The organism is Ruegeria sp. BF12 (assembly GCF_056538705.1).
Genome location: NZ_JBQFTP010000001.1, coordinates 1 through 112,968, shown reverse-complemented (window position 1 = coordinate 112,968; position 112,968 = coordinate 1). Strand labels below are relative to the sequence as shown.

Here is a 112,968-nt window from a genome sequence, read left to right as displayed (position 1 = left end):
GGAAGCGGATCGCGCGACCGGAATTGGTGACCAGCATCACGTCTTCGTCTTCCGAGCAGATGCGGGCGTTCACCAGTTCCACGCTTTCCGGCAGCTTCATAGCAATCTTGCCGTTGCGGCGCACATTGGTGAAATCCGACAGACGGTTGCGGCGGACGTCACCGGCGCTGGTGGCAAAGACGATCTGCAGGTTTTCCCATTCTTCGTCCGGCACGTCCACCGGCATGATCGCGGCGATGGAAACGCCCGTCGGGATCGGCAGGATGTTAACGATGGCTTTGCCCTTGCCGGTACGGCCCGATTGAGGCAGGCGCCAGGTCTTGAGCTTATAGACCATCCCGTCGGTGGTGAAGAACAGCAATTGGGTATGCGTATTTGCCACAAAGAGGGTGGTGACCACGTCCTCTTCCTTGGTCTGCATCCCCGACAATCCCTTGCCGCCACGCTTTTGAGCGCGGAAATCGGCCAGCGGCGTGCGCTTGATATAGCCGCCCGAAGTGACCGTCACGACCATGTCTTCACGTTCGATCAGGTCTTCGTCTTCCATGTCGCCGGACCAGTCGACGATCTCGGTGCGACGTGGAACGGCGAACTGCTCGCGAACCGCACGCAATTCATCACCGATGATCGACATGATGCGTTCCCGCGAGGACAGAATATCCAGGTATTCTTTAATCTTGGCGGCCAGTTCTTCAAGCTCGTCCGTGACTTCTTTGACGCCCAGTTGGGTCAGGCGCTGCAGGCGCAAGTCGAGGATGGCGCGGGCCTGAACCTCGGTCAGGTTATAAGTGCCGTCGTCGTTCATCTTGGACAGCGGATCGTCGATCAGGCGCAGATAGCCTTCAATTTCAGATGCAGGCCAGCGACGCGTCATCAGCTTTTCACGCGCTTGCGCCGCGTCAGCCGAGGACCGGATCGTGGCAACAACTTCGTCAACGTTCGAAACGGCCACGGCCAGACCACACAGAATGTGGCTGCGTTCGCGTGCCTTGCGCAAGTCATAGGCAGTGCGACGGGCGACAACATCTTCGCGGAAGTCGATGAACGAGGTCAGGAAGCGGCGCAGGGTCAGCTGCTCGGGCCGACCGCCGTTCAATGCCAGCATGTTGCAGCCGAATGAGGTCTGCATCGGCGAAAAGCGATAGAGTTGGTTCAGCACCACTTCGGGCGTCGCATCACGCTTCAGCTCGACCACGACGCGCACGCCGTTACGGTCGGATTCGTCCTGTACGTGGGCTACGCCTTCGATCCGCTTCTCGCGCACGGCCTCGGCGATCTTTTCGATCATCGAGGATTTGTTCACCTGATAGGGGATCTCGTCGACAACGATGGCGTAGCGGTCCCTGCGGATCTCTTCGACGCGGGTTTTGGCGCGGATGATGACGCTGCCACGGCCTTCCAGGTAGGCTTTGCGCGCGCCGGACCGGCCCAGCATGACGCCGCCGGTCGGGAAATCCGGGCCGGGGACGTATTCGATCAGCTGTTCCGAGGTCAGGTCGGGATCGTCGATCAGCGCCAGCGTAGCGTCGACGACTTCGCCCAGATTGTGCGGCGGGATATTGGTCGCCATACCCACGGCGATACCACCGGCACCGTTGACCAGCATGTTCGGGAAACGCGCGGGCAGAACCGTCGGCTCTTTGTCCTTGCCGTCATAGTTGTCCTGAAAATCGACCGTCTCTTTTTCGATATCGGCCAGTAGGGACGCGGCGGGTTTGTCCATGCGAACTTCGGTATACCGCATGGCCGCCGGGTTATCGCCGTCCATCGAACCAAAGTTGCCCTGACCATCCAGCAGTGGCAGCGACATCGAGAAATCCTGCGCCATCCGCACCAGCGCGTCATAGATCGCGCTGTCGCCATGCGGGTGGTACTTACCCATCACATCGCCGACCGGACGGGCCGATTTACGATAGGCCTTGTCATGCGTATTTCCTGTCTCGTGCATCGCGTAAAGGATACGGCGGTGCACCGGTTTCAGCCCGTCGCGCAGATCGGGGATCGCGCGGCTGACGATAACCGACATCGCGTAATCGAGATACGAGGTGCGCATCTCGGATTCGATGGACACCGTCGGGCCGTCATAGACGGGGCGCTCGGGCGGGGTTTCATCCATGTTTTCGGGGATTTCTGGCGTATCGCTCACGTAAACTGCCCGTTTATTGTGCTGGGTCTATATCTTGTGGATGTACCTTATCAGACCCAGCACATAAGGTGCAAGCAAGCAACGATTTCGCGCGCGAAAAACCCCTGTAACACCAGAGTAACACATTGTTAACTAAGGGTTAGCCAGTTTTCGTGCTATGCTGAAGAGACCTTGCAAAAAATTGGAGGTCTGCATGGAGCAAAGCGAAACGGAACTTATGCTCAAGGGGTACGGGCTGACGACAGCGGAATTTTTCTATCACATGCCCGACTATATTCACGTACTCAACACGTTCATCTGGCAGGATTACGACCTTGCGCCGGATCATCCCAAACTGTTCGATTTTATTGAATTCTGGCAGCGCGAGATCGATGGGCCGCTGCATTCCGTGCGGTTTACGCACCGCAAGATGATCGCGCCCGGAGAATGGCGCAATGTTGTGGGAGAGTTTCGGGTGAATTAATCACCTGAGCGGGTTTCTCAACCTGTCAAAGCAAAGACCCATATACTTTTTCGGCATATTAGGTAACGTGTCGGTCAATTCATTGGCCACATACGGAACCCCGGGATGCCTAGAGTAGTATTGTTTGCCGCAGCTGTTCTGCTAAGCGGACCTGCGTCTGCCGAAGGCGTTCTCGACAAAATCAAGAAAGGCGCGGAGAACACCGCAGGCGCCATTGGACGCGGGGCGGAGAGCGTCGGTCAGACGATCGAAAAAGGGGCGACTGCGGTCGACGAAACGCTCACGTCAACGTCCGATCTGCTTTCCAATGAGGCAACGCCAGAGGAAACCCGGGCCAAGCTGGATGTCATGGCCTCGGACGTCTTGGCGCAGTTGCTGGCGGAAAACCCCGAGGCACAGGCGCTTTATGACGTCAGCGCGGGGTATGCGGTCTTTGATTCCCGAAAGGTAACCGTATTTCCGGTCTCGGCCGGTTACGGTCGCGGTGTCGCGATAGACAAGGAAACGGGCCAGCACACTTACATGAACATGGGGACCGGAGGCGTTGGCGCGGCCATCGGGATAGGCGGGTTCGAGACGAAATTCGTGATCCTGTTCGAAACACAGGCGGATTTGGATCACTTCATCACTTATGGCTATGACGCCACTGCGGAATCAGGCGCGATGTACGGCGAAGAGCGCACGGATGAGACGCTCAGGTTCACGAATGGACGATCCTTCTTTGTGCTCAGCAAGAAAGGCTGGCGCGTTTCGGCCGGGGCGTCGGGAACCAAATACTGGAAGTCACCCGAACTGAACTGATCAGCCCGAACAGCTGGCTCCACCCAAAACGCAGAACTTGGCGCAATGCGGGTGGTTGAGATGCACGTCGGCCTCGGCTTCGGCCAGTGTCGCGCCCATTTCGAATTCCGGCTCGTACGGCAGTAGGGTACAGGCCAGAACGGCGGGTTGTTTAGCACCTTTGCGTTTTACCACCATACGCGCGTTAGAACACATCACCTCGGCTGGAGACTTGTTCAAAATACCCCAGCAAGCTGTTGTGATTTCAGGAACTTCGACAGACTCGTCCATCTCGGGGAACAGAACGGTCTGGCCCGGATTCTGTGCGTCGATGTCAAAGCGGTGCTGTGTGAAGAACGCCTCGTACCCGGCGCGGCTTTCCGCGTCGGAATCCCCCCAGACCGTGCGGCCAGCAATGGCAATGTTGAACCCGTTGTCGCGCAACCACTCCATGCCGGCGAGGGTCTTTTCAAAGCTGCCTTTGCCACGCTCTTCGTCGTGCAGTTCGGGGCGGTAGTGGTCGACCGAGATACGCAGGGTCAGCTTGTTCCCGTAGTCGCGTTTCAGTTCCAGCATCCCCTCGCGCATTTTGCGGCGCATCATCGGCTGCATGGCGTTGGTCAGAATCAGAACCTCGTAACCCCGCTCCAAAGCCACGCGGGTCATGTCGATCATTTCGGGGTTCATGAAGGGCTCGCCGCCCGTGAAGCCAATTTCGCGCACAGGCCAGTTGCGCTCTTCGATCTGGTCCAGATAATCGCGGACTTCTTCAGCGGTAATATAAACCAGTGCGTCGTTGGTCGGACTGCTGGCTATGTAGCAGTTCACGCATTCGATGTTGCACAAGGTACCGGTATTGAACCACAACGTCTCAGGGTTGTTCAGCGCAACGGAGGCGCGGGTTTGTCCATCTGCTGTCACCAATTTGTTCTGAAACTTGCCGATATTGGCGGTCTGAGGCGCGTTGTCTTTCATTCCGGTATCCGGTTCCTTGAAGTCATCCTCTGATTTAACTGTTCGACTTGGGATAGTTAAGTAAGGCAGGACCGACCTGACAGAGTTTTGATAATGGGAATTTCGGCGTGATTGGTTGCGCTAACGTTGGACATGCCCATTGGGGCAAGGTAAGGAAAAGTCATGGTTTCTCGCGTCATACCCGTTGATCCGTTCGATCTCGTCATCTTTGGCGGGACCGGGGATTTGGCGCAACGTAAGATTCTGCCAGCTTTGTTCAGGCGCTTTTGCGCGGGGCAATGGGCCGACGGCGTGCAAATCGTGGGCGCGGCGCGAACCGAGTATGACCGGGAAGGATTTCAGGGCGTTGTGGCCGAATCGTTGCGTGCCTACGCGGCAAAGCAGTGTCAGGACGAGGAAGCGTTGCGCGCGTTTTTGAACCGCGTCGATTACGTTAAGCTGGATGGCTGTTCGGATGAAGGGTGGGACCAACTGGCCAACAAGCTGAACCAAAACCGGGTGCGCGCATTCTATTTTTCTGTCGGGCCGCGCCTGTTTGGACCATTGGCCGAGCGGATAAAGGCAAATGATTTGGCGACGCCGGATACGCGCATCGTGGTCGAGAAGCCTTTTGGCCATGATTTGGATAGCGCGAAGGCCCTGAATGCAACGCTGGCCGCGCATTTCAACGAGGGCCAGATTTATCGGATCGATCACTATCTGGGTAAAGAAACCGTCCAGAATCTGATGGCGGTTCGGTTCGGCAACATGCTGTTCGAGCCTCTCTGGAACAGCCAGTACGTTGATCACATTCAGATTACTGTGGCCGAATCCGTAGGAATTGACGGGCGGGAAGAGTATTATGAGCGTGCAGGTGCAATGCGCGACATGATGCAGAACCACCTGATGCAGTTGCTCTGCCTGATCGCGATGGAGCCGCCGGCAAAGTTTGACCCGGATGCGGTGCGGGATGAAAAGCTCAAAGTCATCCGGGCGTTGGATCAGGTCGAACCGCATCACATTGTACGCGGACAGTTCGATGGCGGTGGCAACGCTTCGGGCTATCGTGAGGTCGTTGGCAACCCACGCTCGACCACGGAAAGCTATGTGGCGCTAAGGGCGCATATCAGCAATTGGCGATGGGCGGGTACACCGTTCTACCTGCGAACTGGTAAGCGGCTGGTGGCGCGGTCTTCGGTGATCAATGTGATGTTCAAGGATGCGCCGCATTCGATCTTTGGCGAAGTGGCCGGGCGCCACGCCAATGTCCTGTCGATCCGGTTGCAGCCGAACGAAGGCATAACTTTGAAAGTAACGATCAAGGAACCGGGGCCGGGTGGGATGCGCCTGGTCGACGTGCCCCTGGACATGAGTTTCGCCGAGGCGCTGGGACCGGAAAATCAAGACCCGCCAGACGCCTATGAACGGCTGGTCATGGACGTGATACGGGGCAATCAGACCTTGTTCATGCGCGGCGATGAGGTCGAAGCCGCATGGGCGTGGACCGATCCGATCATTGCGGGCTGGCAGGCCCGTGGTGACGTACCTAAACCCTATGAAAGTGGCAGCACAGGTCCGGGCGACGCCGAGCTGCTGATGAAACGAGACGGTCGCCGCTGGCAAGGAATAAACCCATGAAGATTCAGGAATATGCCGACCGCGACATGCTGGCCATCGACGTCGCAAACGCACTGGCCGGAGAGCTGGAATCCGCCTTGCTACATCATGATATGGTCTCTCTGGCCGTGCCGGGCGGCACGACTCCGGGTCCGGTGTTTGACGGGCTTTGCGCGGCGGATCTTGAATGGGACCGCGTGCGGGTTCTGCCTACGGATGAACGGTGTGTCCCGGGTGATAGCGAACGGTCGAACGAGCGTTTGATCCGTGAACGCTTGCTGACAAACCGTGCCTCAGTCGCCCAGTATGTTCCGCTGTATCTTGAGGGTAAGGAACCTGAAGATGTGCTGCCTGAGATCGAAAGCCTGATAAATCCGGTGCTGCCGTTGTCGGTCCTGGTGTTGGGAATGGGCGAGGACATGCATACCGCCTCGTTGTTTCCGGGGATGGAGGGGCTTGAGGCAGCCTTGGACAGTCACGCGCCAACCCTCGCGGTCGCCCGGATCGAGACACAGCCCGAAGCGCGTATTACTCTGACCGCGCCGGTGCTGGATGGTGCACTGTCCAAGCACCTGATCATCTATGGGGCCGCCAAACGCGATGCGTTGGAAAAAGCCATGTCCCTGCCGCCGGAAGAGGCCCCAATCGCCGCCGCGCTGAGCGGCATAACGGTTCATTGGGCGGAGTAATAAAGATGGAACTGACCCCACTAAAAACCTTGGCGTCCGACGGTCAAAACCAGGCCATTCTGGACCTTTTCGAAGCCGATCCGAACCGCGCGCAGGGCTATTCGGCCTCGACCGGTGATCTTCTGTTTGACTACTCGAAAACGCAGATCAACAGCGATGTACGCGACGCGTTGATCCGATTGTGCGATGAAGCCGGGCTAGCCGAGCGGCGCGAGGCGATGTTTACGGGGCAAAAGATCAACGAAACCGAAGGGCGTGCGGTGCTGCATACGGCATTGCGCAATCTGGATGGCGGCCCGGTCGAAGTGGACGGTCTGGACGTCATGCCCGATGTGATGGACACGCTGCAACGGATGCGGGTCTTTGCCGAAGAGGTGCGCGGCGGCGCGGTTTCCGGGGCAGGGGGCAGCTTTACCGATGTGGTGAATATCGGCATCGGTGGCTCGGATCTGGGGCCGGTCATGGCAACGCACGCGCTGGCGCCGTATCACGACGGGCCACGGCTGCACTATGTTTCCAACGTGGATGGCGCACATATCGCGGACACGCTGCGCCAGCTCGATCCGACGCGCACGCTGGTGATCGTCGCGTCCAAGACCTTCACGACCATTGAAACCATGACCAACGCCCGGACGGCCCGGGCCTGGATGGAGGATGGCGGCGGCGATCCAACCAAGCAATTTGCCGCCGTATCCAGCGCGTTGGACAAGACGCAGGCCTTTGGCATCCCCGAGGACCGGGTCTTCGGCTTTGCCGATTGGGTTGGTGGTCGTTATTCAGTCTGGGGTCCGGTTGGCCTGCCGGTGATGATCGCCGTCGGGTCGAACGCCTTTGACGCCTTTTTGCGGGGCGGGCAGGCGATGGACGTGCACTTCCGCGCTGCCGATTGGGCCGAGAATATGCCGGTCATGTTGGCGCTGGTCGGCGTCTGGCATCGTCAGGTGTTGGGCCATACCAGCAGGGCCGTACTGCCCTATGATCAGCGCTTGTTACGTTTACCTGCGTATTTCCAGCAATTGGAAATGGAATCGAACGGCAAATCCGTCGCCATGGACGGCAGCGATTTGACCATGCCGTCCGGGCCTGTTGTCTGGGGAGAACCGGGTACGAATGGCCAGCATGCGTTCTATCAACTGATCCATCAGGGTACCGACGTGGTTCCCTGCGAGTTCATGGTGGCCGCCGAAGGGCACGAACCCGAACTCACGCACCACCACCGCCTATTGCTCGCCAATTGCCTTGCCCAGTCCGAGGCGCTGATGCGCGGCCGTTCCCTGGATGAAGCGCGGCAGCGGATGGCCGAGAAGGGATTGGAGGGTGCTGAATTGGAACGGCAGGCGCGTCACCGCGTTTTCCCGGGCAACCGCCCATCGACAACGCTGATCTATCCCAAGCTCACACCCTTTGTACTGGGCCAGATCATTGCCCTTTATGAGCATCGCGTTTTTGTAGAAGGGGTTTTGCTGGGTATAAACTCCTTCGACCAGTGGGGTGTGGAATTGGGCAAGGAGCTGGCAACGTCACTCGGCCCGATTGTAGACGGCGAAGAAAACGCATCCGGCAAGGACGGTTCGACTGCGGCTCTTGTTGCTTACGCAATGCGCCATCGGGATTAATAAGGCGTTTTTCCGCAGCCTGTCGCAAGGGCAGGCTGCATTCTCTTATTGTCAGACAATTAAATGATTGGCAGGGTCTGTTCTTAGGGAACGCCCTGAACCCCCCGTAACGCGAACGCGGGCTAATGTGTTCAGGCTGGCAGACGGCGCTGCCGCACAGACGTGGCGCTGACATAGGGAGGATGCCCATGCTGGGACAGATGATGACGCAGCCTTTGCTGATCTCGTCGCTGATAGATCATGCCGAACACTATCATGGCCAGACCGAGATCTACTCGGTCGAAACCGATGGATCGGTCACGCAAACAAACTGGGCAGAAGTGGCAAGGAACGCACGACGACTCGGGTCCGCGCTGACCAAGTTGGGTCTGGAGCCGCAGGATCGTGTCGGCACGTTGGCCTGGAACAACCGGCGGCACCTGGAAATCTATTATGCAACCTCGGGCGCTGGTTTCGTGTGCCACACGGTCAATCCGCGTCTCTTCCCAGAGCAGCTGACCTACATCATCAACCACGCCAAAGACCGGGTTCTGTTCTTTGATGCGACCTTTATCCCTCTGGTTGCTGCCCTGTGCGAGCATTTGACTGAGGTTCGCCACTTCGTGCTGATGGGACCGCGGAACGAGGACACCATTGCCCAAATCCCGGGCGTCGAATTCTATGACGAACTTATCGAGACTGGGGATGCCGATTTTGAATGGCCCAGCTTGGACGAAAACACCGCGTCGAGCCTATGTTACACGTCGGGCACCACGGGCAATCCTAAGGGGGTATTGTATTCCCACCGCTCGACAGTTCTGCACAGCTTTGCGTCGAATACCCGTGATGTGATCGGGTTTTCCGCTATGGATGTCGTGATGCCAGTGGTCCCGATGTTCCATGTGAACGCGTGGGGATCACCGTATGCCTGCGCCATGTCGGGCTCGCGCATGGTGCTACCGGGGCCGGGGTTACATGGCGAAGCACTGGTGAATCTGGTCGATACCTATGGCGTGACGCTCGCCATGGGCGTTCCGACGATCTGGCAGGGATTGCTGGCCCATGCCGAGAAGTCCGGCAGCAAACTGGCCAGCCTGAACCGCACTGTGATTGGCGGGGCGGCTTGCCCCCCGTCGATGATCGAAACGTTCCGCGACACCTACGGAGTCGACACGGTTCACGCCTGGGGGATGAGCGAAATGAGCCCCTTGGGCACAGCAAACCATCCATTGGCAAGGCACTTCGAACTCCCAATTGAAAAGCAGCACAAGCTGCGCGAAAATCAGGGCCGCCCGCCGTTTGGGGTCGAGTTGAAGATCGTCGATGATGATGGCAATGATCTGCCCCATGACGGTATCACGCATGGTGATCTGTTGGTGCGCGGGCATTGGGTGCTGGACAGCTATTTCCAGATGCAGGATGAGGAACTGCTGCAGGACGGCTGGTTCGCCACCGGAGACGTCGCCACATTGGATTCTGACGGTTACATGACGATCCGTGATCGTTCCAAGGACATCATCAAATCCGGTGGTGAGTGGATCAGCTCGGTCGAATTGGAAAACATCGCCGTTGCGCACCCGAAACTCGCCACAGCTGCCGTTGTTGGCGTGCCGCACCCGAAATGGGATGAACGTCCGCTACTGGTGGCGGTCAAGGCCGAGGGCGAGGACCCGTCCGAGGACGAATTGCTGGCCTTCTTCGACGGCAAGATTGCTAAGTGGCAGGTGCCGGACAAGGTTGTCTTTGTGGATGCGTTGCCGCTGAATGCGACGGGCAAGGTTCTCAAGCGAAATCTACGCGCGGATTTCGAGGACGCCTTGAAGGACTAAGTGCCTGATATTGTTGAGAATGGCTCCGGCGGTAGGGATCGAACCTACGACCAATTGATTAACAGTCAACTGCTCTACCGCTGAGCTACGCCGGAACGGTTCGCGCCGTATAGCAACCTGTTTCTGCGGCGTCCAGAGGGTGCGGCACATTTTTTGGAGGAAAAAACGAGGCGGGTCCCGGCGTAGTGTCCGAGCTCAAAACGTGTATGCCGTTACCCCTAATTCAGCTTCGCTCAACGCGAGTGATACTACAACTTATTGGTCGACAGCTCGAGATCCTTTGACCGGCAGCAAGGTGTTAGTTTTTGGCTTTTGATCCGCCGCCCGGATATTCTAGGGGCATCTATACGCGTCGCCTGATACGAAAGTTCCGCCATCGCTGGTTGAACTCTGGGTCAAAACGAACCCATTACCACCCATTGACGCCACGGCGTTGCGCATTTTGTTCTGCGCGCTTTGCGCATCCATCGGTGTGTCTAAGCCAAAAAGCTCCATTCCGCTTACCGGTCCCAAAAACTGACAGTTTTGAACGGTCTGAGGAGAGAGTTGCCTGACTTGCTGACCCTGTGGCGTTAGGTCTGTGCTACATGCCGCCACCGACGCCAAACAAACGAATACCAAAATTCCACGCATCTCTGTCTCCCTCACTGTCTCTCCCGAGAGAACCATAATCATTGGCGGAACTATCTCCAATTGAAATATGAAGAATAATGAATATCAGCCAAGTTGTGCGGCGAAGTGGAGGGTTTCTGCCGGCTTTGGGCTGGGTATTTCAGGTTTCTAAAGGCTCGCCGGCTAAACGTCGTCGTTTGGTGAAAGTTCAGGGAATCAAGCCGTTACGTGACCAATTCATATCACGATGAAGCGCTGCGCATGAGAGATTTGCGATTTATAGGATTTTGGCTCCGGCGGTAGGGATCGAACCTACGACCAATTGATTAACAGTCAACTGCTCTACCGCTGAGCTACGCCGGAACTGAGGGGCGTATAACAATCCCATTTTTCGCCGTCCAGAGGGGAACTGCATCAAACGGCAAAAAATTTCATTTGCTCATGCCGACCTGGAAAATTTGGCGTCCACCGACAGCCCTTCAGGTGCGGTGACTTGTGATTTTCCATATAGATCAACCAGATGCGCAAACACGTTTCTTTCGGCCGCCGGCAGAAGCGCTGCAGGTGTATCGGTGTAGATACGCTTGGCAAGTTGGCGGGCTGTTCCGGGCTGAGTCTCCAGCGCCGCCAGTATCTGAGCCTCGCGTGTCAGCCGGTGATTGATCAACCAGTCCAACCGTCCCGCCGGATCGGTGATCGGGGCGCCGTGCCCAGCGTGAAACACAGACCAGTTCCGGTCGCGCAACTTGCGACAAGCCTGCATGAAATCCGTCAGATCCCCGTCGGGTGGAGAGACCAGAGAACTGGCCCAGCCCATGACGTGATCGGCGGTAAAGCAAACTTCGCCCCAGCCCAGGGCGATATGGTTGCCAAGGTGGCCAGGCGTGTGAATTACCTCAAGGTCCCAACCGTCGCCCTTGATGATCTCGCCATCGACGACTTCGATGTCCGGGCGGAACGCCGCATCAATCCCTTCGCCGCCGCCGGCCAGGCCCTGGTGTGCCAGTTGTGTCATCACTGCGCTACGCCCCGCCTGAGGCCCGCCAAAGGCCAGAATCGGCGCACCAGTACGGGCTGCCAGCGGCGCAGCAAGGGGAGAGTGATCCAGATGGCTGTGCGTTACCACGATATGGCTGATGCGCTGGCCGGGCCGCAGGGCGTCCAGAATCGCGTCGAGATGCGCGTCGCCTAAGGGGCCGGGATCAATGACTGCCAGATCGCGCTCGCCCAGCAGGTAGGTGTTGGTGCCACGATAGGTCATGGGTGAGGGGTTGGGGGCCAGAATCCGTCGCAGACCGGGCTGCAATTCAATTGCTTTGCCAAGGGGCGGGTTGAAATCGTCGGGCGCCTGCATTCTGCACTCTTTCTCTTGCCGGATCAGCCCGTTAGGTTTAGCGCATGTCCAGTCAATGGCTCAAACACTATATGCCGCGCAGCCTCTACGCCCGGGCAGCACTGATTCTGGTTCTTCCAGTGATCGTTTTGTTGCTGGTCGTGGGTATCGCATTCCTGCAAAAACACCTCGAAGACGTCACGATGCAGATGACCAGGACCGCCACGCGCGAGGTGACCCTTGTGCTTGAGACGATGGAGGGTACAGAAACTCAGCAGCAGGCTTTGGCCGCCATTCGTCTCGATCTGATGGCGCTGGACATGAAAGCACGCTTCGTGGACGTTGACGATGAGCCTATTGTGGACCGGCGGCGGTGGTATGACTTTATCGCGCCACAGGTCGAGACCAATCTGTACGCTTGGCTACCTGATCTGGTCGACGTCGCCTTGCCGACCGGGGATGAGGCACGGTTGTATCTTCAAACCCATCTGGGCGTGTTGCAGTTGACGCTGGACCGGCGACGTCTGTCGCCCACCGCACCGCACCAATTGATCGTTACAATGGTGTTTTTTGCCGTCGTTATGACCTCGATCTCTTTCTTGTATATGCGGAATCAGCTGCGGCCGATCACTCGACTTGCCGATGCGGCACAGGCCTTTGGTCGCGGCAGGGTCGTGCCCTATTCGCCCGGAGGGGCCATCGAGGTGCGCGCGGCTGGAAACGCCTTTCTGGATATGCGGGCCAGAATCGAACGACAAATGGAACAGCGCACGATGATGCTGTCCGGTGTAAGCCACGATCTGAGAACGCCGCTGACGCGCCTGAAGCTGGGACTTTCAATGCTGCCCGAGGATGAAGCGGCCCCAATGCAGCAAGATGTGGATGAAATGCAGCTGTTGTTGGATGCTTTTCTGGATTTCTCACGCGGGGCGTCCGAGGGCGCGCCGGAAGAAGTGGAGCCGGAAGAGCTCTTGGGTCAGATTGTCGAAGATGCTCGGCGGGCGGGTTACAAGGCCCGACTGGTCTCGGTCGAAGGGCAGGGTACTGTCATGCTACGACCGTCGTCCATTCGTCGTGCGGTCGAAAATCTGATCGGGAATGCCGTTCGTTACGGTAATCAGGCCGACATCAGCCTGTCCATGACCCCTAAGACGCTGCGCATCCGGGTCGAGGATGATGGGCCGGGCATTCCCGCGGAACAGCGGACCGAGGCGTTAAAGCCGTTTTCGCGCCTGGATCCGGCACGCAACCAGAATCAGGGCACCGGAGTTGGTCTTGGTCTGGCGATTGTATCGGATATCGCGCGCGCGCATGGCGGCGTTCTGCGCCTTGGCAAAAGCGAACGTCTGGGCGGGTTGTGCGCGGATATCATCATCGGACGGTGATTTGGTAGGCCCGGCAGGACTTGAACCCGCAACCAAAGCGTTATGAGCGCTCTGCTCTAACCAATTGAGCTACAGGCCCGCCTGAGCGCTTTGAGTATCACGGTGAACGCCCGCGTCAAGCCTGACCGTTGCAACATGTCCAACAATCGAATAACCCGCGCGGGAACCATTCATAAGGGGTTGGCCATGACGACGGGCAAGAACGGAATCACCTATGCCGATGCGGGCGTTGATATTGATGCGGGGAATGCTCTGGTCGACCGGATCAAACCGGCGGCAAAACGAACCAACCGCTCGGGGGTCATGAGCGGGCTGGGCGGATTTGGTGCGTTGTTCGATCTGAAGGATGCCGGATATCAAGACCCGATTCTGGTCGGGGCCACCGATGGCGTCGGCACCAAGCTGCGCATTGCTATCGACACAGGCGTAGTTGATGGCGTTGGAATTGATTTGGTCGCAATGTGCGTCAACGATCTGATCTGTCAGGGTGCCGAGCCTTTGTTTTTCCTCGACTATTTCGCCACCGGCAAACTGGATACCGATACCGCGGCGCGGATCATCGAAGGCATTGCCGAAGGCTGCGTGCAATCTGGATGCGCCTTGATCGGTGGTGAAACTGCCGAAATGCCGGGGATGTATCCGGATGGTGACTTTGATCTGGCCGGTTTCTCGGTCGGCGCGATGGAACGCGGTGCCCATCTGCCTGCCGGAGTGCAGCAAGGCGACGTGCTGCTGGGGCTGGCTTCGAACGGCGTGCATTCCAATGGTTATTCGCTGGTGCGCAAACTGGTCGAGATGTCCGGCCTTGGTTGGGATGCAGCCTCGCCCTTTGGCGAGGGTTCGCTGGGTGAAGCGCTGCTGACGCCCACGCGCCTATATGTGAAGCCTGCGCTGGAAGCGATCCGTGCAGGGGGCGTGCATGCTCTGGCCCACATCACTGGCGGTGGCCTGACAGAAAACTTGCCGCGCGTTCTGCCCGATGACCTGGGTGCCGAGATCGATCTGAACGCTTGGGACCTACCGCCCGTCTTCCGTTGGATGGCTGAAACCGGCGGGATTGTCGAATCCGAAATGCTGAAAACCTTTAACTGCGGCATCGGCATGATCGTCGTATGTGATGCGGAACGCGCAGATGATCTGGCGGCGTTGCTGTCTGATTCCGGTGAAACGGTCGCGCGTCTGGGTACGGTAACAAACGCGCCGGGAATGGCCTATTCGGGCAACCTGCTGTGAGCCACAAGCGCGTCGCAATCCTGATCTCGGGCGGCGGCTCCAACATGGTGTCGCTGGTCGACAGCTTGACCGGCGATCACCCGGCGAGGGCCTGTCTGGTCTTGTCCAACGATCCGAAAGCGGGCGGGCTGAGAAAGGCGGCGGACCGTGGCATCCCCACGGCGGCAGTGGATCACCGCCCGTTCAAAGGGGATCGCGCCGCGTTTGAATCGGAATTGTTGAAACCGCTTGAGGCTGCGCAACCCGACATCGTCTGCCTCGCCGGGTTTATGCGGGTCCTGACAGGCGAATTCGTTTCCCGCTTTCAAGGGCGGATGCTCAACATCCACCCCTCTCTGCTGCCGAAATACAAGGGTCTGGACACCCATGCGCGCGCTATTGAGGCCGGGGATACCGAGCATGGATGCTCGGTTCATGAGGTCACAGCTGCCCTGGATGACGGGCCGATTTTGGGGCAGGCACGGGTGAACATTGAACCCGGTGATACGCCCGAGGCATTGGCCGCACGAGTATTGGTTTGGGAACACAAGCTTTATCCCGCAGTGTTGCGCCGTTACGCCAGTGGGGATCGGACTCCGGTGTTGCTGCCCTGAACGTCTCAGGGTGATTTACACGCGTGTCATATTCAGCCTATGGTCCGCAATACGGCCAGGTACGGTATTGATCGGCCGCACAGAACAAGAGCAAGAACAGCATCGCGCATGAAAACCCTGACAACGACGCAAGAGCTGGCCGACTTCTGCAAGGCCGCGGCGGAATATGACTATGTCACCGTAGATACTGAGTTTCTGCGCGAACGAACCTACTATTCAAAGCTTTGTCTGGTGCAGCTTGCGGTGCCTTCCGATGACGAGGACAGCGCGGTTCTGGTCGACCCCCTGGTCGACGGCATGTCGCTGGACCCGCTTTATGATCTCTTCCGTGATGAAAGCGTGGTCAAAGTGTTCCACGCCGCGCGGCAGGACCTTGAGATCTTTTGGGTCGAAGCGTCCGTGTTCCCCAAACCTCTGTTCGACACGCAAGTCGCCGCGATGGTCTGTGGGTTTGGCGAGCAGGTGGGCTATGAGACGCTGGTGCGCAAAATCTGCAAGCAGGGAGTCGATAAGACCTCGCGCTTTACCGATTGGTCGCGTCGACCCCTGTCTGATGCGCAAAAAACATATGCACTGGCTGACGTGACGCACCTGCGCCAGATTTACGAACACCTCGCGGCCCAGCTGAAAAAGTCACAGCGCAGCCATTGGGTGTCCGAGGAGTTGCAGACGCTGACCCAGCCCGAGACCTATAACATTCGCCCCGAGGATGCGTGGAGACGGGTAAAGACCCGAACGAACTCGGCCAAGTTTCTGGCCGTGGTGCGCGAATTGGCGCAGTTTCGCGAAGCCTATGCACAGGACAACAATGTCCCGCGCAGCCGGGTATTCAAGGATGATGCGCTTATCGAGCTGGCCTCGACCAAGCCCAAGTCTCCGTCCGATCTGGGCGGATCCCGCTTGTTGCTACGCGAGGCGCGCAAAGGCGCGATCGCTGACGGTATTCTGGCTGCCGTAAAGAAGGGTGTGAATTGCCCCGCAGACCAGCTGCCACGTGTTGATAACAGCCGCGATAAGCTCAAGGTCAATCCCGCGCTGGCGGATTTGTTGCGAGTCTTGCTGAAGTCCAAGACTGAAAGCTCAGGCGTAGCGGCCAAACTAATCGCCACAAGCTCGGAACTGGATCAGCTTGCCGCCGGCGAGCGCGAATTGCCCTCGATGTCAGGGTGGCGCTTTGAAGTGTTCGGCGAAGATGCCCTCAAACTGTGTGATGGCAAGATCGCCTTGGCCGCAAAGGGGCAGTCCGTAAAGGTCGTATCGCTTTAGCGGCGATTAACGCCGCCGCGATTCCAGTGCGTTTTGTTCCCCCCGAACACGGACCAAACGTACGTTCTTCAGTTCTTTCAGGCCGATATTGGACGCGTCCGTGACCTGCCGCGATCTTTCGGTGCCAAGATTTGTTGCGTATTCCGGGTAACTGACCTCGAACGTGTATTCCAGAATACCGTTCTTTGCGTTTTCGTCGTTTTCCACACGAACGAGGCGGGCGTTATAAGCACCCTGCCTTGCGGCCGTGCCCGTAGCATAGACGATTGCACCGGATGGCGTCGGCTCAATCCGCAGCTCGTCGATCTTGGTGATCGGAAAGGTGATTTCTTCTTCTTCGGGTCTTCCAAACAGCCTGACACCATCGCGTTGCTCGGGTACCAAGGCATTGGCATCATTTGCAGATACCTGAACGGGCGCTGGTGTACTTGACTCGAACCAATTGGACGGGTTGACCCGCGACTCGCTCCAGCCGCTGCAGGCGGACAGTGCCAGTGCGCTGACCATTAGAACAGGTATTGATTTTTTCATGGTCCCAAAGCCCAGAGAAGTAATTTGAGCAATGGGTTATCGCAAAATCCGAAGTTTGAAAACCCACGCCGGGACTGGACAGGTGCGCAATGGAGGCATAGGTCACAATTGTGATCGTAACAAAAAGGACTGCCCCGAAATGGCAACGCCCGCCTTTGAGGAAATCGTCGAGGATTTCGAGTTTCTGGATGACTGGGAAGACCGGTACCGCCATGTCATTGATCAGGGCAAGGCGATGGAGCCGCTGGACGAGGCCTTGAAAGTTCCTGCAACCAAGGTGCACGGCTGCGCCAGTCAAGTTTGGCTGCATCCGATGATCGAAGGCGGCGTGTTCCGGTTCGACGGGGACAGCGACGCGCTGATCGTGCGAGGGCTGATTGCCGTGCTGCGGTCCCTATACAACGGCTTGCCCGTGAATGAGGTTCCAAAGGTCGATGCCGGGGGCGAATTGGCGCGTCTGGGATTGAACGACCACCTGTCGGCCCAGCGCTCTAACGGCTTGCGGTCTATGATTGAGCGCATTCGAGAGGTCGCGCAGGAAAACGCCTGATCGCTTATCCAGTTGGTCAGCCGTGGCGCGCGGCCCATTCGGTAAGTGTCGATTCCAAATCGCCATACCCGGTAAAGCGGCGTTCGAATGCCAAGCCCATCCGCTCGGCGCAGTCGCGGGCGCGCGCGGTCAGGTCCGGATCGTCGGTCTGGGCCTGATAGACAAGCTTAGTGTAGTTGCCGAAATACATGTCGCGCAGTTCAGGGTGGCGATCCAGCCCCAAGGGTTTCCAGACGAATGCGTCGAACTGCCGAGCCAGAAAATCCGTCAGGTAAAACGCAGTCGTTTCATCGTCTCCATGTTCCTCAAAGGCCTGATTTCCTTCGAAAAAGGAATAACAATGCGGACCTTTGATCATTTCGATGCCCATTTCCTCGCAGGCCTTCTGCAACAGACCTCCGGTGCCGCAATCGGCGTAGACGACATAGATCTGGTCAAAGTTTCCGCGGTGTTTGGCGACGGCTTCCTCGACCGCTTGGGTGATCCGTTCGGGGTGGATGTGCAAAATGGCGGGCAGGCAGGTCAGGGTCATGTGATCCCAGCCATTGCGCTTTTTCAGATGCAGGATTTCGCGTGCGAGCGCGCCGCAGGCCAGCAGCAAAATACCGCCCTGGCGACCGTTTTCTGTGTAGCCCTTTGACGTCAGGCTTTCGTCATCCGGTGTGCTGTTCTGCTGCATCGCTAATTCCCCAAAGGATTGCAGCATCAAAGAATGAATGCCGGATCAAGGCAAGCCCGCATCCGACATCCCGTGTCAGGCCACCGACGCGCGGGTTTCAAAGGATTGAAGCGACGGACGGGCAGGGGGGCCATAGGCGGTGATACCTTGGTCCGCAAGTTCGGGAAACAACGTCAGTATCTCTTGCCGGGTTGCATCCTCAAGACTGTTCCATGCCTGTATGCCCGGATGGAAGCTCTCACTCAGGCAGCCTTCGGCCCAGATCAGTTCGTGTTGGTCGAACATCAGGTGGTAATAGGTCACCAAGCCGCCAGCCCGCATCACGATATCGTGGCCGTTCACCAGTTGTTTGGCCGGCGCGAGAGCCTCGGCATGGCCAGTGTGCAGTTCGACCCGCCAATCGCTGACCAGCATTCTGTGTTGTTGCGACACGATAAGATCTCGGTCATTGCCAAGCGCGCCCTTTTTGATCAGGACCGGAGCAAACGCTCCCGATGCGCGAACCGTGCGCTGCCCGACCCAACGCAGGGTTTGCATCCCGTGATCCAGCGTTTGGACTTTATCGCCTGCGCGAAGATCTTGCACGGCAATTGGACCTTTGGCCGTTTCAATCAATGTCCCGGTTGTAAAACAGGTAACCAGATCCCACGTCTCACGATCCGCCGTGAGGCCGGAGAAAGAGTTACCTTGTACACTGTTAAAGGTGATGGATCGGATTGGTCCGGCTTCCAGTGCTGCCTGGTCAGTGTTGTCTGAAAACTCGGGCATCAAATACGTGTTACCGTTGATGTCCTGAGCCACGACTGCCGAAATGTTGGCCGTTGTTCCGTCGATATAGGTAATTGTCGCGTTGTAGATTGAGGTGCCGTCAAACGTCTGTGCGGGGCCGCCGTTAATCGAAAACTGCTCAGTCGGGGAGCCATCCATATCGTAGACACCGCCAGATACTTGGACGGGACTCCATGTGACGGCATCGTTCAGAAGGGCATCACCGGGCCCGCCGAAAGTCAGTCCGACAAGCGCAGAGGCATTTTCGGCAACATCGTTGCCTTCAGTTGTGTCAATATCCGGGAGAACGCCAAGTGAAATGGCAGTAAAGGTGGTAGGCACGGGAACCTCGTAACTCGTTTAACATCTTGTAGTAAGACCACTATTGAAAATTTGTAAAGGTTGTTATTCCAAACAATCTTTAGCTCTCCGGAAAGTGAAAGGGCCGCCCAACATGGACGGCCCACTCGAAATGCTTTGTGAGGGTGTCACCCAGCCAGCTGATTGTGCTTGCGAGAAACAAAATCCTTGGCAGTCTCCACGGCAACAGCAGCGTCACGGCAATAGGCGTCTGCACCGATGGCCTTGCCGAATTCCTCGTTCAGAGGGGCGCCGCCTACAAGAACGATGTAGTCTTCACGCAGGCCCTGTTCGACCAGCGTATCGATGACGACCTTCATGTAGGGCATCGTGGTGGTCAGCAGGGCGGACATGCCCAGAATGTCGGGCTGTTCGGTTTCCAGCGCTTCCAGATAATTCTCGACCGGGTTGTTGATGCCGATATCCACGACATCAAAACCGGCGCCTTCCATCATCATCGAAACAAGGTTCTTGCCGATGTCGTGGATGTCGCCCTTCACAGTACCGATGACCATCTTGCCAACGCGCGGCGCGCCGGTTTCGGCCAGCAACGGTTTCAGGATGGACATGCCACCCTTCATGGCGTTCGCGGCCAGCAGAACTTCTGGAACAAACAGGATGCCGTCGCGGAAGTCATGGCCCACGATTGTCATACCACCGACCAAGGCTTTGGTCAGGATGTCGTATGGTGTCCATCCGCGTTCCAGCAGGATGTTCACACCTTCTTCGATCTCTTCTTTCAGGCCGTCATAAAGATCGTCGAACATCTGTTCGACAAGTTCGTCGTCGTTCAGTTCGGACAGGACGATGTCTTCTTCATCGGACATGGGGCATTTCCCTGTGCTGGTCGGGCATTGCGCCCGTGGTGGCATTTTTTCCGTTTTGGCCATTTCGCCGCAGTTCGACTGTGACGATTGCGACCTTGGCGGTTCCGGGACCGACCTATACGGCAAAATCTTTGCTGTCTCGATGGAATTTTCTGCAACAACATCCTGCAATTTGTTCACAACCGGCGAAATTCGACGGACGGTGGCATGGCGCGCGGGCAAGGCAGAGCATGTGCTTTTGCTTGTCGTGCGAACAAACAGGGTATATCTGTTTAGGGGTAGGAACGTAACGGGAACAAACATGCCTGCACTCAACATACGGGCTCGTGGAGTGGCGACCAATGACACAGGCAGATTCGAACGGTTTGAAACTGTGCCCTGCGACGATGGGTGGGAGCTGGACGATGACCTTCCTCCGCTAAGGACCGAGGTCCGCGAAGAAGTCGCGCGCAGTGTGATTACCTATAACCGCTCGCCTGACCTGCCATTCGACCGTTCGATCAACCCGTATCGGGGTTGCGAACACGGCTGCGTGTATTGTTTTGCCCGTCCAACGCACGCCTACCTTGGGCTGTCTCCTGGGTTGGATTTCGAAACCCGGCTGATTGCCCGGCCAAATGCCGCGGATGTTCTTCGAAAAGAGTTGTCGTCGACGCGGTACAATGTGGCCACCATCGCGATGGGAACGAATACAGACCCGTACCAACCTGTTGAGAAAAGCCAATTGATTACAAGGTCATGCTTGTCGGTCCTGCAAGAGTTCCGGCATCCGGTGGCCATCGTGACCAAAGGGGCGATGATCGAGAGGGATCTGGATATCCTGGCCCCGATGGCACAACTTGGCCTTGTCCGGGTCGGTATCTCTTTGACCACTTTGGACCCCGACCTGTCGCGCCGGATGGAACCGCGTGCCCCGTCGCCCTTGCGTCGTTTGGCGACGATCCGGCGGTTGACTGAAGCGGGCGTGTCTGTGCGCGTCATGACATCGCCGTTGATTCCGGGGCTGACCGATCACGAACTGGAAAGCCTGCTTGAAGCGGGTCGGGACGCGGGCGCCGATTCAGCGAGCTGGATCATGCTGCGTCTTCCCCGAGAGGTCTCGTACCTCTGGCAAGCGTGGTTACAGGATCACGAGCCGGCTCGGGCCGAGAAAATCATGTCCAAGCTGAGGGAAATGCACGGCGGCCGCGATTACGATCCACGCTGGGGGCATCGCATGCGGGGCGAGGGGGAATATGCCGGGATCGTCGCCAAGCGATTCAAACTGGCCGTCAAACGCCTTGGGCTTGCAACGAAAACGCCGTCATTGAGATGTGATCTGTTTTCCAAACCTGCTCAGGCCGGCGACCAGTTGAGCCTGTTCTGAAAAAAACGCCCCGGACTGAAGACCGGGGCGCTTCCAATACGTAACCAGCAATCAGCGGTTTTCGATGTCCACGTAGTCGCGCTTGGTTTCGCCCAGATACAGCTGACGCGGACGGCCAATCTTGTTCTGAGGATCGGCGATCATTTCTTTCCACTGGCTGACCCAGCCGACTGTACGCGACAGAGCAAAGATCGGGGTGAACATGGATGTCGGGAAGCCCATCGCCTCGAGAATGATGCCCGAGTAGAAGTCCACGTTCGGGAACAGTTTCTTCTCGGCGAAATACGGATCTTCCAGCGCCTGTTTTTCCAGCGCCTTGGCGACCTGCAGTTTCGGGTTGTTTTCCACACCCAGCAGATCGAGAACTTCATCCGCCGACTGCTTCATCACTTTCGCGCGCGGGTCGAAGTTCTTGTAGACGCGGTGACCGAAGCCCATCAGTCGGAATGGGTCGTTCTTGTCCTTGGCGCGGGCGATGTACTCAGGTATACGATCGACGTCACCGATCTCTTCCAGCATTTCCAGACAGGCCTGGTTCGCACCACCATGGGCAGGACCCCAAAGGCAGGCAACACCGGCTGCGATACAGGCGAACGGGTTTGCGCCCGAGGACGAGGCGAGACGCACAGTCGAGGTCGAAGCGTTCTGTTCGTGGTCTGCGTGCAGCGTCAGAATACGGTCCATCGCGCGGCTGAGGATCGGGTTCACCTCATATTCTTCCGCCGGAACGGCAAAGCACATGCGCAGGAAGTTCGACGCGTAGTCCAGATCATTTCGCGGGTAAACGAAAGGCTGACCGATGTGGTACTTGTAAGCCCAGGCCGCAATGGTCGGCATCTTGGCGATCAGGCGGTGCGAGGCGACTTCGCGCTGATGCGGATCAGAAATGTCAGTCGAGTCGTGGTAAAAGGCCGACATCGCGCCAACTACGCCCACCATGATCGCCATCGGGTGCGCATCCCGGCGGAAACCGCGGTAGAAATACTGCATCTGCTCGTGCAGCATCGTGTGGCGAGTGATGGTGGTTTCGAACTGCTCAAGATCCTTGGCGACCGGCAGCTCTCCGTACAGCAGCAGATAGCAGACTTCCAGGAAGTGCGATTTGCTGGCCAGTTGATCAATCGGATAGCCGCGGTGCAGCAGCTCGCCTTTTTCGCCGTCGATATAGGTGATCGTGCTGTCACAGCTCGCAGTCGACGTGAAACCGGGGTCGTAGGTAAAGACGCCCGCGGTGCCATAAAGCTTGCGGATGTCGATGACGTCAGGCCCAGCGGTCGGAGAATGAACCGGCAACTCGTATGTTTCACCATGGACTGTCAGAGTGGCTGTTTTATTGCTGTCGGTCATAGTGTCCCTTCCTCATTCTTGCGCAAGTCGGATCGCTGTCCGACGCTGCGGGCAACGGCTGCGCGAAGGACGCGCAGTCCGGGTGTTAGCGGAGCAGCGTTACCCAAATATAAAGTTTGGGTTTAAGTCGCTGCGTCAGAAAGCCGTGCAAGGGTTTCTTCTTTTCCCAACACGAGCATCATATCAAAAACTGAAGGCGTCACTGCCCGACCTGCCAACACGGCCCGCAAGGGGCCTGCCAGTTTGCCGAACTTAACCCCTTTCGCTTCTGCAAACGAATTTAGGGCTTGCTCCAGTTCGTCTCGCGTCCAGCTAGCATTTTGCACGTGCGGCGTCAATTCTCTCAGTATACCATCGGATACTGAGGTCAGCGCTTTGGCGGCCTTTTCATCGGGTTCGATTGGCCGTGACGTCAAAACAAAGTGCGCTTTTTCAAGTAGTTCCGGGAACATGCGCGCCCTATCCTTGAGGCAATACATCGCACGTTCCAGATCACCGGATTGTGTTTCCGTGAGGTCAGGCAAATTGGCCGCTGCCAGATAGGCCTCAATCTCTTGCCGCAGTGCAGCATCATCCGCTACCGCGATGTGCTGTCCGCAAAGGTTTTCCAGCTTTTTCAGGTCAAACCGGGCAGGGCTTTTGCCGATTCCATCGAGGTCAAACCACTCTTTGGCCTGCGCGTCGGTAAAGTACTCATCGTCGCCGTGGCTCCAGCCCAGACGCGCAAGATAGTTGCGCATTCCGGCGGCGGGATAACCCATGGCTTGATATTCCTGAGCGCCCAAAGCGCCGTGGCGTTTGGACAGCTTCTTGCCATCAGGCCCGTGAATCAGCGGGATATGCGCCCATACGGGCACGTCCCAGCCCATGGCCTCATATATCATCATCTGGCGCGCGGCGTTGTTCAAATGGTCGTCGCCCCGGATCACGTGGGTTACACCCATGTCGTGGTCATCCACCACGACCGCCAGCATGTAGACCGGCGTTCCGTCCGAGCGCAGCAGGATCATGTCGTCCAGTTGGTCGTTGCGAATGGTCACGTCACCCTGAACCTGATCGCGAATTACCGTCGTGCCATCCTGCGGGGCCTTGATGCGGATCGCGAACGGCGCGTCCGGGTGCGTCGACGGGTCTGCATCCCGCCATGGGCTGCGGAACAGCGTCGATTTCCCTTCTGCGCGGGCCTGTTCACGGAACTCCGCGATTTCTTCCTGCGTGGAAAAGCACTTGTACGCTTTGCCCTCGGCCAGCAGTTGATGCGCAACCTCGGCATGGCGTTCCGCACCTTCGAATTGGCTGATCACGTCTCCGTCGTGATCCAGCCCCAGCCACTCCATGCCCTGCAGGATCGCAGCCGTCGCTTCGGGTGTGGAACGTTCGCGATCGGTGTCCTCAATCCGCAGCAGGAATTTTCCGCCGCGCCCGCGGGCGTACAGCCAGTTGAACAGCGCGGTGCGGGCCCCGCCGATATGCAGAAAACCGGTAGGCGATGGAGCGAAACGAGTGACGACCTGATCGGACATTGTATGGATTAACCTTTTGGTAACCGTGTCGGGCATAGATTGGCGCCTGTCTAACGAGCCCGAAGGACGGGGGCAACCATGCGTGTTCTGGCACGGGTCGAGACCTCATTGCTGAACCAGACAGGGTATTTGTTTCAGTGGTCTCCGGTGTGTCTGGCTGGCGGAATTGGACTGTATTTTAGCCTCCGGTTCGAACCGGATTGGGTGGTTTATGCAAGCCTCACGGCTGCGATTGCCATTTGCTTGGGGGTGGCACGCATATTGTCGTCTGGCTGGACTGCGTTGGCAACAGGGGGGGCGCTGATCGCTGCCGGGTTCATCCTGGCGGGTGTACGCGCCCATACGGTGGCAGAGCCGGTCCTGTCGTGGCGTTACTACGGCCCGGTCGAGGGGCGGGTCGTAGCCATGGATCGCTCTGCGTCGGACGCGTTGCGGGTAACGCTGGATCGGGTGCGTATAGGGGATGTGCCCGGTGATCAGCGGCCGCAGCGCGTCCGGCTTTCCTTGCACGGTGACGCGGTTCCACTTGCGCCGGGGCAAAGGATCATGACAACCGCGCATCTGTCTCCACCGCAAGGCCCGGTTGAGCCTGGCGGGTTCGATTTTCGACGACATGCCTGGTTTCAGCGCCTTGGCGCCGTTGGATACACGCGTGTTCCTGTGCTGACTGCGGCACCTTCACAGTCCGACGGCGTCCGTGTCACTGCATGGCGAATGGCGATTTCCGACCATGTCCGAACGATCCTGCCAGGTGAGATCGGCGGGTTTGCAGCCGCTGTTACGACCGGAGATCGCAGCGGAATAGGGCAAGACACCTTGAAGACGCTGCGCGCATCGAACCTGGCGCATTTGCTGGCGATTTCAGGCCTGCACATGGGATTGCTGACAGGCTTCGTCTATCTGATGTGCCGCGTGATGCTGTCTGCTGTCCCAATGCTGGCGCTCAGGTTGCCAGTGCGGAAACTGGCGGCTGTCTGCGCCTTTGTTGCGGCAGTCGTCTACTTATTGCTGTCGGGTGGAAACGTGGCCACCGAACGTGCTTTTGTCATGGCCAGCGTCATGCTGGGCGCCATATTGGTTGATCGGCGCGCCATCTCGTTGCGGGCTGTGGCGATTGCAGCGTTGATCGTTCTGATCCTGCGACCAGAATCCTTGCTGAGCCCGGGGTTTCAGATGTCTTTTGCCGCGACCACGGCACTTGTTGCGGTGTTCGGAGCGTTGCGGGATATCGGTCCGCTGCCTGGGCCGGGATGGTTGAAACCGGTTTTGGGGTTGTTGCTGTCCTCGGCCATTGCGGGCCTTGCAACAGCGCCGATCGGCGCGGCTCATTTCAATACGATGTCCCACTACGGGTTATTGGCCAACATGCTGTCGGTTCCGGTGATGGGCACGATCGTTGTGCCTTCGGCCGTTGTTGCGGCATTGTTGGCACCATTCGGGCTTGAAGCCTTGCCGCTGGTCATCATGGGATTTGGGCTGGAATGGATCCTCGCGGTATCCCAATGGGTTTCCGGGCTGGACGGGGCGCAGGGGTATGTCGTCAATCCGCCATTCTACGTCCTACCTCTTTTTGCGCTCGGCGGCCTGTGGATCGCGCTGTGGAGGGGGCACGCAAAATGGGTGGGTGGTTTCCCGGTGGTTGCAGCATTTTTGCTTTGGGGGCAGGGGCATCGTCCGGATGTTTTGATCGCCGACACCGGCGGGCTTGTCGGGGTCATGACCGAACAAGGGCGGGCACTGAGCAAGCAGAAGGGAAGCGGGTTTGTCGCAACCATATGGTTGGAAAACGACGGAGACGGTGTGGATCAGCAGCAGGCGGCCGCGCGGTGGCCGCAGGGTTCGGGCGGTGTTCAGCGTTATGATTGGCGCGGTAAAGAGGTGCTTCACATCACAGGTAAACGCGCGGCGAGTGGCTTCAATGAGTGTTCAGGGAACCAGATCATAGTCTCGGCCGTTGCGCTGCAGTTAGACGGCGGTTGCAAGGTATTCGATCCGGAAAGGTTGCTGGAAACCGGAAGCCTGTCCCTGTCGGACGGCAAGATCACAACCAGCAAAGAGGCGATTGGAAACAGGTTGTGGTCCCCGGACGCGTCCGGAGACCGCGATATCAAATGAGATCAATAGCTGCGGATCAATCCGACCAGTCGCCCCTGAACCTTGACCTTTTCCTCTGGCAGAACGCGGGTTTCGTACGCTGGGTTGGCGGCCTCAAGCGCGATGGCCTGACCCCGGCGGAAAAACCGCTTCAGAGTGGCTTCCTGATCCTCGACCAGCGCGACAACAATGTCGCCGTTATCGGCAACAGAGGTTTCGCGAATTACCACCACATCCCCATCGTTGATGCCCGCGTCGATCATCGAGTCTCCGCGCACTTCCAATGCATAGTGCTCGCCCTTTCCCGATACCATCGTACCGGGCACTGCAACACGGTGTGAGACGTGACTGATAGCTTCGATCGGTACACCGGCAGCGATGCGACCCATCACGGGCAGTTCCAGTGCATTCACAGTAACGGGTTCAAAATTCGCTGGGCGCTGTCCGTCCGGTTTGTCACCCTCAATCACGCGGGGCTTGAACGCTGCTGTCGGCTCTCCGCCCAGGCTTTCGGGGAGTTTGACGATTTCGATAGCGCGGGCACGATGTGCCAGGCGCCGGATAAACCCACGTTCTTCCAACGCGGTGATCAGCCGGTGGATACCGGATTTGGATCTGAGGTCCAATGCGGCCTTCATTTCATCGAAACTGGGCGGAACACCGTCCGCCTGAACGCGTTTGTGGATGAATTCCAACAAATCCAACTGTTTCTTGGTCAGCATTGCTCACACCTCGTCGGTCATGCGTTTTCTTTTGTTCTACGCATGTTCACGTTTTGTGTCAACGGAATTGAGCAACGCCTATATCGGCAGATACTGAACTTCTTCCCCGATGGAGCGGTCGGGATCATGCGGGGCGCGCACCAATAGCGCGTTCGCCTCAGCCAAAACGCTGAGCAGCGAACTGTCCTGATCGGGGCAGGCGCGGATGCCGGATTCGTCCCGCACCGCACGCATGTAATGCTCTCGCGGTCCGTTCTTGCCTAGCGGTTCAGTAAGACGCGCGCTTTGAAGCGGGGGTAGAACCTGTTCGATGCCCAGCATGCGCCGCACCATTGGCAACAGGAAGAGATAGCCGCAAACCATTGCACTGACAGGATTTCCCGGCAATCCAACCATCGCAGAACGACCCAACCGACCAGCCATCAGGGGCTTACCCGGTCGCATTCGGATCTTGTAGAACGACTGCTCCATCCCGAGGCCGGAGGAGACATCGGATACCAGATCATAATCGCCGACTGAGGCACCGCCGATGGTGACCACCAGATCAGCACCCTCCGCAAGTCCAAAGGCGGTCTCAAGCGACGAGACGGTATCGCGCGCGATGGGAAGAATGCGCACATGTGCACCGGCTTCTTCCAGCAACGCTTTCAGACCAAAGGTGTTGGAGGCGATGATCTGGTCGGGGCCAGGTGTTTCGCCGGGCATCACCAACTCGTCGCCCGTCGAAATCAACGCGACCACAGGCTTTCGCGCCACTGGTATTCTGGCCACGTTCATTGCCGCCATCAGCGCGATGTCTTCCGCGCGCAAGCGGCGGGGCGCGTGGATTTTTGTGCCAGTGCTGAAATCGACGCCGGCCGGGCGGATGTTGGTTTTCGGGCCGGGCAGGTCCGAGATTGTGATCAGATCGCCTCGCCGTTCAGTGTCTTCCTGTATGACAACGAAATCTGCCCCATCAGGAATGGGGGCGCCGGTAAAGATGCGAACAGCTTGCCCAGGGCCAACGCGGCCTTCGAAACGTTTGCCAGCGGCCGACTCGCCGATGACCTTGAACATCGCATGCAGTTCAACTTCGGTCGATTTCAGGGCGTACCCGTCCATCGAGGACGCGGCAAAAGGCGGCTGATCGCGTGTGGCGACTACGTCCTGTGCAAGTACACGCCCGGCGGCTTCTGACAGTTTTACGGTTTCGGCCGGCAGGGGCGAGACCAGATCAAACAGCAGCGCACGGGCCTCTTCGACAGTAATCATTTCGCCTCGTAACGTCCTGACTTTCCACCGTCTTTCAACAATACGCGAATACCGCCGATCTCCATTGCCTTATCGACGGCCTTGGTCATGTCATACACCGTCAAGGCGGCCGTCGACACGGCGGTCAGAGCCTCCATCTCGACCCCGGTCTGGCCGGACGTTTTGACGGTAGCCTGGACCTGAACGCCAGGAAGGTCCGGGTCCAGTGTCAGTTCGACGGATACCTTCGTGACCGGCAGCGGATGGCACAGCGGGATCAGGTCGGGTGTTTTCTTCGCCCCCATGATACCCGCGAGGCGCGCAACACCCAGAACGTCACCCTTTTTGGCGCGGCCTTCCGAGATCAGATCAAAGGTTTCCTGCGCCATTTTGATGTGGCCAGCCGCTACGGCGACGCGGTCGGTGACCTTTTTGTCGGAGACATCGACCATATGGGCCTGTCCCTGCGCATCAAAATGGGTCAGTGGCATCACATAACTCCGGGGATCAGAGGGCTTGCCAGCAGGTGGCGGGTTGCCGCTTCAACATCGTCCTGACGCATCAGGCTTTCGCCGATCAAAAAGCAGCGTGCGCCATAACGCGCGATATCCGCCAGGTCTTCGGGTGTGCTCAGTCCACTTTCGCAGACGATCGTCCGGCCCGCTGGGACCAGTTTCGACAAACTCCGTGTTGTATCAAGAGAGGTCTCGAACGTCTTGAGATTGCGGTTGTTTATCCCAATCAGAGAGCTTTTCAGTTTCGAGGCGCGTTCCAGCTCTTCCGCATCGTGGACCTCGATCAAAACGTCCATGCCCCATTCGAAAGCCGTCTGTTCCAGTTCAGCCGCCTGAGCGTCATCAACCGATGCCATGATAATCAAGATGCAGTCCGCGCCCAACGCCCGTGCCTCAACGACCTGATAGGGGTCGTACATGAAGTCTTTGCGCAATGCGGGCAGTGAAGTGGCCGCGCGGGCTGCGGTCAGGTACTCTTTTGCGCCCTGAAAGCTGGGCGTGTCGGTCAGCACCGACAAACATGCTGCTCCGCCTTCTTCATAGGCTTTGGCCAAAGCAGGTGGATCGAAGTCCGGGCGGATCAAACCTTTGGACGGGCTTGCTTTCTTGACCTCGGCAATCAAGCCATAACCCCGACGCGCCGCTGTCCGAAGCGCATCGGCGAACCCACGGACCTCTGGGGCATTGCGAGCTTCGTTTTCCAGTGTTTCCAGCGATTTCTGCGCTTTATCTGCCGCAACTTCTTCGAGTTTATAGGCTTTGATCTTGTCCAGAACCGTCTCGGTCATGCGGCCTCCTGCGTAATTCGGGCCAGTGCCGCGATTTTGTCTTTAGCTTTCCCGCTGTCGATACTTTCAGACGCCTTGGCGACGCCGTCTTTCAAGTCATCGGCAGCGTCCGCAACCACCAGGGCTGCGGCAGAGTTCAACAATACTGCGTCCCGGTATGCCGATGGTGCACCGTCCAGCAAGGCGCGGAAGGCAACAGCGTTTTCCTCTGGCGTACCGCCGATGATGTCCTCGAACGGATGCACGGGCAGCCCGGCGTCTTCGGGGTGCAGTTCAACTTCTTTGACAACGCCGTCTTCCAGCGAAGCAACCCAGCTGATCCCGGTGATTGTAAGCTCGTCAGTTCCGTCTGACCCGTGGACCAACCAGGCGTGTTCCGCACCCAGCAAGCCCAAAGTTTCGGCCATCGGGCGGATCAGGTCGCGGCTGAACGCGCCGGTCAACTGCCGCCGAACACCTGCAGGGTTGGTCAGCGGGCCCAGGATATTGAAAATCGTGCGCGTCCCAAGCTCTTGCCGGCTAGGCATGACATGCGCAATTGCGGGATGGTGCATGGGCGCCATCATGAAACCGATTCCGACCTCTTGTAAAGCCTTTTCAACGGTTTGCGGGCCGACCATTACGTTGATTCCCAGCTGACCCAAGGCATCCGCCGCACCAGATTTCGAGCTGAGGTTACGGTTGCCATGTTTCGCAACGGTGACACCAGCACCGGCTACGACAAACGCTGTTGCCGTCGAGATGTTCAAAGTACCTTTGCCATCGCCGCCTGTGCCGACGATATCCATAGCGCCCGCGGGGGCTTGGACTGCATTGCACTTTGCGCGCATCACGGCTGCAGCGGCGGCGTATTCGTCAACCGTTTCTCCGCGCGTGCGCATCGCCATCAACAGCCCGCCGATCTGGCTGGGCGTGGCTTCACCGTCGAACAGGATACCAAAGGCCTGTTCGGCCTCGGCACGGGTCAGGGGCCGGTCGGCTGCGGCTCCGATCAGTGGTTTCAGAGCGTCGCTCATGCAGGAACTTTCATCTCGGACAGGAAATTCTTGAGCAGGGCGTGGCCATGCTCGGAGGCGATGGATTCCGGATGGAATTGGACGCCGTGAATGGGCAGCTCTTTGTGCTGCAGGCCCATGATTGTCCCGTCATCCAGTTTCGCCGTGATTTCAAGGCAATCGGGCAGGGTGTTCGGGTCAACCACCAGCGAATGATAGCGGGTCGCCTCAAATGGCGACGGCAGTCCGGCAAAAACGCCTTTTCCGGCGTGGTGCATTGTACCCATCTTGCCATGCACGATCTCATGGCAGCGAATGACATCTCCACCAAATGCCTGACCGATGGTCTGATGCCCCAGACAGACGCCCATAAGCGGCGTCTTCGTCTCAGCCGCAGCTTCGGTCAAAGCCAGGCAAATCCCCGCCTGATCCGGGTCACACGGACCGGGGCTCAGCAAGATCCCCGCCGGGTTCATGGCCATGGCTTCCTGGACATCCAAGGCATCATTCCGCCGAATGACCATTTCGGCGCCAAGTTCGCCTAAATAATGTACCAGGTTGTAGGTAAACGAGTCGTAGTTGTCGATCAGCAGCAGCATTTGGGCACTTGTCTCGGCTTGGGCATTTCGGACTGGCGATACAGCCCCTGGCCACGGTATAATGTCGGGACATACATGCTCAGGCTTGTGGGGCAGCGTCAAGGGGACATCCTGTTCCGGGCGCAATCACAAGCTACAAGCGCGGCGAACGGCGTTGAGGCGACCGAAGCACGATGAAGGCGAGAGGCAGTTAAGATGGGCGGATTTTTAGGCGGAATGATCGCGGGGGCGGTCGTTGTAGCGCTGCTTGGAGCGGTACTATCCCTGAACACCCCTTTGACCCGAAAACCGGTAGTATCCGCAGAGGCACCGGAACCCGCGTCGGCCGAGGTTCCTGAAGTCAGCACGGACGCCGCTGAGTCAATTGCAGATGCCGATCTGGTAACCCTGCCTCCGGTTTCGGTGGATGCCTCTGCAGAACAGACGGACAGTCTGGCCGGGCTGGCCGAGGTGGAAATCGCTCCGGACACCGAGCCCAAGATTAGCGTGGTGGTCGCACAGGTCGAAGCCCTGGAAACCACCGAAACGTCGGAGGTGACCATCTCGGCCGAGGCACCGGTCGTGCCTCAGGCACCTGCACCCCTGCAGCACTTACCGAACACCGAGGATGAGCCGGTTCTGGCAGACGCCGCGCCCGAGCCACCGGCACCCGTCGTGGAAGAGGAAACCGTTGTCGAGGTTGAGCCGCAGCCTGAACCCGAAACTGTCGAGATACAACCAGAGCAGCTGACGCAGCCGGAAGTTGCTGAGACACCGACGGAACCCGAGCCGCAGCCGGAAATTGCCGAAACACCCACCGAACAGGAGCCTGAAGTAGCGGCGCTGCAGCCAGAGCCTGAAACGCAGCCTGTCGCGGCGGAACCTCAGGAGCCGAAGGTAAAGCCGCTAGAGGACAACCCGATTGCTGTGGAAGGTGAAGAAGACCCGCAATTGCGGAAATTGCCCCGGATCGCGGCCGTTCCGCAGATTGGCGGAGCGGAGACAGCAAACACAGGCCTCACCATCGGCAAGCGCGTGGTTCCTTTGACGGAACGCGATGATACGACGGAAGCAGGACCTGACCCGGTAGAGATCATCCAGCCTGGAAAACCGATTGATGCCTACGCCGCCAAGTTCGACAACCCCGAAGCCAAACCCCTTATGTCGATCATTCTGATCGACGACGAGGGCGCGTACGGGGCCGAGGCGCTGCAAGACTTCCCGTATCCGCTCAGCTTTGCGGTCAGCCCGTCCGATCCGGAGGCAGCTGAAAAGATGGCTAAACACCGTGCAGCCGGTTTCGAAGTGCTTGCCCTTGCTGACCTGCCCCGGGCCGCCAGCGCTCAGGACGCCGAGGTATCGTTGGCGGTCTGGCTGGAAACCCTGCCGGAAACCGTTGGCATTCTGGAAGGCGTGGACACGGGAATTCAGGGCAACCGCAAACTTGCCGATCAGGTCGCCGCCATTGCCGGAGATACCGGCCGTGGTCTGGTCACGCAGGATAACGGTTTGAACACTGTACAAAAGCTGGCAGCGCGAAACGGCGTCCCATCGGGTGTCATCTTCCGCGACATCGACGGGGCGCGTCAGGATCCCAAGATCATGCGGCGTTTTCTGGACCAGGCCGCGTTCCGCGCCGGCCAGCAGGGAACGGTGGTGATGCTGGGACGTTTGCGCCCCGACACCATCTCGGCTTTGTTGTTGTGGGGTTTGGAAGACCGGGGCAGCCGTGTGGCGATGGCTCCGATCTCTGCGGTCATGATGAAAGAAGCTCAGTAAGGCCAGAAAATGTAAACGGCTGACCGTTGGGGTCAGCCGTAAATCTTAAGAATTGCCAGATCCTGTGAACCGGGCGGCATCTGCTGCGGCGCGCCGGATGGCGTTGGATTTGTGGACCGTTTCCATGAATTCAGCCTCGGGGTCGCTGTCATAGACAACACCGCCGCCTGCCTGAATGTACAGTTTCTGATCCTTCACGATGGCCGTACGCAGGGCGATACACATGTCCATGTCACCGCCTGCACTGAAATACCCGACACCGCCGCCATAAATGCCACGCTTTTCCGGCTCCAGTTCGTCGATGATCTCCATCGCGCGTACCTTCGGAGCACCCGACACAGTGCCCGCAGGCATTCCGGCAAAGAAGGCATCCAGCGCGTCTTTGTCCTCGGCCAGTTCGCCGACCACGTTCGAAACGATGTGCATCACGTGGCTGTAGCGTTCGATGATGAACTCTTCGGTCGGTCGCACTGTCCCGATCTTGGAAACCCGACCCGTGTCGTTTCGGCCCAGATCCAGCAGCATCAGGTGTTCTGCCAGCTCTTTCTTATCGGCCAGCAGGTCGACCTCGTTAGCCTTGTCCTCTTCGGGGGTGGCACCGCGCGGGCGTGTACCTGCGATGGGGCGGATTGTGACTTCGTCCCCGAAGACGCGCACCAGAATCTCGGGGCTGGCCCCTACGACCTGAAAGCCACCGAAATTGAAGTAGAACATGAAGGGCGACGGGTTTGTGCGCCGCAATGAGCGGTAAAGAGCGAAGGGTGGTTGGGGGAAGTCTTGCGTCCAGCGTTGCGCCGGGACCACCTGAAAGATGTCGCCCGCGCGGATATATTCCTTAGCCTTCTCAACCGCTTCCATATAGCCGGATTTGGTGAAGTTCGACACCGGTGGAGCCACCTCGGACGCGTCACCCAAATCCCGGGTTTCGGCTGGCATGGCGCGTTCCAGATCGCGCACAGCATCCATCACGCGTTCTGCGGCCTGAGCGTAGGCCGCCTTGGCGGATTGCCCTTCACTGACCCAAGCCGGGGACACTACCGTGACTTCGCCCTTTACACCGTCGAGCACCGCGATGACCGACGGCCGCAGCATGATCGCATCGGGCAGGCCAAGCGGGTCTGGGTTCACATCAGGCAAGTATTCGACCAGACGCACCATGTCATAGCCGAGATAGCCAAACAGACCCGCAGCTGCCTGTGGCAGGTCATCTGGCAGGTCAATTTTGCTTTCGGCCAGCAGCGCCCGCAGGTTGTCCATCGGGTTACCGTCCTGCGGCGAGAACGCCTCGGGGTCGAACCGGGCCGAGCGGTTCAGTTCAGAGGATTTGCCGTGGCAGCGCCAGATCAGGTCCGGTTTCATGCCGATGATCGAGTACCGGCCGCGAACCTCACCACCGGTGACCGATTCCAGCATGAACGCGTCTTTTTGCGCGCCCGTCAGCTTGAGCATCAGGGAAACCGGCGTATCCAGATCAGCGGCAAGGCGGGTGTATACGACCTGGTTCTCGCCAGCTTCATAAGCGCGTGCGAATTCGTCAAAATCGGGGGTCAGGGCCATATCCGGTCTCTTTTAATAGCTGGCCTGAACGGCATTCAGGGCCTGCTGATCCACGACGGGACGGGCACGGACCTGCGCATCGCGGACGTAGGCGTCAAAGATATTTTGCGCCAGCGCCTGGTCCAATTGCGCCGCCAGCGCCTCTTGCACCTGACGCAGCTCATCTGTTTCGGCAGGCGGCAGCAACTCGTCCACGCGCACGATGAATGCGGTACCGGCACTCGGAATGACGCGCAGGTCACCTTGTTCCATTTCAAAGACCTGCGTCATGAAGTCTGCGGGTACGTCTTCCAGGAAAGCAGTGCGGGTCAGGGCGTTTTCCACCCGGAAAGGTAAGCCGGTCACTGTGAAATCACCATCGGCTTTCACTTGCTCCAGAACAGTGTTCGCCTGTTCTTCCAGCGCCTTGTTGGTTTCAGCGAACGTCCATGCTGCAACAACGCGGTCGCGCGCGGTGTCCAGAGGTTCTGGCCGCGGCTCAAGCACCTCGTTCAGACGCAGGGCAAAGATGGATCCGTCCTCAAGGAACGCGACCTCAGGGAAATCGCCGTCCTGCACGGCTTCGGCGGCACTGCGGAAACCTTCGTAGGCTGCAACGCCATCTTCGCTCTGGCTGGTCCAGTCGATCTGGCCCAGCTCCATTTCAGTCTCGGCACCCAGCTCTTCCAGCGTTGCACCGCCCGCCAGCAGATCGTTGATATCCTCGGCCTGTGCTTCGATCAGGCGACGCGCGCGATCTGCGGCCAGCTCCTCACGCAGGGCGGCGGCGGCATCTTCGAACGGGGTGTTGTTTTCGGCAAGCGAACCGTTGATCCGGAACAGTGCGGGGCCAAATGTCGAAGGCAGCGGGCCGACCACAGCGTCCAGTTCGGCGGCAAACACGCCATCGGCGGCGTCGCCCAAGTCTTCACGGGTGACATCGCCAAGATCGATATCGCTCAGCTCCAGCTGACGATCCCGGACCAGTTGTTCGAAAGTTGTGCCGCCAACTTCAAGCTGCGCCATGGCGCTTTCGGCCTCATCCTCACTTGGGAAGGTGAGGCGCTCGACCAGCCGACGCTCAGGCTGTTGGAATTCAGCCGAACGCTGATCATAGAGGCGCTTTACCGCGTCCTCGTCGATTTCCACTTCGTCCAGCAACATTTCGGGTGACAGGATCGCATAGGTCAGCTTTTTGGTACGGGGCAGGGTGAACAGGTCGGTATTCTCGTCGTAATAGGCCTGAACCTCTTCGCCGGTCGGCTCGGCAACGGGCGCAAGCAGCGCATCCGGCGCTACGGTGGCGACGGTAAAACTGCGACGCGCGCCGACATAATCCGTCAGCACCTGTGTCAGGGTTTCCGGCATCTTCACACCGCTGACCACTGCGTTTTGAACGATGGTGCGGGATGTTTCCTTGCGCAGGTCCGATTCGAACTCGGTATCCGACATACCGACCTGATCCAGTTGGAACTGGTAAGCGTCACGGTCAAACGTGCCGTTGACGCCTTGGAAAGCGGGAATAGAAACGATTTCCTTTTGCAGGTTTTCATCGCCAATCGAGATGCCGAGCAATCCGACCTCATTATCCAGCGCGGCCAGCGCGGTCAGGCGCGACAAGGCCAGCCGGTCCAGACCGAATTCCATCGCCTGCGAAATCTGTATGGGTTGACCCGTCTGTTGCTCAACAGCGCGGATCTCGCGCTGCAGCTCACGGACATAATCGTCGACCGAGATATCCTCGTTCCCGACTTGGGCCACGGTGCGAACCGTGCCGGTCAGGCTGGTCGCGCCAAATCCAGCGAGGCCAAGCATCAAAAGGCCCATGAGAATCCAGACAAAGGTCTTCGATAGGTTTTTCATGCCTGCGGCCATGGTGCCCTCTTCGTGCTTATTCGGCAGGTATCTGCCCTGTCGGTTGCGGCCCTGAATACGACGCGCACCGTCGGGGGGCAAGATCAGAAGGACAGCGCCTTCAGCCGTTCGAACAATTGGCCCAATCCGGCGCGGTCAAGATTGGCGAATGCGATGCGCACCTGACGTTTACCGGCCGGATCGTTTTCGGGCATGAACATGGTTCCGGGCAGCAGCAGAATGCCCGCCTCGGGCACCAGACGTCTGGCCAGCTCGTCCGAGGGGATATCGAACGGGTGCTCGAAATAAGCAAAGTAAGCGCCCAGACCCAACAGCCGCCAGCCCTTGTCGGTCAGGCTTGGCAAAAGCTCGGAAATTGCAGCGCGTCGATCAAGGATTTCATCCCGCTCGCCCGCAAGCCACTGAGACAGGTTCCGCATCCCCCAGAGGGCTGCGTACTGGCCGATCTGACCCGGGCAGATGGCGACGGTATCCAGAAACTTCTCGATCTCGGACAGCAGTCCCGAGTGGGTTGCAATCGCGCCGACGCGGTGACCGGTCAGACGATACGCCTTAGAAAACGAATAAAGATGGACCAGCGTTTTGTCCCAGTCGGGCTGACTGAACAGCTCATGAGGTGGACCGGTGCGGCTGTCGAAATCGCGGTAGGTCTCGTCCACGATAAGGCGTATACCCACCTCTTGCGCCAGGTCGAAGAACGCGCGCACAAGATGGGCTGGGTATTCAACACCGCCCGGATTGTTAGGGGTCACCAAAACAATGGCGCGGGTTTTGTCGGTGATCAGCTCTCGTGCCCTTTTGGGATCAGGCAAAAGGTCATCGCCCGTGGGCAAATCCACGGCCCGGACACCAGCCATGTCCAACCACATTTTGTGGTTAAAATACCAGGGCGTAGGCAGGATAACTTCGTCATCCTGATCGGTTATGGCGGTGATTGCAGCGGAAAAAGCCTGATTGCAGCCCGAAGTGATCGCCACCTGATCACTGGCAATGGTCGCATCATAGTGGAAACCGATTTGCCGGGCGAGCTCGGCGCGAAGATCAGGGTTGCCCAAAACCGGACCGTATAAATGGGCGCTGTCTTCGGTTACGGCGAATTCGGCCAAAGCTTCGCGCAAGGCCAAGGGCGGCGGGTCGACCGGAGCTGCCTGACTGACGTTTACGAGCGGCTGGTGGTCAGGAAAGTCCACGCCCTCCAGCCAGCGCCGCGCCTCCATCACCGGAGGGGCGAAGGTTGCGGCGGTGCGTGTCCGTGTCATGCGAGATCTCTGATTTGAAGACGGGGCGCGTCAGTCGGTGCCGCGATAGGGCTCGACATATTGCAGGGCCATATCCCAGGGGAAGAAAATCCAGGTGTCCTGGCTGACCTCGGTGATGAACGTATCAACCATCGGGCGGCCCTTAGGCTTGGCGTAAACCGTCGCGAAATGCGCCTTGGGGTAGAGGTCGCGCACCAGTTCCAGCGTTTTGCCGCTGTCGACCAGATCGTCGATGATCAAAACGCCCTCGCCATCCCCCATCAGCTCGGCATCGGGGGCTTTCAGAACTTCTGCCTCGCCTTGTTCCTGATGGTGGTACGAGCGCACGCTGATCGTGTCGACGGTGCGAATGTCCAACTCACGGCTGACAATCATCGCAGGGGCCATACCGCCGCGGGTGATTGCCACAACAGCGCGCCAGGCACCGTCATCCGGGCCTTGCCCGTCCAGACGCCAGGCCAATGCGCGGGAATCACGATGGATCTGATCCCAGCTGATGTGAAACCCTTTTTCGTGGGGCAGGCGGTCCTTGGCACTCATGTCATTACCCCTTTTCAACGTCCGGTGCGTCGACGGCCTTCATGCCGACGATGTGATAGCCCGAATCTACGTGCAGATTCTCGCCGGTCACGCCGCTGCTGAGATCGGACAGCAGATACAAAGCCGATTTGCCGACATCGTCGATGGTCACGTTGCGGCGCAGCGGCGAGTTGTACTCGTTCCACTTCATGATGTAGCGGAAGTCTCCGATGCCGCTGGCGGCCAGAGTCTTGATCGGACCCGCCGAGATCGAGTTGACACGAATACCGTCCTTGCCCAGATCCTCGGCCAGATATTTGACCGACGCCTCAAGCGCGGCCTTGGCGACACCCATCACGTTGTAATGCGGCATCACCTGCTCGGCACCGTAATAGGTCAGGGTGATTGCGCTACTGCCTTCGGACATCATCTTTTCGGCGCGCTGCATCACCGCGGTGAAGGAATAGACCGACACATCCATGGTGAGCTTGAAGTTCGCGCGAGACGTGTCGACATAGCGGCCACGAAGTTCGTTCTTGTCCGAGAAACCGATGGCGTGAACCACGAAGTCCAGCTTGCCCCATTTCTCTTCGAGAGATGTGAACAGCGCATCAATCGATTCTTCGTCACTGACGTCGCAGGGCAGGACGATTTCGCTGCCAAGTTGCGCAGCCAAAGGATCGACGCGTTTCTTAAGTGCGTCCCCTTGATAGGAAAAAGCCAGCTCTGCTCCGGATTCGGACAAGGCGCGGGCTATTCCCCATGCGATTGATTTATCATTGGCCAGTCCCATGATGAGGCCGCGTTTGCCGGCCATCAACTGATTTGACATGTTCGGTTCTCCGCCTGTCTTCGCGTCATGTCTGGATGGTTTATGCCATTGGATGCGCTGCATCAAGGCCGTGCGCTCTTGCCCGTGGCGGGTTCTCGCCCTAGGGTGGGCCACAATAGTTTCCAGGGGATGGGAATGAGCGAACGTGACGGCATTTTCGCCGGCACCGATCCGTTTGTGATAGCGGAGCGGTGGCTGGCCGAGGCCAAGGAAAAAGAACCGAACGATCCGAACGCGATTGCGCTGGCGACCGTGGACCCGGATGGTATGCCGAACGTGCGCATGGTTCTGTTGAAAGAGATCGAACCGGCGGCTTTTGTCTTTTACACTAACTATGAAAGTGCCAAGGCGGCCGAGCTGGACAGCGCAGGCAAAGCGGCTTTTGTGATGCATTGGAAATCTCTGCGGCGGCAAATCCGAGTTCGTGGTACAATCACCAGAGAAAGCGGGCCGCAGGCGGATGAGTATTACGCGTCCCGCTCGTTGAAAAGCCGACTGGGGGCTTGGGCATCCAAGCAATCTCAGCCGCTTAGCAGCCGGTCAGCTCTGATGGCTGAGGTGGCCAAGGTGACGGCCAAATTGGGTCCGAACCCACCACGTCCGCCTTTCTGGGGTGGCTACAGGCTGGTGCCAACCGAGATCGAATTTTGGGCCGATGGGGCGTTTCGGTTGCACGACAGGTTCCGGTGGCAGCGGGATCAAGAGGGTTCCGACTGGCAAATACAAAGGTTGAATCCATGACGTTCGCGTATCGTGAAATGCAAGCGACTGAAACAAAGGGATTTTTTCAGCTTGAATTTGCGGGCCATTCCCATACACATCGGACCCTTAACGAAATGATAATTTTCGCGATGGGAACGCCGTGCCAGAAGATCTGAACAACATGTACCGCGTCCGTGGACACGTGAAATGGTTCGACCCTGCAAAGGGTTACGGATTTGTCGTGTCTGACGAAGGCGGTCCGGATATTTTGTTGCACGTCAACGTATTGCGCAACTTCGGTCAGAGTTCGGTTGCGGATGGTGCTGGTATCGAGATTATGACTCACCGCACCGACCGTGGTGTTCAGGCGGTCGAAGTCATCAGTGTTGATCCGCCTGCGCGCACGGACACGATGATGCTGGCAGATTTTGCCGAGCTTGATCCGGTTGAGATCGCCGCAGCCCCGCTGGAAGCTGCGCGCGTCAAGTGGTTCGACAAAGGCAAAGGCTTTGGTTTTGCCAATGTTTTTGGTCGCGGTGAAGACGTATTCCTGCATATCGAAGTCTTGCGCCGCTCGGGGCTGTCAGACCTGCAACCGGGCGAAGCGCTTGCGATGCGAGTCATTGATGGCAAGCGTGGGCGAATGGCCGCACAGGTTCTGGCCTGGGAAGCGGCACTGGATGACTGAGTGATTCATGTCTAAGCTTGTTCCGGGTCTTGTTGTATCTTTGATGCTTTGGTCCGGAATGGCTTTGGCAGAGTGTCGACCGGATCGGGTCGATATTCGAAACGACTCGGCACAGATTCGATTCAATATTGAACTCGCGGTCACTCCGCAGGAGAGGTCGCGGGGCCTGATGTTCCGCGAGAACCTTCCCAACCGCTCGGGCATGTTGTTCGTTTTTGATCCGCCTCAGCCGGTCGTATTTTGGATGAAGAATACGCTGATTCCCCTGGATATCATTTTTCTCGACCGATCCGGCGTGGTGACTCGTGTCCACCAAGGGGCGATTCCCGAAGACCTGACGCCGATTGAAGGCGGCGATTCTGTCTTTGCGGTGCTCGAAATCAACGCGGGACTGGCGGCGCGCTACTCGATTAAACCGGGAACCGAGATGCGGCATGAAATTTTTTCGCAAGGTCCTGCAATTTGGTCCTGTTAGGGCTTTTCAAATCAGATCGGCATCGTTAGGAAGGCGCACGGTCCGGGGCGTGGCGCAGTCTGGTAGCGCACCTGTTTTGGGTACAGGGGGTCGTAGGTTCGAATCCTGCCGCCCCGACCACTCTTTTCACTTACGTTGGTGAACCACCCATCGCTTGGTAAAGCGCGCCAAGCGCCTTATCGAGTGTTTCGCTTTCCACCGGTACGCGGACCGATGGGCCGTTTCTTTGTGGTACATTGAAGAACAGCTCGGCATCCACGCGGTAGCCCATATTGTTCTTGGTCGACGTCAGGCGCATTACGCTTTTGGGCAGGTCCTGCGGATAGCCGTCATAGTTGAGAATCAGAAAAGCCGTTGTTTCCGGAGGGAGAAGCTCGGTACATTCGAAAACCCGATTCCCAACATTTTCAAACCGCTCACCGGGGCCGTCGCAGCTGATTTCAAACGTATCGAACAGTTTTTCAGGGTAATTCTCGAATTGGGCACTGCGAGTAGGCGGGGGCACATCTTGTGGTGTGCAGGCCACGATCAGAGCCAGAACCGGAAGAAAGCGTAACGATAACATCAGTTCTGATTCCTTTTACTGATTACGCTCAAAGCCCGAACTGGCGCATGGCTTCGGATGAGCTCTGCCCTGATTCTTAAACAGCCTACCCATCTTAGCGTTGGTTTATCAAATGCCGATAACTATGCCGGGAAACAGGGTTAATTCGTCTGGAGTTTTTCAAAGGCGCAGTGGATGAACCTGTGGAGGAATCGGGCCTCAGCGCCGCGCAGGCGGGTGTCAGAATTCGGTCAACACAAAAGATATCAAAAATGGCTTAAAAATGGCGTTGACGATCTATGGGTAGATACGCCAAGTTGTATGGGCCGGAAGCGATGCCACAAAATCTGGTAGAAAAACCAGGGTAGGGCACAGGGCGAGGGTCGGAAAGCACATCATAGTAACGTGCAACCGTTAGGTCGGTATTGCGCTGCGGAATGCAGCGTCCGGTCTATTGCGCCTGAATTATTACGGCAAGGCGATCGGTCCGTGTCTCTGGACCAGATGCCAACGGACAAGTTGATTGAATCTAGGGCGGCGGACATGAAGATTGACAGGAAATTTACGAAACCGGGGCAGGATGCTTACGCAGATCTGGACTTTGTCTCTGCGACCTCCGAGATCCGAAACCCGGATGGCACAATCGTCTTTCGCCTGGATAACATCGAAGTGCCCGCGCGCTGGAGTCAGGTTGCAAGCGACGTTATTGCCCAGAAGTATTTCCGTAAGGCGGGCGTGCCGTCCAAGCTGAAAAAGGTCAAGGAAAAGGACGTTCCCGAGTTCCTGTGGCGCTCGGTCCCCGCGGAGGGCGCTGAGTTCGATGGCGAGACGTCTTCCAAGCAAGTGTTTGACCGTCTGGCCGGTGCATGGGCCTATTGGGGCTGGAAAGGCGGTTATTTCTCGACCGAGGAAGACGCACGCGCCTATTTCGATGAGATGCGCTATATGCTGGCAACCCAGCGTGCCGCACCGAACAGCCCGCAGTGGTTTAACACCGGTCTGCACTGGGCATACGGAATCGATGGCCCGGCGCAGGGGCACCACTATGTCGACTACAAGACCGGCAAGCTGACCAAATCGAAATCCGCTTACGAACATCCGCAGCCGCACGCATGCTTCATCCAGTCCGTCGATGATGATCTGGTGAACGAAGGCGGCATCATGGATCTGTGGGTGCGCGAGGCGCGCCTGTTCAAATACGGCTCGGGCACCGGGACCAACTTCAGCCATCTGCGTGCAGAAGGCGAGGCGCTGTCGGGTGGCGGTAAGTCCTCGGGCCTCATGGGCTTTCTCAAGATCGGCGACCGCGCCGCTGGCGCGATCAAATCAGGCGGAACAACCCGTCGAGCAGCAAAGATGGTAATCGTCGATGCAGATCACCCCGACATCGAGCAATTCATCGAATGGAAGGTGATCGAAGAGCAGAAGGTGGCCTCGATCGTTGCCGGATCGAAGATGCACGAGAAGATGCTGAACGGCATTTTCGAGGCCATCCGCAGCTGGGACGGCGCGCAGGACGACGCGTATGATCCCAACAAGAATGACGGCCTGAAGAAAGCGGTTCGCGAAGCTAAAAAGGTTGCGATCCCCGAGACTTACATCAAACGTGTTCTCGATTACGCCAGACAGGGTCACGACAGTATCGAATTCCCGACCTATGATACGGACTGGGATTCGGAAGCCTATAGCTCGGTTTCGGGCCAGAACTCGAACAACTCGATCCGTGTAACCAACGCGTTCCTGACGGCTGTTGAAAAAGACGCCGATTGGGAGTTGATTAACCGCACCGATGGCAAGGTCTCCAAGACCGTCAAGGCGCGCGACCTGTGGGAAAAGGTTGGCCATGCGGCATGGGCCTGTGCCGATCCGGGCATCCAGTTCCACGACACCGTCAACGAATGGCACACATGCCCCGAAGATGGCGCGATCCGCGGTTCGAACCCATGCTCGGAATATATGTTCCTCGATGATACGGCCTGTAACCTGGCGTCGATGAACCTGCTGACCTTCCTCAAGGATGGCGAGTTCCAGGCGGCGGATTACATGCACGCTTCGCGTCTGTGGACCCTGACGCTGGAAATCTCGGTGACAATGGCGCAGTTCCCGTCGAAGGAAATCGCGCAACTGTCCTATGACTTCCGCACCTTGGGTCTGGGTTACGCCAATATCGGCGGTCTGCTGATGAACATGGGCTACAGCTATGACTCCGACGAGGGGCGGGCGATTTGTGGCGCACTGACTGCGATCATGACCGGTGTGGCCTATGCAACCTCGGCAGAGATCGCCGGTGAGCTTGGCCCGTTCAAAGGTTATGAGCGCAACGCAGACCACATGCTGCGCGTCATCCGCAACCACCGCCGCGCATCGCAGGGTGTGACCGAGGGCTATGAGAAACTGGCCGTAAAGCCGGTGCCTCTGGACCACGACAACTGCCCAGACAAGCGTCTGATCGATCTGGCCATGTCGGCTTGGGATGAAGCGCTGAGCCTCGGCGAAAAGAACGGCTACCGCAACGCGCAGGCGACTGTGATCGCACCCACCGGCACCATTGGTTTGGTGATGGATTGCGACACCACCGGGATCGAACCTGACTTTGCTCTGGTTAAGTTCAAGAAGCTGGCCGGTGGCGGTTACTTCAAGATCATCAACCGCTCGGTGCCGTCGGCGCTGGAAAAGCTGGGGTATTCCTCGTCTCAGATTGAAGAGATTGTGGGTTATGCCGTTGGTCACGGCACAATCGGCAACGCGCCGGGGATCAACCACACCTCGCTGACCGGCCACGGGTTTGGCCCGAATGAGCTGGCCAAAGTGGATGCCGCGCTGGAAAGCGCCTTCGACATCCGCTTCGTCTTCAACCAGTGGACGCTGGGCGAGGATTTTTGCACCGGCGTTCTGGGCATCCCGGCGACCAAGTTGAACGACCCGACCTTCGACCTGCTGCGCCACTTGGGCTTTACCAAGGCCGATATCGACGCAGCGAACGACCACGTCTGCGGAACCATGACGCTGGAAGGCGCGCCGCACCTGAGGGAAGAGCACTATTCGATTTTTGACTGCGCCAACCCTTGCGGCAAGAAAGGCAAGCGTTTCCTTGGGGTTGATAGCCACATCACTATGATGGCCGCGGCGCAAAGCTTCATCTCGGGTGCGATCTCGAAGACGATCAACATGCCGAATGACGCAACCATCGAGGATTGCCAGAAGGCTTACGAACTTTCGTGGTCGCTGGGTGTGAAGGCCAACGCGCTCTATCGCGACGGCTCGAAACTGTCGCAACCGCTGGCGGCGGCGCTGGTCGAGGATGATGATGAAGCGGCCGAAGTGCTGGAAAGCGGATCGGCGCAGGAAAAAGCAGTCGTCTTGGCCGAGAAAGTGATCGAGAAGGTTGTGGTAAAAGAAATGATCCGCAGCCATCGCGAGAAACTTCCGCATCGCCGCAAGGGCTATACCCAAAAGGCAATCGTGGGCGGTCACAAGGTTTACCTGCGGACCGGTGAGTTCGAGGACGGCAAGCTGGGTGAGATATTCATCGATATGCACAAGGAAGGCGCTGGCTTCCGGGCGATGATGAACAACTTTGCCATCGCGGTGTCGGTCGGTCTGCAATACGGCGTGCCGCTGGAAGAGTTCGTGGATGCCTTTACCTTCACCAAGTTCGAACCGGCAGGGATGGTGCAGGGCAACGACTCGATCAAGAACGCGACTTCGATCCTGGATTACATCTTCCGCGAACTGGCCGTATCCTATCTGGACCGCACCGATCTGGCCCACGTGAAGCCCGAAGGCGCAACCTTCGATGATCTGGGTCGGGGTGAAGAAGATGGCCTGTCCAACGTGTCCGAGATAAGCGATAGTGCTGCGTCCAAGTCTTTGGAAGTGCTGAAACAAATCAGTTCGACCGGATACCTCCGCAAGCGCCTGCCGCAGGACCTGATGGTCTTCAATGGCGGTCAGGCCGAGGTGAACGGCATGGCCGAAACCGCGCCCACATTCGAGGCGCCTGTTACGGAAACCGCGGTAGCAACCAGCATGGATGCCCGCACCAAGGCCAAGATGCAGGGCTACGAGGGCGATCCCTGCGGCGAATGCGGAAACTACACTCTAGTACGGAACGGAACCTGCATGAAATGCAACACCTGCGGCGCAACCAGCGGGTGTAGCTAAGGCAAACGCCCCGCCACGCGGGGTGTAGGGATCAGGATTTCCCCTCGGACATCCGATCCCGACGAACACGGAGCAAGGCGCCAAGACTTACCAAGGATGCCTTGTTCCACTCGGTCGACATGCCCGTGTTGGCCGGGAACAGGGTGGGGCGGAATATTTGCTCCCTCCCACTCTTTCACGGGGCGGGTGCGCTCGTCCCATGCGCAGTCCAGGCCGCAGGCAAAAAAACACCGGGCGGTCAACGAAATGAGCCTGGAAGGCGAAACTGACAGGGGGCTTCGGCCCCCTTTCTTTTTGGGCTGCCGACTCGCCGGTTTAGGCAGGGCCTTGCCGGATCGGGTAAGGCGCGTCGGGCAAGATTCGCCGAAACTCGTTTCGCGCATTTCGTCCAGCGGTTGATTGCGGACGCGACTCAGACAAACACGCGGAGAATAGCGCGAATTCGGTTGCTTCGACAGTTTGGGGTGACGGCGTAGGGCCAATGGGTGTTTCTGGTGCCTGTCCGGACGCAAAACACACATACAAATCTAATCAGGAGGCATCACAATGAAACCGCAAAACCTCGCACTCATTTCCGCAATCGCAATTGGTCTGCCGGCACTGGCTTCGGCGCAGGCATCAGCAGATACAAATGGCGATGGAGTTCTGACCATCGAAGAGGTTCAGGCTGTTCTGCCTGAAGTCGACGCTGACGGTTTCTCGGCTATGGACGCAAATGGCGATGGTTCGCTGGACGCAGATGAAATTGCCGTCGCACAGGAAGCTGGATTGCTACCGCCCAGCAACGGCTGATCCTACGAAGGCATCGGCGGCCCGATCCCCTCGGGCCGCCTTATTTCAATTAGTTACGACGGTAAGTGAATGTTGAATCTGCCGCGAAGCTCGGCGTCCAGAAGCGGATCGAACCGGGCGGCGGACGGGTTGGACAGAATTTCTTCCTTCCGTTTGATCGCCTTTTGGATCAGGTCTGGTTTACCCAATTCCACCCATTCCTTAGGGGAAGACCGATCGCCAAAGGTCGGATAGACATAATCCGCCTGCATACGGCTGAGTGTGGCATCTGTTCCAAGATAGTGGCCCGGTCCGCCCAGGCAGACTTCGGCAATCTGATCCAGCGCCAGTGTTTCGTCCGTCACTTCGATCCCGCGCACGCAGCGCTGCGCCTGACCGATCAGATCATCACTAAGGATAAGGCTTTCAAAGCAGAAGCCCAGTAGTGAGGCGTGCATACCTGCGGCCTCATACACCATGTTCAGCCCGGAAAGTCCGGCCATGACGTTTGAGCACATCTGCTCCCATCCAGCCTGCATGTCTGGCAGTTTCGCGTCCGACGCTCCCGCTGCGGCACCGCCCGGTAGGTCGTAGAAATGGTGCATCTGGGCACAGCCAGCGGTCAGCAAGGCCTGCTCGCCCGAACCGATGGACATCGCGCCGGTGCGCAGGTCCAGACCGAAGGGCCAGGTGCCAAAAACTGCGGGCGCGCCGGGCTTTACGGCGTTTACATAAACCAGGCCGGCCAGGCATTCAGCTGTGGCTTGCGTGATCGCACCAGCGACAGTCGAAGGCGCGGTTGCACCAGCCATGCCGGCGGACAGTAGCAAGACGGGCATGCCGGCCTTAATGCACTCTTCCATCACTTCGCAGCTTTCCGTCGCGAATTTCATGGGGGGCACAACGAAGCAGTTCGAATTGGACATGAACGGCCGTTCGCGCCACTTATCCTCGCCACCGGCAATCATATGGAGCATTTCCACCGCGGGTGCGACGTGGCTCGGTTCGGTAAACGATGTGCCGATATGTTTGAACGTGCCGGATGTCGTTGCGTAGATGGTGTTCAGGTCCATCTCAAGGTTGTCAGCGATGTCGCGGCACACCATTGGACGCTGGACAAAGTGAATGTTTTCAAGTTGTTCGCAGATCCGGGAGGCGTCGTGCAGGTCCTGAACGGTTGAATCGCGGTATTCCTGTCCGTGAACGTCGACCATGCTGACGGCTGCGCCGGCGGTGCCATAGTGCACCCGGTTTCCCGACAGTTCCAGATCGGTTTTGCCGTCCCGACTGTGTAAAGTGACCGATCGATTGGCTTTGGCGATGGTGTCTTCGACCAAAGCCCGAGGGAATCGGATGCGGCCGTCATCACCCAAAATACACCCGGCGCCGACAAGGTAGTCGATCCCGCTTTGGGGGGCGTCGGCCAGGCCGATGGTTTCCAATGCAGTCAGCGCAGCTTCATGGATTTTTTCGACTTGTGCTTGGGTCAGCACTTTCAGAGTTCCGCCCTCCATTCCAGGACGAATGGGGCGCAGATGTTCCGGCAGTGCCGATGCACGGGCTGCACGGCGCGCGGCACGTCCGCCGCTGCGCGATGTGTTACGGGTTTGTTCGTTCATAGTTTAAGAGTCCGGTCGATAAAGTACGTTCAGGGTGAGTGTACTCAGACTGTTTCCGGCCGCCCCCGCGCGGCACGCCCGCGATCCGCACCAATGGTACGGCTGATCAGGCGAATTTTCCAAATGTCACTTTGCATGCGGGTCCTCAGTTGGTGAGGCGCAGTTTTTCAAGATGGGGAACAACAATCTGTCCTGTTTGCGACCTGAGGAGCCAAAAGCGAAGTGTTGTGCCTTGGCGGCATCACGTTCTTGCCCTTGGGTAAAGTTTTTTACCGAAGTTGGAAAAATCTGTTATGCTTCTATAACTTATTTAAGGCCGGTTTGTGATCTCAACTTATTGTTAAGGATTGCCGACCAAGTTTGATGTGACGGTCCCCGGTAACGACCTAGGCTTTTTGCAAGGTTATTTGGAGAGGTTGATGAAAGCCCTGACGACCCTCATTTTTGCTTGGACGGCGATCGGCGCTGTACCTGCTTTGGCCGAGGATTGGACAGGTGCATATGCGGGTTTCAGCTTTGGCTATGCGGATGCAGATGGCCCCGGCGGGTCCAGCGGAAACGATACGGTCTTCGGACCCCTCGTCGGCTATGACTATGACTTCGGCAATTTTGTTTTGGGCGGCGAGCTTGAATATAATCGTCTTTCGCTGGATTTGGGGCAGGGCGAAGGTAGCCTGGACAGCATGACCCGCCTGAAACTGCGGGGCGGCTATGATTTTGGGCCCGCCCTGGGTTATGTCGTCGTCGGCGCGGCCCGGTTGGACGCGTCGGAAGATAATGATACCGCAGCTGTCTACGGCATCGGCCTTGCCTACCCGATCGGCGAAAGCTTTGTGATCAGCGGCGAGGCCTTGCGTCAGAACTTTGACGATGTAACCCGGACCGAGGGCGGAGTTGATGCCAACGTTTTCAACCTCCGGACCACATTCCGCTTCTGATTCCCTCTATTCCGCCGCGTGACTTTCCGCCAACCCAGTTGCGAAATCGCAGATCGTCTTGAGGGCTGCGGCGAAACGGTCGTCTTCTATGGTCATTGCAACCCGGACATGTCCGGCGGCCGCTTGACCAAAGCTTTCGCCCGGCATGACCGCGATCGCGTGGGTATCGAGCAGTGCGTTGGCAAAAGCCTCACCGCTCATCCGGGTGGCGCGGATGTCGAGCATCAGGTACATCGCGCCTTGCGCGGGAACCAGGCCGACGGTGTTTTGCGCGGCCAGAATGTCAATCGCCAGTGCGCGGCGACGGCGGAACGGAGCCGCAATTTCTTCTTCAAAGTCGGTACCCGCATTCAACGCAAAGCTGGCCGCGTCCTGAATGAACCCGGGCACCCCGTAAGTCGTATGCGTGGCGAGGTTGATCAGATGAGAGATCACCTCTTCCGGCCCGACAACCCAGCCACAGCGCGAACCGGTCATGGCATGTGATTTAGACATCGACCCGACCACCAGCGTTCGCTCGGTCATGTCGGGCAGGGTGCGCGGGGAAATATGCGCGCCATCCCAGACTTGTGTGTCATAGACCTCATCCGAAATCAGCCAGAGGTCGCGTTTGCGGCAGACCTCGGCGATTCCTTCAAGTGTCTGCTTTGAGTAGACGACTCCGGTGGGATTGTTGGGCGTATTAATCAATAGGGAAACCGCACCGTCAGCCGCCGCGTCGACATCTTCGGCGCGTGGTTGGAATGCGTCTGCCGCAGACGCCTGGATTGCTCGCGCCGTCGCGCCCGAGCCCCGAATCGTTCCGGGATAGGTGGCGTAGTAAGGATCGAGATACAGACCGACATCCCCGGGGTCGCACACGGCAACATGCGCGGCAAAAAGGGCAGACTGGCCCCCCGGAGTTATGAGCACATTGTTGCGGGTTGTCTTTGTCCCGGTGCGGGCCTGAATGCGCGCTGCCACGGTGTCTCGCAGCAAATCGGTGCCGGGGACCATGGCGTAGCCGGTGTTTCCTTGCCGGGCAGAGATATCCATGGCGTCCAGAATGGATTCGTCCGTGCGGATATCATGCTCACCGATCGTCAGTTCGGTGATCGGATGACCTTCGCTGATCAGCCGGCGCGCGCGGTAGAACACATCCCAACCGTCGCTGCCGCCCTCGGTCAGATGAGTGATACACTGCGACAGTTTCATGGCACGCTCCGTTCTTGTCTTCAGCGCAGACAGGGCCAGAGGCCTTGGGAAAAGTCAATCAGCTTCGCGGGGGAAGAGTGGCCTGCACTTTTTTGGTCAATGACGACCGGACCAGATCATAGGATGAGGTCAGTCGGTGGCGCAGTTCATCCTCGTCGCAATCGAAGGGCAGCCGAATCCAACTGCGGTGAAAATAGGGGGCCTTTGCACCAATTCCGGCGTCTATCAGCATCTGTGCCGTTTCAATATCCGGAGTTTTGACGGACACACCGTCGTTGGCGGTGCCAATGCACGCAAACATCTTGTCACCGACTTTCCAGGCGTCATGGCCTCCGCCCCACGGGTCGGACAGATCAGCTCCGGGCAATGCACGGCAGATCGAATTAACAAGATCTCGGCTCATATCAACACGGTGCGCGAACCGGTGGTCGAACTCAAGTCTTGGCTCGACCTCCTGTCCGTGCTAGGGGGAGATCATGAACCGGATGACTTGCATCATTATCTGCTGCATTACCTGCTGATTTATCAAGCGGGCCGGTTTCTTTCGTTTTCATCCCTGAGACAAGTTGCTAAGCCCGCGTCAACGCGACACGCTTTGTTGTTCTTAGGAGCCGACTGATGACGACGATCAAACTGCACAATACCCGGACGCGGACGAAAGAGGATTTCGTTCCGATCGATCCCGAAAACGTGCGGATGTATGTCTGTGGTCCAACAGTTTACGACCGCGCCCATCTGGGCAATGCCCGGCCCGTTGTTGTGTTTGACGTGCTCTATCGTTTGCTTCGCCATGTCTACGGCCCGGATCATGTGACCTATGTTCGCAATTTCACCGACGTCGATGATAAGATCAACGCAACGGCTTTGGCGCGTCAAAAGGCGGGTGCCGACGGAACGCTGGAGCAGTTGGTGCAGGAACGGTCGGATGAAACCATCGGCTGGTACTTGCATGACATGGGCGCATTGGGTGCGCTGGAGCCCGATGAGATGCCGCGTGCGACTCAGTACATCGCGCAAATGATTGCGATGATTGAAGATTTGATCGCAAAGGGTCACGCCTATGCGGCCGAGGGGCATGTTCTGTTCGCGGTGGATAGCTGGAAAGAGCAGTATGGTTCGCTGTCCGGCCGATCCGTCGATGACATGATCGCGGGTGCCCGCGTCGAGGTTGCGCCCTACAAGAAAAACCCGATGGATTTCGTGCTGTGGAAGCCTTCGACAGATGATCTGCCTGGGTGGGATTCTCCTTGGGGCCGAGGTCGTCCGGGCTGGCACATCGAATGCTCGGCCATGAGCTATGAGCTGCTGGGCGAAAGCTTTGACATTCACGGCGGCGGCAACGACCTGATGTTCCCACACCATGAGAATGAGATCGCGCAGAGCAAGTGCGCCCACCCGCATGGTGAGTTCGCGCGCGTCTGGCTGCACAACGAAATGCTGCAGGTCGAAGGCAAGAAGATGTCCAAATCTCTGGGCAACTTCTTCACTGTACATGACTTGTTGGAGCAGGGCGTGCCGGGTGAGGTGATCCGCTTTGTGTTCCTGCAGACCCATTATCGCAAGCCGATGGACTGGACCGAAAAAAAGGCCCGCGAGGCTGAGGCGACGCTACGCAAGTGGCGGGCGCTGACAGCGGGCATTGAGCCCGCCGCCAGCGCGGCACCCGCGGTTGTTGCTGCGCTGAGTGATGACCTGAATACTGCGGGCGCTTTGACCGAACTGCACCGGATGGCGGCCGAAGGTGACGCTGCCGGGTTGTTGGCGAGCGCTCAGGTGTTGGGTTTGCTGACCGAAGAGATCGGAGCTTGGGCGGATACCGGGTCATTGGATTTGTCTGCTCACGCGACGAAACTTGCGGATGCGCGCGCCGTTGCGATGCAAAACAAGGACTTCTCGGAAGTGGATCGCCTGAAAGCTGCCTACCTAGCTGCTGGCCTAGAAGTTCGTATGAGCAAAGAGGGCGTAGAGCTGGTGCCCGGCGCAGGCTTTGATGCGGCAAAATTGGAGAATGTCTGATGGTTGACCAAAATCATTCCTGCCGCGCCAAGCTGGCGTAAACGATGACTGAGGGCCAGCGGGAGCAAGCGATGACCAAAGAACGCCTCTACCTCTACGACACAACCCTGCGCGATGGGCAGCAGACGCAGGGTGTCCAGTTCTCGACCGCTGAGAAGGTGCAGATCGCGCAGGCACTGGATGTGTTGTGTGTGGACTACATCGAAGGCGGTTGGCCGGGTGCAAACCCGACGGACAGCGCGTTTTTCGATGCGGCGCCGAAAACGTCGGCCCGTTTGACCGCCTTTGGGATGACCAAACGCTCCGGCCGGTCGACCGAGAATGACGATGTGCTGGCGGCGGTGATGAACGCAGGCACGCAGGCGGTGTGTCTGGTGGGCAAGTCGCACGACTATCATGTGACCCATGCCCTTGGCATCCCGCTGGAGGAGAATGTCGAGAACGTACGCGCCTCGATCGCGCATATCGTGGCGCAGGGGCGTGAAGCGCTGTTTGATGCCGAACATTTCTTTGATGGGTACAAGGACAATCCCGCCTATGCGATTGAGGTGTGCCGGGCTGCGCTGGAAGCGGGCGCGCGGTGGGTCGTTCTGTGCGACACCAACGGGGGGGCTTTGCCCGCCGAAGTGTCGCGGATCGTGTCCGAGGTGATTGCCACGGGCCTTCCGGGGGATCGGCTGGGCATCCATACGCATAACGATACGGAAAACGCGGTAGCTTGTTCTCTGGCTGCCGTAGATGCGGGGGCGCGACAGATACAGGGCACTTTGAACGGGTTGGGTGAGCGTTGTGGCAATGCAAATCTGACCGCTCTGATCCCGACCTTGCTGTTGAAAGAGCCTTACGCGTCGGGTTTCGATATCGGTGTCAGTGTCGAGGCTTTGGCCGGTCTGACGCGTGTCAGTAGGATGCTGGATGACATCCTGAATCGGGTGCCCAGCAAGCAGTCAGCCTATGTCGGTGCCTCGGCCTTTGCTCACAAGGCGGGGCTGCACGCGAGCGCGATTCTGAAAGACCCTTCGACATATGAGCATGTCGACCCGGCGTCGGTTGGCAACACCCGGATCATCCCGATGTCGAACCAGGCGGGGCAGTCGAATTTGCGCAAGCGTCTTACCGAGGCGGGTTTGACCGTCGAGGCAGGCGATCCAGCTTTGGGGCGTATTCTTGAGCGGATCAAACTGCGCGAGGCGGACGGCTATTCCTACGACACAGCACAGGCCAGCTTCGAACTGCTGGCGCGCGACGAGTTGGGGCAATTGCCCGAGTTCTTTGAGGTCAAGCGCTATAAGGTCACCGTTGAACGGCGCAAGAACAAGTACAACAAGATGGTCAGCCTGTCTGAGGCGGTTGTTGTTGTGAAAGTCGATGGTGAAAAGAAACTGTCGGTCAGCGAGTCGCTGGATGGCGATGGCAGTGATCGCGGCCCGGTAAACGCTTTGGCGAAAGCTCTGGCCAAGGATCTGGGGCAGTACTCTCCGATACTGGATGACATGCATCTGGTGGACTTCAAGGTGCGAATAACTCAGGGCGGCACCGAAGCCGTGACGCGCGTCATAATCGACAGCGAAGACGGGCAGGGGCGTCGGTGGTCCACGGTGGGCGTCAGTGCAAACATAGTCGATGCTTCGTTCGAGGCACTGCTGGATGCGATCCAGTGGAAATTGGTACGGGATTGCGGTCCACAGACAGCGGTGGCCGAGTGAGCGTGCAGTTTGACGATGACGTCAAGGCGTGCGCCGCTTTGCTGCATCGGGCTGATCCTGACCGATTCATGGCGGCCATGGCCGCGCCGGTTGCGGCGCGGGCGGTTTTGTTTCCGATCTATGCTCTGAACGTCGAGGTGGCCCGCGCGCCATGGGTCACGCAAGAGCCGATGATCGCAGAGATGCGCCTGCAATGGTGGCGCGACGCCTTGCAGGAGATCGCCGAAGGTCCAAATGTACGGCGGCACGAGGTGGTTACTCCGCTGTCGCGCGCGTTATCCCCGCATCTGGCGGCGATGTTTGATGAATATGTCGCTGTAAGGCGTTGGGATATTTATCGTGATCCGTTTGAGGATGACGCGCATTTCGACGCCTATATCAACCACAGTGCGGGGACGCTCATGGTTGTATCCGCACAGGCTTTGGGTCCGGCGGATGAGGATGTCGTGCGGGATTTCGGCTATGCCATGGGCGTCGCCAATTGGTTTCGTGCCATTCCAGACCTTGAGGCGCGCGGACGAGTACCTTTGCTGGATGGGACGCCTGCGGGTGTTCGGCGTCTGGCCGAAAAGGCGGCTGAAAGATTGAACCGGGCCCGGTCAAATCGACAGGCCGTTTCGAAAAAGGCCTCGGCTGCGCTTCACGCAGGGTGGCAGACCGGATTGATATTGAAGCAGGTCATAGAGCGCCCTGAACGGGTGGCTGCAGGCGCGCTTGGTCCGGGGGAAATTCGCCGCCGCCTGTCCTTGATGGCCCGGGCGGCGACGGGACGCTGGTAGTTATTCCCAGCCGCCGGCACGCATTTCAGCCGAGATTTTCAGGTCGACCATGTCCGATGTTCCCGGTGCGAACATCCCAACGCCAAAATCGCTGCGCAACAACTGGCTTGAGGCTTCGACCCCGACCCATTCGCCTTTGTAGTAGTCGAAGAACCCGGCCAAGGGGTGTGCGCCCATAAAGGTCAGATTGATCTCAAGCGATGCGGGTTTTGTCTTATCCTTGATCGTCAGGTCTCCGATCATCCGCAGGGTGCTCGCACCGGTTTGAACCGCCGAGGTCGAGACAAAGCGGATCTCGGGGTAAGTTTCGATTTCGAAGAAATCACTGCTTTTGAGGTGATCGTTGAGCGGCCCCCAACCGGTTTCAACGCTGGAGGCATCAATCGTAATATCCGCGCTGGTTGCAGTAACGTTTTCAGGGTCAAACTCGACTGTGCCAGAGACCGCGGTCCATTCACCGGACTGCTCGGTCAAACCGGCGTGGTTGTAATAAAACCTGATTTCCGTGTGTCCTTGATCGAAATGATACGTTTCGGCAACGGCAGGGGTCGCCAGTGCTAATGCAAGTGCGGTTGCGTAGAGCGGTTTCATAGTGTTTCTCTGATTTGCTGGGTTGATAGAAAAACATGTAAATGCATCTAAATGGATGAGCAAAGCAAAAACACAATCCTCGCGGAGGCGTGATGAGCGGATTTGACGAAAGAGAAGCGGCCTGGATTGCGCTGAACCAAACGCGCACCCGGATCTTTTCCCGGGCCGAGCGTGCGTTGGTCGCGGCCGGATACCCAAGACTGCATTGGTACGACGTGCTGTGGGAGCTTGAAAGGGCGCCAGACGGCTTGAGGCCCAAGCAGTTAGAGCAGCAATTGCTGTTCGACCAATCCAGCTTTTCCCGTCAGGTCGCGAGAATGGCAGAAGACGGTTTGCTGACGCGTCACGCGGCAACAGGCGATGGGCGGGGGAAGATTCTGCGTGTCACTGACAAGGGCCGGGCCCTAAGGCGGCAAATGTGGGACATTTACCGTAAGCATATTGATGAGGGCATCGCTGAGGCGCAGAAAAACGATGCATTTGTCGCGTTGAAACGGCTTGACGATTAAGCTGTACGGGGCCGCATCGTCAGCCACAACAGCGCGCCGCCTGCCAAGGTAAGTAGCGGTACCATTGCGACGTTCACAGCGGTCCAACCTTCAATCGCCGAGCCACCCGAGCAGTTCATCAATCCGCCTGAAGCCAGCGAGGCAAAGGTCACGCCGCCGAACACCAACAAGTCGTTCAGGCCCTGCATGCGACCGCGCTCGCTCACGTCATGCGATTCAGCCAGCATCGTGGTGGCGCCAATAAAGCCAAAGTTCCAACCAATCCCCAGCAGGATCAGCGCAACAAAGAAGTTGCCCAGTTCAACCCCTTGCAAAGCAACGGCTCCGGCCGCGGCGAGAATGAACAGGCCCACAGCCACGACCCGTTCGACGCCAAACCGCGCGATCAGTTGACCGGTGAAAAAGCTGGGGATGTACATGGCCAGCACATGGCTGGTGACGACATCTGCCGCATCATTGGCGGTGAACCCACAGCCCACAACCGCCAGCGGCGTTGAGGTCATCACAAGGTTCATCAGCGCGTAAGATACCATCGCGCAAATGATGGCGACCGCGATGTGGGGCGTTTTGAGCAACTCGATCCGCGACCGACCTTTGGGCGCATCAGCCGCGGGTTTGGGCGGGGTCGGAATATCGAGAAAAAAGAACAGGGCCGAACCGACGACGTTAACTGCGATGACGGCGATATAGGTGCCGAGGAACGGAATGACATAAGCGGTCGAAGTCAACTTGACGATCTGCGGCCCAATGATGGCCGCCGCCAGCCCTCCGGCCATAACGTAAGAGATTGCTTTTGGGCGAAACTCGTCCGATGCCGTGTCGGCGGCTGCAAATCGGTAGAAACCGTGCGCGCTCATGTAGATTCCTGTCAGCAGGCTTCCAACCAGGAAAACCGGGAACGATCCCAGAAAGAGGCCATATGCTCCGACCAGACCACCGCAGGCACCCGCTGTCGCGCCAACCAGAAACCCGGCGCGGCGCCCCCACCGCTGCATGATGGCCGAAATCGGGGTGGCGGCCAGCATCGACCCCAGCACGATCAGAGAAATAGGCAACGTCGCAAGGCATGCATTTGTCGCCAACGACTGACCTGCCAGCCCTCCGACAATGAAAATCATGGGCATCTGCGCGCCCAGCAAGGCTTGCGCGGCGACCAGAACAGCGACGTTGCGTTTGGCCTGACTGTTGTCCGGGGTGATCGATGTCATCGTCATGGGCACATGCGTATCGGCGAAAACGATTGCGCACAAGCGGGTTGCATCTGCGGCAAAGCAGCCTAACGTGCATCCGAAACCCAAGGCCGGAGGGCACATGTCCGTAGGGCGGATCATCGAAACATCTGACTGTGTCGAGGAAGGAGCGGGCTGGCTGGCCGACACTTGCCCGCGTATGGCTTACGCCATGGAGCAGACCGGTCCGTTGCCCCTGCGCCGTCGTCCCGACGGGTTCGCGCAATTGCTCAGCGCAATCGTCAGCCAACAGGTCAGCGTCGCCTCGGCCAATGCGATCTGGAAACGACTGAAGGATGCGAAACTGACCGGCCCTCGCAAAATCATGTGGGCCACGGATGATGAGTTGCGCGCAGTTGGGTTAAGCCGCCAGAAGATCAGATACGCGCGCGCCCTGGCCGAGGCGCGCATTGATTACAACGCGTTACGGGACGCTTCTAATGAAGCTGTCGTGGCTATTCTGACCGAAGTGCCCGGTATCGGTGTTTGGACCGCCGAGATCTACGCTATGTTTTCGCTCGGCCGCGCCGATGTGATCGCACCCGGCGATCTGGCACTGCAAGAAGCGGCGCGCATCCTCTACGATTTGCCCGAACGGCCGACAGACAAACAGTTGCGGCAAATGGCCGAGGCGTGGTCGCCTTGGCGTTCGGTTGCGGCGCGGGTTCTGTGGGCCTATTACCGGGTGGCTAAGGAACGAGAAGGGATCAGATGACACGAGTTTTGAATGCACTCCGAAAAGAGCCGGTTTCGGGCGACACACGCTCGGTCGTAGTGTTCGTGCACGGATATGGCGCCAACGGGGCAGACTTGCTGGGGCTTGCCGATCCGCTGGGCGAGCATCTGCCGGACACATTGTTCGTGGCGCCGGATGCGCCGGAACAAATTCCCGGAATGCCCAATGGGTTCCAGTGGTTTCCGATCCCTTGGATCGATGGCTCTTCCGAGGAAGAAGCGCGTCGTGGCATGGAAATGGCGGTCGAGGATTTCAACGCTTTTCTCGATGCCCTGATGGTGGACGAAGACGTGCTGCCCGAGCAGGTGGTTCTGTTCGGCTTTAGCCAAGGCACAATGATGAGCCTGCACGTCGCCCCGCGCCGTGAAGACCCTGTGGCCGGGATCGTCGCATTCTCGGGCCGCTTATTGGAGCCGGATCTGTTGCCGGATGAAACCGTTAGCCGGATGCCTGTTTTGCTGGTGCACGGCGACGCCGATGACGTGGTGCCGCCTCAATCGCTGCCCGAAGCAGCCGAAGCGCTGCAGGCCGCAGGGTTCAAGGAGGTTTATGCGCATGTGATGAAGGGGACCGGTCACGGGATTGCTCCGGATGGCCTCAGCGTCGCGCTGGCCTTCATGCGCGACAAACTGAGCCTGTAACGATGATTGCGGTCCGTCCCATGATGCAAGAGGATGTGGCCTCCGCGTGTCGCATCCTCAACGAAATCATTGCGATTGGCGGAACGACCGCGTTGGAAACACCGTTTACAGAAGCGCTGTTTGCCCAAGCCTACCTGAACGGGGTGGACAAGATTTGTTGCCACGTTGCTCTCGACGATCAGGGCGAGGTGGCCGGATTCCAATGGCTTGGAGTTCATGACGACCTGCCGGATGATTGCGTTGATATCGCGACCTTCACCCGGCGCGAGCCGGTGCTGAAAGGGGCAGGGCGCGCCCTTTTTGCTGAAACTTCGACCCAGGCAGCGGCGCTTGGGTTCACCGCGATCAGCGCGACCATCCGGGCCGACAATCGGCCGGGGCTCAACTACTACGACAAGATGGGATTTCGGGACTACTCGGTCGCGTATGGTGTCGCCCTGCAGGACGGTACGCCGGTTGACAGAATCTCGAAGCGATTTGAACTGACGAGAGGGGCGGCATGCTGATTGTTACGGGAACAGTCGAGGTATCACCGGGTGGTGTGGAAAAAGCCGCAACCGCAGCGCAGCGTATGGTGGCGGAGACCGTCAGAGAACCCGGCTGTCTCGTCTACGAATTCAGTCTGATTCTTGGTTTTGCCAACCGGTTTCGCGTCTATGAGGAATGGCAGGATCAGGCCGCGCTCGAGGCGCATTTTGCGGCCCCTCACATGGCAGAGTTTCAGGCTGTACTGGGCGAGGTCGGAGTTGTTTCCAGCGACATCTACCGCGTCGTTGGCGGAGAGAAGCAGCCGTTGCGCTAAGGGATCAGGTCCACAGGTGGCCTTCGGCAAATTCGACTGAATTGCCCGCCGGGTCCCGGATGTACAGCGATCGCGCTCCGTTCGGCCAATCAAACTCGGCATCTATTGGGATGTTCCATTCCAGCAGATGCTTGCGCATTTCGTCGATCTGAGTGCGTGAGAGTGTCATGCAGACATGTCCAGGTCCACGTGCGCCGTGCGGCGGGACAGGCAGATCGGGATTGCCCGGAGGCTTTTCCGTCTCATCCGCGTTGAACAATAACAATACCGAACCGCCAACTCGAAAAAAAATGTGCCGGTCGGCGACGCGTTGAATTTGCTCCAACGCCAGTATTTCCCCATAGAACCGTTCGGCTGCGTCCAGATCGTCAACATAGAGCGCAGCTTCAAGGATGCCTTCAGGGGGCGGCGTGTTTCGGGTGACTTTCATGCCCTAAGCCTATCACAAAAGGGCGTTTTCGTCACCTGCGCGGGCGGCGGTCTCGTTTGCGCTGCGGCGGCGGGGTCAGTGCAGGTGCCGACAGACTGTCCCATTGGCCGGGTTCCAACCCGTCCAGCGTCCAGTCACCGATGCGCGCCCGGATCAGGCGCAAGGTCGGGTGGCCGACAGCAGCGGTCATGCGCCGAACCTGCCGGTTTCGACCTTCGCGCAAAGTGAGTTCGATCCAGCAATCCGGCACGGTCTGGCGAACACGTATCGGAGGATTGCGCGGCCACAGCCCTTCTGGCTCATCCATCATGCGGGCTTTGGCAGGGCGAGTCGGCCCGTCTTTCAGGTCGACCCCGTCACGAAGCGCTTTCAAGGCGGACGCATCTGGCACGCCTTCGACCTGAACCCAATATGTTTTCGCCATCTTGTGCTTAGGGTCAGAAATCTGTGCTTGTAGCCTGCCATTGTCGGTCAGCAGCATAAGGCCCTCGCTGTCCCGATCCAGGCGCCCGGCCGGGTAAACACCGGGCAGGTCGATGAAATCCGACAGCGTGCTGCGCGGAGACTCCGCGTTTGCGCGGTCCGTGAACTGCGGCAACACATCGAAAGGTTTGTTGAATCGGATGAACCAGCTCATGATCTCGCCTTAGCCTGTCGGGCACAGCGAACGCAACCTGTGGATAACTGTCACGATGTTGTTACGGATTCGGCTTTACCAATCCCCGAGATATTGTGGAAACTCAGGGCTTGTCAGAGTTTTAACACGATATATAGTTAAGCTAAGGCCGGGGCGGGTGTTCCCCGCTCTGATGTCAAAAACGGGCAGAGCAGAGCGAGGAGCGATTCTGATATGGACGGAGACTTCAGAACCGAATTTGTCAGGGAACCGGGTGCCCTAAAGCACCATCCGGCATTGGTTTTGAACGCCGATTATCGCCCCTTGTCCTACTACCCACTGTCCCTGTGGCCCTGGCAAGAAGCGATAAAGGCGGCATGGCTGGACAGGGTCGACATCGTGGCCGAGTACGACGAGGTCGTTCGAAGCCCGAGTACCGAGATACGAATACCGTCGGTCGTTGTCCTCAAAGACTATGTAAAACCCAGAAAGCGCGTGGCCTTCACGCGCTTTAATTTATTTTTGAGGGATGAATTCTGCTGCCAATACTGCGGCAGCCGCGGCGACCTGACCTTTGACCATGTTGTTCCCCGTGCCGCAGGTGGTGTCACAAGCTGGCAAAACGTGGTGGCAGCTTGCAGCCCCTGTAACCTGAAAAAGGGCTCAAAATCGTTGCGGCAGGCGGGTATGACCTTGCGCAAACCCCCACGCCAGCCGGATGCCGAGGCACTGCGGAATATCGGCCGGAAATTCCCACCGAACCACCTGCACGATAGCTGGATCGACTTTCTGTATTGGGATGCCGAACTGGACGAGATGTAACGTTTACTTCGCGCGGAACGCGGCCAGCCAAATCAGGACCAGACCAGCCGAGAGCAGAGCGTTCCACCCGGCCATCGACAGGCCGAACATCTCCCATGGGATATCATCGCAGCGCACCAGCGGCGCGGACATGATCTGATCCATCAACTCTTGCGTCGACAATCCGCCGATATCACCAGAACTACAGCTGGTTGGGCCTTCCCACCATTTCTGCTCGACACCTGCATGAAACATGCCGATGCCCGCTGTGGTCATTGCCGCGGCAGCACCCAGCAGAGGTAATAGCCGAACACCGGGAAAGGCAAAGGCTAACACGCCGATCACGACGGCCGCGCCATGCGGATAGCGTTGCCAGATGCACATTTTACACGGGGCCATCCCGCCCAAATATTGGAAGCCCCATGCGCCAAGTAGCAGCGCAGCGGACCCGCCAGCGGCAATCAGGATCAGTAAGTTTCTACGCGTCATAGATATCGCACCACTAAGAACCCACCGAACAGCAGGATGATGAACAGGGTAAACATAAGGCCCAGACGTTTCTCGATGAAGTTACGAATGGGATCGCCAAAGCCCCAGAGCAACCCGGCGACAACAAAGAACCTGAGCGCCCGCGCCAGAATCGATGTGGCGATGAACGTTCCCAGTGGCATGCCCGTCCAGCCGGACATGATGGTGATCACCTTGTACGGGAAGGGGGTTACGCCCGCTCCCAACACGGCCCAGAAGCCGAAGTCGTTGAACTTGGCGTTGAACTCTTCCATGGCCTGCGCCTTGCCCATAGATTCGAGGATGGGCTGGCCGATGCTCTCATAGAAAAACGCGCCGATCGCATACCCAAGCATCCCGCCCAACACTGAAGCAACCAGCGCCACGGTGGCGATCAGCCAGGCGCGTGACGGGCGCGCAAGGATCATGGGAATCATCAGGACATCGGGTGGAATCGGAAAGAACGAGCTTTCGACGAATGCCACGATAGCCAGCGCCCACAGTGCATGCGGATGTTCGGCCAGACGGATGGTCCAGTCATATAGCGATCGCAACATAAGGTGCCAAAATCCCGTTCTCGTGTCGGGCAAGCCAAACCATGCACCCGAAGGGGCGTCAACACTGTCCAGGGAAAACAAATTGAATATCGGTTGATTTTTGCCTCTGGACCTTCCCGAACATGAACGCTAATCCAATGTTCGTGGCCCAAGTGGCGGAATGGTAGACGCAGGGGATTCAAAATCCCCCGATGGTAACATCGTGAGAGTTCGAGTCTCTCCTTGGGCACCACACCGCATCCGAAAACCAAAAAATGTCTCCCCAGACGTGCGGCAGCCGCGTATTGACGTGTTTAGCGCCGGTCGTTTCGCAGGATCAGCCATGCCAAAAAACCGATATAGGCAAAAACGCCGAGGTTCAGTGCGGTGTCGATCAACTGGCCGCTCATGATTGGTCCTCCTGCGCGAGACATTTGAACAGGCAGATAACGAGGATCGGCACGATAAACACGAAGGCAATGGCAGACAGGGCGATGATGGATCTGACCAGTGAGATGTCGCCAACCAGAATCATGGCCAGCCCTAAAGCGCCGAGGATTATGCCCCAGATCGTTCGAATCCTTGGGGAAGGGTTATCGTCGCCTCCGGTTCCGATCATTGCGAGCGTAAATCCCGCGCTGACGACGCTGGTAACTACGAAAAGAAACGCCGCCAGAATTGTTGCTGTCCTTGTAATGCCATCCAGTGGGAACCGTTCGAGCAGTGCAAATGTGGTTGCGTCAAGGTTTTCAGCGTTGACCGCCGACAAGGCTCCTTCCTGACGCAGGGCATCGAAAAAGCCCAAGCCACCGAAAACCCCGAACCACAGGATTGAGAACAGTGTCGGGGTGACAACGACCCCGATCAGAAATTCGCGGATCGTACGACCGCGCGAGATTCTTGCGATGAAGATTCCGACAAAAGGCGACCAGGCTAGCCACCAGATCATGTAGTTCAGTGTCCACCCCTGAAACCAGTCGGTTACGATGTCGTCGAAGAACTCTGCCGTTGAAAACCCTGCGGGTAGGACGCCGAAAAGATACCGTCCGAAACCTGAAACTATGCCATCCATCAAAAACGAGGTAGGACCCAGGACCAAAAGATATACCATCATCCCGACAGCAATCAGCATTGCCGCGTTTGACAGCAGGGCCATCCCGTCGCCCAAATCGCGCCGCAGAGGGATTATGAACGCGACGCACAGCACAGCAAAAACGGGCAGGGTCAGCACGCCCGGAGACTCGACACCGAGCAACCCGGCCAAGCCGGTTTGAATCTGGAAAACCCCCATTGCCATAGAACCTGCCAGTCCTACAGCAATCGCAACGATCGACAGCAGGTCAAAAACCCAGGCCATCGCCTTCGTCCATCCTGCCTCTCCCAGCGCGTCCGTGACTGGCGCGCTCAATAAAAGACTGCGATGGCGACGATAGGCGAAATAGGCGATGACCAATCCAACGATCCCGTAAATTGCCCAAGCATGAAATCCCCAGTTCAGATAGGTCACGAACATCGCATAGCTGGCGGCTTCGGGATCGCTATTGAACTGGCGCAGCACTTCGTAGTGCGTCAGGGGCTCGGCCGCCCCATAGAATAAAAGCCCCACACCCATGCCCGCCGCGAACAGCATTGCGATCCATGCGGAGGTCGAAAACTCCGGTTCCGCCGAGTCGGGGCCTAGACGGATGTCCCCGAACCGCGACAAGGCCAGATACAATGCCACAAACAATAGACCGCTGACCTCAAGCATGATGAACCAGCCTCGGCTGTCGAACTGCGTGGCCACAGCGGACGTAGCAATGCGACCAAGGCCCTGAGGGTCGGCTATGCCCCAAGCGGCAATCGATGCGCTCAGGGCAAGAGCGATCATTAGCATCGGGCTGGGAGATTTTCGGTCCACTGTCCAGAACCCCTTCCACCAGTTTTTTGAAACACTTGGTCGTTTGCTCGAGCCTAGATTGGCCGTTCCGACTTTCAAAGTGTTTATACGCATTTAGCAAGCCGCCGCTCGTAGGTTCCCAGGGCAGCGTCGATCTGTCCAAAAGCGCTGGATAATAGGGGGAAACTTGCGGATTTTCCCTCACATCTGCTGATCTGGGCGATCTGTCCCGGTGCAGGGGTTGACAAGCAGAGTGTCTGAATGAAACGTCAAATATGTTGGGAGACTTTGAATTTTCAGATGCTTGACCCGTTGCAAGACGGGTGTGCTTGCCGTACCGGCAAGGTCCCTGGATGGGGGTCGCTGATCGGTTTCCCATCCACAATAAGAGTTGGGAGTTCTCAAAAATGAAAAACAGCAGCAAGCTTAGCCTGGGTGCGGTCGTTACCGCTGCTCTTATGGCTCCGGCCGCTTATGCAGAAGAATTCATCACTATCGGTACCGGCGGCGTGACCGGCGTTTACTATCCCACTGGTGGTGCGATCTGCCGTCTGGTGAACAAGGGCCGTAAAGAGCACGGTGTGCGTTGCTCGGTCGAGTCAACAGGTGGTTCGGTTTACAACATCAACACCATCCGCGAAGGTGAGCTGGAGTTTGGTGTTGCTCAGTCCGACTGGCAGTACCACGCGTTTAACGGCAGCTCGAAATTCGAAGAGGCTGGCCCGTTCGAAGGTCTGCGCGCGGTATTCTCGGTGCACCCCGAACCGTTCACCGTTGTGGCCCGTGCTGATTCCGGCATTGCCAACTTCGAGGACCTGAAGGGCAAGCGCGTCAACATCGGCAACCCCGGTTCCGGTCAGCGCGGCACAATGGAAGTCCTGCTGGGCGAAATGGGCTGGACCACCGACGATTTCGAACTGGCGACCGAGCTGAAGGCGGCTGAACAGTCTGCAGCCCTCTGCGACAACCAGATCGACGCGATGGTATACACCGTTGGTCACCCGTCAGGTTCGATCCAGGAAGCCACGACTGCGTGTGACTCGGTTCTGGTAAATGTCAGCGGCGACGCAGTTGACAAGCTGGTCAACGACAACTCGTTCTACCGTACCGCAACCATCCCCGGTGGCATGTACCGTGGTTCGGATGGCGACACCGCGACCTTTGGTGTTGGCGCGACCTTCGTGACTTCGGCAGACGTGTCGGATGACGCGGTTTATGCGGTTGTCAGCTCGGTCTTCGAAAACTTCGACGACTTCAAAAAGCTGCACCCGGCCTTCGCCAACCTCAAGCCCGAAGAGATGATCGCAGACGGCCTGTCGGCTCCGCTGCATCCGGGCGCCGAGAAGTACTACAAAGAAAAAGGCTGGATTCAGTAAACCAGACCTAATGCAGGGTGCCTAACGGCGCCCTGCCACCCAAACCCGAACAAATCGGGTGGTTCAGAAGGCCAAAATGGCCGCGACGGGGAGACATTTCATGAGTTCCGACACACAATCCAACCAACCGCTATCCGAAGAAGAGCTGCAGGATCTTGTAGCCTCGTCCGATGCGGGCGGGCGTAATCCGGTCGGTAATGTCGGAGTTTTTCTAGCCGTTGTGGCCGCGATCTGGTCGATCTTTCAGGTCGTTCTGGCCTCGCCGCTGGCGAATTACGTCCTGCCGGGTAGTGTTGTGAACAACGCGCGGCAGTTTCACCTGGCCTTTGCGATGTTCCTGGCCTTTGCGGCCTATCCAGCGCTGAAATCCAGCCCGCGCGATTACATCCCGATTCAGGACTGGATCATGGGCCTGCTGGGTACTTTTGTCGCCCTTTACGGGTATTTCTTCTACAACAAGATCGTCGACGCAGGTGGTCTTGCGGATGATACCGACAAGTGGGTCGCACTGGTCGGTCTGCTGTTGCTGTTTGAGGCCGCGCGTCGCGCGCTTGGCCCGGCAATGGCGATTATCGCGACGATTTTCCTTGCCTACGTTTTCTTTGGGTCCTCAGAGTGGGTGCCCGAAGTTATCCGCTGGAAGGGCGCAAGTCTGAAAAAGGCGATGAGCCACATGTGGATCACGTCCGAGGGCGTCTTCGGAATCGCCTTGGGTGTTTCCACCAAATTCGTGTTCCTGTTCGTGCTGTTCGGCGCGCTGCTCGATAAGGCCGGGGCAGGGAACTACTTTATCAAAATGGCGTTTGGCGCTCTTGGCCACCTGCGCGGTGGTCCTGCCAAAGCAGCCGTTGTGGGCTCGGCGGCGACCGGCCTGATTTCGGGTTCTTCCATCGCCAACGTTGTGACCACCGGGACATTCACTATTCCACTGATGAAGCGCGTCGGGTTCAGCAGTGAACAGGCGGGCTCGGTCGAGGTTGCCAGCTCCGTGAATGGCCAGATCATGCCCCCAGTGATGGGTGCTGCGGCTTTCCTGATGGTGGAATATGTCGGCATCTCGTACGTCGAGGTCATCACCCACGCCTTCCTGCCCGCCGCGATTTCTTACATCGCGCTGGTCTACATCGTGCACCTTGAAGCGGTGAAGCGGAACATGCCCACGTTGGGCGACCGCGACGTGCATCTGGCACGCACCGTGGTTGGGATGCTGTCCTTCTTCCTGATTTTTGCCGGCCTCTGCTATGGCTCGCAATTCCCGGTGGAAGCGGTGACCAATTGGGTGCCGTCGATGGCGGGTCTTGTCCTTAGCCTGATTGTTTGCGCCGTCTACGTGGTGCTGCTGAAGCTGGCGGCCACCGTGCCGGACCTGGAGCCGGATGATCCGAACGCCAAAGAAGTCACCCTGCCGGTCATCGCGGACATCTACAAAGCCGGTCTGCACTATCTGTTGCCGATCATCGTACTGGTCTACTTCCTGATGATCGAACAGAAGTCGCCGGGCCTGTCGGCCTTCTGGGCGACGGCGCTGCTGTTTGTGATCTTGCTGACGCAGAAGCCTCTCAAGGCGATCTTCCGTGGGCAAAGCAATGTGTACAACACGTTCATCGACGGTGTCGCTGACCTTTGGCAGGGCATGATCGATGGTGCGCGGAACATGATCGGTATCGCACTTGCCACGGCAACTGCAGGCGTGATCGTGGGCACCGTGACCCTGACCGGGGTCGGGCAGGTGATGGCCGATCTGGTCGAGTTCCTGTCGGGTGGCAATCTGATCCTGATGCTGGTGATGGTCGGCCTGCTCAGCCTGATCCTTGGCATGGGTCTGCCGACCACGGCGAACTACATCGTGGTCAGCTCGCTGATGGCTGGCGTGGTCGTGGAACTTGGCGCACAAAGCGGCCTGATCGTTCCGCTGATCGCGGTGCACCTGTTTGTGTTCTACTTCGGGATCATGGCGGACGTAACGCCACCGGTTGGTCTGGCTAGCTTTGCGGCTGCCGCCGTGTCGGGGGGCGATGCCATCAAAACTGGCTTCACGGCCTTCTTCTACAGCCTGCGGACCGTGGCGCTGCCGTTTGTGTTCATCTTCAACACGGACCTGCTGCTGATCGATGTGACCTGGATCGAGGGGATAACGGTGGCGATATTCGCGACGATAGCCATCCTCGTCTTCACCGCAGGTACTATGGGGTACTTCCTGACCCGCAGCCGCATCTATGAAAGCATTGCACTGATCCTGGTGGCCTTCGCGCTGTTCAGGCCCGACTTTTTCATGAACCGCATCTCACCGCCATTTACCTCGGTCGAGCCGTCGGCATTCGTGGAAACCATCGGAAACACACCTCCGGGAACTGAAGTTCGAATGGTTATCAGCGGGCCGGACTTCGATACGCTGGAAATGACGGATACAACCGTGGTTGTGCCTGTTGGAAGCGAAGAGGGTGGTCAGGCACGCGTTGACGCTATGGGCCTTCTGCTGATCGAAGAAGACGGTCTGATGAAACTGGAAGAGCCGATGTTCGGGTCCCCGGTCGCCGACGATCTGGACATCTTCGATTATTACGGGGATGAGGCCGTGCGTCTGACCTCGGTCAGCTTGCCGTCCAGCCAGCCTCCGAAACAACTGATCTATATTCCGGCCCTTCTTCTGCTGGGCCTGATCGCTTTCCTTCAGCGCGGCCGAGCCGCCAGACAAGAGGTGCCCGCATGACAAACGCTGTTCTTTGTGCCATCGACATCAGCAACGGCGATCTTGATACGCACGTGCTGAAAAAAGCTGCTGCTCTGGCCGATCAAGAGAACGCACAGCTGGATGTTGTCACTGTCCTTCCGGACTTTGGGGAAAGTTGGGTTTCCGGCTTCTTCGAAAGCGATTTTCACGACAAGGCGATGGAAGAGGCCCATACCAAACTGGCCGAGATGTGCATCTCGGCCCTTGGGGCGGATAGGAATGAGAAGATCCGCCATGTGGTCGCGACCGGTACAGCCTATCAGGAAATCCTGAAAACCGCCGAAAGCGCGGGCAGCGATCTGATTGTGATCGGGGCGCACAAACCCGATTTCAAGGACTATCTGCTGGGCCCGAACGCCGCGCGGGTCGTGCGGCATTCGAACGTCTCGGTTTACGTGGTGCGATAGCGGAGTTCCATCAAGGCGAGCGCATTGGGTGTTCGCCTCGGTCGCATTATCGTCTTAGCCGCGGTCAGTTCTGATCAAAGGATAGGTGCCAGGAACAACTTTGCGACTAAGTGTTCTTGGTTCGGTACGAAGAAACGGAGACGGACACTCCGCTTCCCGTGATTCTGCCTTCAACCCCGACAGAACTTGTCCATTTGACCTCCGTTGACGCAGGTGACCCTAAAATCTCGAGAGAATAAACGATACCGATGTGTTCAAAGTCAAAATCTGACAATTCGATTTTGTCCACCTTTTCGAAAGCGATTTTCACAAGGGCGTGCTTGTCAGTTAGCAAACGCCCGTTGTCGTCAATGGAATCCGTAGTGTTTCACAAGTGCAGGCCCATGGAACTGGTCTTAGACTGCCTGAGGTCAAGGTTAACTATTTCTGCATCATGAAAGTTCGGGGTACGACCAAACCACTCAATTACAGAATTGCCACCGGGTAACTGAGACAAAAGGCTGTATTTGATCATTCAAATTCTTCTGCGATTGGAAATTCATGAGCAACGTATGACCTTGACTGGGGAAAGGCCATTGTTTCATTGAGTGCAAAGCAGACTTGGCGCGAATACTCATCCTTGCACCTTGGATACGTTGGAAAAGCGTCGCCGTTGTCATGTGACGGCATACAGACTGGGGTCTAGTACCCGGTCATCTCAAGATACCCGCGCCCGGAATGGCTGCCGGTGATTTGAACAGGACCTTCCCAGTATTCGAACCGTGTCGCCATCCAGGCGTCGGGCGTCAGAGCGGAAACCTCGACATCCAGATCACGATCGGGCAGCGTAACGCGCCATTGAACGGGAACATCTCGCCCGGCGACCCGGGCGGTTGTCAGTGGCTCAAACGCGACGGAGCCATCAGGTATTGCCGTGGTATTGCCGTCCGGCCCGATCCATGTGGCCGCGGTGAAGTCGCCACGGTCCCCACGCAGGCGAAAGGCCATCATCTTGTTGCCGTCGTCGAGACTGAGTGAGAACCAGTCCCATCCGCTTTGATCCGCTGCCAAAGGTTGTGAGGACCACTCCCGGTCCAGCCAGCCATTTCCTGTTACGGCGACATCTCCACCCGGCAAGTGCAAGGTACCTTCGACGTCATAAAACGGTTGAGAATAGTAATAGCTGGCCTGTCCATCGGCAGATTTGACCGAATATCCGTCCTCGCCGTGAAAAACGAGCGGTCCCTTGGCTTCAAGTGTCAGATCGTACCCAAAGTCCGCCCCATTTGCTGACAGGCTTAGGGTTTCTAAGTCCGGGCCGCGCATATGCCATTCGTCGATCCAGGCTTCAAACGGGTCGGCGGTAACGCCCGCCTGACCAATACCGCCGCGCGACAGACGCTCGGCGAAGTAATGCGTGTCGGGTGTGGTTACGGCGGAATGGCCTAGCCAGAGTTGTGGGCTTTGCCAACCCTCAGCCTCAGTCGGTTTCAGCGCCGACCGGAACAACGTCCACTGAATTCCATAGTCGCGCCTGTCCTCACCCTTAAGGTTCGCCGTCAGATACCACCACTCAATCCGATAAGACGGGTGGGGGCCATGATCCTGCGGGAATTGAAACTGGTAGCCGGGCTGAGGCACCGTGAAACCTTCGGCGGAACCGCCAAGCCCTGCATAACCTTGCGCGCGGACAAAGCCAGGCAGGGTCAGGATCAGAAATATCAAGCAAATCCTAACGCTCATTGGCAAACACCCTCAGCAGGTCCGCAGGGGGCAGACGCAACAATCGGATTGCGGGCAAGGCCGCTGCGATAACGGCTGCACACAGCGTCAACAGCAATAGGTACACCCAATCCGCCGGGAAAAGGTACATCGGCAATTGCCAGCCAAACGCCTCGACATTGATGACGGCCAACAAAGCCCAGGCCAGGACCAACCCCAACGGCAGCGCAAAGATGGCCGTCAGAGCGGCCAGCAGTACGCTGCGCAACAGCTCGAGCCGGGCCAGCTTGGCACGTGTCAGCCCCAGCGCCCAGACCGGAGCAATCTGCGGCAGGCGCTGCGTCCACAAGGTCAACAAGCTGGTCAGAATGGCGAACCCTGCGACCCCCAGCGTGAGTATGTTCAGCGCTGACGTCACCACGAATGTCTTTTCGAAAACGTCCATGGATTGTGCCTTCATCGCGGCCTGTTGCACGACCGCGCGGCGCGGCAGGTCGAATTGGTCTCGCAGGTCTTGCGCCAGATCCGTGGCCCGCTCGGGTGCGATACGAACGCCAAACCGGCGCGTCTCGGCCCCGGGTGCGATCTGGTCGAATTGAGACATTGAAACGATGGCCTGACCGGTTGGGTTGCCATAATCGGAATAGACACCCGCGATAGTCATAGAGGTGGTTGGAGTAATCGCCAGCACGTCTTCGGGCCACAGGTTTTCTCGGCGGGCAAGCTGTTCGTTGATCAGCACGGCGGACCCGTCTATGACGCGATCCCAAACACCGGGCGATGACGAAATCAGAGGCCATTTTTCCCGATAGGTCTGATCGTCAATAACACCATAAAGGAACAATGGCCCTGTTGGATGCGCCAGTTCAACACTGCGGATCGGCAGCACAGCGTCGACCTGAGGGGTCAGCCAGTCCGAGATGAGTTGACCCTGTTGATCGTCGGCAGCGGTCACATACAGCTCGGATGTCAGGCGCTGATCCAGCCAGCCGACAAAGGTAAGCCGAAAACTGGACACCATTGTCCCCACGCCGATATTCGCGGCCAACGCCAGCAAAAGCGCCATCAGTGCCAGAGACAGACCCGGCAGTTGCGCGCGCATGTCTGACCATACCCACTGGGCGACCGGCCCCCGTGCAGCGCGTTGGAGCACGATCAAAATGCGCGACAGGATAAAGGGCAAAACAAGCGCCGACCCGATCAGCAGCCCGGCCACCATTGCGAAGCCTGCAATCAATCCTCCAAGAGCAAGTAGGGTGGCAATCCCGCCAACAATGGCAGCCAATCCCGCGAGGGCTGTCACCCAATTGCCAGAGGCGGCACTGCGCCAAGCCTGCAAACCCGCTCCGCTGAGAATTGGCATGCGTGACAGTCGGAACAATGCGTGTCCGCTGGCCAGAAAAGTGCCTCCCAAAGCCATCGCGAGACCGGTCAGAACCCATTGCGGTTGCAAAGTTATCTGCCCGCTGACCGGCGCACCGTACAGACCCCGCAAGGTCGCCGCGACGTCTGGCAGCAAAGCGCCTGCAAGGAAGAAGCCCAGCAGCAGGCCAAGTGTGCCACCGATGATCGCCAACACCGACAACTCGGCCATGATCAGCCAGACAAGGCGTCGCACCGAAACCCCCAAGGCCCGCAGCGTCCGGATCATTGCCCGTCGCTGTGCAAAGGCCAGCCCCACGGTGCCGTGCACGATGAACAACCCGACTGCAAAAGACAGAAGACCAAAGGCCGACAGGTTTAGATGAAAGCTGTCTGTCAACTGAGCGGTTTCCAGCTGCGACGCAGCCGCTGTCCGCTCCAGCTCAGGCGCAATTTCCGCGAGCGGCGCCACATTGCCCGGTTGTTCCGGCAGAACAATGAGGCGGGAAATTTCCCCGCGCCGGTCCAGAAGAGTTTCCGCGACGCCGATATCTGTCAGAATAAGGTCCGGCGGCAGCGCATCACTTGTCACCACCGGTGGAAAAGACGCCTGCCCGACCAGCAGCGGCTCCAATTCTGGCCTTGCCAACAACCGACCGGGCGCAGTCAGTATGTCGGCGGGGTCGGGCGGTGTTCCGTTTTGCTCCATCTGCGTGACAGCGGGCAGGGTTGGGTAGGCGACCATGTCCACCCCAAGAACGCGCAGCGCTCGCCCGTCGATGCGAAGATGTCCGTCCAGTACGGCTGCGACCTGCCATCCGGCACGCCGTAGGTCGACGTAACGCGAGAGAGGGATCGGGCGGGTCGGGTCATGAAGCTCGTCATACTGACCAAGGGCCAACTGATCAGCGGCGCGGTCATAGCTCGCACGTGCCTCGGCGTTGATGGCCTGAACGGCGGACCATAACCCAGTCGCCAAAGCGAGCCCAATGAGCAAGGTCGCCAGTTGCAGACGGTGTGCACGCCAGTGCGAGGCCAGCGCCTGTATGACGGTCAGTGTCATTCGATACGCCCGCCGTTCAGATGCGCCCGCCGATCCAGTCGCGCCGCGATCCCTTGCGAATGGGTGACCAAAAGCAGCGCTGCGCCGGTGTCTGCGACCAGAGCAAGCATCAGGTCAAGCACGGTAGCACTGGCGGTTTCGTCGAGGTTTCCCGTAGGCTCATCCGCCAGCAGAAGTTTAGGTCGTGCGGCCATGGCGCGCCCGATGGCGACGCGCTGCTGCTGCCCGCCCGACAGGTTCTCCGGGTATCGGTCCAGCAAATCCGACAAGCCCAACCGATCAGCCAAGTGGGCACACCAATCCGGATCATGACACCCCGCCAAACGGGCATGAAAAGACAGGTTCTGTCCGGTCGTGAGTGAAGGGATCAGGTTAAACTGCTGAAATACCAAAGACAAAGACGTGCGGCGCAGGGCTGCGCGTCCCGAGTCATCCAGATTCGACAGGGCAGTACCATCCAACGTGATTTCTCCGCCATCTGCTGTGTCGAGCGCGGCCGCAAGGTTCAGCAGCGTACTCTTGCCGCTGCCACTTTCGCCGGTCAGGGCTAGCGTCTGCCCGCGATCCAGAGACAGCGACACATTCCGCAGGACCGGGCGACCACCGGGATAGGATTTCTGAACCTGATCGAATTTCAGAAGCATGTGCGTCCCCATTTTCACAAGGATTTGCAACAGTTTCGCCAACTGTCCAGAGGTGACGCACCATCGGTTCCTTTCGCCGCACTAAGGATCGGCGCGGCGCGGGTTGTTTCACTGGTGCTCGCAGGTCATTGTGGACCGGTTGGCCGTCGGCGCAATTCAGGATGGAAAAACATGACCTTGTCGCAGCAGATTCTTTGGGGAAGCACCTTTCTTGGACTTTGCTTTCTGGTCGAAATCATCCTGCTGACAATGTGCACTTTGGCTATCAACAGGTTTGTCGAGCGATGGGAAAAGAAAGGCGTCATTCTTGCAACCGCTGGTCCGATCGCCATCGCCCTGGCCTTTATTGTTGCGACCCATACCATTCAGGTCTGGATCTGGGCGATTGTCTGGGTGTTCGGCAGCGTCCTGCCCGATTGGAACACGGCGCTGTATTTCTCGCTCGTGTCGTTCACGACGCTTGGTTACGGCGATATCGTTCTGGGTGAAGACCTGCGTATTTTCGGAACGTTTGCCGCAGTTACTGGCCTGTTGGCGTTTGGACTGTCGACCGCTTACATGGTCGCCCTGATGACACGCGTGTTTCAGGAACGGTTCATCGCCTAAAGGATCGGCGCGAACAATCGGGCAAGCGGCGCGCCAAGGCGAATTGGGGCAGGTTGCTGACCCAAGGTGCGCGTCAGCTCATAGCATTTCTCGAAATCCACTTGAAGCATTGCGTCAACGGCCTCGGCTGCTCTGGTATCAAAGAAAAGGGCCATGGCCTCAAAGTTCAGCCGGAATGACCGATTGTCCAGATTGGTCGTTCCGACTGCAGCCAAGGCGTCATCGACCACAAACACCTTTTGGTGCATGAAACCATCTTTGTACCGAAACACCTTGGCACCGCATTCGCGAATTTCGTCGAAATAGGCAAAGGCCGCCAGCCAGGGCAGGCGGTGATCAATGGAGTCGGGCACGAGGATGCGCACATCGACGCCCCGCAACGCCGCGTGCTTCAGGGCGGTCATGATGTCGATGTCAGGCACGAAGTAGGGCGACGCGATCCAAATCCGATTCTGAGCCTCGGTGATTGCGGCGAAGAACATCAGCGCCCCGGTTTCGTTTTCATCACCCGGCCCGGTCGCAACCAGCAGGGCGTTCATGTCCTGACCTGCCTCGGATCCGGCCCAGTCCAGCTGATCGATCAGGTCTTCTTCGTGGGCCCAGTGCCAGTCTTCGATGAAGATCAGTTGCAACTGCCGGACGATATGGCCAGTCATCTTGATATGCGTGTCGCGCCAGTGGCCAAAATGCGGATCCTTCCCAAGATACTCGACCCCGACGTTGTGCCCACCGATAAAACCTGTTTCGCCGTCGATAATCACCGACTTGCGATGGTTGCGGTAATTCAATTGAAAACGGAACTTTGGCCCGCGTTGTTCGCGCGGATCTGCAATCGTAACTCCGGCCTGGCGCATTTCCTCAATGTAGTCCGAAGGCAGCGAATAGCTTCCGACACCGTCCATCATGAACCGGACGCTGACACCGCGCTTTGCTGCGGCGATCAGCCTGGCTTTGAGTTTTTGGCCCAACTCGTCGGCGCGCACGATGTAGAACTGGATCAGGACGTAAGACTTCGCCGCATCGATAGCTTGGAATATCGAGTCGAAGGTCGCCTGCCCATCAACCAGCAGTTCCGCACCGTTGCCACGCGACACGGGCAAATGCGCCAGAGCCTCGAATGGTCGGGGGTTGATGAGCATCTTCTCTGGGTCCGGCCTTGAGTAGTCGGCAAAGGTTTTGATCCCTTCGACCACGCGCTGACTTTCCTTGCGCGCGATACGGTACCCGCTAAAGCGGTGGTGCCCCAGAAACAGGTAGAGCGGTACGCCTAACATCGGCGCAGAAATCAGAAAAACCACCCAACCGACCGCACCCTGAGGCGTGCGCGCGGTCTGGGCCGCCCGAACCGCGAAGACAACTGCCGTGACATACAGCGCGAACAGAAAGACGGAAACAAGCAGTGTCCACATGGGGTTATCGGGCTCCGTTACGGTTCAGTTCGCCCCAGTGTAGATGCGCGACCAGTCCTGCGCCATATCTACGATCACCCAGCCCATGTCCGGCCCTTTATCCAACCCATCGACCAGAGTCCCGATCGGGCTTTCGCGGTCGTAGGCCCATTCGCGTTCTGCATCCGTGTGGTGAACAAGTACGCCAAGCCTTGGTCCATCGCCCGCAATGGTCCACTCCAGCATGGCGAAATCGCCGTCCGAGTTTCCGCCGGCCAATATCGGGCGTCTGCCGATTGTGCGCTCGATGTTGATCGGTTTGCCTTCCTTGTCATCAACAAATGCGATGCTGGGGGCCTTGGTGATGACCGGCGCACCTTCGGCGCTGTCATAGGTCGTGTCGGTATAGGTACCCAATACCTGTTCAGGCGGGATGCCATAGGCTTCTTCGGCAAAGACGCGCATGAAGTGCAGACCGCCGCCGGAAACGATGTAGGTCTTGAATCCCTCATCGCGTAGATACCGCAAAAGCTCGACCATCGGCTGATAGGTCATCTGATCATAGGGCAGGTCCGTGTCCGGGTGCCGGGCGGTGTCCAGCCATTCGGCAACCGCGTCTTGAAACTCATCCACCGAGACGCCGGAGTGCGAGGCATTTATCACCTCGATCAAACCGTCATGGCCGCCTTCCAGAACGGCTTTAATATCTCCGTTCGCGGCGGCCTGTAAGGTGGGCGTGGACAGGATCGATGGGTCGGCTTCGGCCAATTTGGCAAGACGATCCATGGCAAAGAACAGCTGAAAATAGACCGGCTGTTCCGCCCATAGGGTTCCGTCATTGTCGAACACGGCAATTCGTTCGGCGGGTGTGACGTATTCCGGTTTGTCCGGATCAGTGACGGCGGCGACAAACTCGATGATCCGCTGTTTGCTTTCAGTTGCATTCCAGCTGGGCAGCGGGTCCGCAAGCAAGGTCAACGGGGCGCAGGACAGCAGGGCGCTTAGAACAAAATGTCGCATGAACTTCTCATTAAATTTCAATGTGAAAAGGGCCGCCCTTTATGTGGCGGCCCCGAGATTTTCTTCGCTCGACTTAGTTGTTGGTCGGCGTTGTTAGTTTTTCCATGACCTGATCCAGGTTGAAGCTTGCCGCTTTCTGGCGCGGCGGGAATTCCTGGAAGGTTGCAAGGAAGTTACCCACGTATTGCTGGGCCGGAACCAGGAAGTAAGCCCGATCCAGAAGCCAGTCATAGTAGGTGTTGGATGTACGATACGCGCGCTCATACGGGTCGCGACGCAGGTTCACGATCAGCGGAATTCGCAGCTCGGTCCAGGGTTCGATCCACGCACGCAGCGTTGCCCATGCTTTCTGCTCAAGGAAGATCAGCTTCCAGTCGTCATAGCGCAACGCCGTCAGGTCACCGTCATCCGAGAAATAGAATATCTCGGCGCGGGGGCTTTCAGTCGTCTCGCCGGTCAAAAGGGGCAGGATGTTGTAGCCATCCAGATGCACCTTGTAGTCACGGCCCATGCCGGACGAGCTATACCCAGCTTTCAGCTTTTCCTTGATGTCGGGATCACCTGCAACCGCCAGATAGGTCGGTAGCCAGTCCATGTGGTGCACGATCTCGTTTGTGACCGAGCCGGCTTCGATCTGTCCGGGCCAACGAACCATTGAAGGCACGCGCCATCCGCCTTCCCAGTTGGTGTTCTTCTCACCCCAGAACGGCGTTGCCGCTGCATCCGGCCACGTGTTCATATGCGGACCATTGTCGGTCGAGTAATGCACGATGGTGTTGTCAGCGATGCCGAGTTCATCCAACAGGTCCAGCAATTGCCCGACATGCATATCGTGTTCGATCATGCCAGCGGTGTACTCGTCCGCAACGCCGCCTACGATTTCATTCGCTTGCGCGCGCATCTCGTCTTTGACGTGGGTGCGGAAGTGCATACGCGTGCCGTTCCACCAGACGTAGAAGGGCTGGCCCTGCTCGTGGGCACGCTTGATGAAGTCAACCGCGGCCGCGACGGTTTCTTCGTCAACCGTTTCCATACGTTTTCTGGTCAGTGGGCCGGTATCTTCGATGGTGCCGTCCGACTTGGACTTGATCACGCCACGCGGTCCATACGCTTCGCGGAACGTGCGGCCATCCGCCAGAACCGCGTCGCCGGGGTAATCCTCGTTTTCGGGCTCTTCTTCCGCGTTGAGGTGGTAGAGGTTGCCAAAAAACTCGTCAAAACCGTGGTTTGTCGGAAGGTGCTCATCCTTGTCGCCAAGGTGGTTCTTGCCGAACTGACCGGTGACATAGCCGTGGTCTTTCAACAGGCCGGCAATGGTCGGGTCCTCGACCTGCATGCCCAGATCTGCACCCGGAAGGCCGACCTTGGACAGACCGGTGCGGAATACCGACTGGCCCATGATGTAAGAAGAGCGACCGGCGGTGCAGGACTGTTCGCCGTAATAGTCGGTGAAGATCATGCCCTCTTTCGCGACCCGGTCGATATTCGGAGTCTGATATCCCATCAGGCCCATCGTGTAGGCCGAGATGTTGGACTGCCCGATATCGTCGCCCCAGATTACCAGTATATTGGGCTTTTGATCCTGTGCCCATGCAGGCAGGGCCAATGCAACGGCAACGGAAGCTACAGCGAACACGCGCAGTTTGCTGCGCCAATTTTCTGCGATCGATCGAGGTGGTGACATAGTGTGCTCCAGAACTGACCGAGTCTTAATGACCCGTTGATAAAAAAGTAATTGAAGGCGCCCAAGTTCGTATTAGGTCCGCCAACAAGGTGTTGATTCTCGAACGGAAAATCTAGGATTAAGTCGAGAATCGAATAGCTATACCTTAAGCTATGATAATGACCGGAAACCTATCATATGATGAGATCGAAGAATACTAATGTTTGATAATCCCAATGACAGGAAACAGTTGTTGGCGTCGGGGTGGTTCGGGTCGCGCGGTGCTCGTTTTCAATCGGACCTCCTCGCTTGTGGGATTACCAAGTCGTTTGAGACCGGCGAGCCTCTTTATCACATCGGGGACCCGGCCAATGGAGTCTATGCGGTTTTGGAAGGTGCCGTTCAGGTCATGGCGCCGGCGGATGATGGTCAGGAATTCGTGGTTCACCGCCAGGGCGGCGGGTTCTGGATCGGTGATCTTGCGCTGTTTGCCGAGGCGCTAAGGCTGGTGAGTGTCTTCGCAACGCAGCACACGCGCGCTTTGTTCTTTCCGTCTTCGCGCCTCGACAGGTTGGTGCGCGATAATCCCGATTACGTCCGCGACTTTTACGCGTTGTCGCACGAGAACATGCAGACCGCTTTGCGCATCATGGCCAACCTTGCGGTAACGGGCACAGAAAAACGGTTGGTGCTGCGCCTTCTGCATCTGGACGAGGGGGCATCGAAGTCTGATGGGTGGATTGTTGTCTCACAGGAAGAGCTGGCAGCGATGGTCGCCGTATCTCAGCCGACACTGCACCGGAATCTGCACCGCCTTGCGGATCTGGGTTTGATCGAGCTTGGTTACGGCCGGGTTCGTCTTATAGACAGACGGCAATTGATCTCCAGCTGTCAGTGCTGATGCTACGGGTTGAGCGGTGGAAGCGGATCTGACTGGTGGCGATGTGTTTGCGCCAGGACCTTGAGTTCGGAAATCGCAGCTGACCAATCTGCACCTGCATCCCCCTTGTTTGTCGAGTATATCGCGGCCCCTATCTTGGCCAGTCTTCTCTCGAGGCCGAAAGCCATTTCGGGGAACGCACTCCGTGCTTTCCACATTTCCAATGCCGCGTAAGTGCTTGAAAAATCTCGTTCTTGAAGCGCGATCTTTAAAGCATTCAACGCAAACTCGGGGGACGCCTGGTACTTTTGCTGCCGTGTTTGGTTCCACGTTTTGACGCGAGGACCAAAGAAGCGCAGCCCGCCCCAGAATGCCAATACCAGCAAGGCGATCCAAACGAGAACGGTCAGAATGGTTTCCGCGTCTGGCGGCTGCCATTTGGGTGGCGCTAGGGTCAACTCGACCGGTTCGATGTCGATGGTTTCTACTTGATCGGTTTCCAGATTGTACCAGCGAACCGAAATGGGCGGCAGTTCGGTTTGGCCGCCGTCCTGCGCGAGATAGGTAATTTCATCCACGCGCTGCCCGGACAATATCCCCCGGTCTTCGCTTTCCGCAAAACGCGGTTCCTTTGGATAGGCGCGCAACAGAGGGTCCTGAATTTCGGGTATCAATTCGGGGATCAGGAAAGGTGTCGTCCCTGATATATTGGCGGTCAGACGGCGCGTGACAGCCCCGCCGTTTTCCATCTCGGTCGAGCCTTCGATCTGCTGATCCACCTCGAAACCCGTTGCGATGATCAGCGGGTCCAGATCACGGGCGCCATCAGGAACGATTGCGTTCAATGTCATCTCGGGCAGGGGGACGCTCACCTGCGTTGGCGCGTTCGTATCGGGATCTGCAAAGGTGACGACGATATCCTGAGCGCCAAACATGATTTGACCCGCTTGAAGCGGGTACAAGCGATAGCTGCGCTGGACACCCGTCCAGGTCTCGCCGTTCACCGTTTCACTGACCGGGCCCGAGGCGCGTTCTGGCAGGCGCACAAGCAGGTTCTCTTTCTCCAGAGAAGGATACACCGGCGGAGACGGCATGAACGTCGGGACAAGAACTTTTATCCGAACAATTGCGGGCTGACCGACGGTAACCGGCTCGGTCGGCGCTTCGGCAGTGACCTGAGGTTGGATCTCTGTTTGTGCCAACAGCGGCACCGGCAGCATTAGCATGAGAAGAAGGAGGTACCTCATTGCTGCTGCTCCTGATTTTCCAGAAGGAAGCGGTTGCGAAGAAAGTCCTGCATGTCCGTGTCAATGGTGCTGATCCACTGATCTGCCGACATGGTTTGCGCGCCTTCGGTCGGGGCCTGAACGGTTGTGTTCTCTCCTCGGCCGGACTCATTGTCAAAGACCGTATCGTCGGCGCCAATCCCCGCTTCTTCGCCTGTGTCCGACTGTTCGCGGGTCGTTTCGACGTATTCGAGGACGGCTTTGGAAACTTCCAGATTGTGCTGTGCTTCAGGCCAGTCCGGGCGACGTTCCAGCGCTGTCTCAAAGGCCGTTATGGCGGGGCGATACTCCCGATTTCGAATTCTGGCCATACCCTCGGAAAATGCGGCCTCTGGCGTATCAAGCTCCGCAAAGATTGTTGCTGCTTCGGGATACTGTCCCTCTTTCAGCCTTGCATACGCCTCGTGATAGGGGTCCTGGAACAGGTCAGCCGCCTCGTCATAGCGTTTCTGGTTCATCGCGATTTGTCCCTGCTGATCCGGGGTCAGGAACCAATCCCGCCATCCATCGGCCAACGCAGGACCCGAAGGGGTCGTGAAGAACAGCGCCAGAAAAGCCCATCTGATGACCCAACCCCGTCGAAACCACAGCAACGACAAAAGTGCGGCAGGCCACGCAAGAATCCAACCTCGGTCCTGCCAATCCACGCGGTCATCATCGTCCACTGCGGCTGAATAGGCGGACTGAATTTGACGTTGTAACCTGTTGATATCTCTATCATCGCCCGAAAACGGCACGACCGTCGCATTTTTTAGGCCATCCAATTGCGCGATGCGCTGATCTCCGGGCAGCATTGTGAGGAAGAAAAGAGGTGTAGTCGCGTCTTCGAAACCGGCCAGTTGCGATGGGGCGAGGTCATCCAAGACAAACAAGACCGCCCCGGGCGTTTCACTTTCGCCCAAAATTGAGTCAGCCATGGCCAGCGCGTCCGCAGCGGCGTCACCTTGTTTTGGCATGACGGCTGGCGAGAGACCTTCCAGCAGGGGGCGGAAGATATTGGCGTCCTCGGTCAAGGGCGCAACGCGATGCGGTGTCCCGGCATAAGCAATCAAAGCGGTGCGTGCGCCCGCACGGGCATTGATCAGGTCGGTAACTTTGAACTTTGCCCGTTCGAGGCGTGAAGGAGGAAGGTCGGGCTCGTCCATGCTGTCCGTGACCTTTAGCGCGATCACTAATGGCGCAGTATCCGCGACCAGCGGGTTGTGCGCACGGGACCATGTCGGTCCTGCCGCCGCCAAAGTGGTAAAGATTGCAGCAATCATCGCGACATCGATCGGATACACGCGCCGTTCGTCTTCGGCCCCTAATCTAAGTGCAGCGGCAAGATGCGGCGCGATGCCGGCGGATTGTTGGGATCGCGATTGTGGCTTAGGGCGCGTCAACCACCACAGTGCGGCTATCGGAATGAGGAAAAGCAGCCAATAGGCGCGAATAAAGTGAAATTCTGCCAACAATTCGGTCATGCGGCACCTTTGCGCCGCTGCGCGAAATGCAGGCCGGCAATGCTGCCAAGCATCACTACCAAGGCCAGAACAAGGGGAAAATGTGCAAGGCTTTCGCGCGGGCGGTAGCTTTGTGTTTCCACGACCCGGGGATTGAGCTGGTCAATGCGTTCATACGTCTCTGTCAATGCGTCCTCATCATCCGCAAAGAAGTACTCGCCCCCGGTCCGATCCGCGATTTCCCTTAGAGCGTCCAGGTCGACACGATCCTCGCCCGAAGCGTTCGGGTCCCCGACACCCACCGTGTAGATAACGACGCCCTTATCCGCGGCAATGGCTGAGGCGTTGACCGGCGTCATACGGCTGGACGTATCTGCGCCATCGCTGAGCACGATCATCAGGCGTTGATCGACCTCGCTTGACTCGAAGGTGCGAATTCCCAATCCGATGGCATCCCCCAAAGCGGTGTTCGGCCCGGCCATACCCACTGCGGTTTGATCCAGGAACCCGGTCAAACTATTCAGATCTTCCGTGAACGGAGCTTGTACAAACGCGCGGGTGCCAAAGATGATCAGCGCCATGCGATCCCCCTGACGTTCAGCGATGAAACTCCGCAGCACATCCTTGACGGCGGCCAGCCTCTGCTTGGGCGTTCCGTCTGACGACGTGAAATCGCGTTGATCCATCGAGCCGGATATGTCCAAAGCGAGCACAACGTCCCGGGCCGATTTTTCGATGACCACGGGCTCTCCCAGCTTTTCAGGGCGGGCCATTGCAGTCACCAGAAGAAGCCAGATCAGTACAACGATTCCGGTCTGCAGCTTTGCGCGGCTCAGGATGACGGATCCGGATTTAGGCTCGACCCCAGCAGCTTGCGCGACGTGGCGAAAGAACGGGATGCGGATTGAGCTGCTTTTCTCTCGGTGCGGAGGGGCGAACCAGTACACCATTACGGGCAGCGGCAGCAGGAGAACGACCCAAGGTGCTGCAAAGGAAAACATTACGTAGTCCTTTCTCGCTTGTGGGTTCTGATCCAGTCCCGCGCAAGCTTTGTCAGGTTTGGGTCAGTCGAATCCTCTCTGTAAGGTGCCTCGCTAAGGGCGCGGCATGTGTTTTCCTGAAATGATGTTTTTTCAGATGTTTGATCAAGGAAGTTCACCCATTTATCACCATGCAACGAAGCAACTTGCTTGCGCGGGAAGGCGACCAGCGCGGTGCGGCGTAGAATCTCGGCCGTTTTAGCGGCGCTGTCGCCCGCGGCCGCCAGCTCTACCAGCGCCTCGCGCCTGTAGGCATTTGCCCGGCGGTGGCGCAGAACAGCGTTTACACCAAGCACGATCAATCCCGTGAGGATAAGCGCAAGCCCAGCCCAGCCCCATGTCTGCGGCATCATCGAAATCGGGTCGGGTGCCGGGGCGGGTTCAAGCATGTCCAGCAGTTCAACCAGCGATTTGCCTTCGACATCAACGCTCATCATCGGCCCCCGCGATGACCGAACAGCCTGAGGAGTTGGTCGAGTGTTGGTTCCGCTGTGGTCAAAGGCACGATCGGAAAGCCATAGCGGCGCGACCAGACTTGCAGTTGTGCTAAACGGTCCTTCAACGCTGCGCTTATGCGAGGCGACAATTCAGGGTCCGAGCTGTCGATCTCGATCTGGCGGTCGCCGTCGGACACGGTCATTCTGAGGTTCGGAGCTATCTCGCGAGAGCTCGGGTCGGAAATATTGAACAAGATAAGATCGTTGGACGCCGATAGTCTGCGAAGTAGTTTTTCCGAAGTCTCGTTCAGCCCGTCAAAATCCGAAAATACACTTACCAGCGAATTGGTATGCGCGATCCGTGCGGCCTGTTTCAGCACATCATTCAAAGTCACCGTCGGTTCTGGACGCAGCGACGCGTGAAGATTTGAATTCAAAGACCCCACAGAGGCCAGAAAGCGCGTCAAGGCGGCTGGTCGCCGTTGTGGACGGTGTTCGGCCAGATCGGTGTCGCCAAAGACGATCCCGCCGACCCGGTCGCCCTGTCCAAGCACGCGATGCGCCGCAGTGGCCGCTGCCTCGGCCGCGATAACCGATTTCATGTAAACCTGAGTTCCGAAGAACATCGAAACCCGTTGATCAACCAGCAACAGGGCCGGGCGGTCGCGCTCTTCGGTATAGACCCTAACGTGGGGCTTTCCTGTGCGAGCGGTCACTTTCCAGTCGATTGTGCGGATGTCGTCTCCGGGTAGGTAGTTTCGCAGTTCTTCGAAATTCAGTCCGCGCCCGCGCAGGCGCGAGGCATGTCGGCCGTTCAAGATTGATCGGGCCGGTTGTCGGGGCAAGAGGCTAAGCGCGCGCGACTTGGGACCCAACCGCAACAGGTGGTTCGCATCAACGTGGATGCGCGGGTCGTCGGGATATGCGGCGGTCTGGGTCACGCGGTGTTACTCAGGGGTCAAGGCAGCGCGACAAGCTGCAGGATTTCCGAAATCACGTCATCCGCCGATTTGGCGTTACCTTGCGCCTCAAAGCTGAGCGTGACGCGGTGGCGGAAAACGTCGTGTGCGATCGCGCGAACATCGGCCGGGTCGACATAGTCGCGCTGGTTCATCCACGCATGTGCGCGGCCGCACTTGTCCAGAGCCAGCGAGGCGCGTGGGCTGGCCCCGATGTCGATCCAGCTTGCCAGTTCCTCGCTGAGCGCGCCCGGGGTTCGCGTCGCCTGCACGAGATCGGCCATGTACCGGTCCATCGCGTCAGACACGTGAATCTGTCCGATCTCCGCTCGCGCGGCGAAAACGGCGTCTTGTGGGATGGTCTGTGGGATTTGGTTGGATGCATTTATTCCGGCTGCGATCTCTTCGTTCCGCACCAGACGGATCACCTCAACCTCGTCCTCGACCGGCGGGTAGGTGATCTGCACATGCATCAGGAACCGGTCCATCTGTGCCTCAGGCAAAGGATACGTGCCTTCCTGTTCGATCGGGTTTTGCGTTGCCATCACGATGAACAGGGGTTCCATCTTATGCGTTGTGCCCGAAACGGTTACCTGCCGTTCCTCCATCGCCTCAAGCAAAGCAGCCTGGACCTTGGCCGGGGCGCGGTTGATCTCGTCCGCCAGGACGATATTGGCGAAGATGGGGCCCGGCTCGAAGCGGAAAGCACCGCCGTCGTCCGTCTGCTGAAAAACCTCGGTGCCGGTGACATCCGAAGGCAGCAAATCGGGTGTAAACTGAATCCGGCTGAAACTGGCGTCCAGATTTTTGGCCATGGCTTTGACCGCGCGGGTTTTTGCCAGACCGGGCAGCCCCTCGATCAGCAAATTTCCATTCGCCAATATTCCGATCAGAAGGCGGTCGATCACCTCGGTTTGCCCGATGATGGCCTGTCCCATACGGGATTTAAGTTCAATTATCTGATTAAGTGCATTCATCTCGTAGTTCCAATCGGCGCCAGATTACGGAGCTGACATCGAGTTTTGTCAGGATGCGGTGTGGTAAAAAAAGCTTTGTAACAACGGCAATTTAGCAGCGTTTGCTTCGGCATTCTACCGGGAAATTCGCGCGATCAGTTGACGCAGATCCTCCTTCAATTCAGGGCGGATTGGACCGTGATTTGGTGCGTCGCGCAAGGTCTGCACCCAGTGGGGCGAAGGTTGCCGGCCTGCCGCTCGGTTCCACGTCAGGCCCTCAAGGATCGCCTGTGCCTCGGCATCCAGGCCGTCGGGAATATCGAACCCATTCAGCGTGGCCCAAACACCGGTCCACAGCCGTCCGACGGACCATGGGTTGTACCCTCCGCCGCCCAGAACAAGTATTCGCGGGGCAAGGTGTTTTAACGCGGCGACCGTCTGCCAATGCGAGTTGTTTGACAGCGTCAGGCGCGACAACGGATCTTCGGCGACGGCGTCCGCTCCGCATTGCAGAACGATTGCCTCGGGCTGAAACGCTTCGGTCGCAGGCAGGATCAACTGGTCAAGAATGGCTGAAAACTCGTCGTCATTCAGGTTTTTGGGTACCGGTAGGTTCAAAGATGCGCCGCCTGCATCATCCATGAGCGTGCCGGAAAAGGGCCAACGTCGGTTTTCGTGGACCGAAATCATTCGGACCTTGTCTGCGCCTCGAAAGGCGGCCTCGACCCCGTCGCAGTGATGCGCGTCAATGTCGACATAGACGACACGATTCAGACCCATCTGCAAAAGCGTCATGATTGCCAGGACTGGGTCGTTCAAATAGCAAAACCCATTGGCGCGGTCGGGCAGGCCATGGTGCGTGCCACCGGCCGGATTGAATACGATGCCGCCGTCCCGGATCAACTCCGCGCCCAGCATGGACCCTCCGGCCGCTGTAGCCGGGCGTCGGTACATTTCCGGAAACACCGGATTTGACAGCGTGCCCAGCGCGTATTTGGTACGGACTTCATCCGAAACACTCTGATCGTGCTCTGCCATCTGCAGGGCAGCTATGTAGTCGCGTGTATGAAACCTTTGCAGGGCGCTTGGTTTCGCGCAGGGGCTAACCCGGTAATTTTTCGCCGTCAGCCATCCCAGCGCGCGGCAAAGGTCGATGACAGTGGAAACTCGCGGAATAGCCAGCGGATGTTTGGAGCCATAAGTCGAATGGCGATAGATTTCGGACCCTATGAAAACAGGGCTCTGCATCGATCAATGCTGGCGCGCGGGCGCGTTGTCGTCGCCAAGACGGCCGTCCAGAGACATCAAAATCGCCACAGGCCTGAGCGCGGGGATATGGCTGAAGATGATCAGGATGCAGACCGTCAGGGGAACACTGAGGAACGCGCCGATCAGCCCCCAGACGGTTGTCCAGAAGGTCAACGCCAGGATCACCAGAAACGTGGACATATTCAGCGACCGACCGAGCAAGGCGGGGTCCAGAAAGTTGCCGATCAGAAACTGAATGGTGCCGCAACCGAAGACGATGATCAGGAAGGGCCCAATCGTTTCAAACTGAACCAGAGCGATCATGGCCGGAAAGATCACAGCGATAATCGAACCGATCGACGGGATGAAATTCAACGCAAAGGTCAGAACTGCCCATGTTTCCGCGTATTCAAGCCCAAGGACTTTGAAGACGGTATAGCTAATACCTGCCGTGACCAGGCTGATGAAAGTTTTTACGCCGACATAACGTTGCAGGCTGAAGGTGATCGCATCCAGAATTGACGTGAACTCGGCCCCGGTTTCAGGATTGCCCGCTGCCAGCTGGATCTTTTTTCGAAAGGCCAAACGCTCGGCCATCAGGAATGCCACGTAAAGGCTGATCAGAAAGAACTGGTTCAGCAGAGATGTCGCACCGCTGAGCAGCACGCGCGCGACATAGGACATGTCGATGCTGACGAGGTTGTCGCGGATGAACTTGGTAACGTCATTGCCCACCAGCCCGGTAATACGGTGAACCGCGCCGTCGAATTGGTTTTCATAGGTGCTTATCGACCGGGCGAACTGGGTCGCCTGACTGCCGAGAATGTACATGATCACGAACAAACCGGCCAGCACGACTGTGACTCCCGCCAGATTGGCCAGCCAGACCGGCACCCGTGTCAGCGCGATGACCCGGTCGCTGAGAGCGATGATTAGAACGTTGATCAGCAGTGCCATTGTAAGCGGGATCAGAAAGGCGGAACCTGCGTACAAACCCAGCACGATCAGCGTGGCTACAATCGTCGTGTCCCGAACAACCGACAGCTTCAGTCGCGGTGCCGCAGAGTTCTGGTCTGGTTCCAAAGTCATTGATTAGCCCGCCTGTCGTGCCGTTTGGCACATTACACCGATTGGTGATCGCTCTGGAAGGTGATCCTGCACGCGCGGGCAAGATTCTGCAATGTGCCCAGATATTTGAGCGAGATAATTTACACTTACGCGGGATTTGCCGTTTCAGAGGAATGGCGAGGCGGGTTAGGGTCTGGGAATGAGCGCACGTGTGATTCCCTCTCTTGGCCGGCCTGTTCAGGCGCTTTGGCTGGCGATCGTTCGATTTAACAATAAGAACGGTTTTGTGATGAGCAGTCACGTCGCCATGTCTTTGATGCTGGCCTTGTTCCCGTTCGTATTGTTCACGGTGGCATTGGCCGGGTCTTTGTCCCAAGGATATGTCACCGATGAATTGATCGAACTGATCTTTGGCGCCTGGCCAAAAGATGTCGCAGGCCCCATCGTGGCCGAGCTGCGTGCCGTGCTGCAAGAGTCTGGTTCAGGCGTCATCACCCTGGGTGGTCTTTTGGCGATCTTCTTTGCGTCGAACGGTGTCATGGCGGTGCGGGCAGCTATGAACCAAGCCTATCATGACAAGGATGTCTGGCCGTTCTGGAAAACGCGGCTGTTGTGCCTTGGTCTCGTGATCGTTGGCGGTGTGGTTATCCTGGCGATCGCAGCGGTCGAGGTCGTTTTACCGTTTTACACACAGTTGGTAACTGAGAAGACGGATTTGAACGTTTCCGACTGGTTGTCTGTGGACCGGTTGCGCTGGACGTTTACAGTTGCGGTGCCCGCAGGCATCGTTGTGCTGGCACATATGATCCTGCCAACCCGCCGACACAGGTTGATGCAAATCCTGCCGGGGGTGGTTTTGACACTGGGTCTTTGGGCCGCAGGAGGTTGGGGGTTTTCAATCTACATCGCCCAGTTTGCCACCTACAGTGCCACATACGCCGGTTTGGCTGGTGTGATGGCTGCCTTGATCTTTCTCTACCTGTGCGCTGCCATTTTGATCCTTGGTGCCGAATACAACGGTGCTCTGATGGATCTGGAAAAAGAACAGAATCGGGGTACTCAGTGAAATTTTTGGCGTTTGGCGTCTGTTTGTTCTTACCGATTGCAGCCTTTGGTCAATCGCCCGTCTATGTCGGGTCGGATCAATGCGTCGAATGCCACGAGGACGAAGCCGCGGCGTGGTCTACATCTCACCATGCGCTGGCCTGGACCGAGGTCGACGATGGCGCGGTCGTCGCGGATTTTGGTGGGACGCGGTTCGACCATGATGGCATGTCGGTCGAGTTTACCGATACGAATGGTTCGTTGCAGGCCAAAGTCACCGAGAAAGACGGGGTGGCCACCACCTATGGCGTTCACTCTGTTGTAGGCATTGAGCCGTTGCAACAATACCTTTTCGAAACCGAACCCGGTCGATTGCAAAGCTTTGATGTTGTCTGGGATACAGAGAACAAGCAGTGGTTCCACCTTTACCCCGATCAGGACTTGCCGCCCAACGATGGGTTGCACTGGACCGGGCCTTATAAAAACTGGAACGCGCGATGCGCGGAATGCCACGCGACTGGTTTCGAAAAGAACTATGAGCCTGAAACCCGGACATACAGCTCAGTACAGGTTGAGATTGGCGTAGGATGCGAAGCCTGCCACGGGCCCGGTTCGGCGCATATTGACTGGGTCGGGGGCCAAAACCTTGCCGCAGGTCTCAGTGACATGGGTTTCAACATGGATTGGGGCAGGGGGCAGACCGAAGCAGAGATCCAGCAATGCGCAGGCTGTCATTCCCGCCGTGAGGCGCACGGGGATGGCAATCCGGTACCCGGAACACCCTACCATGACGCGTATAACCTCGCCGTGCTCAGACCGGGGCTGTACCAACCCGACGGACAGATTATGGATGAGGTGTATGTCTACGGCTCGTTCCTGCAGTCCAAGATGTATGATCGCGGCGTCGGTTGCATGGACTGTCACGAACCACACAGCGCAACGCTGAAAGCGGACGGAAACGGGATTTGTACTCAGTGCCATTCCCCGGCAGGGAACCCAGAGTTTCCGACATTGACGGCGAAAGAGTACGACACCCCCGAACATCATAACCACCCAGAGGACAGCGACAGCGCGCAGTGCAAGTCCTGCCATATGATCGAGCGTGTCTATATGGGCGTGGACGGCAGGCGCGATCACAGCTTCCGCATTCCGCGTCCTGATCTGGGGCTGGGGCAGGATGCCTGCACAGACTGCCATCAGGATCAGGGTCAGGCCTGGGCAGCGCAGCAGATCGAAAGCTGGTTCCCGACCAGCGCGCGCCGAGGACCGCATTTCGGCTCGGCCTTCGAGGCAGCCACGCTCGGGCGCGCGGATGGTCCCGAGGATTTGCTGGGCATCGCGACTAACCCGGAACAGCCGGGGATCGTACGTGCAACAGCCGCGTATCTTCTTCAACCATTTGGGTCCGCGGACGTGGCGGCCAGAACGGCCGCGTTGCTGACCGATGAAGACCCGCTGGTTCGCGCCAATGCCGCGCCTTTGCAGCGTCAGGCCAGCTTGCCCGACCAGATTCAGCGCCTTGAGCCGCTGCTTTCTGATCCTCTGAAGAACGTGCGCATCTCTGCTGCGAAAGAGTTCCTGACCATTCCGCCACAAGCCCTGACTGCAGAACAGCAGCAATTGTCAGGGCAGGGTATGTCGGAATGGCAGGGCGCGATTTCCAACCGTCTGGACTTCCCCGAAACGCATCTTGTGTTGGGCGGGATGGCCCTGACCTTCCGCAACTCTCTGGCGGCAGAACAGGCTTTTCAGGAGGTCGTCGCACTGGACCCGCAACGTGCCGAGGCGTGGCCGATGCTGGTGCAACTGGCGCAGATCAATCGCGGACCGCAGGCGGCGCTGGACGTTTTGGAACAGGGGTTGGAGATTGTTCCGGACGATCCAAACCTGCAACAGCTCAAGGAGCAGCTGGGCCGCTGATACGGCATGGCTTGGCCCGGATTCCGCCACGTTACCGGCAAATTTCAGGGATACTGATGAAGCTGAGGCAAGATTTGCGCCAGCTTACAGGTGACACATGTTTCTTAAACCGGTCCATACGTCTCAGTTGAAACGGCCGCTGGCCCTGTCACAGAGGGTCGAAGAGTTGCGGGCAAAGCCGCCCGAATACATCAACCACGGCGAGGCTTTGTTGCTGCAAGGCATAGCTTCTGCTTCGCTGCGCGAGCAGGTGCTGGCCGGCGATCGGAGCTGGCTGGACGATTGATTTCAGCCGCGAAATCCCGTCGCGACCACGAACTTTTCGGAACTGTCCGACCGTGATGCGGGGGGTTTAACATTCGCGACCTTGTCGAACTTCTGTTTCAACAGTTTCTGCAGATCGCCCTCGGCACCGCCTGCCAGAACCTTCGCGACAAACGTGCCGCCTTCATCCAGAACATCAAACGCGAAATAGGCAGCTGTTTCGCACAGGGCCATAATGCGCAGGTGGTCGGTTTGCTTGTGCCCGGATGAGGCCGCCGCCATGTCCGACATAACCACATCGGCCTTGCCGCCCAGCCAATCCTTGACCTTCACATCGGCGTCGTCTTCCATGAAGTCCAGAACATGCGCTTCGGCACCGGCCACGGGTTCAACCTCTTGCAGGTCCACACCCAGTACCGTTCCGATGCGCTTACCCGACTTCTCACCCAGAGCATTGACGCGTTTCACTGCCACCTGCAGCCAGCCACCCGGGGCACACCCCAGATCGACCACGCGCGCGCCGGGAACGAGAAAACGAAACTTGTCGTCCAATTCCAGAATCTTATAGGCCGCGCGCCCGCGATACCCCTCGGCCTGGGCGCGCTTCACATAGGGGTCGTTCAACTGCCGCTCGAGCCAACGGGTCGAGCTGAGCTTGCGCCCGCGCGCTGTTTTGACTTTCACCTTCAGGTCGCGTTGGCCACGGCCCGAGGTGTTTTTGCCACTTGGTGTTTTGGCCATAGTTGGGGTCTCCTGAAGACTGCAAGGCGTCTATCTGTTCGCCGAAAGGGTATCAAGCCGATGATATCGGTGCATCTTTCAATAGCAAATCCGGCCAAGGAGAAGAAACGCCGCAGAATAGCCACCCCAGCCCATTCAATGCTCTGTCGCCAAGGGTGCTGTTTTCCATAGAGTTTTCTGAAAAACTCTTCAGCAACGCCAAGGCGTCTGGCATCTGGGCCGCTGGTACAGCGATGGATATACCACCGATGCCCAGCGCGAAGTGAGGAAAATTGTTTGCGATATGAAAGCCGGGGCAAAAAACGTCAAACCCAGCAGCCTCCAGGGTGCATACAGTAGTAGCTGCTGTGGACGAGCGATAGGCGATGGCAATTGTTGAAAGCGGCATATCGAATGCGGCCTTTGTCAAAACGGTCCGTCTTCCAACACGCCGTCCGCGCTCATCTGTGCATAAAGCAGGCCTTCGCGCAGCCCCCGGTCCGCCACAGAAAGGCGGTCGGTGGGCCAGCACCTTAACAGCGCCTGCAGAATGGCCGAGCCGGACATGATCAGCGCCTGCCGGTCATCCCCAATCCGGGGATCACGGCGTCGACCCTGCGGGCCGAGTTCCAGATACCCACGTATGACTTTGTCAATCTGATCACTGGTCATGCGCAGGCCGTCCACCTTGGTCCGGTCATAGCGCTTTAACCCCAGATGTGAGGCCGCAACGGTCGTGACAGTCCCACTAGTTCCTACGATCTGGAACCCTTCGCGGGCCTGTTCGTCCTTGTAGGGCGCGAAATCGGCGAGGTTTTCTTCGAAAAACCAGCTCATCAGGGCAAAGCGAGCGGAGTCGTTTTCGACGTCGTGGAATTGGTCTCGTAAAGTCGCAACGCCCAAGGGAACGCTGATCCAATCCACCACCTTAGCGGCAGGAAAGGGGCTTTCAGCGGGATGGAATCCATTGTGTAACCGCATGATTGCCGCTGGACGGTCGCGGCGTGGAACCGATGAGATGTCGATCCAGACCAATTCGGTGGATCCACCACCGATATCGACGACGAGCAACTGTTCGGTCTTGGTCGAGACGAGTGGTGCGCACGAGATGACGGCCAGACGCGCCTCTTCCTCGGGCTGGATGATCTCCAGCGTCAGACCTGTTTCGCGTTTCACCTGTCGGATGAAATCCCGCGAGTTTTTCGCGCGACGGCAAGCCTCGGTCGCGACCAGGCGCATCCGCCTGACTTTGTTGCGTTTCAGCTTTTGCTGACAGATGCGCAGCGCCTGAATGGTGCGCGCCATCGAAGACCGGGACAAACGTCCGGTCCGTTCCAAACCCGCGCCCAGTTGCACGGACTTGGAAAAGCTGTCGACCACATGGAAGCCACTGCCCTTGGGCTGGGCTATCAACATGCGGCAGCTATTCGTTCCCAGATCCAGCGCCGCATATAACGCATCCGGATCGGGTCTTGCTGGCGCGGGGCTTTCGACCGCCTTCGGGAACGCGCCCGCACCTCTGGGACGCTTGGGCGCCATCTTCAACGCCCTCCGTTTTTCGAGTTACCCCGACCATAGGTTGCGCGATTGCGTCGTGCAAGACGCTCATTAAAGTGATGAGAATTTTGATGTGCGCGTTTGATGAAGAGTTCGTTACAAGCCCTGTATCCCATCGTGGGCAAAAAGGTCGCTGGAAATGCGCCGTGTGTCGAAATTCGACCGACTTGCCCCCACATAGACGTTTAGAACCGGTCCATCTGGTTAGGAGGAATCAAAGTCAATGCCTGACGTCACCATCGTATACTGGCGCGACATTCCAGCCCAAGTCATCGTCGGCAAAGGCCGCCGTGGCGCTAAGCGGCAGTTGGAGGAGCGGTTTGAGCAAGCCATCGACCGTGCGGCCATGAAGGTGAACGCCAAGGACAGCGATGCCTATCTGGCCGAATGGCGCAAGGCCGAACCCTTTGCAGTCGAAGGCGAACCGTCCGAGATTGCCGAGGCCGAAGCCACGCGTCTGGAAACGGAGTACGATCAGGACCGCATCAAAGCGCTGATCGCCAATGACGGTTGGGCATGAGCCCCAGATCTATATGGGAGGCCGCAATGGCTTTGCTGAACTTCAAAAAACGTGATGCGGTCGAAAACGGCCCTGTAAACCCGACCGTCGAAGCCTTTTTGCAAGGCTATTCGATCGAGGTGATGCCGCGCACCGCCGAAAAGGTCGAAGATTTCCGCGCGCTGCTGCCCGAAGGCACCCGCGTCTACATTGCCCATATCGAAGGCACGCCGATCGAGGACATGGTCAAGACCGCCAAGCGGATCGCGGACGAAGGTTATCCGGTCATGCCGCACTTCCCGGCGCGGATCATCAAGGACGCCGCGACGCTGGAAAACTGGATTTCCATGTACCAAGGCGAGGCAGGCGTTGATCAGGCTCTGCTGTTGGCCGGTGGCGTCGCAAAACCGCATGGCGATTTCGACAGCTCGATGCAGCTGTTGGAATCCGGTTTGTTCGACAAGGCGGGTTTCAAGCGTCTGCATGTGGCTGGACATCCGGAAGGGAACAAGGACATCGATCCCGACGGTTCGACCAAGAACGTCGACGACGCTCTGCGCTGGAAACAGAAGTTTTCGGAAACCACAGACGCCGAAATGGCATTGGCCACTCAGTTCGCGTTTGATGCCAAGCCGATCATCGCTTGGGCCGACAGCCTGAAAGAAGCGGGTATCGACATCCCGGTTCACATCGGTATCGCAGGCCCAGCCAAGCTGCAGACATTGATCAAATTTGCCATCGCCTGTGGCGTCGGCCCGTCGCTGAAGGTTCTGCAAAAGCGCGCGATGGACGTGTCCAAGCTGCTGCTGCCTTACGAGCCGACCGATGTGATCACCGAACTGGCGAACCACAAGGCGGCCAACCCGGGTTTCAACATCACCAACGTGCACTTCTTCCCGCTTGGCGGCATCAAGACCAACGCCAACTGGGCTATCAACAACGGCGGCGCCTCGGCAAAGCCTGTAAACTCCTAAGGATCGGACATGACCCGTACAGTCGTAGAATCAAAAACAAAAACCGCCGTCCTGGGCTTTGACGAACCCTTCTGCGTGATCGGTGAGCGGATCAACCCGACCGGGCGCAAGAAATTGGCTGCAGAGTTGGAAGCAGGTGATTTCTCGACCGTTGAGAAAGACGCGCTGGCCCAGGTTCTGGCCGGTGCAACCGTCCTGGATATCAACGCGGGCGTTGTTTACAACTCGAACCCCAACCCGAACGAGACCGAGCCGCCGCTGATGCGCAAGATCGTTGAGCTGGTGCAAGGGCTGGTTGACGTGCCGCTGTGCATCGACTCGTCGGTTCCGGGTGCGCTGGAAGCTGGCCTTGATGCGGCCGAAGGCCGTCCTCTGCTGAACTCAGTGACAGGTGAAGAAGAACGTCTGGAACTGGTTCTGCCGCTGGTCAAAAAGTACAACGTTCCGGTTGTTGCGATCTCGAACGACGACACCGGCATCTCGGAAGACCCCGATGTCCGCTTTGATGTCGCCAAAAAGATCGTTGAGCGTGCAGCCGATTTCGGTATCCCCGCGCATGACATCGTCGTTGACCCGCTGGTTATGCCGATCGGCGCAATGGCGACCGCTGGCCAGCAGGTTTTCGCTCTGGTCCGTCGCCTGCGCGAGGAACTGGGCGTGAACACCACTTGCGGTGCGTCCAACATCTCGTTCGGTTTGCCGAACCGCCATGGCATCAACAACGCCTTCCTGCCAATGGCAATGGGTGCTGGCATGACCTCGGCGATCATGAACCCGGTGGCTCTGCCGATTACGCAGAAGAAGATTGCCGAGAAGAAAGAGGCCGTTGCAGCCGCTGGCATCATTCTGCCCGAAGGCATGGATGACGAAGCCTTCGTGCAGATGTTTGGTCTGGGTTCGACCAAGCCGCGCGCCGGTAAGGAAATGGAGGCCATCCGCGCCGCCAACCTGCTGACCAACAATGACCCGCACGGCGGTGAATGGATCAAGTTTAACAAAGCTCCGGATGAAGCGGGTGCTGCTGCTGGTGGACGCCGCGGTGGAGGCCGTCGCCGTCGCGCCTGATCAAACAGCTTATCCTAACGACAAAGGCCGGGCATTTTGCCCGGCCTTTTTCATATTGATGCCGATCAACGTTGGATCCTGATATGTTTGCGAAACTGATTGCATGTTGCAACAAAGGTCAGGAGCGAAGATGGGCAAGCATCATCCACCAAAGCTGGCAGACGCTGATCTGGATAAGCGTTTAGGTAAAAATGAGTATTTCGAGAATCTGGTCGAACTACAGGCCCAACTTGCACTGATCCAGCAGGCGTTTCTATTCCACGGTGTAAAGGGCGTCATCGTATTCGAAGGCTGGGACGCGGCAGGTAAAGGCGGAACGATCCGCAGGATCAGCCAGGCTCTGGACCCTCGCAGCTTTAAGGTTTGGCCAATTGGTGCCCCGCGTAATTACTATCTGAACCGCCACTACTTGCTGCGCTTTTGGGAGCGACTGCCGCCAGAAGGCGCGATATCAGCGTTTGACCGCAGTTGGTATGGACGGGTTCTGGTTGAGCGCCTCGAAAAGCTGACCCCAGAAGAACGCTGGCGTGCCGCGTATCAGGAAATCAATGATTTCGAACGCATGATGGTGGATGACGGAACCCGCATCGTAAAGCTGTTCTTTCACATCTCACCAGACGAGCAAATGGCGCGGTTCACCGAGCGCCTGCACAACCCAATGAAGCGGTGGAAGCTGACCTACGAAGATTTCCGTAATCGCAAAAAATGGGATGAGACAGAGGTAGCCGTCGATGAAATGCTGGCGCGAACGTCTACGGATATTGCGCCCTGGCATGTGGTTCCAGCCAACAACAAGAAATACGCTCGAATCAAAGCAATGCGGGCAATTGTTGATGCATTCTCAAAGGACATCGATCTGAACCCTCAGCATTTGGACAATCGCACTCTGGAGGCCGCGCGTCAGGTGTTGGAAGTCGACCAGGAGCTAATAGACAGTCTGCGTGCCCGGACGGAATAGCCCGATAGAGCAGGGCGATTTTTCCTGCTTCGACGGCTTGAAGTCAGCAACCGTGGGATGTTATTCGTGCTCGGCGCGGCGGGTATGATGTAATGGTAGCCTGTCAGCTTCCCAAGCTGAACGCGCGGGTTCGATTCCCGCTACCCGCTCCAAATAATCCACCTAAGAACTTAAAATAGTTTTATTAAGAAATGTGGCGACCTAAGGTACCCTATATTTGAATTGTGATACCTGTCAATCAGGCAGCCTTTCCTTAGATCAGGCTTTCCAGTTCAGCAAACTTCACCAGATTGACGCCTGTGCCCCGGTGCATCTTCAATTCGCCGTTTTTTCGGTGCGTAAGATCGGTTGATCCGATTGGCATCGGTGTATAGAACATTCACTTTTTATCCAGGGCGGACCCCTTAGCTACTTTCGCCCATTCGAGCCAAGCTTTTCGCTGTTCGGGGGAAAGGGCGCGGAACGCCTCGAGAAGAAGCGCCTCGTCGTCTTTGTCAGGTGCGCTGAAATCAACAAGCTCAGTTGGCTCCACATCAAGGGCCGCGGCAACAATAGCCTGCTTCTTAGTGGTGAGTGGACGTGTCCCCTTTTCCAATTGCGCCAAATAAGAACGAGACAAATCAACCTTCACCGCAAGTTCGTCCTGAGTAAGCCCTTTGGCTTGCCGGATTTCTTTAATGCGTATTTTCATGATCGATCTTTGGAGCCATTGTGGAGCCCGAATTGGCGGGTTTTATCGGGTTTGCTGTGCGGTGAATCGCATCTGCCTTGGAACCTGTCAATTGCGCCTTGTGGGTGGTTGCTTAGTATCGGTTGAGAGCTGCAGGTTCGGCGAACTTTGTTGGGGGATGATCCGTTTGATGAGTGCCATTGCCACTCCTTGCTGCATTGGTGGATCGCAAGCTCAGGGTTAGGCACTTTCTCGATCAATGACCTTTTCCATGTGTGTTCTCCTTGATCTCATCTAAATGGTAAACATGTCGCAAATTGCAACAACAAAGTGAGCAATGTGGGAGGTAAGTGATGTTCAAAAAGGTCAGCCGAATGGTCAGGAAAGGACCAAAACAGAGGTCAGGTAACTAAATGAATCAAAAAATATCAGTAATTCAGGAAATCATGGAGTGGTCCGGTCCGAGGTCGGCCAAAGGTCACTAAAGAAAGAAATAAACAAATACATTGGTGGTGGTAGGATTGCCGTGTTTACATATTGTTGCTTAAAGCAGAATGTGCACCAATTCTGCGGACGATTTTGATGTGCAAGAAGCACCGCCCCCGGAATGAGCAGCACAACCGACAATCCAGCCTTGGTAGACACAACCTGGCTCGATCGATTCGACCTGAACCCGCGTCAGCGGGCCTTTGTGCTTGACTACCTTGCTGATCCGAATGGGAAAAAGGCTGCAATCAGCGCTGGATACGCAAAAGGATCAGCGGAAGTCACCGCATCCAAACTGCTAAGCAATACTAAGGTCGCCCGCGCCATCGCTGAGGGCCGCAAACAGGTCGAAAGCAGGGCAATGCTCGAGGCAGAGGGCATTGTAAACCTCTGGACCCAAATAGCCACCGCAAACCCTAACGAGCTTACACAGCACATCATCGCGCCCTGCCGCTACTGCCACGGCATCTACCACCGCTACCAGTGGAAATCAGAGCGCGAGTTCACAGAAGACAAGGCCCGCGTGGTGTTCTCTCAGCTCCACGACGAGAGAGAGCGACGTTGCCATGTCAGGCACAATCGAAGATCCGCGCATCCCCGACGATGCGGGTTCCTACGGTTATCGTCACACAGGCCCGCCAAACCCCGATTGTCCCGAGTATGTTCCGGCACGGAAACCAAATCACCCGCATGGCCGACACACGTAGGCTCGGTGCAACCGCGCGCCTCTAGTTCGATGGCGTGAAGGAATCCAACCAGGGTATCCAAATCAAGGTGCAGGATTGTGCCAAGGCTCTAAAGAACATCGCCAAGCACCTGGGCATGTTCGCGGGCGAGGTCGATCCGGAAGAGGCCAGCCCGCTGGGCCGCCTTGTTCAGCGCATGATGGGCGCAGGCAACGCGTGCCCGTCAATCCCGGCAACGAAAGCCTCTAATCGTACAGCGGCAAAGCCCCGAATACGGAATTGCAAAGTCTAGTTGTGAATGCCCGCTTCGGGCTGACTGCGGTTCTTTGGAGTAAAAATGCGAATGGCTGAAAAGTCCGCATTGCAGTCATTGAGCGGAATTGAGCGAGCGTCTGCCTCGAGCCCAGAGCAGACTAGGATGCGACCTTCACCAATTGCGCACAAGTGCGCAAAGCTGACATTTACCATTATGGGAACAGCTATGTTTTGCCGTTTGACATACCATTCTGATGCTACGGCGTGGCCCTTTGTTCCGGGCATTCACGCGCAGGGCAGAATTCTAAGTTGGTTTTGATTGGTTGCTTCAAAACGACGAAGGAGTACATGCGCTGATCACTTTGCATGGCGTATCTCCAGCATTCCGAAACCTGTGTGGCAATATGCTTGAGAAGTAGTACGCGTCCCCGGGACCCAGAACCCTGGATTGCCCATCTACCGTCACTTCAAGGCGGCCCTCTATCACAACCGCACATTCCTCTCCTTCGTGTGACAGTTCAGATCGACCCGAGTCAGCACCGACATCGTACTCTTCTATGAGCATCTGAAGCTTTCTGTCTCGGCGCTCACCTGCGACAAGCAGATAGGAGACTCCGGGTGATCCTAGGTCGCGCATTCTTTCGTGCGGGTAAAAAAATGACTCCTCGTTTTGCAATTCAAAACTGAAGAAAAAGCCCAAATTGACGTCTACTGCGGCAAGGATCTTTTTGAGCAGTGCCACGGAAGGTTGAGTTGATCCACTTTCGATTTGAGAAATCGTTCCGCTACCCACTCCCGCGCGTTTGGCCATTTCACGTTGACTGAGGCCTTTGGTCGCCCGAATCAACTTTAGACGACGTGCTGTTTCGAGATCTGATGACAAAACCGTTACTCTGGTGCTTTCTTGCTTTGGATCGAAAGCATTCTAAGGGCGCAGCGATTTTTTTCAATAACTTACAGATTAAAATAAAGCCGGGTGTGCGGAAGGTCTGAACTCTGCAAGGATTTGTCATCAAATGAAAATCTGTTTCACGAGGAATGAACGTGCTCGATCAACCCAACACATTGTCATCGTTTTGGATGCCGTTTTCGGCCAATCGTGATTTCCTTCGCGAGCCCCGAATGATCCAAGCGGCCGAGGGGATGTATTACACCAGTTCCGATGGTCGGAAGGTCATGGATGGGACTGCCGGGCTATGGTGCGTCAATGCAGGTCACCGTGATCCGTTGATCGTTGAAGCCGTGCAGAAACAGGTGCACGAGTTGGACTATGCGCCGAACTTCCAGTTCTCCCACCCTCAGGCGTTTGAGTTGTCTGCAAAGCTGACAGCGATGATGCCTGAGGGAATGAACCACGCGTTCTTCACCAACTCTGGCTCAGAGTCCGTCGATACTGCGCTCAAGATCGCGCTGCATTACTACCGGATGCGTGGTGAGGGAACTCGCACCCGCTTGATCGGACGTGAGCGCGGGTATCATGGCACAGGGTTTGGGGGCATCTCGGTTGGCGGCATCGTCAAGAACCGCATGCATTTCGGCACGCTTCTGACCGGTGTTGATCACCTGCGTCACACGCATGATCTGGACAAAAACGCATTCTCCCGCGGTCGCCCACAACACGGGGCAGAGCTGGCAGACGATCTGGAGCGTTTGGTTGCTTTGCATGACGCCTCGACCATTGCGGCTGTGATCGTCGAACCAATGGCCGGTTCGACCGGTGTTCTCCTGCCGCCGAAAGGATACCTAAAGCGACTGCGTGAGATCTGCGACCGCCATGGCATTCTGCTGATCTTCGACGAGGTCATTACCGCCTTTGGTCGTTTGGGTGCTGCGACAGCATCGGAGTATTTTGATGTGAAGCCGGACATCATCACAACGGCCAAAGGCCTGACCAACGGTGTCATTCCGATGGGAGCGGTCATCGTATCCGACAAGATATATGACTCGGCGATGGAAAATGCCGATGCGCCGATTGAGTTGTTCCACGGTTATACCTATTCCGCCAACCCTGTGTCCTGCGCCGCGGCGCTGGCAACGCTAGAGAGTTACAAGCAGAATGATCTATTCCGGCGCGCTGCATTGCTTTCGCAGCCTTGGGAGGATCAGCTTCACAGCCTCAAGGGTCTGCCCAACGTCATCGATATCCGCAATCTGGGATTGGTGGGCGCGGTCGAGCTTGCACCACGAGAAGGCGCGCCGGGGGCACGGGGCTATGACGCCATGAAGCGGGCCTGGGACGCCGGAATAATGATCCGTGTGACCGGTGACATCATCGCCTTGTCGCCACCACTGATCATCTCGGAACCTGAAATAACGAAACTTTGTCAAACACTTGGAGAGGTATTGGCAGACCTGCCATAACCCCTGACTGCTAACCCCAAAAAGGACTGACATCATGAAAGATGCATCCCCGATCACTTTGATCGGCCACTATATTAGTGGCCAAATCACAGTTTCGTCCGGCGAAAAGACGCAGCCGGTATTCAACCCCGCAACCGGTGCGCAAACCGGTGAGGTGTCGCTGGCGACTGTTCAGACGGTCGACAACGCAGTGGCCGCTGCCAAAGCTGCGTTCCCAAAGTGGTCGAACACACCGCCGATCCGCCGCGCCCGTCTTATGAACAACTTCCTGGCTCTGGTGCGCGAGCATAAGGACGAGCTGGCCCGCGCAATAACGGTCGAGCACGGCAAGGTGTTCACCGACGCTCTGGGCGAGGTTGAGCGCGGCATTGATATCATCGAGTTTGCCTGCGGCATTCCGCAACTCCTCAAGGGCGATTACACAGAGCAAGTCTCCACTGGCATGGACAACTGGACCACGCGTCAGGCGTTGGGTGTTGTCGCCGGGATCACTCCCTTCAACTTCCCGGTCATGGTGCCGATGTGGATGTTCCCGATCGCCATCGCCGCAGGCAATACCTTTATCCTGAAACCGTCTCCGACCGATCCGTCCGCATCCTTGCTCTACGCGGATCTGATGCAGAAGGCCGGTTTCCCGGACGGCGTGTTCAACGTCGTTCAAGGTGACAAGGTCGCCGTGGATGCGTTGCTGGAAAATGACGACGTCAAGGCCGTGTCCTTCGTCGGTTCGACACCGATTGCCAACTATATCTACGAGGTCGGTGCGCGTCACGGCAAGCGCGTTCAGGCGCTGGGTGGCGCAAAGAACCACATGCTGGTGATGCCGGACGCCGATATGAACAAGGCAGCCGACGCACTGATCGGCGCGGCCTATGGCTCGGCCGGAGAGCGCTGCATGGCGATCTCGGTTGCCCTGCTGGTTGGCGATGCCGCCGACAAGCTGATGCCGGTCCTGAAAGAACGTGCCGAAACCCTGAAGGTCAAAAACGGCCTCGAACTGGACGCCGAGATGGGTCCGATTGTCACCGCAGCCGCGCGGGACCGGGTCAAAGGGTACATCGACTCTGGCGTCGAAGAAGGTGCGGATCTGCTGGTCGATGGCCGCGACTATACCGTCGAAGGGCACGAGGAAGGCTATTTCCTTGGCGGCACCCTGTTCGACAACGTCACCCCCGACATGAAGATCTACAAGGAAGAGATCTTCGGCCCGGTTCTGTCCTGCGTCCGCGTCTCAAGCTTCGCGGACGGCCTGCAACTGATCAACGACCACGAGTTCGGCAACGGCGTGTCGCTGTTCACCCGCGACGGCAATGTTGCGCGTGAGTTTGGCAAGCAGGTTCAGGTCGGCATGGTCGGCGTCAATGTTCCGATCCCGGTTCCAATGGCTTGGCACGGCTTTGGCGGTTGGAAAAAGAGCCTGTTCGGAGACATGCACGCCTATGGCGAAGAGGGTGTGCGTTTCTACACCAAGCAGAAATCCATCATGCAGCGCTGGCCCGAGAGCATCTCGGAAGGTGCCGAATTCGTCATGCCAACGGCAAAATGATCATCCGATCCAAGGAGTGAAGAACATGTTCATTGGTGTTCCCAAGGAAATCAAGAACCATGAGTACCGTGTCGGCCTGACCCCCGAAAGCGTCGCGGAACTGGTTTCTCATGGTCATAACGTCATCGTGGAAACCAATGCCGGCACTGGCATTGGGGCTGATGATGATGCCTATCATGCCGCTGGCGCAGAGATTGCCGAAACCGCAGCCGATATCTTTGCCAATGCAGAGATGATCGTGAAGGTTAAGGAACCGCAGGCTGTGGAACGCGCCATGCTGCGCGAAGGTCAGATCCTCTATACCTACCTGCATCTGGCCCCCGACCCGGAACAGACTAAAGATTTGGTCGACTCGGGCGCTGTCTGCATCGCTTATGAGACCGTCACCGATGATAATGGCGGTCTGCCCTTGTTGAAACCGATGAGCCAGGTCGCCGGTCGCATGTCGATCCAGGCGGGTGCCAGCGCGTTGGAGAAAGCAAAGGGCGGTCTGGGCGTATTGCTGGGCGGTGTGCCCGGCGTGAAGCCCGGCAAGGTTGTGGTCATCGGTGGAGGCGTCGTTGGTTTCAACGCGGCTCAAATGGCTGTTGGATTGCACGCGGACGTGACCATTCTGGACCGCAATCCGGCAGTGCTTGAGAAGCTGGAGAACCATTTCGAAGCGTCCGCCAAGGTTGTCTATTCGACCAAAGCCGCGCTGGAGGAAGAAGTCACCAATGCCGATCTGGTTGTCGGTGCTGTTCTGATCCCAGGTGCTGCTGCGCCCAAGCTGGTCACACGCGAACTGATCTCAAAAATGAAACCCGGTGCGGTCGTCGTGGACGTGGCGATTGACCAGGGCGGTTGCTTTGAAACGTCCAAAGCCACCACTCACGCCGAGCCCACATATGTTGTCGACGATGTTGTTCATTATTGCGTCGCCAATATGCCGGGCGCAGTCGCCCGAACGTCAACCTATGCACTGAACAACGTCACGCTGCCGCACGCTCTGGCTATTGCCAATAATGGATGGAAGCAGGCGCTCGCAGACAATCGTCACCTGATGAATGGCCTGAACGTGGCCGACGGGAAGGTGACGTACAAGGCTGTGGCCGATGACCTTGGATACGAGTTCGTCGCCCCGGAACTTTGCTGAACTGAAGCAAAGAAATGTCCCACCGCGCGTAATGCGGCGGGACACCCACCACTGAGGAGGAAACCTTAATGATTACGAAAATTAACCGCCGCGCCCTCGGCGCGATGGGTGGTGCCGCTTTGTTTGCGGCAACCGCACTATCAACAACCGCTGCAGCGGAAGACATGACACTGCGTTTTGCAGGTGTATTCCCGATCGATCACCAAGGCACAAAAATGATGGAACAGGTCGCAGCGGATGTTGCAGCTGCGGATGTTGGACTGACGGTAGAAGTCTTTCCAGCAAACCAGTTGGGTTCTGGTGAAGCTCTGTTCGAAGATGTTGCACGCGGCAATATCGACCTGGCATCGGCGTTCATCTATGCCGATACCGATCCACGCCTGGAATTCCTGTCAATGCCGTTCCTGCTGGGCGGCTGGGATGACATGGAGAGCACGCTTCTGAACATGGATTCCGAGTTCAACACCATCCTGCAGGAAATCACCGACGAATATGGCGTGCGCGTCATGGCGCAGAATCCGGAAGGGTTCATCGGCATCGTTTCGTCGCAAGAGCCCCAAAACTGGAATACTTTTGACGACAAGGGCATGAACATTCGCGTCTGGTCGTCCAGCGTTGTGAAGTCGATGGTCGAAGAACTGGGTTACCAGGCGACCACCATGGCATGGGGCGACATCTTCCCCGCACTTCAGGCCGGCATTGTCGACGGAGCAATCTGCTGCACGAAGACCGCGACTTACTCGATCTTCGCCAAGTCGGATGTTGGCACCCATTTTGTCGAATACAATTCGATCTCAGAGCTGACAACTTTCTATGCGTCGCAGCGGACACTCGACAAGCTGAACGACGATCAGCGCGCCGCGCTGCAAGCCGCGATGACCAAGGCGTCCGAAGACTTCTTTGCCTACAATCGTGAGAACGACGAAGTGTTCGGCCAGAAATTGCTCGACAAAGGTTACACCATCCTGCGCCTGAGTGACGAAGAACAAGCTGCGATGGCCGCTCATGTCCAGGAAACGGTCTGGCCAGCGATGGCACAAAACGTCGGTCAGGACATCATCGACCGGCTGCTGGCAGCAAAAGAACAGCAATAAACACTGAGAAAAGGGCCAGCACATCAGTTGGCCCTTCTTTGTCTTTGGCTCAACAAAGGGAGGGAGAAAGATGTCTAGCTCAGAAGCTGACCGTCCATTGGTCGTCGAAAGCGCAGAGAACAAGACTTCGCAAAAAATCACAGACGAGCTGCCAGTTGTTATCGGGTACCCATTGAAAGCAGTCGCGTTTGTCATGAGACAGATCGTCATGTTTTCCGGTTTCCTGATGGCATTCACGTTTGGGGCTGTTGTTGTCATCCGGTATGGGTTTGGGGGCGATCTTTTCGCCTATGAAGAATGGCTTCTGGGCATCAGCATCATCGGCTTTTTTGCAGGCGCTGTTTTGGCCTCTGCACGCAACCTGCATATCAACGCAGATATTCTTGGCATCGTGATACAGAACCCCAGACTGATCTGGTGGCGCGGCTTTGTCGTCCTGACGATTGAGGTTCTGGTGATCCTGTTCCTCATGTACGCGTGTTATGTCTCGCTGCTCGATGACTTCTCTTTCCCACGGTTGCGCGCAACGCCGGTGCTGCGCATTCCGTTTGTCACTTGGCGGATTTTTATCATGATTGCCTTTGGCTTCATGGCAACGTTCACGGCTGCTTATCTGTACGTGCATATCCGTAAGGGGCTGGGTCTGCCTCTGAGATCAGAAATGCAAAAAGGAGAAGCCCAATGATTATCGGAGGAAGTCTCCTAATCGTCTGCCTTATGCTGCTGTTGGGCGTCAGTGTATATGTGGCATTCGGAGCGGTCCTGATCTTCATCGCCCTTGTTGGGGACCAAGGCATCACGGGCTATCTGCCGACCGGCTCTACGGGCATCCGTTCCCTGGTGCTTCTGGCGATCCCGCTCTTCATGATCGCTGGTGGCATCATGGAAAAGGGTAAGATCGCAGCCCCTCTTGTCTCGTTGGCTGAAATGTTCATTGGCCATATCAAAGGGGGTCTGAGTGCTGCAGGAGTATTGGCCTGCGGTGTATTTGGCTCCATCTCTGGTAGTGCCAATGCCACGCTGACCTGTATTGGCGGCATCATGATGCCCCACCTGAAAAAGGCCAACTATCCAGGCGGGCAATCAGCGGCACTGATCGTGGCTGCAAGTCCGCTGGGCCTTTTGATCCCGCCAAGCTCTACGATGATCCTGTATGGCTGGGTCGCACAGCAACACGTCCTGAAGTGCTTTCTATCTACGGTTCTGCCAGCGTTCATCCTGATCACGCTGCTGATTGTGGTCAATCAGTTCATGCTGCGGAAATACGACGACATTAACCTGACGGAGCGTCCCAAGCCGTTTTTGCCAACATTTGGTGTACAGGCGCGCCTAGCTGGGCCAGCACTGATGATGCCGCTGATCATTCTAGGCGGAATCTATGGTGGCATCATGACGCCAACCGAGGCTGCGGGTATCGCAGTAGTCTACTCGATCCCGATCGCGATCTACTTCTACCGTGGTCTGACGTGGAAAACGCTGGCTCAAACCATCCAAAACTCGGGCGTTACGATTGGCGTAGTCATGGTCATGATCTTCATGGTTCTGATCGTATCCGATAACCTGATTGCGCAAGGTGCGCCACAGCTGGCAAAACAAATGGTCTATTCAGTATCTGAAAATCCGATTGTGGTTCTGTTGATGATCAACATCGTGTTGATCCTGATCGGGATGCTGATGGACGATATCTCGGGTCTGCTTCTGGCGACACCGATCTTGCTGCCCATAGCGCAGAGCACTGGGATGGACCCGATCCATTTTGCGGCTGTGATCGGCGTGAACCTGGGTATGGCCAACATCACTCCACCTACAGCGCCGCTTCTCTATCTTGGCGCTCAGGTCTGCGATGAACCGGTTTCGCGTATGCTTTGGCCGACTTTGGTGTTCATCGTTTTTGCATGGTTACCAACGCTGATGCTGACGACCTTTGTCCCAGAGTTGGCTCTGTTCTTGCCAGACCTACTGCTGGGTAGGTAGCGCGAGAAGGCACAAAAATACCAAGAAAACGCCCAAGAGCGCACCCCTGTCTGACGACTGGGGTGCGAGAACTCTCTCAAAGACAATCCGTGAGAGACAGATTTACAGCAGAAAAACGGAAACCTTCAACCAGAGGTTAGAAATGTACAACAACATCTTAGTGGCCCTATCTCTTGAACACGGCATCAGTGAACATGCGCTTTCGACTGCACGCTCCCTTGTGTCCGAAGGTGGTACAATCACCGCCGCACACATTCACGAACCGCCCAACAGACAGATTATGTACTACATGGATGACGGGATTGCCGAAAAATCTCTCCAAAAGGCAAAGGCACGTTTGTCTGAACGCTTGGAAGGTGAATACGGGGTCTCATCTGTACTGATCGAAAGCCAATCGGCTGGGCGAGCGATCACCGAATACGCCAACAAACATGGCATCGACTGTATCGTGCTTGCTTCGCATAAACCCGGGATGAAGGAGTTCTTTTTGGGATCAACGGCCGCTCTTGTTGTTCGCCACGCTCAGTGTTCGGTGCATGTACTCCGCCTGTAGACTGTTCGGTTGCACAATATCGGCAAAAAAACCGACACCGCGCTTGGCTCCCATCGAACTGAGATGCTGCTCTAAGATTCACGTCGTGTCAAACGCCGGCGACATCATCCATTGTCTTGGGCAGGCCCGCCTGACTTAAGCGCTATCCGGGTTGATTTAAGGATTTGAGAAACGGAGGATTTCCGGTCCATCCAAATCAACTTGGATGTGGCTGTGTTTTATTTGTTAGAGCAGAATTGTGTCCGGGAGTGGATAGGGAAGAAGCGGCCGGATGCTGACCTTGACAATCAGATCCTGAGCGACGGCTTTGTCCGTACAGCAAACCTTGGCGCTTCACAGCGCTTGGTTCGCGATCCGCCGCTAAGCTGAAGTCTGATAAAATCGCTCAGATGACCGCGTTGAGCCCAGATTGGATACAAAGTTAGACGGGTAAACGTGCGTGGATCTCAATCGGGGCTATCAATCCGCCTTCTATATTTCGAACCATGTGTTGAACCTTCAGCGCTGTGTCATCGCCCATGATTAGATGTAGACCAAGGGGTGGAGGACCATCTGCACGGCTTTGCGCGGCCGCCAAATCTGCAAAGAACTGTTTGGCAAATGCAGTGCGGTCGATCCGGTCGCTAACCTCGAAACCAACGGATTTCAACGCCGCCACATATGTCTCCGGTGGTGCCAGCGCGCTCTGCTCAGAAGAAGAAGCCCAGGGAGCCGGATATTCCATGTGTCCTTCTCCGACCTGCATCACATCGTAAATTGCAAAGATGCCCCCTGGCTTGAGAACCCGTTTCGCTTCCTGCGCTATGCCCACTTTATCCTCAATGTTCATACCTACGTGGATCATATACGCGGCGTCCATGGACTCAGCTTCTAGCGGCAAATCGAGCACGCTGCCTTCGAGGAGTTGAACCCTATCTGATAAACCGGTCCATTCGGTAAGGGCGCGTCCGGTCTCCACAAACTCTGCGGTCAAATCAATGCCGGTTACGTTCGCTCCAGTGACCGCCGCGATATAGCGTGCTGGACCGCCGAGACCACATCCCAAGTCGACAACCTGGCTTTCGGGCGAAAGGTCTAGAGCTTTCACAAAAGGTTCGGTCGCAAGGCGCCCGCCAATGTGAAACTCGTCAACCGGAGCCAACGCGTCATGAAAAAATGGCGGGGTTAAGTCCATAGCTGCGCAACCGTCAGAAATCCGTTTAAGCAAGTGTCCGGAGTGGTAATGGCGCGCAACTTCATCGGGATTGGTCAATTCGAAGCCCCCTAGTCAGTGCTGGTAGATTACACACGGTGATCCTGTATGTCATCTTTGTGCGCTCAGCAGACGTTCAAGAAATGTAGGCGCACGTTTGCCGGAGCCCAATGCGGACCAACTACGTGGCACAAACTACCGCGTTGGTTCGTACCAGATCGGCGATGTGTAGGCGCGTTCTTGGGTAGTCAATGGGACGCCTTCAGGCATTTGTATTCGGAATTTCACAGCATCATATGCTGTCCAGCGTGGGGTCGGAATTTCGATGACACGGGCATAATAGAACGCGCTTTCCGAGGGGTCGAAATCTGGGTCTTTCCACACGGCTCCTAGCTCAGAGGCTCCAATTGTGTTGGTCCAAGATGGGATTGCGAGGTCGACGGTGGTTCCTACGGATGGCAGCTTCCCTTGGGCATTTGGTTCGCGAGCTCCAGACCAAGCCACGTCATATACTTTCTCCTGTTGTTGGCCTTCTGCATCCAACCAACCCTTTATGATTTGTATGCGATCCAGGTTTGCTCCCATTGGATCGCGAAGCGCATAAATCAGAAAGGAAGGATCACCTGTCCCTTTACCAAGATCACCACCCATCGGCACGCCTTTGGTGTAACCCACCAGTGCTAAGTCCCGCCGCAAGGCATCCTCTTCGGTAAATGAATATCCTCCGAACATACGGACGCGCATTCGAGATCCTGTAGTTGCGTAGGTTTCACGCCGATGCATCGCATCCCAAATGGCTTCTCGGGAATTCTCCTGCGCCCATACAGCTGTCAGACCGCCAGTAATGTATTGCGACGAAAGCAGCGCAACTGTCCCGTCAGCATAGTTCTTGCTGACATGTTGGCTGCGCTCTTCGCTGGGCTCGTACCCGGTGAATTTTCCGAAGAAATTATCGTTGTCTGGTGCTGTCAAACCTGTGTGCGTGTCACTGGCTCCTCCCATACCAAACTTGAAAGGATTCACCCCCAAAGTCTTTTGTAGGGACAGCCCTCGAAGCAACCCGGATCGTGCATACTCGCCGGGTAACATTTCCGGATCTTTCGGAACCGAAGCATCCAGATTTCCGTAGTCCCAAGTCTCAAAGTCAGCAAATTCGTCGTCAGGTGACAGGAAAGGGTGGGCTTCACCATCCCCCTTTATCTGCGTTGGTTCGTACAGCCTTTCCCATTTGTGTCGCGCTTCTGCATATGCGGGATCTAACGGCACCCCATCCGCAAAGTCATCGACTAACGGGAACATCCAGCCGTTAGACAAGTTCCCATTGTGTGGAATAGCAAGAACACGCCCGCCTGTCGTTTGCTCATAGTTCTCCAACCACTTCCAAAGATCACGAGGGTTAGGTGAGCCCATAGGTGGCGTTGTTGTATAAGGCAGTATCTGTCTTGCGAGCTCAGGGCCGTCGCGAAAGATCACATTTCGGTGCAAATTGTTCCCTGCAACGAGAGATGTCCATTCATAAGCGATGAAGGTGCTGAACACGCCGGGGTCATTGTATTCCTCCGCGGCATCGATAATTTCGTCCCAAACACGGGCATACGCGGGATTGCCCGGTTGGTAGTTCAGCGCAGGGGAAACCTGTCCTTGAGCAAAAGCCGCTGTAAGCTCGAGCGCAGCCGCCAAGGCGGCTTCCCCGCCTTTATTGAACTCTTCATGGAAATACCTGCCTTGTTCATCCGCCAATATGTTTGGAGCGCCCCCAATTATATCGGTGATCGCACCCATCGCATCTGAGTGATCTGTAATCATGAAGAAGTCGAGCGGTCTCGACAATTTCACAGGTTGACCCGTATTCGACACAACTTCTTCGCCACGCGCAAATCGATATGCGTCACGCGGCATGAGGCGCGTACCGCCTCCACCAGCATCCCCTGAAAGACCAGTATGAACGTGGGTGTCACCAAAATAGACTTGAGTTGGATACGCGCGTTCGGCGTAGGGCGAATAAGGTCGACCGGCAGGACCGGAAAGACCTGACGGATTTATTGCATCCTGGGCTAAGACCGGGCTTCCCAAAATGAGCGCCGTTGGCAAAACATAGCGAAACAATTTTTCCTCCTTATATGGAAGCACCATAACACAACTCTGATCCGGAACTTATTCCGACTGAATTCGAATGCCTGCAAAGTCCGTGCAGAGAACGACCGCTTTGAGGCCAAAGTGAATGCTCGCCCAGATTTTATTGGATGGTCGAAACTAGATCAAAACCATCTCTTTTGCGGTCCGGTTGCCAGAATCGCAATCTTAGGTGATCTTTGGATAAATTGAAGGATCGCAATATGTTTAGATATCTAATAATTGCTCTCAGTTTTGCCACATCTACTGCCCTCTTTGCGCAAGAGGCTTCTGATGAAGCCATTGAGACGGAAGAGGCCTCGGCGACTTCATCAGACCTACTAACGGACGCAGAGCTGCAGACATTAGTCGCTCCGGTGGCTCTTTACCCCGACACGTTACTCATACAGATATTTGTCGCCGCAACTCAGCCACTGGAGATTGTAAAGGCAGAGCGATTTTTGCTGGACAACACTGACCGCAAGCCCGTCGAGCTTGAACCGGAAATCGAAGCCATGGGCTGGGATCCTTCCGTCACCGTATTGGCGACAGCCTTCCCGGAAGTCGTCGGTCAAATGGCCACTCATATCGATTGGACCGAGACGGTAGGAACCGCCATGCTGGCCCAATCCGATGATGTGATGAGTGCTGTTCAAGTAATGCGGGATCAGGCGATTGACAGCGGCGCTCTTGTTTCAGGGCCCGAGCAAACTGTCGAGGTAACTGATAAGGAAACTGTTGTAATTACTCCGACACAGCCCGAAACAGTTTACGTCCCGCAGTATAATCCTGAGACTGTCTATACTGGCCCCTCGACCGGAGATGTTGTGGGCGCGGCTTTGCTGACTTTTGGAGCCGTGGCTCTAATCGACGAGATTTTCGACGATGACGACGATTGGTATGACTATTGGGGATGCCGAAACTGCGGCGGCTGGGGTGGTGGCCCGATTTACAGAAATCCAGACATCGACATTGATGTCGATGGCAACGTCAATATCGGTAATGATATAGATCTGGGTGACCGAACGGATATCGGATGGAAACCCGATCCTGACCGTCAACAGGAGGCCCGAGACAAAATTGCCGATCACAAAAGACCTGAAGGTGGTCGTGGCGATTTGCCGGTTAACCGCCCCGAAGGTCGTACTGATGAACTGCGCGCTAAGTTGAGCCGCGAGTCCGGTGCTACAGACATTAGCCGGGACCGTGCGGCTGCTGCGGCCGCAGTCGGCGCAGGTGCAGGGGCTGTTGCTGGCGGTGCTCTGGCAAACCGGAGCAAAGGGAACAAGTCGCTGCCTCAGGTGAACCGGGGTATTGTCGATCTGGACAAAGCTGCCGCGAAACAACAGGCAATCGATCGTACCAAACGTCCGGATGCGGCGAAAAAACCTGTCGCGCAAAGGCCGCAGACCGCCAAGAGGCCGCAAGCGAAGAAAGCCGCAACCACCCAGCGCAAGCCAGCGGCGTCCAAGGGGCAAGCGATGAAGAAAAATGCGTCCGGCAGCAGAACACATAGCGCGTCCAAGCGTGGGCACTCTGCCAAGGGCAAGCGGAGAAGGTAACATGCTTAGATCGGCACTTTCAGTATTGTTGATAGCAGCGACCACAAGCCCGGCGCTGTCGGACATAGCGCGTTTTGATACTCCTCAAACCGCACTGGACGCATTTGTTGAGGCGTTGAAGGCCAGCGATCAGAGTAAGCTACTCGCAATTTTCGGACCCGAAGCCGAAGATTTGATTGGAACGGGTGACCCAGCGGAAGATCAAGAAAGACGGCAAGAAGTGCTCAGCATGTACGCTGAAGGGTACCGTTTTCAGCCAGAGAGTGATGGGGTTGTACTTCTTCTCGGTGAAGACAGTTGGCCCTTTCCGATCCCAATTCTTCGAGCAGACGACGGTTGGCGCTTTGACTTGGAAGCTGGAATCGAGGAACTCTCAGCCCGCGAAATCGGGTTGAATGAATTGGAAGTGATCGAATTGCTTGAAGCCTATGTTGATCTTCAAGCCGCATTCCGCCTTGAGGATCACAACGGTGATGGCGTCATGGAATTCGCACAGACGATCATTTCCGATCCAGGAACGCGAAACGGTCTTTTCTGGCCAGAAGACGACAGCTTCGTTGGTGCAGCACTTGCCCGAGCCGCCGCTTACGGGTGGAGCGACGGCGAGGTCGACTATGAAGCCGAACCATTCTTAGGGTACTATTACACGATCTTGCAGGGGCAGGGACCGAATGCACCTGGAGGTGCCTATTCCTACTTTGTCGGTGATCATTTCATAGCGGGACATGCCTTGCTGGCAGTACCTTCCGAATATGGGGAAACTGGAATCCATTCCTTTCTGGTCAGCGAAAACGGCATAATCTACGAAGCGGATTTTGGCCCGGATACATCCAATATTATAGGTGAAATCACCACTTACGATCCCGACGCTAATTGGTTACCAGCAGAGTAATACTTGATTGATAACGATACTTAACGTCGTGACCCATTGGTTTCCGTTTTGCGGCGTGATTCACGGTTCAAAAACGAGCGGTGAACATGTCTGATCTCTTCTGGCTTACGGATGCGCAAATGGCGCGTCTG

The 112,968-nt window shown here is 57.4% G+C and carries 106 protein-coding genes and 6 tRNA genes (1 of these 112 only partly in view); 55 read left to right on the top strand and 57 right to left on the bottom strand.

Translation table 11 applies throughout. The features are described from left to right. A protein-coding gene (gyrA, locus tag ACR0J0_RS00560; RefSeq protein ID WP_480660429.1) for a DNA gyrase subunit A crosses the window boundary here: on the bottom strand, positions 1-2,146 show its 5' portion. Its footprint begins 578 nt before the window's first position; 2,146 of the gene's 2,724 nt are visible here — the first part of the coding sequence; its start codon is at positions 2,144-2,146; its stop codon lies beyond the left edge, outside the window. A 193-nt stretch (positions 2,147-2,339) separates the two neighbouring features. Here gyrA and ACR0J0_RS00555 point away from each other — a divergent pair, with 193 nt between their 5' ends. Next, positions 2,340-2,609 (top strand): usg protein, encoded by a 270-nt coding sequence (locus ACR0J0_RS00555; protein WP_239334929.1) that lies wholly within the window; start codon positions 2,340-2,342, stop codon positions 2,607-2,609. 105 nt (positions 2,610-2,714) lie between these two features. Continuing rightward, positions 2,715-3,410, top strand: a complete 696-nt coding sequence (locus ACR0J0_RS00550; protein WP_480660427.1) for a lipid-binding SYLF domain-containing protein — start codon at positions 2,715-2,717, stop codon at positions 3,408-3,410. Here the strand turns inward: ACR0J0_RS00550 and ACR0J0_RS00545 are convergent, their stop codons facing one another. Continuing rightward, positions 3,411-4,364: a radical SAM protein gene (locus ACR0J0_RS00545; protein WP_480660425.1), complete on the bottom strand. Its 954-nt coding sequence runs from the start codon at positions 4,362-4,364 to the stop codon at positions 3,411-3,413. It abuts the gene before it with no gap. 162 nt (positions 4,365-4,526) lie between these two features. On the opposite strand from ACR0J0_RS00545, the gene zwf reads away from it, so the two are divergent. The 4 genes from zwf (at position 4,527) to ACR0J0_RS00525 (ending at position 10,073) form a co-directional block, all read left to right on the top strand. Then, the gene (gene zwf, locus ACR0J0_RS00540; RefSeq protein ID WP_480660423.1) at positions 4,527-5,981 is read left to right on the top strand and encodes a glucose-6-phosphate dehydrogenase; all 1,455 of its coding nucleotides are present in this window, start codon (positions 4,527-4,529) and stop codon (positions 5,979-5,981) included. After that, positions 5,978-6,649: a 6-phosphogluconolactonase gene (pgl, locus tag ACR0J0_RS00535; RefSeq protein WP_480660420.1), complete on the top strand. Its 672-nt coding sequence runs from the start codon at positions 5,978-5,980 to the stop codon at positions 6,647-6,649. Before zwf ends, pgl begins: the two co-directional genes overlap by 4 nt. A 5-nt stretch (positions 6,650-6,654) precedes the next feature. Beyond that, on the top strand, positions 6,655-8,265 hold the full coding sequence (gene pgi / locus ACR0J0_RS00530; RefSeq protein ID WP_480660418.1) for a glucose-6-phosphate isomerase: 1,611 nt from the start codon (positions 6,655-6,657) through the stop codon (positions 8,263-8,265). A 188-nt stretch (positions 8,266-8,453) separates the two neighbouring features. Then, a complete protein-coding gene (locus tag ACR0J0_RS00525) occupies positions 8,454-10,073 on the top strand; it encodes a long-chain-fatty-acid--CoA ligase (protein WP_480660416.1) in 1,620 nt (539 codons plus the stop codon). Between the two features lie 20 nt (positions 10,074-10,093). Here the strand turns inward: ACR0J0_RS00525 and ACR0J0_RS00520 are convergent. The 4 genes from ACR0J0_RS00520 to ACR0J0_RS00505 form a co-directional block, all read right to left on the bottom strand. After that, positions 10,094-10,168 (bottom strand) — tRNA-Asn (locus tag ACR0J0_RS00520). Between the two features lie 238 nt (positions 10,169-10,406). Next, complete coding sequence (locus tag ACR0J0_RS00515) at positions 10,407-10,706, bottom strand: DUF4156 domain-containing protein (RefSeq protein ID WP_480660414.1); 300 nt, start codon at positions 10,704-10,706, stop codon at positions 10,407-10,409. Positions 10,707-10,973: 267 nt separating this feature from the next. Continuing rightward, positions 10,974-11,048: transfer RNA gene (locus tag ACR0J0_RS00510), tRNA-Asn, on the bottom strand. Between the two features lie 76 nt (positions 11,049-11,124). After that, positions 11,125-12,039, bottom strand: a complete 915-nt coding sequence (locus tag ACR0J0_RS00505; RefSeq protein WP_480660412.1) for an MBL fold metallo-hydrolase — start codon at positions 12,037-12,039, stop codon at positions 11,125-11,127. 44 nt (positions 12,040-12,083) lie between these two features. Between ACR0J0_RS00505 and ACR0J0_RS00500 the strand changes: the two genes are divergently transcribed. Continuing rightward, positions 12,084-13,403, top strand: coding sequence for an ATP-binding protein (locus ACR0J0_RS00500; protein ID WP_480660410.1), 1,320 nt, complete (start codon positions 12,084-12,086; stop codon positions 13,401-13,403). A 2-nt stretch (positions 13,404-13,405) separates the two neighbouring features. Here ACR0J0_RS00500 and ACR0J0_RS00495 read toward each other — a convergent pair. Further along, positions 13,406-13,482 (bottom strand) — tRNA-Ile (locus ACR0J0_RS00495). Between the two features lie 107 nt (positions 13,483-13,589). Between ACR0J0_RS00495 and purM the strand changes: the two genes are divergently transcribed. From purM to rnd, 3 genes are all read left to right on the top strand, one after another. Then, a complete protein-coding gene (purM, locus tag ACR0J0_RS00490; protein ID WP_480660408.1) occupies positions 13,590-14,636 on the top strand; it encodes a phosphoribosylformylglycinamidine cyclo-ligase in 1,047 nt (348 codons plus the stop codon). Beyond that, positions 14,633-15,229, top strand: a complete 597-nt coding sequence (gene purN, locus ACR0J0_RS00485) for a phosphoribosylglycinamide formyltransferase (protein ID WP_480660406.1) — start codon at positions 14,633-14,635, stop codon at positions 15,227-15,229. Before purM ends, purN begins: the two co-directional genes overlap by 4 nt. Before the next feature lie 108 nt (positions 15,230-15,337). Further along, on the top strand, positions 15,338-16,495 hold the full coding sequence (gene rnd, locus ACR0J0_RS00480) for a ribonuclease D (protein ID WP_480660404.1): 1,158 nt from the start codon (positions 15,338-15,340) through the stop codon (positions 16,493-16,495). Positions 16,496-16,501: 6 nt separating this feature from the next. Here rnd and ACR0J0_RS00475 read toward each other — a convergent pair whose 3' ends face one another. Further along, positions 16,502-17,026, bottom strand: a complete 525-nt coding sequence (locus ACR0J0_RS00475; RefSeq protein ID WP_480660402.1) for a hypothetical protein — start codon at positions 17,024-17,026, stop codon at positions 16,502-16,504. 139 nt (positions 17,027-17,165) lie between these two features. On the opposite strand from ACR0J0_RS00475, the gene ACR0J0_RS00470 reads away from it, so the two are divergent. Continuing rightward, complete coding sequence (locus ACR0J0_RS00470; RefSeq protein ID WP_480660400.1) at positions 17,166-17,576, top strand: SufE family protein; 411 nt, start codon at positions 17,166-17,168, stop codon at positions 17,574-17,576. A gap of 16 nt (positions 17,577-17,592) precedes the next feature. Here ACR0J0_RS00470 and ACR0J0_RS00465 read toward each other — a convergent pair whose 3' ends face one another. The 3 genes from ACR0J0_RS00465 to ACR0J0_RS00455 all read right to left on the bottom strand — a co-directional run bounded on the left by ACR0J0_RS00465 (position 17,593) and on the right by ACR0J0_RS00455 (position 20,210). Further along, a complete protein-coding gene (locus tag ACR0J0_RS00465) occupies positions 17,593-18,255 on the bottom strand; it encodes a DUF1638 domain-containing protein (protein ID WP_480660398.1) in 663 nt (220 codons plus the stop codon). 75 nt (positions 18,256-18,330) lie between these two features. Then, positions 18,331-19,365, bottom strand: coding sequence for a Hint domain-containing protein (locus ACR0J0_RS00460; protein WP_480660396.1), 1,035 nt, complete (start codon positions 19,363-19,365; stop codon positions 18,331-18,333). 146 nt (positions 19,366-19,511) lie between these two features. Continuing rightward, positions 19,512-20,210 carry a corrinoid protein gene (locus tag ACR0J0_RS00455; protein ID WP_480660394.1) on the bottom strand — a complete coding sequence of 233 codons (699 nt, stop codon included), beginning with the start codon at positions 20,208-20,210 and terminating at the stop codon, positions 19,512-19,514. A 301-nt stretch (positions 20,211-20,511) separates the two neighbouring features. On the opposite strand from ACR0J0_RS00455, the gene ACR0J0_RS00450 reads away from it, so the two are divergent. Further along, positions 20,512-21,576 (top strand): PA0069 family radical SAM protein, encoded by a 1,065-nt coding sequence (locus ACR0J0_RS00450; RefSeq protein ID WP_480660392.1) that lies wholly within the window; start codon positions 20,512-20,514, stop codon positions 21,574-21,576. 51 nt (positions 21,577-21,627) lie between these two features. Here ACR0J0_RS00450 and gltA read toward each other — a convergent pair whose 3' ends face one another. Further along, a complete protein-coding gene (gene gltA / locus ACR0J0_RS00445) occupies positions 21,628-22,923 on the bottom strand; it encodes a citrate synthase (RefSeq protein ID WP_480660390.1) in 1,296 nt (431 codons plus the stop codon). Between the two features lie 122 nt (positions 22,924-23,045). Continuing rightward, on the bottom strand, positions 23,046-24,446 hold the full coding sequence (gene gltX, locus ACR0J0_RS00440; RefSeq protein ID WP_480661199.1) for a glutamate--tRNA ligase: 1,401 nt from the start codon (positions 24,444-24,446) through the stop codon (positions 23,046-23,048). A 78-nt stretch (positions 24,447-24,524) separates the two neighbouring features. Here gltX and ACR0J0_RS00435 point away from each other — a divergent pair, with 78 nt between their 5' ends. Beyond that, on the top strand, positions 24,525-26,561 hold the full coding sequence (locus tag ACR0J0_RS00435) for a ComEC/Rec2 family competence protein (RefSeq protein WP_480660388.1): 2,037 nt from the start codon (positions 24,525-24,527) through the stop codon (positions 26,559-26,561). A 2-nt stretch (positions 26,562-26,563) separates the two neighbouring features. Here ACR0J0_RS00435 and lexA read toward each other — a convergent pair whose 3' ends face one another. The 6 genes from lexA to ACR0J0_RS00405 form a co-directional block, all read right to left on the bottom strand. Then, positions 26,564-27,262, bottom strand: a complete 699-nt coding sequence (gene lexA, locus ACR0J0_RS00430; protein ID WP_480660386.1) for a transcriptional repressor LexA — start codon at positions 27,260-27,262, stop codon at positions 26,564-26,566. Between the two features lie 78 nt (positions 27,263-27,340). Beyond that, positions 27,341-28,513 (bottom strand): molybdopterin molybdotransferase MoeA, encoded by a 1,173-nt coding sequence (locus ACR0J0_RS00425; RefSeq protein WP_480660384.1) that lies wholly within the window; start codon positions 28,511-28,513, stop codon positions 27,341-27,343. Next, positions 28,510-28,983, bottom strand: coding sequence for a cyclic pyranopterin monophosphate synthase MoaC (gene moaC, locus ACR0J0_RS00420; RefSeq protein WP_480660382.1), 474 nt, complete (start codon positions 28,981-28,983; stop codon positions 28,510-28,512). Before moaC ends, ACR0J0_RS00425 begins: the two co-directional genes overlap by 4 nt. Next, positions 28,983-29,795 carry an indole-3-glycerol phosphate synthase TrpC gene (gene trpC / locus ACR0J0_RS00415; RefSeq protein ID WP_480660380.1) on the bottom strand — a complete coding sequence of 271 codons (813 nt, stop codon included), beginning with the start codon at positions 29,793-29,795 and terminating at the stop codon, positions 28,983-28,985. The genes moaC and trpC overlap by 1 nt, the downstream gene beginning before the upstream one ends. Beyond that, entirely contained in the window at positions 29,792-30,811 is a 1,020-nt protein-coding gene (trpD, locus tag ACR0J0_RS00410) for an anthranilate phosphoribosyltransferase (protein ID WP_480660378.1), read from the bottom strand. Before trpD ends, trpC begins: the two co-directional genes overlap by 4 nt. Next, positions 30,808-31,389: an anthranilate synthase component II gene (locus ACR0J0_RS00405; protein WP_480660376.1), complete on the bottom strand. Its 582-nt coding sequence runs from the start codon at positions 31,387-31,389 to the stop codon at positions 30,808-30,810. The genes trpD and ACR0J0_RS00405 overlap by 4 nt, the downstream gene beginning before the upstream one ends. 195 nt (positions 31,390-31,584) lie before the next feature. Here ACR0J0_RS00405 and ACR0J0_RS00400 point away from each other — a divergent pair, with 195 nt between their 5' ends. After that, positions 31,585-33,147, top strand: a complete 1,563-nt coding sequence (locus ACR0J0_RS00400) for a divergent polysaccharide deacetylase family protein (RefSeq protein WP_480660374.1) — start codon at positions 31,585-31,587, stop codon at positions 33,145-33,147. Positions 33,148-33,192: 45 nt separating this feature from the next. Here ACR0J0_RS00400 and trpE read toward each other — a convergent pair whose 3' ends face one another. The 5 genes from trpE to fabI form a co-directional block, all read right to left on the bottom strand. Beyond that, positions 33,193-34,704: an anthranilate synthase component I gene (trpE, locus tag ACR0J0_RS00395; RefSeq protein WP_480660372.1), complete on the bottom strand. Its 1,512-nt coding sequence runs from the start codon at positions 34,702-34,704 to the stop codon at positions 33,193-33,195. Positions 34,705-34,716: 12 nt separating this feature from the next. After that, complete coding sequence (locus ACR0J0_RS00390; RefSeq protein ID WP_480660370.1) at positions 34,717-36,558, bottom strand: peptidyl-prolyl cis-trans isomerase; 1,842 nt, start codon at positions 36,556-36,558, stop codon at positions 34,717-34,719. An 83-nt stretch (positions 36,559-36,641) separates the two neighbouring features. Further along, positions 36,642-37,817, bottom strand: coding sequence for an aminotransferase (locus tag ACR0J0_RS00385; RefSeq protein ID WP_480660368.1), 1,176 nt, complete (start codon positions 37,815-37,817; stop codon positions 36,642-36,644). Between the two features lie 30 nt (positions 37,818-37,847). Then, entirely contained in the window at positions 37,848-38,357 is a 510-nt protein-coding gene (gpt, locus tag ACR0J0_RS00380) for a xanthine phosphoribosyltransferase (protein ID WP_170424560.1), read from the bottom strand. A 4-nt stretch (positions 38,358-38,361) separates the two neighbouring features. Beyond that, positions 38,362-39,168, bottom strand: coding sequence for an enoyl-ACP reductase FabI (fabI, locus tag ACR0J0_RS00375; protein ID WP_480660366.1), 807 nt, complete (start codon positions 39,166-39,168; stop codon positions 38,362-38,364). A 135-nt stretch (positions 39,169-39,303) separates the two neighbouring features. Between fabI and pdxH the strand changes: the two genes are divergently transcribed. From pdxH to ACR0J0_RS00355, 4 genes are all read left to right on the top strand, one after another. Then, positions 39,304-39,909 carry a pyridoxamine 5'-phosphate oxidase gene (gene pdxH / locus ACR0J0_RS00370; protein ID WP_480660364.1) on the top strand — a complete coding sequence of 202 codons (606 nt, stop codon included), beginning with the start codon at positions 39,304-39,306 and terminating at the stop codon, positions 39,907-39,909. A 142-nt stretch (positions 39,910-40,051) separates the two neighbouring features. Beyond that, a complete protein-coding gene (locus tag ACR0J0_RS00365) occupies positions 40,052-40,558 on the top strand; it encodes a cold-shock protein (protein WP_174823325.1) in 507 nt (168 codons plus the stop codon). Between the two features lie 43 nt (positions 40,559-40,601). After that, on the top strand, positions 40,602-41,033 hold the full coding sequence (locus tag ACR0J0_RS00360; RefSeq protein WP_480661198.1) for a DUF192 domain-containing protein: 432 nt from the start codon (positions 40,602-40,604) through the stop codon (positions 41,031-41,033). A 43-nt stretch (positions 41,034-41,076) separates the two neighbouring features. Beyond that, positions 41,077-41,153: transfer RNA gene (locus tag ACR0J0_RS00355), tRNA-Pro, on the top strand. Positions 41,154-41,163: 10 nt separating this feature from the next. Here the strand turns inward: ACR0J0_RS00355 and ACR0J0_RS00350 are convergent. After that, positions 41,164-41,598, bottom strand: a complete 435-nt coding sequence (locus tag ACR0J0_RS00350) for a hypothetical protein (protein ID WP_480660362.1) — start codon at positions 41,596-41,598, stop codon at positions 41,164-41,166. 522 nt (positions 41,599-42,120) lie between these two features. On the opposite strand from ACR0J0_RS00350, the gene ACR0J0_RS00345 reads away from it, so the two are divergent. Together ACR0J0_RS00345 and ACR0J0_RS00340 are read left to right on the top strand one after the other, a co-directional pair. After that, on the top strand, positions 42,121-45,741 hold the full coding sequence (locus ACR0J0_RS00345; protein ID WP_480660360.1) for a vitamin B12-dependent ribonucleotide reductase: 3,621 nt from the start codon (positions 42,121-42,123) through the stop codon (positions 45,739-45,741). Positions 45,742-46,287: 546 nt separating this feature from the next. After that, on the top strand, positions 46,288-46,533 hold the full coding sequence (locus tag ACR0J0_RS00340; RefSeq protein WP_480660358.1) for an EF-hand domain-containing protein: 246 nt from the start codon (positions 46,288-46,290) through the stop codon (positions 46,531-46,533). A gap of 53 nt (positions 46,534-46,586) precedes the next feature. On the opposite strand, the gene ACR0J0_RS00335 is transcribed toward ACR0J0_RS00340, so the two are convergent. Further along, positions 46,587-48,131, bottom strand: a complete 1,545-nt coding sequence (locus tag ACR0J0_RS00335) for a trimethylamine methyltransferase family protein (protein ID WP_480660356.1) — start codon at positions 48,129-48,131, stop codon at positions 46,587-46,589. Between the two features lie 419 nt (positions 48,132-48,550). On the opposite strand from ACR0J0_RS00335, the gene ACR0J0_RS00330 reads away from it, so the two are divergent. Further along, positions 48,551-49,069, top strand: coding sequence for an outer membrane protein (locus ACR0J0_RS00330; RefSeq protein WP_480660354.1), 519 nt, complete (start codon positions 48,551-48,553; stop codon positions 49,067-49,069). Positions 49,070-49,075: 6 nt separating this feature from the next. Here ACR0J0_RS00330 and ACR0J0_RS00325 read toward each other — a convergent pair whose 3' ends face one another. After that, a complete protein-coding gene (locus ACR0J0_RS00325; protein ID WP_480660352.1) occupies positions 49,076-50,263 on the bottom strand; it encodes a pyridoxal phosphate-dependent aminotransferase in 1,188 nt (395 codons plus the stop codon). Positions 50,264-50,321: 58 nt separating this feature from the next. Continuing rightward, positions 50,322-50,666 (bottom strand): MmcQ/YjbR family DNA-binding protein, encoded by a 345-nt coding sequence (locus tag ACR0J0_RS00320; RefSeq protein ID WP_480660350.1) that lies wholly within the window; start codon positions 50,664-50,666, stop codon positions 50,322-50,324. A 215-nt stretch (positions 50,667-50,881) separates the two neighbouring features. Between ACR0J0_RS00320 and cysS the strand changes: the two genes are divergently transcribed. From cysS to ACR0J0_RS00305, 3 genes are all read left to right on the top strand, one after another. Next, positions 50,882-52,279: a cysteine--tRNA ligase gene (gene cysS / locus ACR0J0_RS00315; RefSeq protein ID WP_480660348.1), complete on the top strand. Its 1,398-nt coding sequence runs from the start codon at positions 50,882-50,884 to the stop codon at positions 52,277-52,279. Positions 52,280-52,350: 71 nt separating this feature from the next. Next, positions 52,351-53,985, top strand: a complete 1,635-nt coding sequence (cimA, locus tag ACR0J0_RS00310) for a citramalate synthase (RefSeq protein WP_480660346.1) — start codon at positions 52,351-52,353, stop codon at positions 53,983-53,985. A gap of 2 nt (positions 53,986-53,987) precedes the next feature. Beyond that, the gene (locus tag ACR0J0_RS00305; RefSeq protein ID WP_480661197.1) at positions 53,988-54,764 is read left to right on the top strand and encodes a squalene/phytoene synthase family protein; all 777 of its coding nucleotides are present in this window, start codon (positions 53,988-53,990) and stop codon (positions 54,762-54,764) included. On the opposite strand, the gene ACR0J0_RS00300 is transcribed toward ACR0J0_RS00305, so the two are convergent. Next, positions 54,765-55,355 carry a YceI family protein gene (locus ACR0J0_RS00300; RefSeq protein ID WP_480660344.1) on the bottom strand — a complete coding sequence of 197 codons (591 nt, stop codon included), beginning with the start codon at positions 55,353-55,355 and terminating at the stop codon, positions 54,765-54,767. It abuts the gene before it with no gap. Positions 55,356-55,447: 92 nt separating this feature from the next. On the opposite strand from ACR0J0_RS00300, the gene ACR0J0_RS00295 reads away from it, so the two are divergent. Continuing rightward, entirely contained in the window at positions 55,448-55,864 is a 417-nt protein-coding gene (locus ACR0J0_RS00295) for a MarR family winged helix-turn-helix transcriptional regulator (RefSeq protein ID WP_480660342.1), read from the top strand. On the opposite strand, the gene ACR0J0_RS00290 is transcribed toward ACR0J0_RS00295, so the two are convergent. Next, on the bottom strand, positions 55,861-57,078 hold the full coding sequence (locus ACR0J0_RS00290; RefSeq protein ID WP_480661196.1) for an MFS transporter: 1,218 nt from the start codon (positions 57,076-57,078) through the stop codon (positions 55,861-55,863). The two genes, ACR0J0_RS00295 and ACR0J0_RS00290, sit on opposite strands and share 4 nt — an antisense overlap. A 97-nt stretch (positions 57,079-57,175) precedes the next feature. On the opposite strand from ACR0J0_RS00290, the gene ACR0J0_RS00285 reads away from it, so the two are divergent. The 4 genes from ACR0J0_RS00285 to ACR0J0_RS00270 are packed head-to-tail and all read left to right on the top strand — an operon-like array spanning position 57,176 to position 59,272. Continuing rightward, on the top strand, positions 57,176-57,808 hold the full coding sequence (locus tag ACR0J0_RS00285; RefSeq protein ID WP_480660340.1) for a DNA-3-methyladenine glycosylase family protein: 633 nt from the start codon (positions 57,176-57,178) through the stop codon (positions 57,806-57,808). Continuing rightward, positions 57,805-58,470, top strand: coding sequence for an alpha/beta hydrolase (locus ACR0J0_RS00280; RefSeq protein ID WP_239335029.1), 666 nt, complete (start codon positions 57,805-57,807; stop codon positions 58,468-58,470). The genes ACR0J0_RS00285 and ACR0J0_RS00280 overlap by 4 nt, the downstream gene beginning before the upstream one ends. Positions 58,471-58,472: 2 nt before the next feature. Then, positions 58,473-58,976 carry an N-acetyltransferase family protein gene (locus ACR0J0_RS00275; protein ID WP_480660338.1) on the top strand — a complete coding sequence of 168 codons (504 nt, stop codon included), beginning with the start codon at positions 58,473-58,475 and terminating at the stop codon, positions 58,974-58,976. After that, complete coding sequence (locus ACR0J0_RS00270; RefSeq protein ID WP_480660337.1) at positions 58,970-59,272, top strand: putative quinol monooxygenase; 303 nt, start codon at positions 58,970-58,972, stop codon at positions 59,270-59,272. Before ACR0J0_RS00275 ends, ACR0J0_RS00270 begins: the two co-directional genes overlap by 7 nt. Before the next feature lie 4 nt (positions 59,273-59,276). Here the strand turns inward: ACR0J0_RS00270 and ACR0J0_RS00265 are convergent, their stop codons facing one another. Next, positions 59,277-59,702, bottom strand: a complete 426-nt coding sequence (locus ACR0J0_RS00265) for a VOC family protein (RefSeq protein ID WP_480660335.1) — start codon at positions 59,700-59,702, stop codon at positions 59,277-59,279. Between the two features lie 31 nt (positions 59,703-59,733). Next, the gene (locus tag ACR0J0_RS00260; protein WP_480660333.1) at positions 59,734-60,339 is read right to left on the bottom strand and encodes an rRNA large subunit pseudouridine synthase E; all 606 of its coding nucleotides are present in this window, start codon (positions 60,337-60,339) and stop codon (positions 59,734-59,736) included. 213 nt (positions 60,340-60,552) lie between these two features. Here ACR0J0_RS00260 and ACR0J0_RS00255 point away from each other — a divergent pair, with 213 nt between their 5' ends. Continuing rightward, on the top strand, positions 60,553-61,140 hold the full coding sequence (locus tag ACR0J0_RS00255) for an HNH endonuclease (RefSeq protein ID WP_239335047.1): 588 nt from the start codon (positions 60,553-60,555) through the stop codon (positions 61,138-61,140). Positions 61,141-61,143: 3 nt separating this feature from the next. Here ACR0J0_RS00255 and ACR0J0_RS00250 read toward each other — a convergent pair whose 3' ends face one another. Then, the gene (locus ACR0J0_RS00250) at positions 61,144-61,608 is read right to left on the bottom strand and encodes a disulfide bond formation protein B (RefSeq protein ID WP_480660331.1); all 465 of its coding nucleotides are present in this window, start codon (positions 61,606-61,608) and stop codon (positions 61,144-61,146) included. Beyond that, the gene (locus ACR0J0_RS00245) at positions 61,605-62,183 is read right to left on the bottom strand and encodes a YqaA family protein (protein WP_480660329.1); all 579 of its coding nucleotides are present in this window, start codon (positions 62,181-62,183) and stop codon (positions 61,605-61,607) included. The genes ACR0J0_RS00250 and ACR0J0_RS00245 overlap by 4 nt, the downstream gene beginning before the upstream one ends. Before the next feature lie 146 nt (positions 62,184-62,329). Here ACR0J0_RS00245 and ACR0J0_RS00240 point away from each other — a divergent pair. Further along, a tRNA-Leu gene (locus ACR0J0_RS00240) sits at positions 62,330-62,415 on the top strand. Between the two features lie 153 nt (positions 62,416-62,568). On the opposite strand, the gene ACR0J0_RS00235 is transcribed toward ACR0J0_RS00240, so the two are convergent. Then, the gene (locus ACR0J0_RS00235; protein ID WP_480660327.1) at positions 62,569-64,062 is read right to left on the bottom strand and encodes a BCCT family transporter; all 1,494 of its coding nucleotides are present in this window, start codon (positions 64,060-64,062) and stop codon (positions 62,569-62,571) included. 386 nt (positions 64,063-64,448) lie between these two features. Here ACR0J0_RS00235 and ACR0J0_RS00230 point away from each other — a divergent pair, with 386 nt between their 5' ends. The 3 genes from ACR0J0_RS00230 (at position 64,449) to ACR0J0_RS00220 (ending at position 68,555) form a co-directional block, all read left to right on the top strand. Next, a complete protein-coding gene (locus tag ACR0J0_RS00230) occupies positions 64,449-65,417 on the top strand; it encodes a TAXI family TRAP transporter solute-binding subunit (RefSeq protein WP_480660326.1) in 969 nt (322 codons plus the stop codon). 100 nt (positions 65,418-65,517) lie between these two features. Beyond that, the gene (locus ACR0J0_RS00225) at positions 65,518-68,127 is read left to right on the top strand and encodes a TRAP transporter permease (protein ID WP_480660324.1); all 2,610 of its coding nucleotides are present in this window, start codon (positions 65,518-65,520) and stop codon (positions 68,125-68,127) included. Beyond that, positions 68,124-68,555, top strand: coding sequence for a universal stress protein (locus ACR0J0_RS00220; RefSeq protein ID WP_480660322.1), 432 nt, complete (start codon positions 68,124-68,126; stop codon positions 68,553-68,555). The genes ACR0J0_RS00225 and ACR0J0_RS00220 overlap by 4 nt, the downstream gene beginning before the upstream one ends. A 681-nt stretch (positions 68,556-69,236) precedes the next feature. Here ACR0J0_RS00220 and ACR0J0_RS00215 read toward each other — a convergent pair. From ACR0J0_RS00215 to ACR0J0_RS00205, 3 genes are read right to left on the bottom strand one after another with little or no spacing between them, the layout of a single operon-like run. Then, complete coding sequence (locus tag ACR0J0_RS00215; protein WP_480660320.1) at positions 69,237-70,277, bottom strand: lipocalin-like domain-containing protein; 1,041 nt, start codon at positions 70,275-70,277, stop codon at positions 69,237-69,239. Continuing rightward, entirely contained in the window at positions 70,267-72,681 is a 2,415-nt protein-coding gene (locus tag ACR0J0_RS00210; protein ID WP_480660318.1) for an ABC transporter permease, read from the bottom strand. Before ACR0J0_RS00210 ends, ACR0J0_RS00215 begins: the two co-directional genes overlap by 11 nt. Beyond that, positions 72,678-73,325 (bottom strand): ABC transporter ATP-binding protein, encoded by a 648-nt coding sequence (locus ACR0J0_RS00205; RefSeq protein ID WP_480660316.1) that lies wholly within the window; start codon positions 73,323-73,325, stop codon positions 72,678-72,680. The genes ACR0J0_RS00210 and ACR0J0_RS00205 overlap by 4 nt, the downstream gene beginning before the upstream one ends. Before the next feature lie 171 nt (positions 73,326-73,496). Between ACR0J0_RS00205 and ACR0J0_RS00200 the strand changes: the two genes are divergently transcribed. Further along, entirely contained in the window at positions 73,497-73,931 is a 435-nt protein-coding gene (locus tag ACR0J0_RS00200; RefSeq protein ID WP_480660314.1) for an ion channel, read from the top strand. Here the strand turns inward: ACR0J0_RS00200 and cls are convergent. From cls to ACR0J0_RS00185, 3 genes are all read right to left on the bottom strand, one after another. Further along, entirely contained in the window at positions 73,928-75,340 is a 1,413-nt protein-coding gene (gene cls, locus ACR0J0_RS00195; RefSeq protein ID WP_480660313.1) for a cardiolipin synthase, read from the bottom strand. The two genes, ACR0J0_RS00200 and cls, sit on opposite strands and share 4 nt — an antisense overlap. A 24-nt stretch (positions 75,341-75,364) precedes the next feature. Continuing rightward, positions 75,365-76,339: an HAD family hydrolase gene (locus ACR0J0_RS00190; protein WP_480660311.1), complete on the bottom strand. Its 975-nt coding sequence runs from the start codon at positions 76,337-76,339 to the stop codon at positions 75,365-75,367. Between the two features lie 73 nt (positions 76,340-76,412). Then, positions 76,413-78,023 (bottom strand): arylsulfatase, encoded by a 1,611-nt coding sequence (locus ACR0J0_RS00185; protein WP_480660309.1) that lies wholly within the window; start codon positions 78,021-78,023, stop codon positions 76,413-76,415. 199 nt (positions 78,024-78,222) lie between these two features. Between ACR0J0_RS00185 and ACR0J0_RS00180 the strand changes: the two genes are divergently transcribed. Further along, positions 78,223-78,903 carry a Crp/Fnr family transcriptional regulator gene (locus ACR0J0_RS00180; protein ID WP_480660307.1) on the top strand — a complete coding sequence of 227 codons (681 nt, stop codon included), beginning with the start codon at positions 78,223-78,225 and terminating at the stop codon, positions 78,901-78,903. 2 nt (positions 78,904-78,905) lie between these two features. Here ACR0J0_RS00180 and ACR0J0_RS00175 read toward each other — a convergent pair whose 3' ends face one another. From ACR0J0_RS00175 to ACR0J0_RS00140, 8 genes are all read right to left on the bottom strand, one after another. Further along, positions 78,906-80,129 carry a hypothetical protein gene (locus ACR0J0_RS00175; protein WP_480660305.1) on the bottom strand — a complete coding sequence of 408 codons (1,224 nt, stop codon included), beginning with the start codon at positions 80,127-80,129 and terminating at the stop codon, positions 78,906-78,908. Further along, complete coding sequence (locus tag ACR0J0_RS00170) at positions 80,126-81,631, bottom strand: VWA domain-containing protein (RefSeq protein ID WP_480660303.1); 1,506 nt, start codon at positions 81,629-81,631, stop codon at positions 80,126-80,128. Before ACR0J0_RS00170 ends, ACR0J0_RS00175 begins: the two co-directional genes overlap by 4 nt. Continuing rightward, complete coding sequence (locus ACR0J0_RS00165; protein ID WP_480660301.1) at positions 81,628-82,611, bottom strand: VWA domain-containing protein; 984 nt, start codon at positions 82,609-82,611, stop codon at positions 81,628-81,630. The genes ACR0J0_RS00170 and ACR0J0_RS00165 overlap by 4 nt, the downstream gene beginning before the upstream one ends. After that, a complete protein-coding gene (locus ACR0J0_RS00160) occupies positions 82,611-83,084 on the bottom strand; it encodes a DUF4381 domain-containing protein (RefSeq protein ID WP_480660299.1) in 474 nt (157 codons plus the stop codon). The genes ACR0J0_RS00165 and ACR0J0_RS00160 overlap by 1 nt, the downstream gene beginning before the upstream one ends. After that, positions 83,084-84,028 (bottom strand): DUF58 domain-containing protein, encoded by a 945-nt coding sequence (locus tag ACR0J0_RS00155; RefSeq protein ID WP_480660297.1) that lies wholly within the window; start codon positions 84,026-84,028, stop codon positions 83,084-83,086. The genes ACR0J0_RS00160 and ACR0J0_RS00155 overlap by 1 nt, the downstream gene beginning before the upstream one ends. Before the next feature lie 17 nt (positions 84,029-84,045). Continuing rightward, the gene (locus ACR0J0_RS00150) at positions 84,046-85,023 is read right to left on the bottom strand and encodes an AAA family ATPase (RefSeq protein WP_480660295.1); all 978 of its coding nucleotides are present in this window, start codon (positions 85,021-85,023) and stop codon (positions 84,046-84,048) included. A 114-nt stretch (positions 85,024-85,137) separates the two neighbouring features. Then, positions 85,138-86,250 (bottom strand): acetoin utilization protein AcuC, encoded by a 1,113-nt coding sequence (locus tag ACR0J0_RS00145; RefSeq protein ID WP_480660293.1) that lies wholly within the window; start codon positions 86,248-86,250, stop codon positions 85,138-85,140. A gap of 3 nt (positions 86,251-86,253) precedes the next feature. After that, positions 86,254-87,339: an AI-2E family transporter gene (locus tag ACR0J0_RS00140; RefSeq protein WP_480660291.1), complete on the bottom strand. Its 1,086-nt coding sequence runs from the start codon at positions 87,337-87,339 to the stop codon at positions 86,254-86,256. Positions 87,340-87,517: 178 nt separating this feature from the next. On the opposite strand from ACR0J0_RS00140, the gene ACR0J0_RS00135 reads away from it, so the two are divergent. The 3 genes from ACR0J0_RS00135 (at position 87,518) to ACR0J0_RS00125 (ending at position 90,568) form a co-directional block, all read left to right on the top strand. Then, positions 87,518-88,384 carry a YihY/virulence factor BrkB family protein gene (locus ACR0J0_RS00135; protein ID WP_480660289.1) on the top strand — a complete coding sequence of 289 codons (867 nt, stop codon included), beginning with the start codon at positions 87,518-87,520 and terminating at the stop codon, positions 88,382-88,384. Continuing rightward, on the top strand, positions 88,381-90,282 hold the full coding sequence (locus ACR0J0_RS00130) for a multiheme c-type cytochrome (protein ID WP_480660287.1): 1,902 nt from the start codon (positions 88,381-88,383) through the stop codon (positions 90,280-90,282). The genes ACR0J0_RS00135 and ACR0J0_RS00130 overlap by 4 nt, the downstream gene beginning before the upstream one ends. Positions 90,283-90,379: 97 nt before the next feature. Beyond that, complete coding sequence (locus ACR0J0_RS00125) at positions 90,380-90,568, top strand: hypothetical protein (RefSeq protein WP_480660285.1); 189 nt, start codon at positions 90,380-90,382, stop codon at positions 90,566-90,568. Between the two features lie 2 nt (positions 90,569-90,570). Here ACR0J0_RS00125 and ACR0J0_RS00120 read toward each other — a convergent pair whose 3' ends face one another. The 3 genes from ACR0J0_RS00120 to ACR0J0_RS00110 are packed head-to-tail and all read right to left on the bottom strand — an operon-like array spanning position 90,571 to position 92,805. Further along, positions 90,571-91,287: an RlmE family RNA methyltransferase gene (locus ACR0J0_RS00120; protein ID WP_170424660.1), complete on the bottom strand. Its 717-nt coding sequence runs from the start codon at positions 91,285-91,287 to the stop codon at positions 90,571-90,573. Between the two features lie 52 nt (positions 91,288-91,339). Then, on the bottom strand, positions 91,340-91,696 hold the full coding sequence (locus tag ACR0J0_RS00115; protein WP_480660283.1) for a hypothetical protein: 357 nt from the start codon (positions 91,694-91,696) through the stop codon (positions 91,340-91,342). Next, a complete protein-coding gene (locus ACR0J0_RS00110; protein ID WP_480660281.1) occupies positions 91,693-92,805 on the bottom strand; it encodes a Ppx/GppA phosphatase family protein in 1,113 nt (370 codons plus the stop codon). Before ACR0J0_RS00110 ends, ACR0J0_RS00115 begins: the two co-directional genes overlap by 4 nt. A 241-nt stretch (positions 92,806-93,046) precedes the next feature. Here ACR0J0_RS00110 and ACR0J0_RS00105 point away from each other — a divergent pair, with 241 nt between their 5' ends. From ACR0J0_RS00105 to ACR0J0_RS00085, 5 genes are all read left to right on the top strand, one after another. Continuing rightward, positions 93,047-93,343: a virulence factor gene (locus ACR0J0_RS00105; protein WP_480660279.1), complete on the top strand. Its 297-nt coding sequence runs from the start codon at positions 93,047-93,049 to the stop codon at positions 93,341-93,343. Between the two features lie 26 nt (positions 93,344-93,369). After that, the gene (locus ACR0J0_RS00100) at positions 93,370-94,296 is read left to right on the top strand and encodes a methylenetetrahydrofolate reductase (RefSeq protein WP_480660277.1); all 927 of its coding nucleotides are present in this window, start codon (positions 93,370-93,372) and stop codon (positions 94,294-94,296) included. A 9-nt stretch (positions 94,297-94,305) separates the two neighbouring features. Then, a complete protein-coding gene (locus tag ACR0J0_RS00095) occupies positions 94,306-95,361 on the top strand; it encodes a methyltetrahydrofolate cobalamin methyltransferase (protein WP_480660275.1) in 1,056 nt (351 codons plus the stop codon). 130 nt (positions 95,362-95,491) lie between these two features. Beyond that, the gene (locus ACR0J0_RS00090) at positions 95,492-96,319 is read left to right on the top strand and encodes a polyphosphate kinase 2 family protein (RefSeq protein ID WP_480660273.1); all 828 of its coding nucleotides are present in this window, start codon (positions 95,492-95,494) and stop codon (positions 96,317-96,319) included. A 78-nt stretch (positions 96,320-96,397) separates the two neighbouring features. Beyond that, positions 96,398-96,471, top strand: a tRNA-Gly gene (locus tag ACR0J0_RS00085). 101 nt (positions 96,472-96,572) lie between these two features. Here ACR0J0_RS00085 and ACR0J0_RS00080 read toward each other — a convergent pair. Both ACR0J0_RS00080 and ACR0J0_RS00075 read right to left on the bottom strand, forming a co-directional pair. After that, the gene (locus tag ACR0J0_RS00080; RefSeq protein ID WP_480660272.1) at positions 96,573-96,698 is read right to left on the bottom strand and encodes a hypothetical protein; all 126 of its coding nucleotides are present in this window, start codon (positions 96,696-96,698) and stop codon (positions 96,573-96,575) included. Further along, positions 96,699-97,010, bottom strand: coding sequence for a helix-turn-helix domain-containing protein (locus tag ACR0J0_RS00075; RefSeq protein ID WP_480660271.1), 312 nt, complete (start codon positions 97,008-97,010; stop codon positions 96,699-96,701). It abuts the gene before it with no gap. A gap of 586 nt (positions 97,011-97,596) precedes the next feature. On the opposite strand from ACR0J0_RS00075, the gene ACR0J0_RS00070 reads away from it, so the two are divergent. Both ACR0J0_RS00070 and ACR0J0_RS00065 read left to right on the top strand, forming a co-directional pair. Next, positions 97,597-98,220, top strand: coding sequence for a terminase small subunit (locus tag ACR0J0_RS00070; protein WP_480660269.1), 624 nt, complete (start codon positions 97,597-97,599; stop codon positions 98,218-98,220). After that, on the top strand, positions 98,217-98,453 hold the full coding sequence (locus ACR0J0_RS00065) for a hypothetical protein (RefSeq protein WP_480660268.1): 237 nt from the start codon (positions 98,217-98,219) through the stop codon (positions 98,451-98,453). The genes ACR0J0_RS00070 and ACR0J0_RS00065 overlap by 4 nt, the downstream gene beginning before the upstream one ends. 291 nt (positions 98,454-98,744) lie before the next feature. On the opposite strand, the gene ACR0J0_RS00060 is transcribed toward ACR0J0_RS00065, so the two are convergent. Next, positions 98,745-99,299 carry a cupin domain-containing protein gene (locus tag ACR0J0_RS00060; RefSeq protein ID WP_480660267.1) on the bottom strand — a complete coding sequence of 185 codons (555 nt, stop codon included), beginning with the start codon at positions 99,297-99,299 and terminating at the stop codon, positions 98,745-98,747. Positions 99,300-99,454: 155 nt separating this feature from the next. Between ACR0J0_RS00060 and aptA the strand changes: the two genes are divergently transcribed. The 7 genes from aptA to ACR0J0_RS00025 all read left to right on the top strand — a co-directional run bounded on the left by aptA (position 99,455) and on the right by ACR0J0_RS00025 (position 107,079). Continuing rightward, positions 99,455-100,777 carry an omega-aminotransferase AptA gene (aptA, locus tag ACR0J0_RS00055; RefSeq protein WP_480660265.1) on the top strand — a complete coding sequence of 441 codons (1,323 nt, stop codon included), beginning with the start codon at positions 99,455-99,457 and terminating at the stop codon, positions 100,775-100,777. Between the two features lie 34 nt (positions 100,778-100,811). Then, entirely contained in the window at positions 100,812-102,323 is a 1,512-nt protein-coding gene (locus tag ACR0J0_RS00050) for a CoA-acylating methylmalonate-semialdehyde dehydrogenase (RefSeq protein ID WP_480660263.1), read from the top strand. 25 nt (positions 102,324-102,348) lie between these two features. Further along, on the top strand, positions 102,349-103,458 hold the full coding sequence (ald, locus tag ACR0J0_RS00045) for an alanine dehydrogenase (protein WP_480660261.1): 1,110 nt from the start codon (positions 102,349-102,351) through the stop codon (positions 103,456-103,458). Positions 103,459-103,562: 104 nt separating this feature from the next. Beyond that, a complete protein-coding gene (gene dctP / locus ACR0J0_RS00040; RefSeq protein ID WP_480661195.1) occupies positions 103,563-104,552 on the top strand; it encodes a TRAP transporter substrate-binding protein DctP in 990 nt (329 codons plus the stop codon). 70 nt (positions 104,553-104,622) lie between these two features. Beyond that, the gene (locus tag ACR0J0_RS00035) at positions 104,623-105,237 is read left to right on the top strand and encodes a TRAP transporter small permease (protein WP_170407643.1); all 615 of its coding nucleotides are present in this window, start codon (positions 104,623-104,625) and stop codon (positions 105,235-105,237) included. Continuing rightward, positions 105,234-106,526, top strand: coding sequence for a TRAP transporter large permease (locus tag ACR0J0_RS00030; protein ID WP_480660259.1), 1,293 nt, complete (start codon positions 105,234-105,236; stop codon positions 106,524-106,526). Before ACR0J0_RS00035 ends, ACR0J0_RS00030 begins: the two co-directional genes overlap by 4 nt. A 142-nt stretch (positions 106,527-106,668) precedes the next feature. Beyond that, a complete protein-coding gene (locus tag ACR0J0_RS00025; protein WP_480660257.1) occupies positions 106,669-107,079 on the top strand; it encodes a universal stress protein in 411 nt (136 codons plus the stop codon). Positions 107,080-107,500: 421 nt separating this feature from the next. Here the strand turns inward: ACR0J0_RS00025 and ACR0J0_RS00020 are convergent, their stop codons facing one another. Together ACR0J0_RS00020 and ACR0J0_RS00015 are read right to left on the bottom strand one after the other, a co-directional pair. Beyond that, complete coding sequence (locus tag ACR0J0_RS00020) at positions 107,501-108,331, bottom strand: class I SAM-dependent methyltransferase (RefSeq protein WP_480660255.1); 831 nt, start codon at positions 108,329-108,331, stop codon at positions 107,501-107,503. 135 nt (positions 108,332-108,466) lie between these two features. Further along, positions 108,467-110,377: a DUF3604 domain-containing protein gene (locus ACR0J0_RS00015; RefSeq protein WP_480660253.1), complete on the bottom strand. Its 1,911-nt coding sequence runs from the start codon at positions 110,375-110,377 to the stop codon at positions 108,467-108,469. A gap of 230 nt (positions 110,378-110,607) precedes the next feature. On the opposite strand from ACR0J0_RS00015, the gene ACR0J0_RS00010 reads away from it, so the two are divergent. Next, on the top strand, positions 110,608-111,945 hold the full coding sequence (locus tag ACR0J0_RS00010; RefSeq protein WP_480660252.1) for a DUF3300 domain-containing protein: 1,338 nt from the start codon (positions 110,608-110,610) through the stop codon (positions 111,943-111,945). Position 111,946: 1 nt separating this feature from the next. Further along, complete coding sequence (locus ACR0J0_RS00005; RefSeq protein ID WP_480660250.1) at positions 111,947-112,837, top strand: DUF2950 family protein; 891 nt, start codon at positions 111,947-111,949, stop codon at positions 112,835-112,837. Positions 112,838-112,968 lie beyond the last annotated feature (131 nt).

Bases quoted from the DNA above. Each gene is read 5' to 3' on its own strand.
- gltX (WP_480661199.1), bottom strand. From the start codon at position 24,446: ATGTCCGATCAGGTCGTCACTCGTTTCGCTCCATCGCCTACCGGTTTT.
- pgl (WP_480660420.1), top strand. From the start codon at position 5,978: ATGAAGATTCAGGAATATGCCGACCGCGACATGCTGGCCATCGACGTC.
- ACR0J0_RS00350 (WP_480660362.1), bottom strand. From the start codon at position 41,598: ATGTTATCGTTACGCTTTCTTCCGGTTCTGGCTCTGATCGTGGCCTGC.
- ACR0J0_RS00200 (WP_480660314.1), top strand. From the start codon at position 73,497: ATGACCTTGTCGCAGCAGATTCTTTGGGGAAGCACCTTTCTTGGACTT.
- ACR0J0_RS00140 (WP_480660291.1), bottom strand. From the start codon at position 87,339: ATGACTTTGGAACCAGACCAGAACTCTGCGGCACCGCGACTGAAGCTG.
- cysS (WP_480660348.1), top strand. From the start codon at position 50,882: ATGACGACGATCAAACTGCACAATACCCGGACGCGGACGAAAGAGGAT.
- ACR0J0_RS00385 (WP_480660368.1), bottom strand. From the start codon at position 37,817: ATGACACGGACACGCACCGCCGCAACCTTCGCCCCTCCGGTGATGGAG.
- ACR0J0_RS00255 (WP_239335047.1), top strand. From the start codon at position 60,553: ATGGACGGAGACTTCAGAACCGAATTTGTCAGGGAACCGGGTGCCCTA.
- ACR0J0_RS00280 (WP_239335029.1), top strand. From the start codon at position 57,805: ATGACACGAGTTTTGAATGCACTCCGAAAAGAGCCGGTTTCGGGCGAC.
- ACR0J0_RS00070 (WP_480660269.1), top strand. From the start codon at position 97,597: ATGAGCAGCACAACCGACAATCCAGCCTTGGTAGACACAACCTGGCTC.
- ACR0J0_RS00030 (WP_480660259.1), top strand. From the start codon at position 105,234: ATGATTATCGGAGGAAGTCTCCTAATCGTCTGCCTTATGCTGCTGTTG.
- ACR0J0_RS00175 (WP_480660305.1), bottom strand. From the start codon at position 80,129: ATGAGGTACCTCCTTCTTCTCATGCTAATGCTGCCGGTGCCGCTGTTG.
- zwf (WP_480660423.1), top strand. From the start codon at position 4,527: ATGGTTTCTCGCGTCATACCCGTTGATCCGTTCGATCTCGTCATCTTT.
- ACR0J0_RS00005 (WP_480660250.1), top strand. From the start codon at position 111,947: ATGCTTAGATCGGCACTTTCAGTATTGTTGATAGCAGCGACCACAAGC.
- cls (WP_480660313.1), bottom strand. From the start codon at position 75,340: ATGTGGACACTGCTTGTTTCCGTCTTTCTGTTCGCGCTGTATGTCACG.
- ACR0J0_RS00260 (WP_480660333.1), bottom strand. From the start codon at position 60,339: ATGAGCTGGTTCATCCGATTCAACAAACCTTTCGATGTGTTGCCGCAG.
- ACR0J0_RS00470 (WP_480660400.1), top strand. From the start codon at position 17,166: ATGGCAACGCCCGCCTTTGAGGAAATCGTCGAGGATTTCGAGTTTCTG.
- aptA (WP_480660265.1), top strand. From the start codon at position 99,455: ATGAACGTGCTCGATCAACCCAACACATTGTCATCGTTTTGGATGCCG.
- cimA (WP_480660346.1), top strand. From the start codon at position 52,351: ATGACCAAAGAACGCCTCTACCTCTACGACACAACCCTGCGCGATGGG.
- ACR0J0_RS00250 (WP_480660331.1), bottom strand. From the start codon at position 61,608: ATGACGCGTAGAAACTTACTGATCCTGATTGCCGCTGGCGGGTCCGCT.
- purM (WP_480660408.1), top strand. From the start codon at position 13,590: ATGACGACGGGCAAGAACGGAATCACCTATGCCGATGCGGGCGTTGAT.
- ACR0J0_RS00210 (WP_480660318.1), bottom strand. From the start codon at position 72,681: ATGACACTGACCGTCATACAGGCGCTGGCCTCGCACTGGCGTGCACAC.
- ACR0J0_RS00025 (WP_480660257.1), top strand. From the start codon at position 106,669: ATGTACAACAACATCTTAGTGGCCCTATCTCTTGAACACGGCATCAGT.
- rnd (WP_480660404.1), top strand. From the start codon at position 15,338: ATGAAAACCCTGACAACGACGCAAGAGCTGGCCGACTTCTGCAAGGCC.
- ACR0J0_RS00290 (WP_480661196.1), bottom strand. From the start codon at position 57,078: ATGACGATGACATCGATCACCCCGGACAACAGTCAGGCCAAACGCAAC.
- ACR0J0_RS00205 (WP_480660316.1), bottom strand. From the start codon at position 73,325: ATGCTTCTGAAATTCGATCAGGTTCAGAAATCCTATCCCGGTGGTCGC.
- ACR0J0_RS00265 (WP_480660335.1), bottom strand. From the start codon at position 59,702: ATGAAAGTCACCCGAAACACGCCGCCCCCTGAAGGCATCCTTGAAGCT.
- ACR0J0_RS00180 (WP_480660307.1), top strand. From the start codon at position 78,223: ATGTTTGATAATCCCAATGACAGGAAACAGTTGTTGGCGTCGGGGTGG.
- ACR0J0_RS00525 (WP_480660416.1), top strand. From the start codon at position 8,454: ATGCTGGGACAGATGATGACGCAGCCTTTGCTGATCTCGTCGCTGATA.
- ACR0J0_RS00080 (WP_480660272.1), bottom strand. From the start codon at position 96,698: ATGTTCTATACACCGATGCCAATCGGATCAACCGATCTTACGCACCGA.
- ACR0J0_RS00320 (WP_480660350.1), bottom strand. From the start codon at position 50,666: ATGAGCCGAGATCTTGTTAATTCGATCTGCCGTGCATTGCCCGGAGCT.
- ACR0J0_RS00035 (WP_170407643.1), top strand. From the start codon at position 104,623: ATGTCTAGCTCAGAAGCTGACCGTCCATTGGTCGTCGAAAGCGCAGAG.
- ACR0J0_RS00340 (WP_480660358.1), top strand. From the start codon at position 46,288: ATGAAACCGCAAAACCTCGCACTCATTTCCGCAATCGCAATTGGTCTG.
- ACR0J0_RS00295 (WP_480660342.1), top strand. From the start codon at position 55,448: ATGAGCGGATTTGACGAAAGAGAAGCGGCCTGGATTGCGCTGAACCAA.
- pdxH (WP_480660364.1), top strand. From the start codon at position 39,304: ATGAGCGAACGTGACGGCATTTTCGCCGGCACCGATCCGTTTGTGATA.
- ACR0J0_RS00450 (WP_480660392.1), top strand. From the start codon at position 20,512: ATGCCTGCACTCAACATACGGGCTCGTGGAGTGGCGACCAATGACACA.
- gpt (WP_170424560.1), bottom strand. From the start codon at position 38,357: ATGAGTGCCAAGGACCGCCTGCCCCACGAAAAAGGGTTTCACATCAGC.
- ACR0J0_RS00425 (WP_480660384.1), bottom strand. From the start codon at position 28,513: ATGATTACTGTCGAAGAGGCCCGTGCGCTGCTGTTTGATCTGGTCTCG.
- ACR0J0_RS00325 (WP_480660352.1), bottom strand. From the start codon at position 50,263: ATGAAACTGTCGCAGTGTATCACTCATCTGACCGAGGGCGGCAGCGAC.
- ACR0J0_RS00215 (WP_480660320.1), bottom strand. From the start codon at position 70,277: ATGAGCGTTAGGATTTGCTTGATATTTCTGATCCTGACCCTGCCTGGC.
- ACR0J0_RS00330 (WP_480660354.1), top strand. From the start codon at position 48,551: ATGAAAGCCCTGACGACCCTCATTTTTGCTTGGACGGCGATCGGCGCT.
- ACR0J0_RS00095 (WP_480660275.1), top strand. From the start codon at position 94,306: ATGACCCGTACAGTCGTAGAATCAAAAACAAAAACCGCCGTCCTGGGC.
- ald (WP_480660261.1), top strand. From the start codon at position 102,349: ATGTTCATTGGTGTTCCCAAGGAAATCAAGAACCATGAGTACCGTGTC.
- ACR0J0_RS00555 (WP_239334929.1), top strand. From the start codon at position 2,340: ATGGAGCAAAGCGAAACGGAACTTATGCTCAAGGGGTACGGGCTGACG.
- ACR0J0_RS00365 (WP_174823325.1), top strand. From the start codon at position 40,052: ATGTACCGCGTCCGTGGACACGTGAAATGGTTCGACCCTGCAAAGGGT.
- ACR0J0_RS00150 (WP_480660295.1), bottom strand. From the start codon at position 85,023: ATGAATGCACTTAATCAGATAATTGAACTTAAATCCCGTATGGGACAG.
- dctP (WP_480661195.1), top strand. From the start codon at position 103,563: ATGGGTGGTGCCGCTTTGTTTGCGGCAACCGCACTATCAACAACCGCT.
- trpC (WP_480660380.1), bottom strand. From the start codon at position 29,795: ATGACCGAGACGGTTCTGGACAAGATCAAAGCCTATAAACTCGAAGAA.
- ACR0J0_RS00270 (WP_480660337.1), top strand. From the start codon at position 58,970: ATGCTGATTGTTACGGGAACAGTCGAGGTATCACCGGGTGGTGTGGAA.
- pgi (WP_480660418.1), top strand. From the start codon at position 6,655: ATGGAACTGACCCCACTAAAAACCTTGGCGTCCGACGGTCAAAACCAG.
- ACR0J0_RS00090 (WP_480660273.1), top strand. From the start codon at position 95,492: ATGGGCAAGCATCATCCACCAAAGCTGGCAGACGCTGATCTGGATAAG.
- ACR0J0_RS00500 (WP_480660410.1), top strand. From the start codon at position 12,084: ATGTCCAGTCAATGGCTCAAACACTATATGCCGCGCAGCCTCTACGCC.
- ACR0J0_RS00110 (WP_480660281.1), bottom strand. From the start codon at position 92,805: ATGGCGCCCAAGCGTCCCAGAGGTGCGGGCGCGTTCCCGAAGGCGGTC.
- ACR0J0_RS00075 (WP_480660271.1), bottom strand. From the start codon at position 97,010: ATGAAAATACGCATTAAAGAAATCCGGCAAGCCAAAGGGCTTACTCAG.
- ACR0J0_RS00245 (WP_480660329.1), bottom strand. From the start codon at position 62,183: ATGTTGCGATCGCTATATGACTGGACCATCCGTCTGGCCGAACATCCG.
- fabI (WP_480660366.1), bottom strand. From the start codon at position 39,168: ATGTCAAATCAGTTGATGGCCGGCAAACGCGGCCTCATCATGGGACTG.
- ACR0J0_RS00435 (WP_480660388.1), top strand. From the start codon at position 24,525: ATGCGTGTTCTGGCACGGGTCGAGACCTCATTGCTGAACCAGACAGGG.
- gltA (WP_480660390.1), bottom strand. From the start codon at position 22,923: ATGACCGACAGCAATAAAACAGCCACTCTGACAGTCCATGGTGAAACA.
- ACR0J0_RS00135 (WP_480660289.1), top strand. From the start codon at position 87,518: ATGAGCGCACGTGTGATTCCCTCTCTTGGCCGGCCTGTTCAGGCGCTT.
- ACR0J0_RS00360 (WP_480661198.1), top strand. From the start codon at position 40,602: ATGCTTTGGTCCGGAATGGCTTTGGCAGAGTGTCGACCGGATCGGGTC.
- ACR0J0_RS00225 (WP_480660324.1), top strand. From the start codon at position 65,518: ATGAGTTCCGACACACAATCCAACCAACCGCTATCCGAAGAAGAGCTG.
- ACR0J0_RS00515 (WP_480660414.1), bottom strand. From the start codon at position 10,706: ATGCGTGGAATTTTGGTATTCGTTTGTTTGGCGTCGGTGGCGGCATGT.
- ACR0J0_RS00220 (WP_480660322.1), top strand. From the start codon at position 68,124: ATGACAAACGCTGTTCTTTGTGCCATCGACATCAGCAACGGCGATCTT.
- ACR0J0_RS00455 (WP_480660394.1), bottom strand. From the start codon at position 20,210: ATGTCCGATGAAGAAGACATCGTCCTGTCCGAACTGAACGACGACGAA.
- ACR0J0_RS00550 (WP_480660427.1), top strand. From the start codon at position 2,715: ATGCCTAGAGTAGTATTGTTTGCCGCAGCTGTTCTGCTAAGCGGACCT.
- ACR0J0_RS00105 (WP_480660279.1), top strand. From the start codon at position 93,047: ATGCCTGACGTCACCATCGTATACTGGCGCGACATTCCAGCCCAAGTC.
- ACR0J0_RS00120 (WP_170424660.1), bottom strand. From the start codon at position 91,287: ATGGCCAAAACACCAAGTGGCAAAAACACCTCGGGCCGTGGCCAACGC.
- ACR0J0_RS00345 (WP_480660360.1), top strand. From the start codon at position 42,121: ATGAAGATTGACAGGAAATTTACGAAACCGGGGCAGGATGCTTACGCA.
- ACR0J0_RS00335 (WP_480660356.1), bottom strand. From the start codon at position 48,131: ATGAACGAACAAACCCGTAACACATCGCGCAGCGGCGGACGTGCCGCG.
- ACR0J0_RS00300 (WP_480660344.1), bottom strand. From the start codon at position 55,355: ATGAAACCGCTCTACGCAACCGCACTTGCATTAGCACTGGCGACCCCT.
- ACR0J0_RS00145 (WP_480660293.1), bottom strand. From the start codon at position 86,250: ATGCAGAGCCCTGTTTTCATAGGGTCCGAAATCTATCGCCATTCGACT.
- ACR0J0_RS00165 (WP_480660301.1), bottom strand. From the start codon at position 82,611: ATGTTTTCCTTTGCAGCACCTTGGGTCGTTCTCCTGCTGCCGCTGCCC.
- moaC (WP_480660382.1), bottom strand. From the start codon at position 28,983: ATGCCACTGACCCATTTTGATGCGCAGGGACAGGCCCATATGGTCGAT.
- ACR0J0_RS00400 (WP_480660374.1), top strand. From the start codon at position 31,585: ATGGGCGGATTTTTAGGCGGAATGATCGCGGGGGCGGTCGTTGTAGCG.
- ACR0J0_RS00050 (WP_480660263.1), top strand. From the start codon at position 100,812: ATGAAAGATGCATCCCCGATCACTTTGATCGGCCACTATATTAGTGGC.
- ACR0J0_RS00185 (WP_480660309.1), bottom strand. From the start codon at position 78,023: ATGTCACCACCTCGATCGATCGCAGAAAATTGGCGCAGCAAACTGCGC.
- ACR0J0_RS00100 (WP_480660277.1), top strand. From the start codon at position 93,370: ATGGCTTTGCTGAACTTCAAAAAACGTGATGCGGTCGAAAACGGCCCT.
- ACR0J0_RS00190 (WP_480660311.1), bottom strand. From the start codon at position 76,339: ATGCGACATTTTGTTCTAAGCGCCCTGCTGTCCTGCGCCCCGTTGACC.
- ACR0J0_RS00170 (WP_480660303.1), bottom strand. From the start codon at position 81,631: ATGACCGAATTGTTGGCAGAATTTCACTTTATTCGCGCCTATTGGCTG.
- ACR0J0_RS00230 (WP_480660326.1), top strand. From the start codon at position 64,449: ATGAAAAACAGCAGCAAGCTTAGCCTGGGTGCGGTCGTTACCGCTGCT.
- ACR0J0_RS00390 (WP_480660370.1), bottom strand. From the start codon at position 36,558: ATGGCCGCAGGCATGAAAAACCTATCGAAGACCTTTGTCTGGATTCTC.
- ACR0J0_RS00275 (WP_480660338.1), top strand. From the start codon at position 58,473: ATGATTGCGGTCCGTCCCATGATGCAAGAGGATGTGGCCTCCGCGTGT.
- ACR0J0_RS00545 (WP_480660425.1), bottom strand. From the start codon at position 4,364: ATGAAAGACAACGCGCCTCAGACCGCCAATATCGGCAAGTTTCAGAAC.
- ACR0J0_RS00405 (WP_480660376.1), bottom strand. From the start codon at position 31,389: ATGCTGCTGCTGATCGACAACTACGACTCGTTTACCTACAACCTGGTA.
- ACR0J0_RS00285 (WP_480660340.1), top strand. From the start codon at position 57,176: ATGTCCGTAGGGCGGATCATCGAAACATCTGACTGTGTCGAGGAAGGA.
- ACR0J0_RS00160 (WP_480660299.1), bottom strand. From the start codon at position 83,084: ATGAGCGTTGATGTCGAAGGCAAATCGCTGGTTGAACTGCTGGACATG.
- ACR0J0_RS00505 (WP_480660412.1), bottom strand. From the start codon at position 12,039: ATGCAGGCGCCCGACGATTTCAACCCGCCCCTTGGCAAAGCAATTGAA.
- ACR0J0_RS00475 (WP_480660402.1), bottom strand. From the start codon at position 17,026: ATGAAAAAATCAATACCTGTTCTAATGGTCAGCGCACTGGCACTGTCC.
- lexA (WP_480660386.1), bottom strand. From the start codon at position 27,262: ATGCTGACCAAGAAACAGTTGGATTTGTTGGAATTCATCCACAAACGC.
- ACR0J0_RS00125 (WP_480660285.1), top strand. From the start codon at position 90,380: ATGTTTCTTAAACCGGTCCATACGTCTCAGTTGAAACGGCCGCTGGCC.
- trpE (WP_480660372.1), bottom strand. From the start codon at position 34,704: ATGGCCCTGACCCCCGATTTTGACGAATTCGCACGCGCTTATGAAGCT.
- ACR0J0_RS00010 (WP_480660252.1), top strand. From the start codon at position 110,608: ATGTTTAGATATCTAATAATTGCTCTCAGTTTTGCCACATCTACTGCC.
- trpD (WP_480660378.1), bottom strand. From the start codon at position 30,811: ATGAGCGACGCTCTGAAACCACTGATCGGAGCCGCAGCCGACCGGCCC.
- ACR0J0_RS00465 (WP_480660398.1), bottom strand. From the start codon at position 18,255: ATGCAGCAGAACAGCACACCGGATGACGAAAGCCTGACGTCAAAGGGC.